Consider the following 115343-nt stretch of genomic DNA (forward strand, 5'->3'; position numbering starts at 1 on the left):
TTCTCGGGGACCGTGCGGTCTGTCGATCCACGGCATCGGACGGCGGTCGTGGCAATCGTCGCCATATCTCAGGGGCGGAAGATCTTCGGACGAGCAACGGCGAAGGTCCGGCTCTCACCGACCTGACAACCGGATCGGCTACCCGGTCTGCTGCGGCGGAGGAGTGAGATCGCTCGGCGGACTGGATGGTCGAATTGCCATGCCCGGCCAGGAAATCCCGCGAACTCCACCCTGGCCGCGAGCGACGCGTATTCCTTCGGCGGTGATCCGAGGGCGATAGATCGTTGTCCGGTGACCGAATGCCGGGTCGAGATCGACGGAGTCGAACAGTCCCATCCTCGTCAACCACTGCGACGCGCGAACCACTTCGTTCTCGGTGAGGGATTCGCCCGGCCAACCGACCGACGCCCCGACGACGAAGGCGCCGAGGGCTCGCCCGGCGTTGTCGGAAAGGTCTTCGTTGTGTGCCCATTTCAGCACCGCCTCGCGCACAGCCCACTGCCGGTCGGAGTAACCGGGCGTCGTCCGCGCCGTACTGTCCATCCGCAGCATCGCGGGCTTGTCCATCACGTCACTCCTCAATCCCGAACCGAGTGGCTCGTGCCCGCGACCTCTGATCGCCGTCAGTACTGCTGAGCGCTGCCGACCGCGGCCTCGAGCCGTGCCTCCCGGCTCCGGCCGTGCTCCACGGCTGCCGTTTACAAGATAAACATATGGCCGTTTATCTTGTAAACCAGTGGATCGACTACCGCGTGACGGGGTACGTTGAGTCGAGCCGGAACATCCCGGTATCCTGGGGTTATAGTGGCGTGCTGGAAGACCAGGGCCCGAGGATTTTGACAGGAGCTCCGCCCTGAGCGAGGACACGATCGACTCGGGCGCCGAGCTGCGCGACAACGGTCCGCGCGACGGAGGTACTCGGCGCGTCCCGCGACTGGATCGGGTGCTGATCCTGGAATCCGCGATCGCGCTGATCGACGAGGAAGGCCTGGGGCACCTCACGATGCGCCGCCTCGGTTCCTGGCTCGGCGTGGAAGCCATGGCCCTGTACCGATACGTGTCCGGGCGTGACGACCTGCTGGCCGGGGTGGTCGACCACCTCGTCGACCAGCTCTACGAACAGAACCTGATGGAGCCCGACGGTGCGGGCGGCAGCTGGCAGGGTTACCTGCAACGCCTCGCGCACGGCGTGCGCCGCGTCGCCATCGAGCACCCCGAGGTGTTCCCGCTGATGGCATCGAGCCCGCCCCAGGCGCCCTGGCTGTGCCCGCCGTTGCGCAGCCTGAACTGGATGGAGTCGTTCCTCGACACCATGCTTCGCTACGGGTTCGACGACCGTCAGGCGGTTCAGGCCTACCGGTCCTTCGCCACGTTCCTGCTGGGCCACCTCCTGCTCGAGGTGGCGACCAAGGGGGTCGAGCTGAGCCCGATCACCACCGCCGAGCCCGGGCAGCACGAATCCTCGGATCTGGCCGACTACCCGAACGTGCACCGCCTGCAGAGCCACCTGGCAGCCGACCGCGCGGCCGACGAGTTCGAAGAATCCCTCGAGGCGTTACTCGACCGCCTCGAAGCGATGCGCCGCGCCCGACCGCGCCCCTGAGCGGCGGGCTCGACGCGGCCGGTGGTCACCGCCGACGGCGATCAGAGCAACCCGTCGTGGCTGGGTGGTCGGCCCAATTCGAATTCCTCGGCTCCGAGCCGGCGGGCCCAGCTGTGTGACCATGCCTTCAGCGGGGCGAGCGCGTAGAGCAGTTCCACACCGATCGGGGTGAGGGCGTATTTGCCCGCGTCGGTGGTGTAGACGACTTCGACGGTGACGAGTTCGCGCAGTCTTGTGCTCAGCACGCTCGAGGAAATGTCGGGCAATGCGCGGCGGAGGTCGCGAAATCCGAGCGGCTCGGTTCGCAGCTGCCACAGCACCAGGATCGCCCAGCGGCGGCCGAGAAGATCGAACGCGGCCATGAGGGGCTGGCCCGTAGCAGAACCCCGAACCGCGACTCCAGGGCGGGGGACTCTTGCGTCACTCATCCACAAGACCCTAGTGTGGTTTGAAAATCGAACCACCACGACCGGGGTGATGCGCCGGAGTCGCCACGAAGGAGTAAGAGATGGCCCGAACTGTCCCGGTAGTCGCGTTGGATTCGATGCAGCGAGACCGAGGTGTCCTGTCGGCAGTAGCTGCGGCCGTGGGCGGACGACGGATCACCTTGGCCCGCGCCGACCCGAGGCGTCTGATGCTCTCGCCGCCACGCTCGTGGCGAGCGGGGTGCGTGCACTACGGGGTGATGATCCCGGATCTCCCTGCGCCGCACCGCTTCCTGGCCACCATGATCGTCATCGGCAAGTCCGGAACACGGGCGTGGGACGACGACAATGCCGTGGTTCATACCGCCCGCGACACTGTCACCGTCGCCCATGGCAGTGCCGCGAGCGGGCACGACCCGTTCCGGGTCTATTCGGCGCGCGACGACTGCGATCTCCGCGGCGACGGTGGACACCTGCGATTCGGCGACGAGTTGACGCTGTCTGGAACCTTCCCGAATTTCCGTCTGCGGTCCCGGTTCGATGACCTGGCCGTGGATCTGGAGCTGACGGCCACCGGCGAGACGCTCTGGTTCATCGACAATCCGCTCTACCGGCATGTGGCCCTGTTCGCTCATTACTCGGGCACAATCACGCACGCCGGGCAAACCACGCGAGTCTCCGGACTCTGCACCTACGAGTACGCGGTGATCCGCTCACCCCAGATGCTGCGCGCCCAGCCGCTTCCGCCGTCCCGGAAGATTCCCCTCGACTTCTTCACCTACCACATCATTCCCGTAGACGAAGACACTCGGCTGATCCTGGTTGCCACCGGCGTAGCCGGTCGACCGGGGTGGTTGGCCGCCTATTGGCGCAGCGAGGCAGGCGGGGTTTGCGCACTGGGCAGTCAAGTGACATTCGAAGTCTTGTCGACACAACCGGTTCCGCAGGTCGCCAACGCCACCCCGGCTATGACCATGCCCGACACGTTCCGCTGGACCGCCACCGACGGCAGAGGGAACATCGCCGTCGAGATCACCGGCACCGTCGACACCGAATGGCTCTACGCGGGCATGGGCTATATCGGCGGATTCCGCTACCACGGCCGCATCGCCGAGCACCGCGTGGCCGGCCTCGCCTACCTCGAATACTCCGACCGACGCCGCTGACCGAGCCTGCTGATCGACACACGTCCCGCCGCGATGAAGGATCGAAAGCTGATGAGCCACCCAACCGACCTGTCCACCATGACCGGCCTCGAGGTCGTGCGTGCCTTGGCTGCCGTCACCGACGAACGCCCCTCGATCGCCCGGTTGATGGGCATCACGATCCATACCGTCGACAGTGGCGAAGTTGCTGGATCGGTCACTCCCCAGCCGGATTTCGCCAACGCCCTCGGAACCGTGCACGGCGGGATCTGCGCAACGCTTCTCGACGCTGTCATGGGATGTGCGGTGCACACGATGCTTGCCCCCGGAGTCGGCTACACAACCCTCGAACTGAAGGTCAACTACCTGCGGACCGTGGCCACCGACGCGGGTCCCCTCACCGCCACCGGTTCGGTGATCCACGCGGGCCGCACGACCGCCACCGCCGAAGGGCGCGTCCACGACGACAAGGGGCATCTGGTGGCGCACGCCACAACGACCTGCCTCATCCTCAGCTGAATCAGATTGCCCCTCTACACATTCCGCGCCAGCCGGAAACGGGCCGACGCTTCCCGAAGGACGATCATGAACGCAAACCGACCACCGCTGGTTCTGCTGCACGGGCTCACGATGTCGGAACGCGCCTGGGTCGACGTTGTTCCGCTGTTGGCGCCGCACCACCACGTCATCACCCCCACGCTGCTGGGCCATCGCGACGGACCGATGCCGACGCAGCGGCCCACGCGGGTGAGTCATCTGGTGGACGACATCGAAGCGCTGCTGGATACGCTCGGCCTTCACCAGGTGCATCTGGCCGGGAACTCCCTCGGTGGATGGATCGCGATCGAACTGGCACGCCGGGGCCGGGCCCGTAGTGTGTGTGCCTTGTCTCCGGCCGGGTTCTGGGAACCGCGCCGCGCCAGTCAAACTCACGGGACCTCGATCATCGCTCGCGAGGCGGCAACCGCTCGTCTCGGCAGGCCCCTGGCGCCGCTCGGCTTGCGGTCACCCCTGATCCGGCGGCTCGCACTGCGCAACGTCGCGACTCGTGGCGATCGCCTCAGTAGCGCGCAAGCCCTCGACATCGTCCATGACCTGACCGAATGCCCGGTCACCACCGACCTGCTCGGCACCGACGAGTACATCGCGCCTCTGCCGGATCTTCCGTGTCCCATGACGGTGGCCTGGGCCGAGCACGATCGCCTGCTGCCGCTCGCGGTGAACACCCCCATCGCCCGGCTGCGCCTCCCCGAACAAACTCACTTCCGGGTCCTCCGAGGCGTCGGTCACGTCCCCATGATCGACGATCCCGACCTGGTCGCGCGAACCATCCTCGCCACCACGGCCGGTCATCCGCAGCCCGAGGATTCACGGACTGAGGGTCTCGGCCACTAGCTCGATGCGGATCCTTCGTTCCGGGTGCGTTCGGCAACCAGGTCGGTCTGCTCCTGATGGACGCGCAGAGCCGTTGCGAGAAAGTCGAGAATGAGGCGCAGTTGGTCGCTGTCGTAGTGCCCGAGCGCGGCTGTCCCGGCCCGGCCAACGGGTTCGAAGATGAGCTCCGCCATGCGCTGCGCGTCGGCGGTGGGCTCGATGAGCACGCGCCGCCGATTGTCCGGATCCTGTGCGCGCGAAACATATCCGGCTCGTTCGAGCCGGTCGATGACCGTGGTGGTGGCGGCGGGGCTGAGCCGCAGCGCGGAACTCAGCTCACCCGCGGAGAGGGATCCGCGGCCCAACACGATGTCGAGGCACCGCATATCCGTGCGATTGAGCCGCAAGTGCGCGGCGACCGCCTCGTCGAAGGTGTCGAAGCTGCGCTGCAGCAGTCGCAGCTGCAGTCCGATCTCGCCGATGATCTCATCATCTTTCGACATTCGAAACTTCCTGTTATCGTTTATTTCGATGATCGAAACGATAGCGCCGAGGGGCTCGATCCATGAACCAGACCCGGCACACCACCGACGACATCGCCGTCGCGGAGGTCTTCCAGCAACTCCAGCGGACCTGGACCGCCAATGACGCCGAAGCCTTCGGCGCGCTCTTCACCGAGGACTCCGATTACGTCTCCTACGACGGCACCCGTGCCATCGGCCGTGAACAGCATCAGCGCAACCACGACCGGCTGTTCCGTGGAGTCCTGGCGGGATCAGCTCTGACCGGTGAACTGGAGTCCATCCGCTACATCACCCCGGACGTCGCCATCGTTTACGGCACCGCATCGGTGCTGATGCCGTGGCGCTCACGCCTGCCGAAGCGGCGGCTGTCCCGACAGACCATCGTGCTGCTGCGCACCGAAAACGGCTGGAAAATAACAGCGATTCACAACGGCCGGGTCCGCCCGGTGACCGTGCCGGAACCGGATTCGTTCCCGTCCAAGATGTCTCAGCTCATGGCGCGGATCGCCCGCACGCTCGGGATCGCTCCCGACCCGCGGTCGAAGCCCTGACCCTGCTCCGGGCAACCGGAGGTCACGGCAAGCCGCCCTCGTTGGCGTGGTTGACCAGTCCGGTCTGGTGGGCGATGACGACGAGTTGTGCACGATCGCGAGCGTGCAGTTTGTTCATGGCACGCTGCACGTGGGCGCGGACGGTGAACGGGCTGACGAACAGCTGTTCGGCAATCTCGTTGTTGGACAGTCCTCGTGCGACAAGCGTCGTCATTTCGCGTTCTCGCGGGGTGAGTACCTCGAGTTTCTCGGCGGTGTGCGTAGCGCTGTCGTCGGGTGGGGTTGCGAGGAAACGGGCGATCAAGGTTCGCGTCGCGGCGGGGGAGAGGAGGGTTTCGCCGTCTGCGATGGTGCGCACGGCGGTGAGCAGTTCCGCTGCGCCGATGCCCTTTCCGATGAAGCCGCTCGCGCCCGCGCGTAGTGCCTGCGCGACATATTCGTCGGTCTCATAGGTGGTGAGGACGAGGACCCGGCTGTCGCGCAGCTGCGGGTCCGCGCAGATCTGTGTGGTGGCGGTGATGCCGTCGGTCTCGGGCATCCGGATGTCCATGACGATCACATCGGGGTGCAGTTCACGGGTGAGCCGCACCGCTTGTGCGCCGTCGGCGGCCTCGCCGACCACGCTGATGTCGTCGGCGGAGTCGAGGAGCGTACGGAACGCTTGGCGGAGCAGGGCCTGGTCGTCGGCAAGCAGCACTCGAATTGTCATGGGGGACCACCGTTCTCCGTGTCGCCGGTCGTGTTCGCGGGTGTGAGCGGCAGGCGGGCGGAGACGATGAAGCCTCCCGCCGGGCTGTTTTCGGTGAAGAGCTGACCCCCGACCGCCTTGGCGCGTTCTCGCATACCGATGAGCCCGTAACCTGATGGCCGGTCCGACCCCGTGAAACTCGGCCTGTTCGCTGCTCGCGAGCCGGGTCCGTCGTCGGCGACGGTGATGCCGAGCAGGTCGTGGCTCCAGGACAGGCGGATTCGAGCGCGGCTGGTCGCGGCGTGTTTGCCCACGTTCGTCAGGGCCTCCTGGATGATCCGGAAGGCAGTGAGATCTACTCCTGGCGGTAGGGGTTTGGGCATGCCGTCGTTGTTCGTCGTCACTCGCAGCCCCGCACGCTCGAACGACTCGAGCAGCCGGGGGAGCTGGGCCAGGCCGGGTGACGGTTCGGCGGAGGTGGTCGCGTCCCCGGCCTGGCGCAGCAGTCCGACCGTGGCGCGCAGGTCGTCGAGGGCGTTTCTCGTGGTCTCGATGATGTTGTTCAGGTTCGAGCGGGTCTGGTCCGGCTGGGAGTCGAACACGTGCGCGGCGACAACAGCTTGGGCGTTGGCGAGGGTGATCTGGTGTGCGACGACATCGTGGAGCTCGCGGGCGATGCGCACCCGTTCCTCGGCGACGCTGCGCCGCGCTTCGCTCTCCCGGCTCTCCTCGGCGCGCAGTGCCCGCTCTTCCATGGCGGCCAGGTAGGCGCGCCTGCTCTGCGTCGCATTGCCGAGCGCCCCGGCGATCAGCGGGAGCGCCGCCACCGACAGCAGCCGGCCGGTGTCCTGCCAGGACAGCCCGTCGAGAAGCGGGGTAGCCGCGACAAGCAATGCCACGGCGGGAAGCAGGACCGCGATCGTCACCCTCAGCTCGGTGTGCAGTGCCAGCGCGTAGGCGGCGATCGCGACGGGCACGACGATCAGCGGGGTCGACAGCAGGCCCAACGGGGCGACCAGCATCCCGCACACCGTGGTTACCGCGACCACGGCTACGGGCGCCCGATGCCGCACGACCAGCGCCGCGCACGAGACACCCGCGACGGCATAGGTGGCGATCGGTGGCCATCCGAGGGTGTTGTCGGGGTGAAAGATCCCGCCGGACAGGCACAGCAGGAACGCCGTCGCGAGGACGAGCGCCTCGCGCCACCACACCGGTCGTCGTGCCACCTGCTGGGTGGTCATCACCGGATCGGTGGACGCTGCTGGTTCGCCAACACCTCGCCCAAGATACGCGTGGCGAGCGTCCCGCAACCGCAAGGCGCACGACTCGGTTCCTACGCACCAGGAGTACGCGTGGTCGTCTGGTGCGATAGCACCAGCAGCAATCGGTGACAACAGACGATGCCCGCCGAGGGCTCCGCTGGAACGGTTGTAACCAGAAAGTCCCTGGGCGGCGCGAGTCCCGCTCAGTCGGGGAATCAAGTCTGGTGAGGAGCCGAAGTCGATGCAGCAGAACACAACCGACGGTGTGAACGTCGGTCTTCACACGAGGTGGAGTCGGCGACTACTCGGCCTCGTGGCGGTCCTGGCCCTGGTGAACTTCGTGGTGGATTCGGCGATCGGCGCACCGCTGATCGTCCTGCCCGAGATGCTGGACCATTTCGGCACCGACCAGGCGGCGTGGCTCAATGCCACCGCGATGCTGGCGGGCGTGATGTGGGCTCCGTTGCTCGGTAAGAGTGCCGACATATACGGAAAACGCCGGGTCCTCGTGCTGACCTTGCTCATCAGTTGTGTCGGTGCGCTGATCTGCGCGGTCGCTCCGACGATGTGGATATTCGTGATCGGTCGCATGTTGCAGGGAGCGGCGTTGGCCGCCATGTTCCTTTCGGTCGCGATCGTGCGAACCGTCTGCACGCCACGCCTGGCCATGATCATCGTCGGCATCGTGACCACCGGAACCGCGATCCTCAATGTCGCCTCCCGGTTCCTCGTCGAGAAGCTGGCGACGGTGTTCGGCTATCAGATTCTGTTTCTCATCTCGGCCGCTGTCGCGGTGGCGATGGCTGGATGCGTGCGTTTCCTGGTTCCCGAATCGCTCGTGAAGACGCCGGGCCGGCTCGACATCTCGGGTGCGCTGCTGCTCGGCGGCGGTCTGCTCGGAGTGCTCGGCTACATCAGCATGGGTCCCGATCTCGGGTGGTCCGCTATCGGTCCGCTTGCCTTACTCCTCGGCGGGGCCGTGGCGTTGGTCAGATGGTTCACGGTCTCGAGCCGGAAGGCTGATCCGCTGATCGACGTCGGAAACCTCGGCAAGCCACTGCTTCTCACGCTTCTGGTCGTTTTCCTCGGCGCGGGTTCCTACCAGAGCATGCTGCAACTCATCCCGCTCATCAGTGATGTCTCGGCGGACCAGAACTTGGGCTATGGACTCGGCGGGCGCGGGTCGGTGGCGTTGCTTCTGGCGGCACCCGCTGTCGGCGTCATGCTCGGCGGGCCGGTGGCCGGCTGGTCGGGTACGCGAATCGGGCCTGCCCGAACTCTGGCCGGGGCGGTCATGCTCGGAACCGTTGCGACCATCGGGATGTTCCTCGGTGCGTCCCAGTTGGTCGCGGCGCTGTGCTTCGCGTTCCTGCTCGGGGTCACGGTCGCGGCGTTGGGTGCGTCGGGCTTCAACACGGCGGGCGACTTGGCATCGGCGCAACGGCAGGGCGTCGTGTCCAGCCTGGTCATGGTGATGGTCTCCACAGGGGCCGTGGTGTTCAACTTCGTCGGCGCGGCCGTTCTCGCATCGACCACTGTCGTCGCGGACGGCGAGACGGTGAACTCGGCTACCGGCGTATTCAGCTATATCGCGATCGCCACCGCGGCCTTCGCGATCGCCGCGGTCGTGGTCGTCCTTCTTGTTCGAACCACCCGCCCGCAGCGTCGGATGCCCGCGTCGGAACTCGAGCGCCGGGCTGTCGAAACGCACGCGTGACCCTTTCCATCGAAAACAGAGGAGTTGAGATGAAATCCAGAGGAACTGTGCTGATTACGGGCGCGAGTATCGCGGGTCCCGCGCTGGCGTTCTGGTTGCACAAGGTCGGATTCGAGGTGACGGTGGTCGAGAAGTCCGCCGGTGTGCGCGGCGGCGGATATCCGATCGACCTGCGTGGAACCGCCGTCGAGGTCGCGCACCGGATGGGCATTCTGCCGCAGCTACAGCGAGCCCATATCGACACACAGCGGGTCACCTTCCTCGAGGCCGACGGCAGTCGGGCCGCTGTCGTTCATCCGCAGGCGGTGGCCGGGGGAGTCGACGGACATGACCTCGAAGTCCCGAGGGAGACGCTGACGAACGTCCTGTACACGGCAGTCCGTGACGACGTGGAGTTCGTCTTCGACGACTCCGTGGACGCGCTCACCGAATACGAGCACGGTGTGGACGTCACCTTCCACAGCGGCGCCCAACGCAGTTTCGATCTTGTTGTCGGCGCCGACGGATTGCACTCACGCACCAGGGCTCTCGCCTTCGGCCCCGAACAGAACTACCTGCGCTACCTCGGCTACTGCTTCGCGATCAGCACCGTGCCCAATACATTCGGGCTCGCACACGAAGCGCTCATCTGGAACACCCCCGGACGAGCCGCCGCTCTCTACGCGGTGGGAAACAGCGACGACGTACACGCCCTCCTGACCTTCGCCCACCCCGAACCACCCCACGAAGCCTTCCGGGACAGTGAGACTCGACGTGCGCTGATATCCACGCTCTTCGGCGACGACGGATGGAAGGTGCCGGACATCGTCGAGGCTATGTGCGGTTCCTCAGATCCGTTCTTCGACACGGTAAGTCAGATCCACATGCCGCAATGGTCGGCTGGGCGCGTGGCACTCGTCGGCGATGCCGCCTACGCACCGTCGTTCCTGACCGGGCAGGGGTCGAGCCTCGCGCTCGTCGGCGGCTATATGCTCGCCGAATCCCTGGCCGCGCACGACGACCACACCACCGCCTTCGCCGCCTACGAACGCGCCAGCCGCCCATTCGTCGAACTCAACCAATCACAGATCGCCACCGGCGAAGCGGCACTCTTTCCTGCCACCGCCGAAGCCCTGCAAGCCCGCAACCAGCGACTCCGCGACCTCACCATGTCGGCCCCGACCACCGGTCGCCCGGCCCACACGGCTCTGACGCTGCCTGAGGTCAGGCCGATGGCCTCGTGACCACCGATGTCCGCGGCGTAACCGCACGGGCACCTCGTGTGGACCGGACGATGGGGCTCGAAGGCGTTCAGCCGCAACACCTCTCGCCCGCCGTATTGATGCGCCGCATCGTCATGCTCCAAAGACGTCTGTGGTCGGGGCGGGTGACGGCGACGCGGAGGTGAAGGGGAAGCGCGTGCCGGTGAGGTGTTCGGAGGCGCGCCAGAGCCGCGCGGCGGAGTCCGGATCCTCGGCCACGGGGGATATCTCGCCCACTGTTGCCGGACCGCGAACACCGCCGAAGCGGCTCGGACCGACGAAACTGCCGCCGGGGATGTCGCCGACGGCCGCCAGCAGTGTGGGAAGCGCGCCGGCGTCGGGACCTTGGGCGAGCATTGGCGTGAAGATGGCCGACAGGGCGTCGATGAGCCGGTTACCGCTGGTGATCCGGAAGCCGGTGGAGGCCCAGCCGGGATGCGCGGTCGTCGCGATGACCGACGATCCGACCGCGCTCAGGCGGCGTTGTAGTTCGGCGGTGAACAGCAGGACCGACAACTTCGACGCACCGTAGGCGCCGAACGGCTTATAGGGGCGTTGCGCCCACTGCAGGTCGTCGAAATCGAGCCGTGCGGAGCGGTAGGCGCTCGACGAGGTGGACACGACGCGGTCGGTGATCCGGTCGAGCAACAGGTTCGTCAACGCGAAGGGCGCCAGGTGGTTGACCCCGAACTGGAGCTCGAAACCGTCGGCGGTGTGCTGTAGCGAATCGGTCATGGTTCCGGCGTTGTTGATGAGCACGTCCACCGTGCTGTCGATGCCGTCCGCGAACTGCCGGACCGATGCCAGCGAACTGAAGTCGAGCGGACGAACTTCGACCGTGCCGCTCATTTCGGCGGCGACCGCACGGCCCTTTTCCCGGTCGCGCACAGCGAGTATGAGCCGCGCGCCCTTGGCGGCAAGGACAGCTGCCGCGGCACGGCCGATCCCGCTGGTGGCGCCGGTGACTATGACGGTGCGGCCGGTCTGATCCGGAATCTGCGAAGGAGAGGTAAGTGGGAGCATGAGGCCAATGTATCCACTGGAAACAATCTAGTCAACGGAAACATTCTTGATAGGCTGCTCGAATGACGCCCGACCGCCCCTACCACCACGGCAACCTGCGCCAGGCCGTACTGGAGCAGGCGACGCCGGTGGTGCGTGACCGGGGAGCCTCGGAGCTGTCACTGCGCGAGCTCGCCACCGCAGTCGGCGTTTCGCACGCGGCCGTGCGCCGGCACTTCCCTGACCGCCGGCAGCTCCACGACGCACTGGCCGTCGAAGGGTTCGCATTGCTCGGCACGCGACTGCGGGACGCGGTCGACGCCGCGCCCGGCTACCGCGCACAAATCCACTCGCTCGCCCGGGCCTACCTCGACTTCGTGACTTCCGAGGCGAACCTGGCCGAGCTGATGTTCGCCCACAAACACGGTGAAGGTGGCGAGGCCGTGAGCACGGCGGCGGACGCGGCCTTCGCGCCGATGTTGCTTGCGTTCGAACGCGGCTTGGCCGACGAGCCGCCGGACACGAGCCCGCAGCGGACCGCACTGATCTTCCTCGCCACCTTGCAAGGGCTGGCCGGGCTCGTGAACTGCGGCATGATCACCGCCGACCAGCTCGGCGGGCTGATCGATGAGGCTGTCGCGCAATTCCCGCAGGGGCGCGACGGGCGATAACGCGGAAGGCACGCAATGGCTTTGCGCTGCCGGAGTCACTGAAGATTCCGCTCAGTGGTCGGCGGTATTGCCGGGCGTCGGGTCGCGCTGGAAACGTCGCGGTGACCGCGATATCGAACGAGGATGTCGCGGCCGAACCGAAGGAGTCTCGGTGACCACGCTGCCACCCGAGAAGGCGAGTCCGTCTGCGCCACAGGCGTTTATCCCGACCGACGCGAGAGCTCGCCGCCGTGCGGCGTTGTCAAGCCTGCTCGGCACGACGATCGAGTACTACGACTTCCTGCTGTACGGGACGATGGCCGCGGTGGTGTTCGGGCCGCTGTTCTTTCCCGGCTCGAATCCGGCGTTGAGCACGATCGCCTCGTTCGGCACCCTCGCCGCCGGGTATGTCGCACGTCCGCTCGGCGGCGTGATCTTCGGCCACTTCGGTGACCGCGTGGGCCGCAAGTCGATGTTGCTGATCACCATGCTGATGATGGGAATCGCCAGCGCGGCAATCGGCTTGCTGCCGACCTATCACACCATCGGCGTCGCGGCGCCGATCCTGCTGGTGCTGCTGCGCGTGGTGCAAGGGGTGGCCGTCGGCGGGGAATGGGGTGGCGCCGCGCTGATGGTCGTCGAGCATGCCGATGCGCGCAATCGCGGTCGCTGGGCCGGAATCATGCAGCTGGGAACACCTCTCGGTTTTCTGCTGTCCACCGGGGCGGTCGCCGCGGTGACCCAGCTTCCCGAACCACAGTTCTCGACCTGGGGGTGGCGGGTGCCGTTCCTGCTGAGCGCGGCCCTGCTCGTGCTCGGGATGTATGTGCGGCTGCGGGTCGCCGAGAGCCCGGTTTTCGCCGCCGCTGAGCCGCCGCGTGACTCGATTCCGGCGGCGCAGGTGCTGCGTCGCCCACGCCTGCTCGTCCCCGCCGTGTTCGCCGGTCTCGCGCCGTTCGCGCTGACCGCCCTGACCAGTTCGCACATCATCGCCTACGCGACCGGCATCGGTTACGCGGTCGGCGAGGTGATGCGATCGTTGCTGCTGGTGGTCGTGGTCTCGATCGTCGCCATTCCCGCGAGCGCGGCCCTGTCGGATCGGTGGGGCAGGCGGCGAACGATGATGACGGGCGCGATCGGGGCGATCGTCTACGCCTTCCCCCTGTACAGCCTGATCAACAGCGATTCGTGGTGGATCATGACGGGCGCGCTGATGTTCGCGCAACTGCTGCAGAACCTGATGTACGCGCCGCTGACCCCGATGCTGTCGGAAATGTTCCCCACCGGTGTGCGATACACCGGTGTGTCCATCGCCTATCAGACCGCGGCGCTCGTCGGCGCGGGCTTCACCCCGCTGATCGCGAGCAGCCTGCTTGTCGCCTTCGACGGCTCGAGCGTCGCGCTGAGCGGGATCATCGTGGTCACCGCCGCCCTGAGCCTGGCCGCCCTGGTCGCTACGGTGGAGGTCACGGGCCGGGATCTGCGTGTCGACGTCGACGACCGCCCACAGTCGTAGGCCAGGAGGTCATCGCTATGCGGGGAATCAACCACATCGTCTTGTTCGTCGCGGAGCTGGAGCGCAGCATCGCCTTCTACGAAGATGTCCTCGGCTTCGAGCGGCTCGCCGAGGGTTTCCCGGGCGGCGCCTTCCTGCGTCACCCCGGCTCGGCCAACGATCACGACCTCGGGTTGTTTCAGGCCAGGCGGCCCGCGGCTGGACCGCCGGGATCGGTCGGGCTCTACCACGTCGCCTGGGAAGTCGACACGTTGCGCGAGCTAGCCGATATCCGCGGTCGTCTGCTCGCGGCGAACGCATTGACCGGGGCGAGCGACCACGGGTCGACCAAAGCGCTCTACGCGCGCGACCCCGACGGCATCGAATTCGAGGTGTGCTGGCTGGTGCCCGACGAACACGTCGAGGACGCCCTCGCCCCCGGAACCTCGCTGACCGCACCCTTGGACCTCGACGCCCAGATCGCGCGGTACGGCGCCGACACACCGGGCGGTCTCCGCACCGACCCGCAGGTATGGGCCCGCATCGCGGCACGGCGATGAAGGCCTCCGGCGGATGCGCCCGGGCGGTCGAAGCGATCAGTTCGCGGCGGTCCGACGAATCACTTGCAGCCGTTGCCTGATCGGCGGATGCGTGTCGAACCATCGAGCGCGGGCCGCGAGCAGTGCGGATGTGTGAGCTGTCTCGTGCGGAAGCCACCTGCGGAGCGCGCCGTGGAGTTCGCGGCCGTACCCGAGGTGAACAGCTATTCGGTCGGCGGCGAACTCTCCGCGCCGTGCGCGCGCCGCCTCGGTCAGGGGTTCCAGGACGAGTAGTGCGATCAGCACCGCGACAGCGGGTTCGCCGATTCGTGGTGTGAGGAAGAATGCCACGGCCACCAGGAGTGCCGCCGCGATCGCCGCTCTCGCGAGACATCGGAGAGTGCCGGGACCACGTGCCGCGCGGGCCGGGATCCTGCCGATACCCCTGACCACGCGGGCGGGGACGGAGAACCAGGCGTCGAGCAGTCGCACACGTGGATCGAGCATGAGATGGTGGCCGAGTTCGTGGGCGAGCACTGCGGCCAGCTGCCGTGGGCGCAGCGATTCGATCGCCCAGCTCGTCACCGCGACCATGCGCGCGGGCGCCGCGAACGCGTTGAACGCGGCCGACTGCTGCACCCACAGCGAGTAGGGCCAGCCATCCACCCCCGCTTTCCGGGTGACCTCGGCCCAAGCGGTCGCGAGAATATCGGGCTCCGATCCGACGGGCTTGCGGAATCCATAGGCTGCCGCCGCTCGGCCCCGGTCCGGGTGGAACCACAGCGCGCTGGCCAGGGCGCACCCGAACCCGGTCCACAACACGAGCACGATGACCGCCGACCACAGGCCGAAGCCGACGATCACGACGTAGACCAGGACACCGTTGAGCGCCACGCTCGGCAGCGTCAGCGCGAGTCCACCGGCCGTTTCCCGAATCCTCCCCACCTGCCGAAGTTTACGGCTGCCCACCGACATCTTTGCTGGTGAGACGAACCACCATCGCTTGCCGGTCGATAGCCGGCGTGCCATGGTGGAAGTGAGCCCGGCGATCGGGCTTCCGGACGAGGGGTGCCGTACCCGGAGTGCGACAAGACGGCCCGAGGAGGGCTGCGATGTCGTGGATTCTGCTTGTCGTGTCGGGATTCCTGGAAGCTGTGTGGGCGACCGCACTGGGTAAATCCGAAGGCTTCACCCGGCTCGTGCCGTCGGTGCTGTTCTTCGTCGCTCTGCTGGCGAGTATGGCCGGGTTGGCGATCGCGATGCGCGAACTTCCGGTAGGTACCGCGTACGCGGTCTGGGTGGGTATCGGCGCGGTCCTCACCGTCGCCTTCGCCATGGCCACCGGTGAAGAGCCGGTGACCATATTCAAGCTCGTGTTTCTCACGATGATCGTGACGGGCGTCGTCGGGCTCAAACTCGCCCACTGAATCAGACCGCCTGCTCCCGGGGCATTCGTTCCTGCTTCGGGGGCAGCGCCCGGCTCGGACTTGACGAAGTTCCTCGCGTCGTCGATCGTGAAAGCTGAAGGCTGTTCGGCCGCAACATGGTTGAGCACTGTCTTCCGAGTTGCCCGGTATCGGGAGGATGCCGGGGCTCGTTCGGGAGAGGGGATAGCCGTGGCTGCGGATCGATCAGGGCCGGCCGACCGGAGTACTTCGCGGTGAAATGGCCCTGGTCGTCGGGTGACAAGGAGCGCGGCAACGCGGAGAAGCGTGCGCCCGCACAACCGGCCGGCCCCGCACAACCGCCCGTCGGCGAGCCACTGAGCATCGCCGATCAGGCGCGAGCCCGGCTGACGATGATCGAAACGTTCCTCGGTCGCCCCGGCACACCCATCACCCCGGAGTTGCGGCAGCGACTGCACGACGACCTCGTCGAAGCCGCCTCGACCTTGCCCGATGCGACGATCCGGATGCTGCCTACCGTCGAGAAGCGGTGCGGGCTCACCGACGACACGGTTCAACTGATATTCCGTGCGTGGCTACGTCGCCCTGATGCCGGTGCCTTCGCCGAAACCTGGTCCGTTGCCGCCGGATTGATGAAGGCAGTCACCGGAGTGTCGCAGCCGTCGTCGCTGTGCGTGTGGTTCGGAAACGCTGTTCGGGCCGAGGATCCCGATGTGTCACCGGAGTTTCGTGCCATCGCCACCGCACACCTGACCGAGCTGGTCGACGCGCAGTTCGAGAAGTACGCATTCAGCGGTGGTTCCAGCGTGGAGTGGCAGGTGATGTACGCGCTCGGGCCCGGCACGCGCGCGGAGTGGTATCGCCGATTCGGTGACCGCGCCGCCGCGCGTGGCGACAAGGCGGGCGCCCGACGACGCTACGCGCTCGCGGAACGGTTCGGTGGCGACAGCGCTGCGCAGCCGTCGCGGTCGCCGACCCGTCCGGGATACACGACCGGGCCTTCCCGACGGGCGGATCACCAGCCGCCGCGGCCAACATCGGCGCGTCTCGGACTCGAGATGGGTTCCGCACCGGTGACGGTCTCGCCGCCGCGCAAGGAACCGCCGACTCCCGCACGACCGCCCACCCCTGAGCCTGCGGCTTCGCAGACACCCGCGCGCCCGACCCCTGTCGACGTGAGCAGGAAACTCTTGCTGGCCGCGTCGGATGTCATGCACGGCCGGTCGGGCGCACCACGATTGGCTGACAGCCCGCCGCAGTCGGTCGAGCAGCCGCTGCGGATGGCGGTTCGGTTCGTCACCGCGTTGTCCCGGCTGCGCGAGGGTGACCAGGCCGCCGCCGAAGCCGAATTGCGTGAAATCATCCGCGAACCCGCCGACTTACCGGCCGACGAGGACATGCACGCGAACGCCCATCTCGTACTCGGGCTGCTCGTACAGGATTCGCGACTGTTGGCGGCGGGGGTACGACAGCTTCGCGATCGGCACGGCGACCGATGGGCGAGCGTGTCGATGGTCGATCAGGAGGCGATATCGACCATGCGCGCCCGCGCCGCCGCGAGAGAGGCGGCGGCGGCGGACACGCCCGAAGCCTCCGACCTCGATCCTGCCCAGCTCCGGCACGCCCGCGCGAATCTCGCCGAAGCCGCACGGGCGGCGCTGATTTCGTGTGCGGAGGAAGCAAACGCTTCGCTCGCGCGGGTCCGCCGGATCATCGGGGTCGCCCGCGGCGGTCAGGCCGCGGAACTGACCCGCATCGCCGACCGGATCGGCGACATCGCGGCAGGCAGCGACCCGTCGGCACCGCCGCCGTCGGCCCGGCTTGCGCTGACCGCCTTACGGCAGGACGGCGTGATCCGGCCGTGGACGCAGCCGGCCATGCGACTGTGGGAGAAATACGATCCCGGCGATCTGGTATCGGTCCACCATCGCGCGATCGCCGAGCACGCCAAGGCCTACTACCTCGAACTCGAGGGCGATCACACCGCCTTCCTCCATTGGGACGCCGCGCTGCGGCACTGGGCGACGCTGTACGACAGCGCCGAGTTCTGGGAGTCGATGCGCGGACATCTCGGCAAGGTGATGTCGGACGTGACACCGCCGGAACTGGAGCGGGCGATCGATCAGGTCCGCGCGGACCTGCCCGAACAGCTGCTCGAACCGCATGCCACGCGGATCCGAACGCTGTGGCAGAAGCAGCCTGCACGTGCCCGAGCGCATATGCGGACGATCCGTACGGCGCCGTTCCCGGAGACGGTCAAGTCGGCCACGCGGTCGAGAGTGGGCTATGAGGCCGAGGTGGCGGTGCGGCGGCTGGCCAAGGCGGGAAGTGAAGGGCAAGCCCTGGATCTGGTCGCCGCGTGGTTGCGCGTAGATTCGGACAGCGTCCAATTGGCCGAAGCCGCCCTCGATATCGGCATCGACCATATGCAGGCCAGACAGAACATTTCGTCGCAGATGTACCCGGCTCGGTTGTTGCTGGACCGGATCACCGAGATGACCGCCCCGATCAACGACACGCTCGGACTCACCCGTTCCCGGACCACCGCCACCACCACCCACCAGTGGTCGGCCGCGGTGTCGGCGGCGGACCGTTCGGCCTACGCGGCGAAACTGGCCCGACACGAATTCTGGTTCGGCACTTGCCTGATGTTCATCGCCTTCGACCAGCGCCACCAGATGTCGGCGCTTCGGCTGTGCGGTGAAGCGGCCGGGCACTTCCGGTGGGCTATCGGCCTCGGACTGCCAGACCTACCGCCCTACGACTCGGTGCGTGAACTGCTGGCGACCGCCTCGATCGGGGAGCGCTGACGATGGAACTCACCGGAGGGCGACGGCAATGACGAACCCATGGCAATGGACCGGGTCGAACCCCTACTACTCCACGGCATTCCAGATCCTGGACCTCGACCCCACAGCGGGCCCGTCGGTGGCCCGTGCCCGTATCGCGGCGCGGCGCAAGCGGATCGCCTTCGACCCGGGCAGGTTTCCCCTGTTCGGCGCGGTGCTCACCGTGGCGCAGGTGAATGCCGCCGATGAGCAACTGGGGTCGCCGGAAACCCGGCTGGCGGCGGAATTGCTCACCCACCGGCCCGTGCCCGCCGAATCGGAGGTGGCCGAGCTCGCCGAACTACAGCAACTCGCGGACGAACTGGACGCCGCGGTCGCCCGTGATGCCGAGGACGCGGCCGAAGCGGTACCCGGCGCCGTGCCGGGGCTGAACTACCAGGTCCTGCCCAAGCTGCTGCCACCCGCTCTCGGCCCCGAACTGCACGCACTGCGCTGAAACAGGAGAACACCGAATGACGCTGGTCGCCGGAATCGACCTCGGCACGACGAACTGCTGCGTGGCCATTCCGGCCGACGCCGACATCCCGAACAAACAAGCGCTGATCGACCGACGCCGGTTGCGGCAGTTCGGGTCAGCGCTGATCGTCGCCAATCCCGACCTGTCGCTGACCACACCGTCGGCCATCTGGATCTCACCCGACGGCACCGTGCTGGTCGGTGCGCTCGCCAAACGCAAAGCACGCCATCCCGGTTCACCGCCCGCCATGTTCTTCAAGCGCAACATGGGCACCGATCAGCCGGTCACCGCGGGACACGCGACCATCACACCGCTGCAGGCCTCGGTGCACCTGCTGCGTCATCTCAAAACAATGGCGCAGGACGTGCTCGGTGTGCCGATCGACCGCGCCGTGATCACGGTGCCCGCATACTTCGAGACCAGCGCGAAGACACAGACCGGACTGGCAGGTGCCGAGGCCGGGCTCGAGGTGGTCGAAACGCTGATGGAACCGGTCGCGGCAGCGTTGGCGCACATGCACGAGTACCGCATGAAGGACTCCGAGGGACGCCGGTTCCTCATCTACGACCTCGGCGGCGGCACCTTCGACACCTCGGTGGTGAGCTGGGACCCGGACGGCGGATTCAGCAGTCGTTCCTTCGACGGCAACCGTTACCTCGGTGGGTACGACTTCGATCAGGCCATCGTCGACTGGATGATCGCCCAGCTGCCCGGCTACGACCTCGGTTTCCGGCCGGATCAACCACGCGACGCCGAATTGCTCGCACGGTTGCTGAGTTTGGCCGAGGCGGCGAAGCACGAGCTGAGCCGCGAGACGGAGACCGAGATCATCAGCCAGGACCTGGAAGATCGGTCCGGAAGTCCGATGACCATCAACCTGCCCTTCAGCAGGCCCGTCTTCGATCGGATGATCGAAGACCATCTCCGCGCGACCCTCGACCATTGCGCCGAAGCGCTGTCCAAGGCCCGGTTGAGCGACGCCGCTCTCGACGAGATCGTGCTGGTCGGCGGCTCGTCGAGAATCCCGCTGGTCGCGACGCTGCTGGAACAACGCTTCGGTATCACACCGCGCCTGTTCCATCCGGAACTCGTCGTCGCGGTCGGCGCGGCTCTCAAGGCGGCGAGCCGCGGTACCCGTAGCTCGGTCCTCGAATTGGAACCGCTGGTGCCGCAAGGTGATTCGGTGGATATCGCCGGCCGGGTGCGGTGTCCCGACGAGTTGGGTCAACCGGTGCTCGTCCTGGTCGAGTCCGCCGACGGCGCACCGCTCGAACAGCGGGTCAACGATGACGGCGCCTTCCTGTTCATCGACGTTCCGCTGGCCGCCGAGGGCGAAAGCTCTTTCACCGTGCGAGTGCTGGCCGACGGGCAACAGGTCGACACCGGACACCTCACCGTGACAGGACACGACGAGACGCCCGCATTGGACCTGGCGGGAGATGTGCTCGCACACGACTTCTCGGTGGAGCTGGTGGACGGTCGGCTGGCGCGAATCGTGAAGGCGGGCACCAAGATTCCGCACCGCGTCAGCCAGCATCTGGAGACCGCGCGAGCGGGGACCGCGTTGCGGGTACGGCTCTACGAGGGCCGTATACCGATCGGTTCGGTGCAGATCCATGACCTGCCGGAGGATGTGGCTCCGGGAACCGCTGTCGAACTGTCCCTGGAATTCGCGGTCGGGTGGACCATTCACGCGTCGGTGCGGCTGCCGCAGCTGGACCGGGCGGCCACCGCCGTCATCGACATCCCGGTCCGTCAGGTCGCGTCGTGGACAGAGATCCGGTCGAGGACCGCACGGGCGCATGCTGCGTGGCGTCAGGTGCGTCCCGAGGTGCATCAGGCCGAGTCGGCGAAGGCGGCACCGGATCTCGAACAGCGGTTGGTCGCGGTGGAAGGGCTGATCGTCGGCGCGAAGGACCAGGCGAAGGCGCACCACATGCTGCTCGAAGCCGAGACGATCTTGCAGACCTTGCAGGAGAGCGAGGGCCCCGAAGCGTATCTGGAGCCGCCGCTGGCCGATTTCGAGGACAGAATGGGCACGCTCACCAATCTGGTGGTCTGGCTCGAACGCGACCTTCCCGGCGAGGCGCAGCCGTTCCGGTACCGTCAGGACGGCGTGGCGGCCGAGGCACGGGCCGCCTACGAGGCCGGTGATTTCACCGCGTGGCGCAGGGCGAACGAGAAGCTCGACGATCTGGTCCGCGAGGTCGTGCGGACCCCACTGATCCGGGAAATCCTGGCCGTCGGTGCATCGCCGACGGAATACCGCGCCTGGCTGACGGCTGAGATCGATACAGCCGATCAACTGATCCGCCGCAGGTACGACACTCTGCTGAACGATCCACGTCTGGCGTCGGCGGAGAAATCGAAACTGCCCTCGGAGCGCGACCTCTTCCTCGGTGAGCTGCAGCTGATCGCCGCAACCATGCGGGATGTCGACCTGTCCCGCCCCGCCGCCCGCGAGCATCTGCACACCATCTACACCGGCCGCCTGCAACCGCTGCACGCGCGCGTCGAGCGGTGGGGCCGGGAAACCGGCATTCGCTGGAACCCTGGCGTGGCGTGAGCAGCCCCGTAGTGTTGGTGATCGGGCTCCTCGGCTTGGTGCTGGTGGTGTGGCTGGTCTGGCTGATCGTCCGCAGCAGCCGAGAGCGGCGCCGTCAGCGCGTGGTCGATCAGCTGCTGTCGGTGGCGGCGTCGGGGGATACCGCGCGGCTGCGCGAAATCGTCGAAACCGGTGCGTACATCAATACGGTGGCAGCGCAGGGAAACAGCGCGCTGCATCTGGCGTACTACACCGGCCAGCAGGAAGCGATCGAGAATCTGCGGGCTTACGGCGCAGACGCCAATTTGCGCAACAACGAGGGGCTCACTCCGGCCGAGATGAGCTCGCTTGCCCACATCGAGAACCTGCTGCGCGAAGGTGCCTGGTATCTCAATCGCGACGGCAGCTGGCGCGATAGGGGTCAGGGGTACCGGGTGTACACCCGGCTCGGCCAGTTTCCGGAACGGATCTACAATCCGGCAGTCGTGCGTCAGGTATTGCGGCGCGAACAGCGCAGGGAACTGCTGATCCTGGCGATCAAGCTCGGCCGGACGGGCTCCGAGGAAAAGCTGGCTGAAGCGCTGCAAGCCTTCGGTGACAAGCACATGGCCGAGGACTACCTCAACTGCGGCTCGCGCTTCCTGCACGACGCAGCCGAGCAGTGGGCCAGGGCGAACAACTACCGCATCTTCAGTCGGTCGGGTTGGGCCAATGTCGGCTGGGGACGGTTCTGAATGGACACGTCGGCTAGCGGAAGTACGGATAGTTCTGCACCCAGTGGAATCCGCGACTGCGCAAGGTGAAGCTGTCGAGGTCCAGGCGTTCCAAGGTGACGACGAGTGGGCGGTTGTGCAGTTCCCCGCGCAGTATCAGGAGGTCGGGGGTGGGTCTCTGGGTGGACACAGTTGCGAGTGGTCCTGTCGGTCTGGCGAGTTCGAGCTGCCCGCCGGGGGAGAGCTCGGCTTCCACCGGAACGAATTCACCATCCATCCGCTGAATGGTTGCCGACCCCGGGCGTTCGAAAATCAGTCGTTGCCAACGGGTTCCGTCGGTGGTGAGCGGTAGTGCGACCTGTCCGTCGACGGTGAATTCCCGCACGTCCCAGATCCCGTACAGCTCGGACTTGGGGCTACCTGCCCCGTGCTGTTCCTGCCACACCACCCACCGGTCGTACCCGCTGGCCAGTGCGACCCAGAGTCCCAGACCCGCCACGACCCATTTCGCGATGCGGTTCTTCCGTTCTTCGGCGAAGAGCGACGGTAGCGACAGCGGCGCGCAACCACCCTGCAGTACGAACACATCGAACAGCCGTCGCAGATAGGGCGCGAGCAGCACCAGGCTGATCAACAGCAAATGCGCGGCGAGCAACTTCTCCGGAATGTCGAACGTCATGTTCAGCAGCAGGATTTGCGCCGTACTGAGCAAACACAAAAGCGCACCGAGCACCATCGTCCGGGAGAAGAACAGCAGCAGACCCGCGACGACTTCCACAGCACCGAGCGACATCTCGTATGCGGGGGAACTGCCCACCTGCAACCACAGCACCGAGGCCGGACTCAGATCGCCGTACGGTTGCAGCAACTGTGCCAACGACGGCCCGGGCATCTGGGTCGGGATCAGCTTCGCGAACCCGAATCCCACCATCTGCGCACCGAGGCACAACCTCAGGAACAGGGAGAACCAGGCGGTGAGCCGGGGGTACGCCGTGCGGCGATCGAATGCCGTCCACACCGCGGCGACAACCACCGCGAGGACCAGCAGACACAGCACCAGCACCCACACCGCCGCCTGATCGCCGGCACCGGAATCCTTGTGCTGCACCGCATCGACGCCGAAGAACGTCCGGCCCACCCACCCGGTGACGGGGTCGGTCAGCGACATGTCCCACGGGCTCACATAACGGCGCACCCACCGCCCGAGGATGCCGAGCAACGCGAACGGAATATAGGTGTTCAGCAGGCAGAACAGAACGAAATAGACCACACAGAACCGAAACGCGACGAGCGTGGCGGGCCGGGGAATGGTCACCGCTGCATCCTCGGGTCCTCGGTGGGGTCGGCAAACCGTGCCGGGCAGCCGTTTTCCGCGGCGTCGCGGCGCAGTTCGTAATGCCAGGGTTCGTTGTCGTAGATCTGGCACAGCCCATACGCGGCGCCGTGGGCGGACAACCACGCCGTCGCCGCGCTGTGCCCGATGTCGACCGCGTCACCCGACACATGCGCGGAGGTTTCCGCGGTAGCCACCCATCGGGCGGCCTCGGCCTCGGACCCGTACTTGCCGACCGCCTCGTGCAGCAGCCGGGTCTGGTGTTCCGCGGACCGCCAGCCACTGGTGACCACGAATTCCACCCCCTCGCTCCCCGCGTCGACGGCGGCCCGACGCAGCGCATCGAGCAATTCGGGGTCGAGATTGGCCACCGAGGGCGACTGGTCGTCGAAGACCCCCGCACCGGGCGAACCAGGGTCGCCACGGGGAATATCGATCGACAACGCTACGGAGGACAATCGGTCCGGCGATTGGTGGACAAAGAACGCCACAGCGCCTGCCGCGGTAAGAGCAGCGACAGCTGTCGCTAGAATTCCCCGGATATTTCTCTGATTCATGCAGTCAGTCAAGACAATGCGGCGTTGCACGCACGTATGCGATTTTCGATACGCCGACGATATGTTCCCGCTGGAAGAATCGAGAGTCGATGCGTGTACTGATCGTCGAGGACGAACCCTATCTGGCCGAAGCCATCCGCGACGGCCTGCGCCTGGAAGCCATCGCCGCCGACATCGCGGGCGACGGCGACACGGCACTGATGCTGCTCGACATCAACACCTACGACATCGCCGTCCTCGACCGTGACATCCCCGGTCCCTCCGGCGACGAGATCGCCGAACACATCGTCGCCTCCGGCAGCGGGCTGCCGATCCTGATGCTCACCGCCGCCGATCGCCTCGACGACAAGGCAACCGGTTTCGAGCTCGGCGCCGACGACTACCTCACCAAACCGTTCGACTTGCGCGAACTGGTCCTGCGCCTGCGCGCCCTCGACCGCAGGCGCGCCCACAGTCGGCCACCCGTCCGCGAGATCGCCGGTCTGCGTCTGGACCCGTTCCGTCGCGAGGTCTACCGCGACGACCGCTACGTCGCGCTGACGCGCAAACAGTTCGCGGTGCTCGAGGTGCTCGTCGCGGCCGACGGCGGTGTCGTGAGTGCGGAAGAACTTCTGGAACGCGCCTGGGACGAGAACGCGGACCCGTTCACCAATGCCGTCCGCATCACCGTCTCGGCGCTGCGCAAACGTCTCGGCGAACCATGGATCATCGCGACCGTTCCCGGCGTCGGCTACCGCATCAGTACGGGAGGTGACGGTGGATAGGGCACCCGGGCTGAGTGTCCGTCTCAAGCTCACCCTCAGTTACGCGGGTTTCGTCATGCTCGCGGGAACCTTGTTGCTCGTCGCCGTCATGATCTTCTATCTGTACTACCTGCCTGCCGGATGGATCGACACCACCGGCAACTTCTGGATCAACCGGCGGCTGCTGCTCCGCTCGTTCGCGCCGTTCATGGCCGCCGTCCTGCTCTTCCTGATGGTCTTCGGCTTGGTCGGCGGCTGGTTCCTGGCCGGACGAATGCTCGCCCCGCTGACCCGGATCACCGCCGCTGCCCGCCTGGCCGCCAACGGCTCCCTGTCGCACCGCATCCGGCTCGCCGGCACCGCCGACGAATTCCGTGAACTGGCAGATACTTTCGATGCCATGCTCGCCCGGCTGGAAGCCCACGTCACCGAGAACCAGCGGTTCGCCGCCAACGCATCCCACGAGCTACGCACTCCCTTGGCGATCACCCGAACCATGCTCGAGGTGGCCCGTGACGATCCCCCCGACGATCCGGGTGACCTGATCGAACGCCTCCAGACCGTCAACAGCCGGGCCATCGATCTCACCGAAGCCCTGCTCGTGCTCAGTCGAGCCGACCAGCGGTCGTTCACGCCCGAGCCCGTCGACCTGTCGCTGCTCGCCGAAGAAGCCACCGAGACGCTGATCCCCTTCGCCGAAAAGCACGGCATCGCCCTCGAAACCGCAGGCGAGCCGACACCCACCGTCGGTTCGCATGCCCTGCTCCTGCAGCTGACGACGAACCTCGTTCACAACGCGATAGTCCACAACCGGCCCGGCGGGACCGCGTGGACAACGACCCGCCGCTATTCCGATTCGGTGGTCCTCACGGTCGAGAACACGGGCGAAACCCTTACTCCACGAACGGTTTCCACACTCGTCGAACCGTTCCAGCGTGGGTCCGAACGCATTCGCACCCACGATTCCGGCGTGGGCCTTGGACTGGCCATCGTCGACAGCATCACCCGAGCCCACGCTGGCACTCTGACGCTCACCCCGCGTCCGGGCGGTGGGTTGCGCGTGTCGGTGCAGCTGCCGGCTCGTTAGATCGCCTGGAGGTCGGTCACGATGATGGAGCCCGAAATGCGCGCAGCGTGACGTCGACGAGGGAATCGGCGTATTCGGCGGTGAGGGGCCCGGACCTGTGTAGCCACCGCTGGAACAACGGGGCGTAGAGCACCTCCAAAACCAGGTCGAGATCCGCGCCTGGGTCGAGTTGGCCTGCCCGCTGTGCGCTGCGCAAGCGGGCCTTCTTCGCTTCGTCCACCGGACGCGCGAGCTTCTCGCGGAACTGGGCAGCGAGCTCGGGGTCGTTGACGATCTCGACCTCGAGAGCACGAATCGGACGCTCGAAGTCCGGGTCGGCGAACTCCGCGACCGTGGCCCGCATGACCACCTTCAGATCGGCCTCGATGTCCCCGGTGTCGGGCAGCTCCACCTGCGGCCCTTCCTCTGTGGTGCTCAGGGCGAGAAACGAATCGAAGATGACGGCTCCCTTGGACGGCCACCACCGGTAGATCGTCTGCTTGCCCACCCCGGCGCGTGCCGCGATGGCCTCGATGGAGACCTTCGTGTAGCCGACCTCGGAGATCAATGCGCGGGTGGCCGCGAGGATGGCTCGGCGCGATCGCTCGCTGCGCCGCGAACTGCCCTTGGCGTCGGTCATGGGGGCAGCTTATCAATCAACCGAGACGAGACGGTTCGGTTGACAACGAATGTCGATCCGCGTCAAAATTAACGAACCGAGACGGTCCGTCTCATATTAGGGAAGGGGTCGACATGACCACTGGCAAAGTCTGGTTCATCACCGGTGCGTCCCGAGGTCTGGGCCGAGCATTCGCCGAGGCGGCACTGAAGGCGGGCGATCGTGTAGTTGCCGTCGCCCGCAATATCGATCCACTCGACGATCTGGCTGCCACTTACCCGCAAACCTTGGCGCGGTTTTCTCTCGATGTCGCTGACCATGCGGCGGTATTCGACGGCGTACGCCAGGCATTCGACGCCTTCGGAAGGCTCGACGTGGTGGTCAACAATGCGGGCGGGATGCTCTACGGCATGGTCGAGGAAGCAACAGAGGACCAGATCAGGGCCCACCTCGACGTCAATTTCTTCGGCGCCGTCTGGGTGTCCCAGGCAGTGCTTCCGTATCTGCGCGCGCAGGGCGGTGGGCGTATCTTGCAGGTCACCTCGATGGGTAGCACCGGTGGCATGGCAACGGTCGGCTTCTACGGTGCGGGCAAGGTGGCACTGGACTCGCTGAGCGAAGCATTGGCCATGGAGGTCGACCGGCACGGCATCAAGGTCACCATCGTCGAAATGGGTGGTTACGCAACCGATTTGTTCACCACAGGCATGACGCTGACCGAACCCATGCCGCACTATGGCGACCTGCGTACCGAACTCGAAGAGATGTGGGGCGAGGAAACAGGCCCGGACCCGAGCACCGCCGCCCCGGTGATCCTGGAATTGGCAGCGCTGTCGGACCCGCCCCGGCGTCTGATCGTCGGCAGCCGCTCCTTCGACCAGGTCCGAGAACTGGACCGAACCCGGGCCGGTTTGTACCAGGAGTGGGAACATCTGAGCCGAATGGCGCCGGGCTGATCGAGTGCACGACGCCGACCCGAACCATTGCTCGGGTCGGTCGGCGCGTGTCTCGGGCGGTGAAGGATTCGGGCCGAAGCGCGCCGTCGGCAAAACTCCACTGCCGTCCGCCAGATCGCCCACCGCGCCCGCGGACACGCCGATGCCCGCCCCCCGAATGACGGTCTCGGCCGAAGAAACCCCGGCCGAACTCGAGTCGTTCCGCCGCGCCCTCGCCTCCGGCGGCCCGCAGGCCCTGCTGGACGTTCTCGCCCCCGAGGTCGTCCTCGTCAGCGACGGCGTGTGGTCAAGCGCGCGGCGCCGCGGCCGTCGCAGGCGCGGAGAACGTGGTCCGCTACATCCTCGGCGGAATCGGCGTACTTCGTCCGCACCCCACACAAACTGACCAGGATCGAGTCGGTGACATCCTTGACCCTGCGCTGACCCGGCTCACGACGGTCCTCGACCGGCCGGTCGCGTTCGCGACACCGCTTCGGCCGGGGTCGGTAGCAGGCCCTCGGTGATGAAACCGTCGACATAACGCTGGAGGACAGCCCCGTCGATGTCCGGGCACCGAACACCGGATCGAGCCAGGACCGCGCGGGTGCCGGTGTCGTCGACGATCAGGGCGTCGCCGCCACCGTTGAGGTAGTTCTCGGCCACGAGTGCCGCGCGCATCAGGTCGGCGTGCTGTGCGATCCGTCCGGCCAAGCGTTCGGCGGCATCGGCCACCGGCACGATGTCGATGGGAAATCCGGTGCGGCGCAGGGTGTTCAGGATGTCGCCGACATTGGTCGGCGCACTGTTTACCAAGTGGTAGATCTCGGTGTCCGGCTGCCGTCCGGTGGCGAGCGTGACCAGGGCGCGTGCCACGTAGTCGACCGGGGCCAAGGTGACCTCGGCGGACTCGATGTCGGGCGCGACCCCGAGATGGGCGGCCGATCGGATGAGTGTCCAGAACGCGTCGTCGGCGCTGTTCGCGCCGCTGCTGATCGATCCGGCGACCAGGCCGGGCCGGTGCACGGCGACCGGCAACCCACGTTCGGCTGCCGCGAGGACCAACTGCTCGGCCACCCATTTGGTGGCCAGATACCCGTTACGCGGTACCTGGTCGGCGGTGATCGCCGTGTGCTCGGTGACGATTCCGGTGTGGCCGACACCGACAGCCGCCGACACGGTCGACACGAAATGCAGGGCCTTCACCCTGGTATCGACGGCCAGTCGCAGGATCTCGACGGTTCCGGCGACATTCGCCGGGCGCAGGGCGGCATAGGATTCCAGGTGATTCACGCGGGCACCGTTGTGGTAGATCACCTCGATACGCGCGGCCAGCTCGGTCCACGTGTCGGGGGCGAGCCCGAACCGCGGTGCGGAGAGGTCGCCGGGCACCGGCACGACGCGGTCGGCGAGTCCGTCGGTCCCGAGTCCGTAGCGCCGCAGGGTTGTTTCGAGACGGCGCCGCGCGTCGTCGGTGTCGTCGGCGCGGACCAGGCACCAGACGCGCGACGGAGTGCGGTCGAGCAGCTCGCGCAAAAGGTGGATGCCGACGAAACCGGTGGCGCCGGTCAGGAACACATCGTCGGCCGAGGTCGGCGGCGGAGGGAAGGCCGCGGGCACCGTGACGGTGGGATCGAGGTGTGCGTCGGCGATCAGCATGTCGGTCCACTGTCCGGCCGCCGCCGCGCCGGATTCCGCTGTCACCGCCGCCGTCACCGCACGCGGCGTCGGCGCTTCGAACAACAGGCGCGGGTCGGCGTCGATGCCGAGCCGGGTCCGCAGCTCCGATCGGAGCGTGAAGACGAGCAGCGAAGTGCCACCGAGATCGAAGAAGCTGTCGTCGATCTCGACCGAATCTCGTTCCAGCACATCGGCGAACACCCGCGCCACCGCGAGCTCGCGCACGGTCGCCGGCTCGCCGCTGTGGGCAGGCGCGTCGGACGCGGGGTCGACTTGGGGGCATCCGGGCATGCCGAGCCCGGTCGTGCCGGACAGCTGCGCGAGGGTCACTTCGGGATGCGTGGCGACGGTCGTCAGGATGTCGCGGAACCGTGCCGCGAACGCGGTGACCGTCGCCTCCTCGTAGAGGTCGGTGGCATAGCGCAGGCTCCCCGTCAGACCGCCGGTGGCCGGGTGTTCGCGCAGCGTGAGGCTGAGGTCGAAATGTGTTGTTTCCCAGGGGATGTCGACAACGGATACGGTCAGGCCACCGAGGTCGAGCGAGGGCGGTGCGGGCAGGTTCTCGTAGGAGAACACGGCGTCGAACAGCGGGTGCCTGGTGCTGTCACGTGGCGGATTCACCGCTTCGACGATGTGATCGAAGGGGACCTCGGCATTGCCGAGCGCGGCGAGCGAGACCTCCCTCGCGCGCACCACCAGCGCCGTGAAGTGTTCCTGCGGATCGAGAGTCAGGCGCAACGGCAGGGTGTTCACGAACATGCCGACCAAGCGGTCGAGGGCGGGATGTGCGCGACCCGCGACCGGGGTCCCGATCGTCACATCCGTGCTCCCGGCCAGGTCTCCGAGCAGCACGGTGAATGCCGCGTACCCGGCCATGAAGGGAGTCGCGTTGTGTCGTCGGGCCAGTTCGGCAAGCGCTGTCGCGACGTCGGCGCCGATCTCGAACTCGACCACCGCACCGGCACCACCCGGCCTGCCGATGCCAGGGGCACGGACTCGATCGGTCGGTAGCGGCGGTCGGTCGGGCGGCCCGTCCAGCGCACGCACCCAGTGTGCGAGCTGACCGGCGGCGCGGGACCGCGGATCGTGCCGATCGCCGAGCCGCCGATGCTGCCACAGTGTGTAGTCGGCGTACTGCAGCGGCAACGGTTCCCACCGCGGTTGCCGTCGGGCGGCCCGCGCGGTGTACGCTGCGGACAGATCGGCCACGAGCGGACCGTGCGACCAGCCGTCGGCGGCGATGTGATGTGCCACCAGCGCGAGCACGTGCTCGTCGGGGCCGATAGCCCACAGCGCCAACCGGATCGGCGCGTCGGTGGTGACGTCGAAGGGCATTGTGACCGCCTCCGCGAGTGCGGCGTCCAGACCGTCCCGGTCGAGGGTGCGCGCGGTCAGCGGAGCCCGGCCGAGGGCCTCGTCGACGGCGAGGATGCGGACGCGCGGCCCGGCGCTGGTGCCGGGGTACACCGTGCGCAGCACCTCGTGCCGGTCGACCACATCCCGTACTGCCGCGTCGAGCGCCGTCAGATCGAGAGATCCCTTGAGCCGCAATGCGATCGGCAGGTGATAGGCCGACGACTCCGGGTACAGCTGATTGAGCAGCCACATCCGCAGTTGCGCCGGGGCGGGCGACAGGTGCTCGGGCCGGGTCAGCGGCGCCGGTGCGTCCAGGTCTTCGGCGTCGTCGAGTCGCAGTGCCAGCCCCGCGACGGTCGGCGCGTCGAAGACGGTGCGGACATCGAGACCGAGTCGTCCCGCGAGCGCGGTGGCGGTGAGCGAGGTCCCGCCGAGTTCGAAGAAGTCGCTTTCGGCCCCCACTACTTCGATGGCGAGAACCTCGGTGAAGGCCGCTGCCACCTTCCGCTCCGAATCTGTCGCGACGGGCCGGGAATCGTGGTGACCGAACACCGGCGCGGGCAGGCGACGGGTGTCGAGTTTGCCGTTCGGAGTCAACGGCAGCGTGTCGAGCACGAGGTAGGCGCTCGGACGTAGATACGCGGGCAGCTGCTCGGCGATCCGGAGCCGCACCTGCTCCACAACGAGCGGGCCGTCCGGCACCAGGTAGGCCACCAGATGGGTACCCCTCGAGTCCTGATGGGCAGTGACGGCGGCTCGGCCGACGCCGGGCAGGCCGGTGAGAGTGGTCTCGATCTCGCCCGGCTCGATGCGGTGCCCGCGCACCTTGATCTGGAAGTCGCTGCGGCCGTGGTAGATCAGTTCGGGCTCGGCGCCGGTGGTGAGCGTGACCAGGTCACCGGTGCGGTACACCCGCCCGCCGGGCGGGCCGAACGGATCGGCGACGAATCGGGCCGCGGTCAACGAGTGCCGACCGTGGTAGCCGCGCGCCAGGGCCGGGCCGCCGATGTAGAGCTCGCCGATGACACCGGGTGGCACCGGGCGCAGCCGGGCGTCGAGTACCAGGGCGTGGAATCCACGAAGCGGCGCGCCGATCGTCACCGATCGATCCGGCGTCAGCTCCGCGATGGTCGCGATGTCGGTCGCCTCGGTCGGGCCGTATCCGTTGCGCATCAACCGGTTTCGCGACCAGGCCGAAACCAGGTCGGCGCGGATCGCCTCCCCGCCGACACCGAGGACACGCAGTTCCGGCAGGGTCTCGGGATCGAGAGTCGCCAGCACCGCCGGGGTGATGATGGCGTTGGTCACCCGCTCGCGACGCATGAGCTCGGCCAGATCCGGTCCGGCCATCACGTAGCGCGGGGCAACCACCAGTGTCGCGGCACCGGCCAGCCCGCACAGGATCTCGCCGACCGCCATGTCGAAACCGGGGGAGGCGTGGTGCAGGGTCCGGGCACCGGGCCGCAACGCGTACCGGTCGCGCCGCTCCGCCGCCAGGTTCGCGAGACCACCGTGGGTCACCAGCACGCCCTTGGGGACACCGGTGGAACCGGAGGTGTAGATGAGGTAGGCGGGGTGCTCGGGCCGCGCGGCGACCGGCACCAGCTCCGCCTCCGGGGCCGCGTCGGGGTCGACGATCGTCCAGTGGACGGATCCGGGCAGATCGGCCGGGTGCTCGACACCGGTGACGCCGAGGACGGCACCGCAGTCGTCGAGGATGTGCGCGATGCGCTCGGCCGGGTATCCCACGTCGATCGGTACGAAGCCCGCCCCGGTCTTGGTGATCGCCCAGACAGCTCCGACCGAGGCGGCGGAGCGTTCCATGACCATCGCGACCAAGGACTCGGGGCCGGCCCCCGCGGCCTGCAGCGCACCGGCGAGGCGGTCGGTCCACGCGTCGAATTCCCGGTAGGTCCAACGCTTCTCACCGTAGACGACGGCGGTGCCGTCCGGATTTTCCGCGACAGCGGCGGCGATCAGCTCACCCAGCGTGGCCGGTGGACCAGCCGTCGGCCCGCACCAGGGAACGAGCAGGCCCGTCTCGGCGCCGGTGAGGACCGGCAACCGGTCGATCGCGAGATCGTCGTCGGCGGTCGCGAACTCCGTCAGGAAGCCGACGAATCGCTCCAGGTGCGCGGTGACCTCGGCTTCGGTGTATCGATGGCGGTTGGCTTCGAACTCGACCCGCAACCCGGAACCGGTCAGCGGATACACATTGAGCGCGAGGTCTTCGACCGGCCCGGTGGACAGTAGTTCGATAACGCCGCGCGCCGGGCCGAGCATCAACTCGGTGTGGAAGTTCATGATGTTGACGGCCGGTCCGAAGTTCAGCGACTCGGCTCGGCGACCACTGTCACGGATCATGTCGGCACCGCGATAGCGCTGATGACGGAGTGCCCCGCTCAATTCGGCACGCGCGCAGGCGATGGCGGCACCCACCGTGGCGCCCGAGCAGCGCAGCGGCACGATATTCGAAGTCATGGCACCGCATTCGCGCATCGCGGCGGTCGTGCGCGCGGTGACCGGCAGGCTCAGCGCGACCGACTCGGTGTCGGTCAGCCTGCCGAGAAACGCGGCGAACGCCGCCACCAGCACGGGCGCGATGCCGGGGAAGTCGGCGCGCGTACGCAATCGCTCGACCAGTGACTGCGGCAGCTCGGCGCGGGCGTGGACCGGGAGCGGGTCGGGAGCACCGGGTCGCGTCGCGAGAGTGACCGGGGCGGGCAGCACGGCGAGCTGCTCGCGCCAGTATTCGCGGTCGATCCCGTACCGTCGCGAACCCAGGTAACGCTGCTCCTCGGCCGCCAGAACCGCCGTTGAATCGACTGCGGCCGAAGGTAATTCGCGCCCCTCCAGCAGAGCAGTGTAATAGATGCTCAGCAGATGCTGCATGCGGACGGCGCCGAAGCCGTCGAGCGCCAGGTGATGCGCGCGGGTGTAGAGCAGGTGATGCTCCGAGCTGAGGCGCAGGACCGTGGTCACGATGGGTGGGTCGGCGATCAGATCGAACGGCGCACACTGATCGGCCCGCATCCACGCGCGGGCTGCGGCCGCCGGTTCGTCTTCCCCACTGCAGTCGACGAGGGCGATGTCATCGTCGATGCCACCGTCGTGCACCTGCCCCGGCTGCCCGTCGACGAGGGTGAACCGCACGTAGGCACCAAGATCACGTGCGGCCGAGCGGACCGCGCGGCGATATGCCGCCACATCGAGCGGTCCCCGCAGGTCGACATACTGGCCGACCGCGAGCGGCACCGGCCCGAGCAATTGCTGAGCGAACCACACCTCGCGTTGTGCTGCGGTGAGCGGGCGGACAGCAGGGGTCGAGCGGTGGGGGATCATGGTGCCTCAGAAGCTGGGAGCGAAGGTGGGAAATCCGCGCCCGTGCCGTCGGACGGGCGCTGCGGAACCGGGAACTCAGGTGGGAAAGTCGGTGAGATATCCACCGCGAGCGAAGAATTCGGCACCGTCGTACTCGGTACCCGTCGCGCTACGGACACGTTTGATCACCAATGCGTGGTTGCCACCGCGGTGCGGGTCGGCTCCACACACGACCGCGCCGCCACCTTCCTGAACGATCACCCGGCCCGCGGTGCCGCCGTAACGTGCCTCGGAGACCACCGCCTCGAGAATCTCGATGCGCTCACCGCGGTAGTAGGAGTAGGCGCGCGGATACGGCGCGGACAGCGCCCGCACGAACCGTTCCGATTCGGTCGCGTCCAGGGACCAGTCGATCCGGCTGTCGCGATCGGACCGCTTGTGGAAGTAGGTGCGCTCGGCCTTGTCCTGCGGCGTCCACACCGCGGTGCCGTTCTCGAGCGCCGCGAGCGCCTCGTGCACCGCGCCCGGAATCAACTCCATGCCGGCCAGCACGAGTTCGGTGCCGGTGGCGCCGGGCGGGATCGGCAGGCGCTTCTGGACCAGGATGTCGCCGGTGTCGAGTTGCTCGTCCATGCGATGCACCGTCAGTCCGAATTCCTCCGCACCGCTGATCAGTGCCCACAGCACCGGCGAGAACCCGGTGAATTTCGGTAGCAGCGAGTCGTGCAGGTTCAGGGTGCCGTGGGGCGGCATGTCGTACAGCTCCGCGGGCATCCAGGTGTACCAGCTGTTGACCACGATCACGTCGGGTCGGGCACGCTTCACGAGATCGATGGTCTCGGCGTCGGCACGTTCGGTGAGGTGCACCGGAATGCCGTGTTCGGTGGCCAGTTCCTCGACCGAGTCGTTCCAGATCGCCTTGTAGGCGGATTCCGCGGCCGGGTGGGTGACCGCCAGGACCACCTCGTGCTCCGAGTCGATCAGGGCCTGCAGGGTCTTACGACCCCAGGTTTGGAAACCGAACGACACGATGCGCATGGAACCGCCCTACTTTCGTCTATGTGTAGGCTTACCTTACATAGATGTCAATATGCTCGTGCGGTCTGCCCTGGCGGAGATGGGAATCAGGTTGTCGGCCAGGCCACTTCGTCGATCGCGAGCCACGGAGCCTTCGCGACAACGGTCGGTGTCATGTCGGTGATCGCCTTGGTGCGACGATGAAAATGCGATTGGTCGACATAGCCTGCCTCGACGGCGGCGTCCGCGGGCGAGCACCCTGCCACCAGGAGATGGGCGGCGTGGTCGAAGCGGACCAGGTCGGACGCGTGCTTGGGTGAGACTCCGATACAGGTCCGGAAGCGGGACCAGAGGTGCTGGCGGGTCCAGCCGGTCTCCGCGGCGAGGGTCTCGATGCGGATCCGGCCTCGGCTGCGGACGGTCTGGTCCCAGGCATACGCGATCTCGGGTGCTACACCGAACCCGCGATGCACCCGGCTTCGCAGGAATGCGGACACGATGGCGAACCGCTCGTGCCAAGTCGGCGTCGCACGGAGTCGCTCGGTCAAGCCGGTGGTTTCGTTGCCCCACAGGTCCGGCAGCGGTGTCACCGTGCCGCCGATGATGCCGGTGTCTCGGAGAACCGCCGCGGCGACGACGGGGGACATGCGGATCTGCAGGACGTCACCGACTCCTGTGCTGGTGATGCGTAGGGGGCCTGCGTGGAGTCCGATGATCGCGTTCCCGACGACCGGGCACCCGAGAACGTCGTACACGACTCCGTGTTCGCTGAGGTCGAGCAGGAGCGTGACCGAGGGATGCGGGATCATGGTGATTTCCACGGCGGCATCCCCGTGGTACCGGAATCCCGCCATCTGGATCCCCGGCATCGGCAATCGGCCCGGCACAGCGACATCAACCCGACTCCAGTCCCATCGGCTCGCTGCGTCCACGCATCCCAGGCTAACCGGAGTGAATGGTCTGACATTTGTCCAATACGGCGCCACGGGTCGACGGCGAAGCTGGCGGTATGAGCGAATCGAGTCCCACCAAGCCACGCGAGGACACGACAATCCGCGGATTGCACGTCGTCATCGACGGGAACCCGGCCGCACCGCCCCTGCTACTCGTTCACGGCTCGGGCGCAACCGGTTCGATGTGGGCACCGGTGGTGCCGTCGCTCGCGACGAAGTATCGGGTGATCACGATCGACCTGCCGGGATGCGGCCGGTCGGAGTCGGCATCGACGTACGCCGTTGCGCAACAAGCGGATCGGGTCGCGCAGGTGTTGGACGAGCTCGGCGTCCGAAATCTGAGGGTGGTCGGTCACTCCAGCGGCGGGTATGTCGCGACGGCCCTTGTAGAGTGCCGTCCCGATCTGGTCGGCGAGCTGGTCCTGCTCAGCACGGGGCCGAGTCTGGCAGCGCTGCTCCCTGAGCCCGCGATCATCCGGGCGCTCACCTCGCCGCCGTTCGGTCCGCTCGTGTGGGCGGTCCGCACCGATTCGATGATCCGTCGCGGACTGTCAGCGACCGCGGCGACGACGATCACGGTGCCCGACGGTGCCGTGGCCGACTTACGGGCGATGTCCTATCGAACTTTCCGTGCGATTCTCGCCGCCAACATCGACTACCTCGCCGCGCGGACCGTGCCCCAGCGCCTCATCGACGCCGGAAAGCCCCTCCTCGTGATCTTCGGGGATTCCGATCCTCGCTGGGACCCGGCGTCGGCGCACGACTACGAGGCGGTGCCGGGTGCCGAGCTGGAATACCTTCGCGGAGTCGGGCATCTCGCGATGCTCGAGGCCCCCGACACCCTTGCCCGCTCGATCCTCGACAGCGCGGAGTCCTAGCAGGTTTCCCAGCGCACCGACGAGATGTTGCTGCGTCTCGGCATCGCGTGTCGTGTTCTGGTTTCACGGTCACTCCGTTAGGTTCGCCCTGCTCGCGTGTCTCGAATGCCCATTGATCGTGTCGGCAGCAGGGATGCGACGCACAAGCCACAGATAGCCGATGACGTCCTGTTCGCTCCGAAAGAATCCGAAGGAGACGACCGTGCGATTCGCCCATGCTCTCGCCTTGTCGACAGCCGGACTGCTCCTCGGTCCCGCCCTCACACTCGTCGCCGTGTCGCCTGCTCTCGCGCAGGACACCGGATTCGAGATCGCCGCCTTCAACTGCCCCGAACCCGACGGGCTCTTCGCCTATCCCGGAGACGTGACGAAGTACGTGGAGTGCTCGAACAACGTGGCGACCGTGCACAGCTGCCCGAGTGGCCTGAACTGGAACCAGAAGGGGCAGTACTGCGATTGGCCCGCCGATGCCGGCGCGGTAGCCGATCACGGAACGACCGTCGGCGCTCAGCGGGCGCGGGCGCTCCAGCGTCCGTCGTAGCGGACTTCGATCGGGTGGGCGAAGGCCGTCGAGACGTGGTCGGTGGTGATGACCTCGGTGGCCGGGCCTGTGGCGACGGTGTGACCGTCGGCGATGAGCAGGGCGTGGGTGGTGGTGCTCGGCAGTTCCTCGAGGTGGTGGGTGACCAGGATCGAGGCGACTTCGGGGTGGGTTCGGTCGAGGCTGTCCAGGGTGGTGAGCAGTTGTTCGCGGGCGGCCAGGTCGAGGCCGGTGGACGGTTCGTCCAGGAGCAGGACCCGCGGGTCGCTGATCAGGGCCCGGGCGATGAGAGTCCGGCCGCGCTCACCTTGGGAAAGGGTGGGCCACAGGTCGTCGGCCTTGCCGGACAGTCCGAGAGTGTCGATGATCCGCTCGGCTCGGTCCAGGTCGCCGGAACTCGGTGACCAGCGCATCGGTGTGTCGATCGTGCCCGTGATGCCGGTGAGCACGACCTCGCGCACCGAGAGGGCGTGCGGCAGCCGATGCCGCGGGTTCACATGCCCGATCGAGCGCCGCAGCCGAGCCAACTCGACCCGCCCGAACTGCTCCCCGAGCACCCGCACGGTGCCCGTCGTCGGAAAGGTGACGGCACCGCAGAATCCCAGCAGCGTGCTCTTGCCTGCGCCGTTGGGCCCCAGGAGCGCCCAGTGCTCGCCGGCGCGCACCGTCAGCGATATCCCGTTGATGATCTTCTTGCCGTCCCGGCGGAAGGTCACATCGTCCAGTTCGATCACGGGGCTGCCGGTCATGTGAAGGCCTCCTTCAGGGCGGAAAGGTGTGTGCGACTGAATGCTGCTGCGGCGGTGGGTGTTCGGTCTGCGATCGCCTGCGCGAGTTGCTCGTGTGCGTGCTGGTCGTCCTGCTCGGAGCGGACCGGACGAAGCTCGAGCATGTCGATCATGGCCAGACGTAGGCGCGGAAGAAGGCTGTCGAAAAGCTGTGTGAGGACATCGTTGTGCGCGGCGACGACGACCGCACGATGGAAAGCCATATCGGCATCGACGTGATCGGCGACGGACCGACCTTCGACGCGGCGTTCCGCCAGGGTGCGCCGGATGACTCGCAGGTCGGCGGGCGTCCGCCGTTGGGCGGCGAGGGCCGCGGCCTCCGCCTCGATGGCGATACGGGCCTCGATCACCGCGACGATGGTGGCACCACGCAGCACCACATCCCAGTCCTCGGTCACATCGAGCGCGGTGACGAACACGCCCGCGCCCTGCCTGCTGTCGAGCACGCCCTTGCCCGCGAGTTCCCGGATCGCCTCACGCACGGTCGACCGCCCGACCCCCAACTGGGTGGCGAGCAGGGTCTCGCCCGGTAATCGATGACCCAAGGGCCACTCACCCGCCCGGATCCGCGCGAGCAGCAGTTCGGCCGCTTGTGCCGCCAGTGGCTGGCGCCTTACCTGGGATGTCACCCGAGTACCTCTCTACTTGTCTGAGGAGTTGTGGTAGAAGTGTACCCATCATGACCTACACCGCGCTCCTCCTCGGCCGCCACGGCGGGGCCTGACGACCGGCCGCCCCGCCGTGGGGCTCCGTCGTGGCCGGTCTCCGTCGTCTTCGGCCCTGGATGGCCGGGAAGTAGAGCAAGTCATGACCGAATTCCCCACCCTGACAACACCTTCGGGTTCTCTGGCCGATGGTGCGCCCGCATGGAACCGGCAACGTCACTCGGCGATGCCGTCGTATCGATATCGAGATGTCCACCGTCGCGTGAAAGTGCCTGCCGGACACCGTGACTGGCCGAGCGCACGGATCACCACCGCGCCACTGTGGGTCCCGGTCGACCTGCGCGACGGCAACCAGGCACTGGCCGAACCGATGGATCCGGCGCGCAAACGCCGGTTCTTCGAACTCCTGGTCACCATGGGCTACAAGGAGATCGAGGTCGGCTACCCGTCCGCGTCGCGAACCGACTTCGACTTCGTTCGCCTGCTCGCCGAGTACCCCATCGCGCCGCCGGATGTGGCACTGGTCGTGTTCACCCCGGCGCGTCGCGACCTGATCGCACGGACCGTCGAGTCGATCCGTGGCATCACCGACGACGTGATCATCCACCTGTACACGGCCACGGCGCCGGTCTGGCGCGAGGTGGTTCTCGGCAAGGACAGGAAGCAGCTGCGCGAGCTGATCGTCACCGGCGCCCGCGATGTCCTGGAACTGGCCGGCGAGCTGCCGAATGTCCGGTTTCAGTTCTCGCCGGAAGTGTTCAACCTGACCGAACCGGATTTCGCACTCGAGATCTGCGACGCCGTCACCGAGTTGTGGGAGGCGACCCCACAGCGCCCCGTCACGCTGAATCTGCCCGCGACCGTGGAGGTGGCGACGCCGAACGTCTACGCCGACCAGATCGAATACATGCACCGCAATCTCGCCCGGCGGGACGCGGTGATCCTGTCGGTGCACCCGCACAACGATCGGGGGACCGGTGTCGCCTGCGCCGAACTGGCCGTCCTGGCCGGTGCCCAACGGGTGGAGGGCTGCGTCTTCGGCAATGGTGAGCGCACCGGGAATGTCGATATCGCCACCCTGGCACTGAACCTGCACGCCCAAGGGGTCGACCCGATGATCGACTTCTCCGACATCGACGAGATCCGCCGCACCGTCGAGTACTGCACGCGTCTGCCCGTCCACGAAAGGCACCCGTACGTGGGCGATCTTGTACACACGGCGTTTTCCGGTACCCACCAGGACGCGATCGGCAAGGGCATGGCCGAGCATCGTGAGCGGGCAGCGGCCCTCGGCGTACACGAGCGCGAATCGGAATGGCGGGTGCCGTATCTGCCGATCGACCCCACCGACCTCGGTCGCTCCTACGATGCCGTGATCCGGGTCAACTCACAGTCCGGCAAGGGTGGTATCGCCTACCTGTTGCACACCGAATACGGTCTCGAGCTGCCGCGCCGCCTGCAGATCGACTTCGCGCAGCGGGTGCAGGAACACACCGACGACACCGGCGCGGAGATCGGTGCCGATGAACTCCGCGCCCTGTTCGAGCAGAGCTACACCGCCGACGAGCGTCGAATCACCTTGGTACAGTGGAAATTCGTCGACGGAACCACCGAAATCGTCCTGGACGTGCACGGCACCGAACACCACTCGACCCACGAGGCGAGCCCGGTCGATGCCCTGACCACTGCCCTCGCCGAGACCGCCAACCCCATCGAGATCCTCGGCCTCACCCAGCACGCCGCCGCTGACGGCACCGCTGCGAGCTACGTCGAATATCGAGCCGCGGGCGGAACCGGATGGGCATTCGGCCTCGACGCCTCGCCCGTCGCAGCGTCGCTCGAGGCGGTGATGAACGCCGCGAACACGGCGCCATAGCAAGCTGCGCGGCCAGGTTCACCGACCGGCAATGCGCGCGGCGACCGCTATTCACCACCGGTTATCCGGCCTCGATAGCGTGGTGGTACTCGGAAGGAGCCGGCGTCATGGAATTCCGACATCTCGTTTCGTTTATCACCATCGCCGAAGAGTTGCATTTCGGTCGCGCAGCGCAGCGCCTCCATCTGACCCAACCAAGTCTCAGTGCCCAGCTGCAGAAGCTGGAGAAATCGCTCGGCGTCCAGCTCGTCGCCCGGAACTCCCACGAGGTCCGGCTGACCCCCGCTGGGCGCGAGTTCGAAAGCCAGGCCCGCCTGATCGTCGCTCAGCTCGACCGCGCCGCCCAGGCGGCCAAGGCCACCGCCGAGGGCAGGGCGGGCAGCCTCAGCATCGGTTACAACCTGCCCGCCAGCAGACATGTGCTGCCGGAGGCACTCACCAGGATGACCGAACGGCACCCCGACATCGTGGTGTCGCTGTGGGAGAAGCGGACCGGCCCCCAGCTGGCCGCACTCGCCGACGGTTCCCTCGATGTGGCCCTGGTCTACGGGCATCCCAGTACCGCCGATTTCCGATATCGTCGCCTGCTGCACCGGGTTCCGCTCGTCGCGGTCGTCGGGCGCCGACATCGGTGGGCCGACCGGCCAGGTGTCCCCTTCGCGGAACTACAGAGTCAGGATTGCGTGTTGTTCGCGCGCGAACAGTGTCCGGCGATGTACGACACCATCCTGCGGTCGGCGGCCGAAACCAGGATCTCGCTCAATGTCACGCATTCGGCCGACGACCCCGGCGCGACCGCGCACATGGTCTCGGTGCGACCACTCGTCGGGTTCGCCTCGCTGCCGCGCGCGATTTCGATGGGAATGGGTGTGCCGGGCAGTAGTTCGGTGGCGGTGAAATTATTCGATCCGGTGCCGACGCTGGATTTGCACGCCGTCTGGCGGGCCGACGAACCGAATCCCGCGGTCGCGTTGTTCCTGGAATGCGTCGAATCGGCACAACTCGATGATGTCCGCGCATTGTCGGCCTGAACCCCTCGATAGGACATGACTTTCGTGCGGTAGGAACAGCGAGTGCGGCAGCGACGGGAATGGTTGACGCCGTGAAGAATTCGATTCGTGAACACAGTGTCTGCTACCGCGAACGGATTCGTTCCGGCCGATTCGTCCAGTCTGTACGAGATTGTTTCCGACGCGGCACGGCGTGATCCGGCCCGCCCGTCACTGTGTGCCGCCGACGGCAACCAGCTGACCACCGGCGAGCTCGACACCCGGGTCCGCGGGCTCGCCTCGGCCCTGCTCGACCGCGGGGTCGCGGCGGGGGACCGGGTGGCCGTGCTCGGCCGCACGAGCCTGGAATGGGCGCTGCTCGACTGCGCGGCCATGGCCGTCGGCGCGGTGATCGTGCCGGTGTACCCGACCTCCTCGCCGGCGCAGATCGCGCACATCCTGAGCGACAGCGGGAGCCGGTTCCACGCGGCCGAGACCGCCGACGACGCAGCACGCCTTACCGACGCGGGCGCGGGCGGCGCGGTGTGGTCCTTCACCGAGATCGGGGCATGGGCCGAAAGCGTCGAACACGCCGACCTCGACGCACGAATCGCCGCGGTCGGCGCCGCCGACCTCGCGATGATCGTCTACACCAGCGGCACCACCGGCCTGGCCAAGGGCTGCATGATCAGCCACCGCAACATGTATGTCACCGCCGCGAACACCGCGCGCCAGACCGAGGGCATCTTCGACGGTACGACGGTGCTTGCGCTGCCGCTCTCCCACGTCTTCGGCCAGACGATCCTGTTCGCCTGCCTCTACGGCGGCAGCCGGACCCATCTGCTGCCCGGCGTGCCCGACCTGGTCCCGGCGCTGGCGACGCTGCGTCCGACCTTCCTCGCGCTGATTCCGTACGCGCTGGAGAAGATTCGCAAGCACGTCCGCGCGCTGCTCACCGAGGGGCAGGAGGACGAGGCCGTCGCTCGTGGCCTGACGCTGCTGAGCGAGGGCGCCGCGCCCACCGCCACCGACGACGCCGTCGCGGCCGCGTTCGGCGGGCGACTGCGCTACGTGATCTCCGGCGGCGCCTCGCTCGACGACACCACCGTCGGCTTCTACGCCGGGTTCGGTGTGGTGATCCTGAACTGCTACGGCCTCACCGAGGCGGCCACCGCGGTCACCGTGAGCGCACCGTCCACCAACCGGCTCGGCACCGTGGGCCGTCCCATCCCGGGCACCGAGGTCGGCATCGGCGCCGACGGCGAAGTCCTCGTCCGCGGCCCACACGTCTCACCCGGCTACTGGGGCGCGGCCGCCGACCAGCGGCCCGTCGACGCCGACGGTTGGCTGCACACCGGCGACATCGGCGAGCTCGACGACGGGCACCTGCGGATCACCGGGCGCAAGAAGGAGATCCTGGTGACCTCCGGGGGCAAGAACGTGGCCCCGACCCCGCTCGAGGACCGGGTGCGGCTGCATCCGCTGGTGAGCAACTGCATGGTCGTCGGTGACGGTCGACCGTTCGTGACGGCACTGATCACCCTCGACGCCGAGCGGTACGCGAAGTGGCGTGCCGAGCATCCCGACGACGATCCGGCCGAGACGATCCAGGCCGCCGTGGACGAGGCGAATTCCTTGGTGTCGCGGCCGGAATCCATTCGCGCATTCCGCATCGTCGACGGCGATTTCACCGTCGACGCCGGCCTGCTCACCTCGTCGTTGAAATTGCGCAGGGCCGCGATCGCCGAAACCTATTCCGCCGAAATAGATCAGCTCTACGTGTCGCGCGGGTAACGCGGCGCGAAATTCTCCCACCGGTCCCGCCGACGATAGCCGGGACCGATCGGCCGATGAATTGCGGGACGCCCCAGTGGTTTCCGTATTCCACCGGCGACAGACTCGAAATCGGAATTCGACCACCGAAAGTGATCACATCATGTATGACGTCATCGTCGTCGGAACCCGGGTCGCGGGTTCGCCCCTGGCCATGCTGCTGGCCCGTCAGGGCCACCGCGTGCTCGCCGTTGATCGCGCGAGTTTTCCCAGCGACACCCCGTCCACGCACTACATCCACCAGGCCGGTCTCGGCTTTCTGAAGTCCTGGGGTCTGCTCGACTCGGTGGTGGACACCGGCTGCCCCCCGATCCGGCACCTGAACTTCACCTACACCGACATCGAGATCCCGGGCATGGCCGACCCCTCGGCCGACGGCATCGACGCCGTCTACTGCCCGCGCCGCACCGTCCTCGACAAGATCCTGGTCGACGCGGCGGGCGAGTCCGGCGCCGAGGTGATCGAGGGCTTCACCGTCACCGGGCTGCTGCGCGAGGGTGACCGGGTCGCCGGTATCCGTGGCCGCATCGGCGAGGGTCCCGAGCAGGAGTTCCGCGCGAAACTGGTCGTCGGCGCGGACGGTGCGAACTCGATCGTCGCCAAGGAGGTCGGCGCGGCCACCTACGAGGGTTCGCCCGCCGCCTGCTTCATCTACTACTCGTACTACGAGGGCGTGGACTGGGGCATGCACCACCGCACCGGGTTCGGGGAGCAACAGTTCGCGTCCTGGCCGACCAACGACGGCTTGGCCCTGGTGGCGGTCATGCGCAAGCGCGACCGGTTCCGCGACTTCCGCACCGATCCCGACGCCGGCGTGCAGGAGATCGTCGACCAGATCGACCCGGAGATCGGTGCGCGGCTGCGGGATACCGGCAAGCGGGTCGAGCCGTTCCGGCCGATGCTCTACCCCGACAACTACCGTCGCCAGTCCTTCGGTCCCGGCTGGGCGCTGGTCGGCGACGCCGGGTACCACAAGGACCCGTTCACCGGCTGGGGCATCACCGACGCCTTCAAGTACGGCCAGCTGCTGGCCGACCTGGTGCACGAAAGCCTCACGGGCGCAAGACCGTTCGAAGAGACGCTGCCGGAGTACCAGCGTGAGCGCGACGCCCAGAGCGCCAGCACCTACGAGCTCACCCAGTCCATCTCCGAACTCACCCTCACCCCGTACTACGACTCGGTGTTCCGCGCGGCCAGCCGTAGCGAGCACTACTCCAAGAAGTTCTTCGGGCTGATCGCCGGGCTGTACCCGCCGGACAAGTTCTTCGGTGAGGCCGAGCTCACCGCGCTCTACGAGGAAGTGAACTTCCCCGTCGTCGACCGGCACGTGGTGAATACCGGGGTGTCGGCGTGATCGCGGCCGGCCTGACGGCGCTCGGAGACAGCTTCGTGGAGGGCCGTGGCGACCCCGCCGCGGCGGGTGGCTACCGGGGCTGGGTCTCCCGCCTCGGCGGTCAGCTCGGGTTGCGGCCCGCCACGATTCGCAACTTCGGCACGCACGGCGCCACCACCGGCGATGTCGTCGCGAGCCAGCTCGCACCGGCGACCTCGACGGCGCGGGCCGGCCTCTACGGCGTGGTTGTCGGCGTGAACGACCTGGTCAGCGCGTATGACGAGGCTCGTTTCGCCGACAACCTGCACACCATCTTCACCACCTTGCGGGCCAGGGAAGCCACCGTGTTCACCGCGAGCTATCCCGATATTCCCGCCCGCCTGCCCGTGCCGGACGGTTTCCGCGCCCTGCTGCGTGAGCGTTTCGCCGCCGCCAACGATGTCCTCGCCCGGGTCACCGACGACACCGGCGCCCTGCTTCTCGATCTCGCCGCCAGGCCCGAATGGGCCCGGCCCGAGGTGTGGACCGCCGACGGTCTGCACCCGAGTGCGGTGGGCCACCGCCTGTTCGCCGCTGCCGCGGCCGAACTGATCGCCGCGGCCACCGCCACCACCGTCGCCGCCTGAGAGGAACCCTTTCGTGACCGTCGAACGACGCCTGGCACGCGACCCGATCGCCATTGTCGGGATGTCGGGTCTGCTGCCCAAGGCACACACCCACCGCGAGTACTGGCAGAACATCATCGACGGCGTCGACTGCACCTCCGAGGTGCCCGCGTCGCGCTGGAGCTTGGACGACTACTACGACGCCGACCGCTCGGCGCCGGACAAGACCTATTCGCGCCGTGGCGCTTTCCTGCCCGACGTCGCCTTCGACCCGCTCGAGTTCGGGTTGCCGCCGAACCAGCTCGAGGTCACCAGCACCATGCAGACCCTGAGCCTCGGGGTGGCCCGTGACCTGCTCGCCGATGCAGGCGCGACCGGTTCGCAGTGGTACGACCCCGCGCGCACCGGCGTGGTGCTCGGCACCACCGGTCCGGTGCCGCTGATGCATCCGCTGGCCGCGCGCCTGTCGACGCCGGTGCTGGCGGAGGCGGGCCGGTCGATGGGACTGTCCGAGAGCGACGTCAGCGAGATCTCGCGCCGGTTCGTCGCCGCGTTCGCGCCGTGGGAGGAGAACTCCTTCCCGGGCCTGCTCGCCAATGTGGTGGCGGGCCGGGTGGCGAACCGGCTCGGGCTCGGTGGCATGAACTGCACCGTCGACGCGGCCTGCGCGGCCTCGCTGGCCGCCATCCGCACCGCGATCGCCGAACTGCAGGACGGTCGCGCCGACATGATGATCACCGGCGGCGTCGACACCGAGAACTCGATCTTCATCTACCTGTGCTTCAGCAAGGTCGGCGCGCTCTCGCCGACCGGCCGGATCAGCCCGTTCTCCGCCGAGGCCGACGGCACCCTGCTCGGCGAGGGGATCACCATGCTGGCCCTGCGCCGCCTCGCCGACGCGCGCCGCGACGGCAACCGGATCTACGCGGTGATCCGCGGTCTCGGCTCCTCCAGCGACGGCCGCTCCAAGAGCATCTACGCGCCGCGCGCGGAGGGCCAGCGGGTCGCGCTGGACCGCGCCTACGCCGATGCGGAATGCTCACCCGCCGACGTCGAACTGATCGAGGCGCACGCGACCGGGACGGCAGTGGGTGACAAGACCGAGCTGACCGCGCTGAAAGGCCTGCTCGCCGAGGCCAGTTCGGAGACCGGTTTCGCGGCGCTCGGCAGCGTGAAATCCCAGATCGGACACACCAAGGGCGCCGCGGGAACGGCCGGGGTGATGAAGCTGGCGCTGGCCCTGCACCAGAAGGTGCTGCCCTCGACGATCAATGTCGACGCGCCCAACAGCGAGATCGACGCCGCCCGGACACCCTTCTACGTGAACACGAGGACCCGCCCGTGGGTGCGCGACCCGCAGCGCCCGGTGCGCCGGGCGGCCGCCTCGGCGATGGGCTTCGGCGGCACCAACTTCCACATCGTGCTGGAGGAAGCCGACCAGACGCGCGGGCAGGTCCTGCACCGGGTGCCGCGTGCGCACCTGTGGCACGCCCCCGACGTCGCCGCGCTGATCGACGTCGTACGCAGCACCCCCGGCACCGACGGCGGTGACATTCCGGCCGGGCACGCCAGGATCGGCTTCGTCTCCGTCGACGAGGACACCGCCGCGGACCTGCGGACGCTCGCGGTCGATGAACTGGTCCGCAATCCCGATGCCGCGCAGTGGGATCACCCCGAGGGCGTGTACTTCCGCGCAGCCGCCGTACCGGACCCCAAGGTCGGTGTGCTGTTCGCGGGGCAGGGCAGCCAGTACGTGGACATGGGCCTGGACACCGTGCTGAACAATCCGCCCGTCGGGGCGGCGTTCGACGAGGCCAACGCCGCGTTCGTCGGTGCCGAGCAGCGGCTCGGCGCGGTGGTGTTCCCGCCGCCCGCGTTCAGCGAACAGACCCGTGCCGAGCAGGAATCCGCCCTGCGCCGTACCGAATTCGCACAGCCCGCGATCGGCGCGCTGGCGGCCGGGCAGTTCCGGGTGCTCACCGAATTCGGGCTCAGGGCCCACGGCTACCTCGGCCACAGCTTCGGTGAGCTGACCGCACTGTGGGCCTCAGGCGCGCTGAGCACCGCGGACTTCTTCGGTCTGGCCCGGGCGCGTGGCGCGGCGATGACGGTCGCCGACGACGCGGAGGCAGGCACCATGGTCGCCGTCAACGCGGCCCGCGAAGAGGTCGCCGAGGTGATCGCCGACCTCGACGACATGTGGATCTGCAATCACAACGCGCCCGACCAGATCGTGGTCGGTGGTGGACCCGAGGGCATCGCCGCCTTCACCGCGCGCAGTTCCGAGAAGGGCTGGGCTACCCGGGATCTGCCGGTGGCGGCTGCCTTCCACACCCCGTATGTGGCGCACGCGGTCACCGAATTCGGTGCCGCCGTCGAGGAAGTCGACATCGTCGAGCCGGATGCGCGGGTCTACGCCGACACCGCGGGCGCGTCCTACGGCGCCGATGTCGCCGCCAACCGGGCGACCTTGACCGCGCAGCTGAGCCGGCCGGTCGAGTTCGTCGACGCGCTGCGGGCCATGCACGCCGACGGCTGCACGATCTTCGTCGAATGCGGCCCGAAACAGGTGCTGACGTCGCTGGTCCGGCGCACCCTCGGCGACGACGTGATCGCCTTCGCCACCGATTCCGGACCCATCGGCAACGGAGATGTGGCACTCAAGCGGGCGGCCGTCCGTCTGGCCGTCCTCGGTGTCGCGATGTCGGGCATCAACCGCTACGCCGCCCCCGCCACCGAGCCGACCACCCCGGCGGCCGACCGGATGACTGTGATCCTTTCAGCCCCCGAATACGTTCCCGCCGCCCGCCGCGCCGCCTACGCCGAAGCGTTGTCGGGCGACTACCGCCTCCAGCCAGCGGCCGATACGGCACCACACTCCCTCGCCGACCCTGAACCTGTGTCCGCACTTGTTGATTCACCCACCTCGTCCCCGCGGGGCGGCTCGACCCTGCCCGATGTTCCGGCGACTGTTCCTGGTTCGGCCGTGGCGGATTCGCACGCCGTGGTCGGCGGCCGGACCGGCGCGCCGTCGCACCCGATCTCCGAATCACCTGCCGTATCCGAACTTTCGCACCGATCCTCGGTGCCCCCGCTCGTGGAGGAACAGCTCGTGACCATCCCCGTCGACCCGCTCGACACCGCACTCGTCCAGCATCTGGACACGCACCGGCAGTACCTCGACGGCCAGCTCGACCTGGCCCGCGGGCTGGCGGGCGCGCTGAGCACCGGTGCCATCGACGACCGTCTGCTGCGCGCCATCGAAGCCGTGAAGGATCACGGTGTCGCCATCAGCGAAAGCCACTCGCGGGCAAGCGAAGTGCTCGCCCAGCTGGCCGAGATCGAAGGGGGAGCCGCCGGCTCGCACTCGGTGACCAGTTACCGGGCGACCCCGCCCGCGGTGAACGCCCCCGCGCCGACCCACGCCTTGACAGCGGCGCCCACGCAGACCCCGGCGAACGGCCACCTACCCGCGGCGGCCCCGCTGTCCAGCGGTACCGCCACCATGAACACCGTGCCCGGATCGGTGACTCCCGCCGTAAGCGGCACCGCCTACCCGACGGGTCATCAGGCAGGTCAGAGCGTCACCGGTGCGAGCGACACCGCACCGCGGGCAGCCGGAACTGTACCGGTGGCCCAGGAGCACGCAACGACGTCGTCGGCAGCCGCGCAGACAGCCGCTCGCACAGCGGGTTCCGACGTCCAGAACTCCGCCGTCGATACTGAGCAGGGTGCGCCGGGGGCGGAGGCGCTCAACGGCGAAGCGATCCGCGCGGCACTGCGGGAAGTGGTCGCGGACAAGACCGGCTATCCGGTCGAGATGGTCGATCCGGCAATGGATCTGGAAGCGGATCTGGGCGTCGATTCGATCAAGCGCGTGCAGGTGATCGGCGCTCTCCAGGAGCGCTTCCCGTCGCTGCCGAGCCTCGGCCCCGAGCAGCTCGGTACGTTACGAACTCTCGACCAGATCGCCGATCTGCTCGCCACCGACGCTTCGACCACGACAGACAGTTCCGTCGCGATGGGTAACCCGAGCGGCCCGGCCGCGCCGACCGGTGGTTCGGCTGTGGCCACGGACGAGGTCGCCTCGGCAGACGCCGGTCTCACGTACTCCGCCGAGACCCTGCGGCAGGCGCTGCGGGAAGTGGTCGCCGACAAAACGGGGTATCCGGTCGAGATGGTCGATCCGGCAATGGATCTGGAAGCGGATCTGGGCGTCGATTCGATCAAGCGGGTCCAGGTGATCGGCGCGTTACAGGAACGGTTCCCGACCCTGCCCAGTCTCGGACCCGAACAACTCGGCACACTGCGCTCGCTGGATCAGATCGTGGCCGAGCTGGCCGGGGGTGATGTCCACCCAAAAGCTGAGGCCGCGGCCGAAACGCCGCGGCATGTCGTCGAACTCGTCGAGCTCGCCCCGGTCGACCTCGCGGTCGAGCCGTATCGGCCCGCGGGCCGGGCGCTGATCGTGTGCCTGGACGAGTCCGCCGAAACCGACGTGGAGGCGATCGAGGAAGCGCTGCGCGCGCTCAGCTGGACGGTGCGGCGGGTCGCACCCGGCGCCGACACCGGCGCCGCCGACCTGTGCGTGGTCGTCGCGGGTGTCGCCACGGAGTGGGCCCAGGCCGAGCGGATCCTGACCGAGGCGATCCTGGCCACCGGCCGCGTGGTGCCCGCCCTGCGCGGCGCGACCGGTCGCGCCGGGTTCGTCACGGTCACCCGGCTCGACGGTCATCTGGGCCTGCGCGGGGATGCCGACCCGGTCCATGCCCTGCTCGGCGGTCTCGGCGGCGTCGTGAAAACGCTTGCCGCCGAGGAACCCACAGTGTTCTGCCGCGCGCTCGACATCGCGCCGGCGGCGACTCCGGCGCGGGTGGCGCGGATCGTGCTCGAGGAGCTGTGCGACGCCGCGATCGACACCGTCGAGGTCGGCGTCGACGCCTCGGGCCAGCGCCGCACACCGGTGCCGAGCAGGCACAAGCCCGCCGTCGTCACCGAGATCGTCAGCACGGCAACGGAGTTCGGGCCGACGGTGCTCACCGAGGACGATCTGCTACTGGTGACCGGCGGAGCCAGGGGAGTGACGGCGACCTGCGTCCTCGCGCTCGCCCGGCACAGCGCGGCGCGCTTCCTGCTGCTCGGCCGCACCACGCTCGGTGCGGAGCCCGCCTGGGCGGCCGGTGTGCCCGACAGCGACCTCAAGCCCGCCGCGGTGCGCGCGCTGGCGGGAACCGGCGTGCGGCCCAAGGACATCGAGCGGGCGTGCGGCGAGGTCCGCGCCGTCCGCGAGATCCGCTCGACCCTGGCGACGCTCGGCGACCGCGCCGACTATCTGGCTGTCGACGCCACCGACGCCACTGCACTCGCCGAGGCCGTCGCGCCGTGGCGCGACCGGATCACCGGTGTCGTCCACGGCGCCGGGGTCCTGGCGGACTCGATGATCCCCGACAAGACCGCCGACTCGATCGCTCGCGTGTTGCGTCCGAAGCTCGGTGGTCTGGCCGCCGTCCTCGCCGCGGTGGGGGAGCCGAAAGACCTGGTCCTGTTCACCTCGGTGGCCGGCCTGTTCGGCAATGCGGGCCAGGCGGATTACGCCGCCGCCAACGAGGCGCTGTGCCGGTTCGCGGTGAGCTGGCGGCGCAGGCATCCCGGGCACCGCGTCACCGCGATCGACTGGGGCGCCTGGGACGGCGGCATGGTGACCGCCGACCTGCGCGAGCACTTCCGGACGCGGGGCATCCCGCTGGTGGCTCCGGCCGCGGGTGCGGCCGCCTTCACCGCCCAGTTCACCGAGGACCGCCGGCCCGAGCCGGTCCTGCTGGTCGGCGCGGCCACCGCCCTGTCGACCGGCGAACACGTGGCCGCCACGGTGCGGGCCCGCCGCGACATCGCGGGCCTGGTCGACGAACCTGTGATCGAGGCACACCGCATCGGTGACCACATCGTGCTGCCCGCCACCTTCGGCCTCGGCGCGATGATCCACCTCGCCGAACGAACCAGGCCGGGCCGCACCGTGGTCGGCGTCCGTGACTACCAGGTGCTCAAGGGACTCGTCTTCGATCACCCGGTCACCGCGCTGGAGATCGAGCTCGTCCCGATCGACGACCTCGACGGCCGTACGGCGGTGCGCGCCACCGTCTTCGACGGCAAGCTCGCCCACTTCCGGGCGACCCTACTGCTGGCCGCGAACCCGGACGGCAATGCCACGCAAACGATTCCCGCCGGACCGGGCACTCCCGCAGACCGGATCTACCGGGACGCCATCCAGTTCCACGGTCCCGCGCTGCAAGGTCTGCGCGCGATCCGGGCCGAAAGCGACAGCGCGATCGTCCTGGACTGCCACCTGCCCACCGCTCCCGTCGCCGCCGGCGCCTACGCGGGCCACCTGCACGACCCGGTCGCCGCCGACCTGATCCTGCAGGGCCCGCCCGTCCTCGGCCATCGACTGCTCGGCACGGCCTGCCTGCCCCTCGGCGTCGGCCGCATCGACTACCACCACCCGCTCCCGACCACCGAACCGTTCGTCCTGGTGGTCGACAACCCACGCGCGAGCAGGCTCGAAGCTCGCATCGACGCCACCGCACTGTCCACCGACGGCACAGTGCTGCAACGCTTCTCGGACGTCACCGTCCTCACGACGCCCGACCTGACGGACAAGTTCCAGACCTCGGTGAGGAAGTGGACCCGATGACAGCCCTCGACTTCGACGGCATCGCCTTCGACCCGATCGGCGCGCCCCCTGCCCAGCCCGCCCTGACCGCACCGCCGCACACCGCGCCACCCGCCCGACCAGCGCCCGACTCCGCACCCGCGCGGTCGGCGCCTGACTCCGCACCTGCCCGGTCGGCGCCTGACTCCGCACCCGCCCGGCCTGCGCCCGGATCCGCGAGCCGGACGACTGGCCACGCCTCAGCAGTGGAGCCAGCCGGGCACGCGATTGTGTCCGATGGGCGCGCAGTGGAATTCACTCGGCAGACGCGGGATGGCGCCCAATTCGCAGGGCAACGTGCCACACATGTGGGAGCGCCCGCGACTGCTGAGGCGAGTGAGTGGAGCGCCGCAGCACCGTGCGACGCCATCGCCGAACTCCGCACCGGCGTCGTCACCGCCCACCGCGCCGCCCTCGCCGCGCAAGTCGCCCTACAGCGTGCGCTGTGGACGCGGGCTGTGGGAACACCCCTGCCCAGCAACAGCGTTGGCGTCCGTGCGACGGACTCCATCGCCGTTCGGGGTCAACAGCGTGCGGCGGATTCCGCTGTGGTTCCCGCCGGTGAGGGGACATCGTTCGCGCTCCACGGTGTACCCGGTGGCGCAGCCGGCGACGCAAGAATCTCCACCGCCGTTCTCGGCGGGCATCAGGCTCGGACATTCGGTGCCGCTGTCGAGTCACCCGCGAACGGCGAGGTGTCCGCAGGCGAAACGACCGAACGACTCGGCACCGGAATCGCGGCCCCCATCGCGGGCACACAACGGTCCGTGGCAGGGCCCGGCGTGGCAGTGCCAGGCCACCGTGGCACGGCACCGGTGGGCGTCACGGCACCGGTCGGCGATCGAGCATCCCGTGCGTCCGTCGCTGCCAGGGAGGGCGCGTTCAAGCCACTGGCTCGCACCACCCGCACCGAGTTGGACCGCGCGGCCCTGGAGTCGCTCACCGCGGGCGCCATCGCAGAGGTGTTCGGGCCGGCCTATCGGCGCGACGGCGTCGAGGTCGTGGCCCGCCTCGCAAGTGGAGAACCGTTGGCGCTCAACGCGATCGAGGCGATCGAGCTCTACGGTGGAACGGGTGACGGCCGGGTCGTCGCCCGGTACGACGGCGCGCCCGACGCCGCTGCCCGCCAGGCCGCCGAGGTGTTCGCGCTGTTCACCGGCATGCACCTGTGCCTGTCGGGGAGCACATCGACCGCGGCTACCGAGCCACTTCGACCGCCGAGCTCCCCTGCGCGTCCTACGGACCAGGGGTACTCGACCGGTTCTGCTGTCGCCGGACGCGTCGCGGCCCACCACACCTTGGAGCTCATCGTGAGCGCCCTGGATCTCGTACCCCGTCCGCACGTCACGGGCACGGTGAGTTTCTCCGCAGGGGAGCCCGGTCTGTCCGTGGAGGTCATCGTCACCGAGGCATCCGGCGCGGGCGTCGGCCCCGGCGAGGCCGTTCCGAGCGTGCTGCTCAACGAATTCCACATGGCCCACCTGGCCCGCGGCGACCAGGCGATCGCCATGGGGCCCGAGTTCGCGGAGTACACCGGCGTCCGCGCGACCCGGCTGCCCACCGGCGGCCTGCTGCTGGTCGACCGGGTGCGCGAATTCGAGGGTGCCCGAGGCACTCTCGACCACGCCGCCTACATCACCGAATACGACTCGCCCGCCGACTCCTGGTATTACGCCGACACCGCCAACGAATCCATGCCGCATTTCGTGTACATGGAGACCTCGCTGCAGGCGGCCCTGCTCATGGGCTACTACGCGGGACCGACGCTGACCCAGCCCGGTACAACTCTCAGCCTGCGCAATCTCGGCGGCACGGCGACGGTCCTGCGCCAGGTCGACCTGCGCGATCGCACCATCGAACAGTCCTCGCGGCTGCTGTCGACGACGATCCTGCCCGGCTCCTCCCTGCAGACCTTCGACTACACGCTCAGCGTCGACGGCCAGCCGTTCTACACCGGCGAGACCATGTTCGGCTACTTCAGCGACGAGGCCCTCGCCAACCAGACCGGCCTCGACGCCGGGCGCCCCGCACCGTCCTGGCTGGCCGAGAACCCCACCGCCGAGGTTCGGACGATCGACGTGGCCGCCCGCCGCGCCGACCCGCACGCGCCCCTGTGCTCGCGCCGCACGCTGGCCCTCATCGATCAGGTCGAGGTGGTCGACGGCGGCGGGAAACACGGTACGGGATACCTGCATTCGCTGCGGCCCATCGACCCGGCCGACTGGTTCTTCGCCCGCCACTTCCACCTCGACCCGGTCATCCCCGGCTCACTCGGCGTCGAATCGGTGATCCACGCCGTCCAGGAATGGCTGCTGGACGCGGGTCACGCCGCGAACATGGCCGACCCGGTGTTCCGTATCCCGGCCGACATTCCCTTCAGCTGGCGCTACCGCGGTCAGTTCCTGCCCACCGACGGCACCGTGGAACTCGAAGCCCACGTCAAGGCGCTGCATCGCGGACCACACGGGGTGACCGCGGTGGTGGACGGCTCGCTGTGGAAGCCGGGCCTGCGCATCTACGAAGTGACCGACCTGGCCGTTGAACTCGTCGATCGGAGAGCGTGATGACCACGATGCGCACCGTGGCGGTCGCCACCACCACCGAGGCCATCACGGCCCTGCTGCTCGATCTGGACTCGCCGGTCTGGACCGTCTGCGCCGACGGACAGGTCGGCGCCACCGCCGACCAGACCGTCGCCGCGCGTGCCGAGGTGCTCGCGGCGGTCGGGCCGCTCCCGCCGGAACGCCTCGGCGACAGCGCGTTCCGCACGGCCCACGGTGTCCGCGCGGCCTACGCCGCGGGCGCGATGGCCAACGGCATCTCCTCGCCCGCCCTGGTGAAAGCCATGGCGCGGCACGGCTACCTGGCCGCCTACGGCGCCGCGGGCGTCGCGCCGGCCACGGTCGACGCCGCACTGGGCGAGCTCGCCGCCGACCTGGGCGCACAGCCGTTCGCCTGCAACCTCATCCACAGCCCGAGCGAACCCGCGCTGGAACGTGCGATCGTCGACGCCTGCCTGCGGCACGGTGTCCGCTGCGTCGAGGCGTCCGCGTTCATGGACCTGACGGCCGAGGTCGTGCGCTATCGCGCGCTCGGCCTCCGCGTCGACCAGCGCGGCGACATCGAGATCGGGCACCGGGTGATCGCCAAGGTCTCCCGGGTCGAAGTCGCCGAACTGTTCCTGCGTCCGGCACCGGCCAGGCTGCTGCGCGAGCTCGTGGCGGCGGGCCGGATCACCGCCGAGCAGGCTCGTCTCGCCGAACAGGTGCCGATGGCCGACGACATCACGGCCGAAGCCGACTCCGGCGGCCACACCGACCGCAGGCCGCTGACGGTGCTGCTGCCCGAACTGATCGCGGCCCGGGATCGCCTGGCCGCCACGGCGCCCGGCGCCGACCGCGTCCGGATCGGCGCCGCCGGTGGACTCGGCACACCCGACGCCGTCGCGGCCGCCTTCGGACTCGGCGCGGCCTACGTGGTGACCGGGTCGGTCAACCAGTCGGCTGTCGAGGCGGCGCAGTGCGGCGCCACCAAGACTCTGCTGGCGCGCGCCGAGTTCGCCGACTGCGCCATGTCGCCCTCCTCGGACATGTTCGAACTCGGCGTGCAGGTTCAGGTGCTGCGCCGGGGCACGATGTTCGCGGCCCGCGCGCAGAAGCTCTACGACACCTACCGCGCCTACCCGGGACTCGACGCGCTGCCGACCGCGCTGCGCGCCGAACTGGAAGCCACCCTGTTCCGCAGGCCGCTCGACGAAGTGTGGCAGGAGTGCGTCCGGTACTTCACCGAGCGCGACCCCGCCCAGCTGACCGGCGCGGAGCGGGACCCGAAAGCCAAGATGGCGTTGGTGTTCCGCTGGTATCTCGGCCTGTCCTCGGGCTGGAGCATCCGGGGCGACGCCGACCGGGTCACCGACTACCAGATCTGGTGCGGCCCCGCGATGGGCGCCTTCAACACCTGGACGGCCGGAACCCATCTCGCCGCCCCGGAGAACCGCGCCGTCGCGGAGATCGCAGGCCAGCTCCTGTTCGGCGCCGCCTACCTCACCCGCGTCGCCCAGCTGCGCACCGCAGGTGTGCGGCTGCCCGCCGCCTGCGCCCGCTACGTCCCACGCCCGCTGGAGGACCGATGACCGTCGTCGACACCACCGCGACCACCGGAACGGCCTGGATGCTGTGCCCGGCCTGCGACACGATGATCTACCGCAAACGCTACGAGCGGGCGAGCCGGGTGTGCCCCGAATGCGACGGCCACGGCATGCTCACCGCCGACCAGCGCGTCGACCAGCTCCTCGACGCGGATTCGGCCAGTCCGATCGCCACCGCGGCGACCGTCACCGACCCGCTCGGCTTCACCGACACCCGCGCCTACCCCGACCGGATCAGGCAGGCGCGCGAGAGCACCGGGCTACCCGACGCGGTCCGCTGCGTGCGCGGCACCGTCGACGGCACACCGATCGTGCTGGCGGTCATGGACTTCCGCTTCCTCGGCGGCAGTCTCGGCAGTGCCGTCGGCGAGGCGGTGACCGCGGCGGCGGAAGCGGCGCTGGCCGACCGGCTGCCGCTGGTGCTCGTGACCGCGTCCGGCGGGGCGCGGATGCAGGAGGGCATCGTCGCGCTCATGCAGATGGCCAAGACCAGCCGCGCGCTGCGCCGCCTCGACGACGCGGGCGTGCTGACCGTCTCGATCATCACCGACCCGACCTACGGTGGTGTCGCGGCGTCGTTCGCCACCGCCACCGACATCATCATCGCCGAACCCGGTGCGCGACTTGGCTTCGCGGGCCCGCGGGTGATCCAGCAGACCATCGGCCAGACCCTGCCCGAGGGCTTCCAGACCGCGGAATTCCTGCTCGAGCACGGCATCGTCGACATGATCTGCCACCGCTGGACGCTGCGCGCCCGACTGTCTCGACTGGTCGCGATGACCGTCCGGCCGCCGCACCGCCCCGAATTCGACGACTCCGACGCGCTGATCACCGATCCCGCCGCGCTCAGTGTGGGCGAATCCTGGGACCGCGTACGCGCGGCCCGACGGCTCGGCAGGCCGACCACCCTGGACTATCTCGCCGCCGCTTTCGACGATTTCGTCGAACTGCACGGCGATCGCATGTCGGCCGACTGCCCCGCCATGATCACGGGCTTGGCTCGCCTCGACGGACTGCCGGTGGTGGTGCTCGGCACCCAGAAAGGCCACACCGGAACGGAACTCGCCGAGCGAAACTACGGGATGCCGACTCCGGCGGGCTATCGAAAGGCGGCCCGGGTGCTGCGACTGGCCGCGAAACTCGACCGGCCTGTCGTCGCGCTGGTCGACACGGCGGGCGCCTATCCCGGCATCGAGGCCGAGGAACAGGGCCAAGCCGTGGCGATCGCCGAATCGCTGAAACTGCTGGCCGGACTGCCCGTGCCGGTGGTCACCGTGATCACCGGGGAAGGCGGCAGCGGCGGAGCGCTGGCGCTCGCGCTCGCCGATCGGGTCCTGGTGTGCGAGAACGCGATCTACTCGGTGATCAGCCCCGAAGGCTGCGCCGCCATCCTGTGGAAAGATCCGGCCGCCGCGTCCCGCGCGGCAGCCGCGTTGCGGGTGGACGCGGCCGCACTGCTCGAACTGGGCATCGCCGACGGCGTGGTCCCCGAACCCGAGGGTGGCGCCGACCGTGATCTCCTCGGGGCCGCGGCGCTGCTGAAACGGGCCGTGCGCCGAGCCGTGCACGAACTCCATGCCTGGTCGACCGCCGACCTGATCACTCAGCGGCACAGCCGTTTCCGTGGCTACGGCGTGGCCCGCGATCTCCCGGAGACCTCGTGGTCGCCTTCCTGATCCGCCACCCGCTGACCATCCTGCGGCAGGTCGCGCACCGCCCCGACCACGCCGCCCCACCCGCCATCGATCACCCGCACCGAGACGCAGGAGCAGCCCCGATGACCGATTCCGTGATCAGTGACACCGCCACCGTGCGATCGGTGAGCCCGGCCGAGGCGGATCACAGCCTCGCAGTCCTCAGCCGCCACGCCCTGAGTGTGCGCGCGACGGGGTCCGCCCCGACCTCGGTGACGGTCGCCAACGGCCCGGTGTCCCTGCGCGTCACCTGGGACGACCGCCTCTCGGCGCCCATCGGTGACGCTGACCCGGCCGGACACCTCGTCCTCGTGCCGACCGAACACGCGGACGCGAGTGCACCCCCGGTGAGCCCGTCCACCGAGACCGGCGCGTCGACCTTCCCGCTCACCGCCGAGACCGTCGGCGTGTTCTATCGCGCACCGGAACCCGGCGCCGCGCCGTTCGTCGCGGTGGGTGAGCCCGTGCGCGCCGGTCAGCAGGTGGGCATCATCGAAGCGATGAAGCTGATGATCCCGGTCACCGCCACGCGCGAGGGTGTGGTGGCCGAGATCTTGGTCGACAACGGTGACGCCGTCGAACACGGCCAAGCCCTGATCGTGTTCGAGGCGCTGCGATGACGCGCCCCTTCGGCAAGGTCCTGATCGCCAACCGCGGGGAGATCGCGGTGCGGGTCATCCGTACCTGCCGCGAACTGGGCATCGCCACCGTGGCGGTGCACTCGGCCGCGGACCGTGACTCCGCGGCGGTGCGCCTGGCCGACGAACACGTCCAGATCGGTCCGGCCCCGGCCAAACGCAGCTACCTGTCGATCCCCGCGATCATCGAGGCGGCCCGCGCCACCGGCGCCGAGGCGATCCATCCCGGCTACGGATTCCTCTCGGAGGACCCGGATTTCGCGGAGGTGTGCCAGGCGGAGGGGTTCGTGTTCGTCGGTGCGCCGTCGGCGGTCATGGCCCGCCTCGGTGACAAGTCGACCGCGCGTGCGCTGATGGCCGACGCCGGCCTGCCCCTGCTGCCCGGCAGCCGCGACGCCATCGACGACCCCGACGCGGCGCGCGCCCTGGCCGACGAGATCGGCTACCCGGTGATCATCAAAGCTGTCGCCGGAGGTGGTGGCCGCGGGATGCGGGTCGTGCGCGACGGCGACGAATTCGCCACGGCCTGGCAGCACACGAGGGCCGCGGCCGCCGCGGTCTTCGGTGACGGCAGGCTCTATGTCGAGCGCTACCTGGAATCGGCCAGGCACGTGGAAGTGCAGATCCTCGCCGACACCCATGGCACCGTCCGCCACCTGGGCCTGCGTGACTGTTCGCTGCAGCGCAGGCATCAGAAGCTGGTCGAGGAATCGCCGGCGCCGGGCCTGTTGCCCGAACTCGCCGAACGCATCGGCGCCGCTGCCGTCCGCGGCTGCGAGGCAGCGGGTTACGTCGGGGCGGGCACGGTGGAGTTCCTGCTCGCGCCCGACGGCCGGTTCTACTTCATGGAGGTCAACTGCCGCCTCCAGGTCGAGCACCCCGTCACCGAGATGGTCACCGGCGTCGACCTGGTCGCGGAGCAGCTGCGCATCGCCGCGGGCGAGCCGCTGACCCTCGGCGAGCGCGCGCCGCACGGTGTCGCCATCGAATGCCGCCTCAATGCCGAAGACCCGGAACGCGCGTTCGCGCCCGCCCCCGGCACGCTCGTCGAGTGCGTACTCCCCGCCGGTCCCTTCGTCCGCGTGGACACCCATGTGGCGCAGGGCTATGCCATTCCGCCACATTACGATTCGCTGCTCGCCAAGGTCATCGTCTGGGCGCCGGATCGGCCGACGGCCATCGCCCGCATGCGCCGCGCGCTCGCCGAGACCACGATCGCCGGCCCCGGCGTGGCCACCACCACCGACTTCCTCCACGACATCCTCGACCACCCCGCCTTCCGGGCCGCCACCCACGACACGGCCCTCATCGGCGCCCTGAACGCTCCGGCCGCCGTGCACTGAGCATCGCCGCGCACCGGCCGTCCTGCGCCGAGTATCGCTGCGCTGGGGGATCGCCCTGGTCTCCGAGTGTGACGGACGGTGGCGGCCGACTCTCAACGCCGAGGCGACCGAGCGGCGAACAGCGTGACCGCTCCGACGTCGGTGAGGTCGACGTCGTCGAACGCCGCCTGGAGAGCACCGACGAGCCCGACACGGTCATCGTCAGCGTTGTTGAAGGCGCCAACCTGCGAATATCTGGCGCTGAGGGCTCGGCCGAACAGTGTCGGCGCCGGCACATCGCGCCCGAGAATGGTCGACCCGAACAGTGTGCCGTCGTCGGCGAGAACGGCCGCGAGATGCCGGAAGGCAGCGGGCTCGGATTGAGGTCCATCAAGGTGACACGATCCAGTGGCGCCGTGGTGTGGGCGAGGTACCAGCCCCTTCCGGGGCCGACCTCGAGATGGCGCCGACCGACGTGCTGGTGGTATCGGTCGAGCATCACGGTCGCGTCGCACCGCCATGCGAATCTGTTGCTGAGCCGGATCACCCAGGCGTCGTAGACGGCGAGGAAGGGCTTCGTATACGGGGCGGCGGCGTCGCGAACAGGATCATGTCGAACCATCTGCTCGACCCTACCGCCGCCGCGCAGCACCGCCGTCGAACCGCTACGTTCGACGATCCGGGCTCACTTGAGACCCGACCGGACGAAGGCGTTCACGATGTGGCGCTGCAGCACCAGGTAGAGCAGCAGGACGGGCAGGCAGGCGAGGCTGGCCAGGGCCATCATGGGGCCCCACTGGTCGCCTTCGGTGCCCATGAAACTGCGCAGGCCCAGTTGGAGGACGTCGTTGGACTGGCGCAGAACCACGGCGGGCCAGAAGTATTCGTTCCAGGCGTTGATGAACAGCAGGATGCCGAGGGCGGCCAGCGCGGGGCGCAGGTTGGGGACGACCACGGTCCACAGGATGGCCCAGGAGGAGCGGCCGTCCATTTTCGCGGCCGCGATGAGTTCCTTCGGGAAGGCCGACATGTGCTGGCGCAACAACAGCACGCCCAGTGCCGAGCACAGGGTCGGCAGCACGCAGCCGATGAGCGTGTTGATCAGGCCCAGCTCGTTGAGCAGGATGTAGTTGGGCAACATGGTCACCTGGAACGGCACCAGCCAGACACCGACGAACGCCAGGTACATCAGCCGCTGTAGCGGAAAGGTGTACATGGCGAACGCGTACGAGGCGAGCAGCGCGATGAGCAGCTGCCCGGCCGTGGACAAGATCGCCACGAAGAACGTGTTGGCGATCAGGCCCGCGACATCCACCTTCTGCGCCGCGTCGAGGTAGTTGTCGATCGACAGCGGCCACGGCAACGGCGCGAGCGAGGTGACGTCCTCGGGCCGGCGCAGTGCCGTGGCGAACAGCCAGTAGATGGGGAATACGCACAGCAGCGCCGTGCCGGCGAGCAGCAGGTGGCTGCCCGCCGCGCGCAGACGGTCAATCATCATGGACGGCAACCTTTTCCGAAATCCAGACCAGCACCGCGGCCAGCGCGCCGAAGCCGACGAACAACAGCACACCCGCCGCGGCGCTGAGCCCGGCGTCGAAGCTGTGGAACGCGTAGTCCCAGAGCAGGTAGTAGATGTTGGTCGTGGCCTGCGACGGACCGCCCTGGGTCATCGAGTCGATCAGCGGGAAGGACAGGGTGGGACTGAGCAGCACGGTGGTGAGCACCAGGAACAACAGGGTGGGGGAGAGCAGCGGCAGCGTGATCCAGCGCCGGATCTGCCCCGGTGTCGCCCCGTCGACCCGCGCGGCTTCGCTGTAGTCGCCGCTGATCCCGGCCAGTCCGGCCCAGACCACCAGCGTCGCGAAACCGAGCAGCTGCCACCCCGTGATCGCGATGATCACCGCCTGCGCGGTCGAGGCGTCGTAGACCCAGTTGTGGCCGGTGCCGAGCAACTGATCGACGAAGCCGCTGCCCGGATGCAGCAGCCACCGCCACACCGCCGCCGCGGCGACCGGCGCGACGAGGAACGGCGCGAACACCAGCGCCTGATAGACGGTCCTGGCCCGGCCGTGCACGCGCCTGCTCGCCAGGGCGATGAGCACCGGCAACAGCACCGTGAACGGCAGCAACCCCAGGATCAGGGTCGCGGTGCGGCCGAGGGAACCCCAGAACGCCGGAAGATCCAGCAGCCGTTCGTAATTGGCGGTGCCGACCGGTTTCATCGGCGCGGTCGGCAGCAGGTTCCACGAATACGTGGACAGCTCGACCGCCTGGGCCAGCGGCTGATAGGTCCACACGACCAACAGCACCAGCGCGGGCGCGAGATACAGGTAGGGCGCGACGAGACGGGTCAGCGCCCGGCGGGTGAACCGGCGCGGACCCGGCGCGGCGATGCTCGGCACCGCCTGCGCCGGGTCCTGCCGATCGTCGATGACGAACATGTCACCGCGTCCGCGCGGCGATCGCCGCCAATTGCTCGAGCACCTCGGCCTCGGGCCGGTCGTAGACCGAGACCGCCGGGGTCGCCTCGATGGCCGTCGCGAGCATCGTCTCGCCGACGAGATCGATGCGGCTGTAACCGAATCCGGCCAGCCCACGGTGCCTGCCCACCGGTGCCATCGGATCGATCCGGTACGACAGCGCCGGACCGATCCACACCGGGATCCCCGCCACCGCCGCGGCGGCGGTCAGGTGATTGTGCCCGCACAGGATCATCCGCACGTCCGAGCCCGCGAGCACGTCGGCCAGCCGTTCGGCGTCCTCGAGCTTGAGGAAGTCGGCGGTGGCCACCGGCGAGGGGACCGGCGGATGGTGCAGCACGAGCAGGGTGCCGCGCGGTGCGGGCACCCGCAATTGCTCGGTCAGCCAGGCCAGCTGCTCGAGTTCGAGCCTGCCCTCGTGTCGCAGCGGTGTCGTGCTGTCGAGCGCGATGACGCGCAGGCCCGCGATCTCGACGCACGAATCGTGCGGAAGGGCCGGGTCAACCGAACCGGGGGCCAGGTCGAGCAGCTCCTCGCCGAAGCCCACCCGCTCGTCGTGATTGCCCATCACATAGACGATCTCGGCCCCGAGCTCGGCCGCGACCGGCTCAACGGCCGCCCGCAGCCGCCGGTACGCCTCGGGTGACCCGTTGTCGGACAGGTCACCCGAGAGCACCAGGGCATCCACGTGCTGCCCGGCCGCGCGCAGCTGGGTGAGCACCCGCGCGAGGTTGGCGTCGGTGTCGACGACACCGTGGACGAGCTCACCGGCCGGACGCAGGTGGGTGTCGGTGAGCTGGATGATGGTCAGATCACTCATCATGCCGCCGGGATGAGCTTGGCGCCCTCGGCCTGCGCCGCGGTCAGGGTCGCTTGCGGATCCTTGCCCTGGAAGACGATCGCCTCGACCGCGTCCATCATGCCGTCACGCATCTGCAGATAGTTGTTGCCGGGCATGGAGACCCACGGCTCCATGGTGGCGAGCTGGGCGACGTTCGGTTTCAGCAGCGGGTTCTTCGCGGCCCAGTCCTTCAGGCCGTCGGGATCTTCGAGCAGACCGGTGCGCAGCGGCAGGTAGCCGATGTTCTGCGCGATCTTGATGTAGGACTCCTCGCTGGTGAGGAACTTGATCAGCTCCCACGAGGCCCGCTGCTTGGCCGGATCGTTGGACAGGATGTGCAGGCCCGCACCGGAATTGGTCGGCACGGTCGGCTTGTCGCCGAACGCGGGCATCGCCGCCGAACGCAGATCCCACTTGTCCTTGGCACCGGTGACGAACGTGCCCTGGATGGCGCTGGTCTCGAGGATCATGCCGATCTCGCCGCGCGCGAACGCCTCGTAACCCTGCTTCTGGTTGAGCTTGGGCATGCTGCCCGAGTTCACCAGGTTCTGCGCCATCTGCGTCACCTCGACCACGGGTGCGTCGGCGTAGGTGAGGGTGCGCCGGTCCTCGGAGATGACCCGGCCGCCGTTGGAACGCACCATCGACTGGAAGCACCAGTCCTTGGCCGTCTTGGTCAGGCAGTCGATGTACACCCCGCCCTTGCCGGTGCGGTCGGCGATCTGCGCGGCCGTGGTGGCGACCTCGGCCCAGGTGGCCGGGGGCTTTGCCGGATCGAGCCCGGCCTCGGTGAACAGCGAGGCGTTGAAATACAGCACCGGGGTGGAGAACACGAACGGCACACCGTAGGTGTGGCCGTTCCAGTCGTCGAGAACGCGGGCGCGCGGCGCGTAGGCGTGGCGGCCGTCGAAGTTGCGGTCCACCTCCTGCTTGCCGACGAGGGTGTCGAGCGGCTTGGCCTGCAGCTGGTTGATGGTGAAGTCCAGGTCGGAGAAACCGAGCTGGGCGACATCGGGCGGGGTGCCCGCGACCATCTGGTTCTGGATGCTGGAGATGGTGTCGGTGGCCGGGTTCGGGCTGTTGCCCTGCGGTTTCTGCGCGGTCACCTTGATATTGGGGTACTTCTTGCCGAAGTCGGCGATCAGCGCGTTGAACGTATCGGTCCAGGCACCGGCGAGACCGTAGTTGTAGGACTCGAAGGTGATCGAGACCTGCTGGTCGGGCTTCAGCTCCGGGATCTGCGCGGTCGAAGTGGTGTCCGAGGACACGGTGCCGCCCAGACCGCAGCCGCTCAGGGCGACGGCGGTGGTGAACACCACGCCCAAGATGGGCAGGGTGCGTTTCATGGTGGTTCTCCTCATCGAGTGGTGCGGGAAATCAGGGGACGGGCACGGCCGCCGCGTCCACGGCCTTCGGCGAATCCGCTTGCGGCGCACGCCAGGTCAGCCGCAAGCCGGTGTCGGGGTCGAACAGGTGGATGTCGGCGGGATCCACGCGCAGGGTGATGTCCTCGCCCACGGCGACCCCGGCCGGTCGCGCGGCGCGCGCGCACAGGCTGGTCGCGCCCGCGTCGAGATGCACCAGCTCCTCGCTGCCTAGGTTCTCGACCATGCGCACCGTCCCGCGGACGTCGTTGGCCGCGGGATCGATACGCAGGCGCTCGGGGCGAATGCCCGCGATCACCGGGGTGGCGGTGTCGAGCTCGTCGGTGATGGCCAGGGCCGCGTCGACGCCGTCGGCGGTGACCCGCAGCGTGCCATCGGCCGCGGTGACCACGGCGGGGAACAGATTCATCGGTGGTGCGCCGAGGAATCCGGCGACGAAGGTCGAGCGTGGCTGGTCGTAGAGCTCGGCGGGCGTGCCGCACTGTTCGACCCGGCCCTCGTTGAGCAGCGCGATGCGTGAGGCCATCGTCATCGCCTCGACCTGGTCGTGGGTGACGTAGAGGAACGTCGTCCCCAACCGCTGGTGCAGCGCGATCAGTTCGGCGCGCGTCGCGCTGCGCAGTTTGGCGTCGAGATTGGACAGCGGCTCGTCCATCAGGAACGCGCCGGGATCGCGAACCATGGCGCGCGCCAACGCGACTCGCTGCCGCTGCCCACCCGAGAGCGCCACCGGCCGACGGTCGAGCAGTGCCGACAACTCCAAGGTGGCCGACACCTCAGCCACCCGCTCGGCGATCTCCGCGCGCGGTCTGCGCCGGGCCCGCAGCGGGAAGCCGATGTTCTTGGCCACCGACAGGTGCGGGTAGAGCGCATAGCTCTGGAACACCATCGCCAGGTCGCGTCGTTGCGGCGCGGCGTCGGTGACGTCGGTGCCGCCCACCAGGATCCGGCCCTCGCTCGGTTCCTCCAGTCCGGCGATCATCCGCAGCAGGGTGGATTTGCCGCAGCCGCTGGGGCCGAGCAGCACCATGAATTCGCCGTCGGCGATGTCGAGGCTCACCTCGCGCACCGCGTAGTCGGTGTCGAACTTCTTCGACACCGCCTGGATCTGCAGTCGTGCCACGTCTCTCCTCAGGCCGGCGCGGAGCCGGTGGTGATCCAGCGCGACACTTGCGTCGCGATAGCGGGCGAATCCTTCAACCAGGCGAAGTGATCGCGGTGCTCGACCGCGGAGTCCGCGTCGATGTGCCACTGGGTGACCTGTGCGGCGGGCATGCGCGACACCAGGAAGTCGACATTGGACTTGGGGCCGAGCACGTCCTCGGACAGCGAGATCGCGAGCACCGGCAGCGTCATCTCCGCCAGCAGCGAGTTGTAGCGACGGGTGGTGCCGCGCGGACGGTAGTAGCTGGTCAGCGAGTGGACCGACCAGTCGACCATCACTCCGCCCGGCATCGGCGCCGGGATCAGCACCCCACCCGGCCAGTGCCCCTTGACGCGGGCGACCAGACCGATCCACTGGATCTGGCTCAGCGCCTCGAACCAGCGGCGCGGACCGAACGCCCACCAGAACACGGTGCCGGTGCCGATCACGGTCACCCCCGCGACCCGCTCGGGTTCGGCGGCGGCGAAAAGCAGGGCCAGCTGGCCACCCAGGCTGTGCCCGAACAGGTGCAGCGGCGCCCGCGGGAAGCGCTCCTCGATCGCGGAAACGATGGCGGGCAGGTCGATTTCGAGCATCTCGCGGTAGCCGAAGTCGGTGTGCTCGCCGAGTGCGGGCTCGGCCTCGCCGTGCGCGCGCAGATCGACCGTGGCCACCGACAGGCCGGTGGCGTGCAGCGCCTTGGCCAGTGACTGGTAGTTGCGGGCCTTCATCGCCATGGCGGGCAGGATCAGCACCAGTGGGGCGGTCGGGTCGGCGGCGGCCAGCCAGCGCACGGTGAACCGCACACCGTCGACGGTCTCGACCGTGCTGGTGTCGGGCGTGGTCGCGGGCCCGCCACCCGTCACGGCGTCGCTGGGCGTTGCGGAATTCATTGGTCGTCCGTTCCGGCGATGCGGACATCGCACACGTAGTCGAAGGTGAATTCGGCGGTGAGCACGTCGCTGTCGTCGAGCAGTTCGGCGCGCCCGGACAGCCCGAACCGCGTGGACGCGGTGGCGGTCAGGATCATGGCCAGCTCGGTGGCGTCGACGGTGGCGACCGCACGGATGCGGCCACGCGCCGGTTTCCGGTAGGCGGCGGTGCCGCCGCGCAGGACCAGCCGGTCGATGGTGTGCAGGCGGTGCGCGGCCGCACCGACGAAGGCCGCGGCGCCCGCGATGTCGGCGGCGGTGAACAGCGCGCCCGCGTGGACGGTGCCCATGTGGTTGCACATCACCGGTTCGGCGGGGATCTCCACCACCGAACGCGTGGCCGAGATCTCGGTGATCACGGTGCCGACGTGCGCGCCGAACGGTACGAGCGCCTGCGAGGCGTCGCGCAGATAACCGAAGTCGACGGCGTCGGGGTCGAGGGCGGGGTACGCGGCGCCGAATCCGGCGATGCTGCGGGTCATTACTTCGTCCTCTCAGCGCGGCCCGCGCAGCACGCGCCGCGCGATCGACCAGCGCAACACCTCCGACGGACCCTCGTAGATGCGGAAAGCCCTGGCCTCCACCAGGAATCGAGCCACCAGGTAGTCCTCGCAGACGCCGAGCCCGCCGTGCAGCTGCACCGCGCGGTCGAGCACCCGCCATACCGCCTCGGAGACGAAGGTCTTGGTGATCGAGGCCTCGTGCCTGGCCTGCCCGGAGGTGGCGCCGTGCTCGTCGATCGTGGCGGCGGTGGCGCGGATCAGGCTGCGCGCGGCGGCGATGTCGATCTCGTTGTCGGCGATCAGGCCCTGGGCCATGCCGTGGTCGGCGATCGGGACCCCGAACGACTGCCTGCCGGTGATGTGTTCGGCGGCCAACTGCTGGGCGCGCACCGCGAGGCCGAGCCAGTTCATGCAGAACACCAGCCGCGACGGCGCCAGCCGCGCCTGCGCCAGGTCGAGGCCGCCGCCGACGGTGCCGAGGATCGCGGACTCGTCGACCTCGCAGTCCACGAATTCGACCTCGCAGTGTCCACCAGGGGCGCTGGTGTGATCCAGCGTCGGCATCCGACGTCCCACCCGCAGGCCGGGATTGTCCTGGTCGACCAGGAACATCGTCGGACCGTCCGTGGTCGCGGCGACGCAGATGGTGAACGCGGCGCCCTGGGCGCCGGTGGTGAAGTGTTTGCGGCCGTTGATGACCCAGCCGGTGTCGGTCTCCTCGGCCACGGTCGCCAGCATCCGCGGATCGGAGCCCGCGCCGGGGGCAGGCTCGGTCATGGCGATGGCCGAGCGCACCTCGCCGGAGGCCAGTGGGGCCAGATACCGCTGCTGCTGTTCGGGGTTCGCCACCGCGGCCAGCAGGTGGATGTTGCCGTCGTCGGGAGCCCAGGCGTTGACCGCAAGTGGGCCGAGCAGGCTGGCGCCCGCCGCCTCGAGCACCTCGGCCTGCGCCCTCGTGTCGAGGCCGAGGCCGCCGTAGGCGGGATCGGACAGGGGGCCGAAGACACCGGCTTCCTTGGCCTTCTTCTGCAAATCGAGGCGCAGGGCGTCGTCGGTGACCCGGCCACCGACCACGACCTCGCGTTCCACCGGAATGACGTGATCTCGAACGAACTGCCTGGTCCTGTCGACCAGTTCCGACACGGGAGTCATGCCGCCAGTTTCGGGCGGCGGGCAGGTCGGAGGCCGGGGCGATAGTGAACGTCGATCGGTCCAATCGTCTCGCCATGCCACGGCGGCGAACCGGGCGCCGTTGCACCACGGTGATCTCGACAACGATTCCGCCGAGGGGATGGGCATGACCGAAGTGAGCGTGCGGGTGATCGACCGCACCGAGGAAGCCGACGCGGTGTTCGCCCTGGTGCTCGCCGCGGTCGACGGCGGGCAGCTGCCCGCCTGGACGCCGGGCGCGCACATCGACGTGGCGGTGGGTGCCGCCGGGGTGCGCCAGTACTCGCTGTGCGGTGACCCCGCCGACCGAGACCACTGGCGGATCGCGGTGCTGCACGAACCGCGGGGCCGGGGCGGTTCGGCCGCACTGTTCCGGACAGCGTTGCCCGGCACCACACTGTCGGTCTCGGTGCCCCGCAACAACTTCGAGCTGGCGCCTGCCGATCGGTACACCTTCGTGGCGGGCGGGATCGGGATCACCCCGATCCTGCCGATGATCGCCGCCGCCGACCGGGCGGGTGCGGACTGGACGCTGCACTACGGCGCCCGGAGCCGCGCGCACATGGCCTTCGCCGACGTCCTCGCCGCGGACCCCCGGGTGCGCCTGGTGCCGCAGGACGAGGCCGGGTTGTTGCCGATCGCGCAGATCCTGGCCGACCGGCCGGGCGCGACCGTGTACTGCTGCGGTCCGGAACCGCTGCTGGCGGCGGTCGAGGCAGCCGGCGCGCGGGGCGGTGTCACCGTGCGCACCGAACGCTTCGTGCCACGGCCGGTCGTGCCCGCCGGAGCCGACACGGCCTTCGAGGTCCGGTTGGCGCAGACGGGCCGGACGCTGCGGGTGGCGGCCGACCGGTCCATCGTCGACGTCCTCGAATCGGCGGGCATCGCGGTGCTCACGTCGTGTCGCGAAGGCACCTGCGGCAGTTGCGAGACCCCGGTGCTCGACGGCGAGGTGGATCATCGCGACTCGCTGCTCACCCCTGAGGAACGCGACAGCGGCGCCACGATGATGCTCTGCGTCTCGCGGGCCCGCTACGGCGTCCTGGTGCTCGACCTGTGAGCGCGCGCGGAATCGGTTGTCCCCCAGAACGTGCGCGTAACGGACGCGCCCGATTCCCGTCCGGGAATGTGAGAGGAAGAAACATACGATGAGGAAATCTGCTGCGGCCGCGGCGCTGCTCGCCGCCGCGATCGGCGTCACGGCCGGTATCACCGGCTCGGCGTCGGCCCAGGCCCCCGCCCCGATCGAGTTCACTGCGCAGGAAGTGGCCGGTAAGTCCGTCATCACCACAGGTGCCGGCTCCATGGTCGTCGAGGACGGCGCGTTCAAGGTGAAGGCGCCCGACGGCACCACCGTCGCCGCCACCCCGTTGACCTTCCGGCTGGACGAGTTCGAGTTGCCCATCGTGGCCGAGATCGCGGGCAACACCGCGACACTGAGCCCGCAGCTGGATGCCTCGCAGGCCGTCTACAAGCCGGTCGCCCTGCCCTTCGAGGACAAGGCACCGTGGAAGAGCGAATACGAGCGTGAGGTGGCGGCCTGGACCAGGCTGACCACCACCATCTCCACCGGCGCCGCCATCGGCACCCTGGTCGGTGGCATCGGCGGCGCCGCGGTGGGTTGCGTGCTCGGCGGCATCGTCGGCGCCACCGTCGCCGCGGCCACCATCGTCGGCCTGTTCGGCCCGTTCCTGCCCGCCGCCGCGGTCGGCTGCATCGGCGGCATCCTCGCCGTCGGCGCGCTCGGCACCCTGGCCGGGCAGATCTTCATCACCGCGCCGGTGGCCATCGGCGCGGCGATCCAGTACTTCACCACCATCAACCAGCCGTTCACCGCACCGGCGAAGTAGGGGTGGTCGAAGACCCGGTATAGAGCGACCGGGGGACACCGACCCCGCCCGATCCTGTGATCGGGCGGGGTCTTTCGCTGTTCGGCAGCGCTGCGATCAGCGCGTCAGCACGGGCAACGCGAGCAGACCGCGGATGAGCGTGCTGGTCTGCCAGCGTGGCGTCAGGGCGGCCGGGGCAAGCCGCAGGTCGGGGTAACGACGCTGGAGGGCGGTGACGGCGATCGTGGCCTCGAGCCGGGCCAGGGGAGCGCCGACACAGAAATGGATGCCGTGGCCGAACGCCAGGTGCCCGGTGGTGTGCCCGTCGGTGGCGAGCGTGTCCGGGTCGGCGAACCGTGCGGGATCGCGATTGGCGGCTGCCACCGACACGTAGACGAGTTCGCCCGTCGGGATCTCGGTGCCGCCAAGGGTGACCGGCTCGGCGGTGTAGCGCACCGTGGCCATGTCGACCGGCCCGTCGAAGCGCAGGAACTCCTCGATCGCGTCGGGCACCGCCGCCGGATCGGCGCACAGCGCCTGCCACTGTGCCCGGTCGCGCAGCAGCGCGTTCATGCCGTTGCCGATCAGATTGACGGTGGTCTCGTGCCCGGCGACCAGCAGCAGGAACGCCATCGACACCAGCTCCTTGTCCGTGAGCCGGTCGCCGTCGTCGTCGGCCAGCACCAGTTCCGAGAGCAGATCGTCGGCCGGGTCGGCCTGCTTGGCCCGCACCAGATCGGTCAGATAACCGACCATGGCGGCGCCCGCGGCCGGGCGCCCTTCGTCCTCGCCGACGACGGTGACCAGCGCACGGGTCCACGCCTGGAAATCCGCACGGTCGGCGAACGGCACACCGAGCAGCTCGCAGATCACGGTCACCGGTAGGGGATCGGCGAACTCTTCCATCAGATCGAACTCGTCACGGTCGGCGGTCGCATCCAGGAGGTCCTCGGTGATCTGCTCGATCCGGGGACGCAGCCCGGCGACCTGCTTGGCGGTGAACGCCTTGTTCACCAGCTTGCGCAGGCGCGTGTGCGCCGGCGGGTCGGTGCCGAGCATGTGGCTCAGCAGCGCGCTCACATTGGGATCCGACCGCGTTTCGCGGCGCTTCTCGTGGAGGATCGCCTCGACCTGCCCGACATCCTTGGCCAGGCGCGGATCGGCCAGCGCCGCACGGGCTTCGGCGTAGCCGATGATCACCCAGCGGACCACGTCGTCGGGGAAGCGGACTCGATGAACCGGGCCAGCGGCGCGCCAGCGCCGGTAGTGGGCGTGCGGATCGTCGAAGAAGTCGGCGCCGATGGACTCGACGCGGGGAGCAGCGGTGGTGTCGGCCATCTCACCGACGGTACCGGCGTCCGGCGAACGATTCGCCGGGTGCGCGCGATCCCGATCAGGCAATCGGAGTTCGGCATGGAATGGGCTGCGGCAAACCGCAATTCACCGAACGCTGCTCGAATGGGAGGGGAAAATCGTCCGCAGGGAGGAAAATAATGACAAGTACCGACATGGACGTCGACGTGACCGCGCAGCGGCGGGTCGACGAATTGACCGCGGTATTCGAACGCGGACTGCAAGAAAAACTGGGTGTCGGTGATTCACTCGGAATTCGCTTGGAAAGCGCGTCGAAAGGGCGCACGCGCTACTATCTCGACCCGAATCCGGCGACCATCAACGCGATGTTCACGGTGCACGGTGGTGTCCTGGCGACCCTCATGGACACCGCCATGGGCAGCGCGGTGTTCACCGAGCTCGGCGACGGCGTCGCCTACACCACGCTGGAACTGAAGGTGAACTTCATCCGGGCCGTGACACTGGACGGCAGCAGGCTCACCTGCGACGCCACCGCCGTGCACGTCGGGCGCCGCACCGCCACCGCGGAGGGCCGCATCACCGACGCGGCGGGCAAGCTCATCGCCCACGGCACCACGACGATTCTCGTACTGGCACAGGGCAACTGATCGCACGGCACCGGCCGCACCCCCGAACCGATCGGGGGCGCGGCCGGTGCCGTCGGCTCAGGTCAGCGCCCGGCAGCTCTCGACGAAGGTGACGAGCTCGTCGATCGGTTCGGTTCGCGTGTCGACCGCGCGGTCGATCACCTTCACGAGGTGTTCGTACGCGGCGGTGTGGTCGTAGTCGGCGACTTCGGCGATGCGCAGCGCCCACCGCCAGTAACCGCGCAGCGTGTCCGACAGCGGCATCCGGAAATGCGCGATGACGTCGCGGATCGGCGCCACCACCGCATCACCGTCGTGGCGCAGGTACCGCGTCACCACCTCGGCCATGAAACTGAAATGCCTTGCCTCGTCGCGGGACAGGCGGGTGAGGACCGCGGCGAGCACCGGATCGGTGACGACGTCGCGCAACTGCTGGTAGTACATCTGCGTCGCCTTCTCCTGCACCAGCGCGTAGGCGAAGAACTGCACGGGATGGTCGTAGGGCAGGTCGAACGGTTTGTGCCCCTCGATCGCCAGTTCCGAACGCAGTGTGGACCTTTCGGCCATCCCCGACGCCTCCTGATAGCGCGCCAGCGCCCTGGCGTGGGTGTCCTCCTCGAGCGCCCACCGCACCGTGAAGTGGTAGAGCTCCCGATTGTGTTCGAAGGTGGGCAGATCCACGCTGTCGTCGACCGGGAAATGCCGGTGGTAGACATCGAAATAACCGGGCAGGTGGTCTTCGATGAGGGTGACGAACTGGACCGCGGATCGTTGTCCCTCGGTGAGCCTGTCCGCGTCGGCGGCGGCCCAGTCGAAGGCGGTCTCCACATCCCAGGCGCGGGTCGCGGGGGAGGCGGCGAGGAAGCCGTCGACCGCGGCGGTCAGCTCGGTGACGGGCAGCAGTCCCGGTGTGCTGATCATGTCCTACCTGGCATTCCGGCAGACCAGCGCGTAGTGCTTGGTGGTGTAACCCCAGCCCGCGTTGGCGATCTCGAGATAGTGGCGCAGCTTGGCCGCCAGGCCGGCGCCGTGCGCGTCGATGCGGTCGGCGGCGGCGTCGACATTGGCGATCCAGTCCTCGATCGTGCGCCGGTAGTTCTCGGTGAGGTCGTCGACCGAGATCACCGAGAAGCCCGCGTTCTCGGCGGCCGCGACCAGTTCCGAGAGTGGGCGCAGTTCACCGAAACCGAAGATGTCCTCGCGGACGAACCCGGTGCCGTCGCGATCGTCGAACGCGGCGCGGGTGGCCGCGTTGCGGAAGCAGCTCTCCGACACGTAGAGGGTGCCGCCGCGGCGCAGCACCGCCTTGGCGCGGCGGAACACCTCGTCGGGATCGGGCATGTGCACGATCGAGCCCAGCAGAGTGACCGCGTCGAAGCCACGCGCGGGCAGGTCGAGCTGCTCGAAGTGCCCGACGCGGGTGCGCACCAGCTCGCTCACCCCGCGGGCGGCCGCCTGGGCGGCGATGTAGTCGTGTTGCCGCGGTGCCGGGCTGATTCCCAGTGTGCGGCAACCCAGTTCGCTCGCCATGTAGAGGATCAGCGAACCCCAGCCGCAGCCCACGTCGAGCAGCTGTTCACCGCCGCGCAGCCCGAGCCGCTCGGCGACGAAGCGCAGCTTGTTGCGCTGTGCCGTCTCCAGGGTGTCGTCGGCGGATTCGTACAGTGCCGCACTGTATTTGCGCAGCGGATCGAGGAACTCGCCGAAGATGTCGGGATCGAGATCGTAGTGCTGATTGGTGTCGGCGACGACCGTCATGCCTGCCGCCCCTCGGCGACGGAGCGCTCCACCACGGCGGTGACCTCGGCCAGGGTGGACATGCCGAAGACGTCTTCGTCCTCGAGCTCGATGTCGAAGGTGCGCTCGATGCGGGCGATCATCCGCAGCACCCGCACCGAATCGACACCGGCCATCGCGCGCAGGTCGGCGTCGGGGGTCAGCTCGGCGGCGGGCAGGCCGGTTTCGGAGATCGCGATCTCGGTGACCGTGCGCAGGATGGTGTCGGCGGAAGTGGTTGTCATGGCCGGGCTCCGTTCGGGGAGAAGGTGTTCGCCGTGGACAGGGCGTGGTCGAGCAGGGCGACTTCGTCGTCGTCGAGGGTGAGCTGGTCGCGGACCGCGTGTAGATCGAAGGGCTGATAGGTGGCCGTCGACGACGCGCACACCGCGCCGTCGGCGTCGAGGATCTCCGCGTGCGCGGCGATCGGACCCGGCCCGCGCTCGGGCGGAAGCGTAGCCACACAGCGGTATTCGCGATCGACCAGCAGGGGCGTGAGGAAACGGGTGCGCTGGGAGACAGTGAAGGCGGGCACGTTGCGCGCGAGCACGATGAGATTGCCCATCACCTCGTCGCACACCACGCCGATCAGCCCGCCGTGCACGACACCGGGATAGGACTCGAAGGCCCGGCCCAGTCGGAACCCGGCCTCCAGCGCGCCGTCGGGGCGCGGGGTGAAACTCAGGCGCAGCCCGGCGGCATTGTGGGGGGAGCAGCCGAAGCAGTGGTAGTCGGGGATCACCGACCACGGCACCACGACGGCGTCGGCGGCGGTCATCAGGCGATGGCGTCGGCCAGCGCGCGACGCACCTTCGCGTTGCTGGACAGGTCGAGTCCGGTGATGGAGGCGAAGGTGCGACGCACCTTGTCGTGCAGCACCTCCAGCTCGCCCTCGGCGGCGACCTGCTCGAGGAACAGCTCGAAGCCGGTGTCGATGGTCTCGTGGTCACCGAGCTCGGCGATGCCCGCCTTGAAGGTGCTCACCGGATGCTTGATCTTGGCCTCGGAGCTGTAGACGTACAGGGTCTCGAGCACCGAGGGCAGCTCCTCCGGGCGCTTCTTCAATCGCTCGTTGGTGTAGTGGATGAATTCGCGCGCGTGCCCCGCCTCGTCGCGACTGGCGTTGAGCAGCAACTCCTTCAGCACCGGTTCGGCCACCCAGCTCGACACCGCGCGGTACACGTGGTTGACGGTGAGCTCGGAGATGATGTTGGTGGCCAAGGTCGCCGAGGGTGTGCTGCCCGGTGCGTAGGGCTCGCGCATGGCGCCGACGGCGCGGTCCTCGACGTCCTCGCCGATCGCCCCGAGCCAGGAACGGAACGCGTAGTGGTGCTGCACTTCCTGATAGCCCCACACCACCGCGAAGGTGGAGAAGTCGTAGTCGTCGACGAATTCGTTGAGGAAGCCGTGTACCGCGGCGATCACATTGGACTCACCCATGGCCGCGCTCTTGGCGAGGGTGATGTATTCGGGGCGGACCAGCGTCGGGTCGACGGCGGGCAGGTCGAGATCGCTCAGTTTCCAGTGCAGGCGTTCGTAGTGGCGGAACACGTCAAAGCTGTGCACGAGGCACTCCGTTCGATCGAAGGGGAGCCGGGCGCGGCGTCATCGCCGGCCGATCAGTTCGCGGGCGGCGAGGCGTTGGAGCTTGCCGCTGCTGGTGCGGGGGATGCTGCGCGGCGCGACCAGGTGTACCTGGACCGCGCTGAGCCCGAGGTGGGCGGTGACGGCGGCGCGGATGGCGTCGGCGAGGGCGTCGGCCGCGGCGCCGGTGCGTTCGGTCTCGGCGATGAGGGCGATCACGTCGTCGCCGTCGGGATCGACGGCGGCGGTGCAGCGGCCCTTGTGGACGCCGTCGAGGTCACGGACGGCGGCCTCGACGTCCTGGGCGTAGTAGTTCACGCCGCGCACGGTGATCATGTCCTTGCAACGGCCGGTGACGAACAGTTCGCCGCCGCGGCGGTAGCCGAGGTCGCCGGTGCGCAGCCAGCCGTCGACGAACCGGTCGGCGGCCGCCTCGGGGTCGGCGGTGAGATAGCCCTCGGTCACCGGGGCGCCCTGGATCAGGATCTCGCCGACCCGGCCGTCGGGCAGCTCGGCACCGGTGTCGGGGTGCACGATCCGCACGGCGATCCCGTCGACGGGCCCGCCGACCGAGGCGACCGCCCGCGCACCGTCGGCGTCCCGCGCGACCACATCGGCGACCGCGGCGTCCGAGAGCAGGGCGCGGTCGACCCACTCGAACACCGGCTCGCGCAGCAGCGGTGGGAACGCGACGGCGAGGGTGGCCTCGGCCATGCCGTACACGCCGAACATCGTCGACGGCGCGAAACCGGCGGGCGCGAACCGCTCGCAGAACGCGCTGACCACCGATTCGGCGATCGGTTCGGCGCCGTTGAACGCGATCCGCCAGTGCCGCAGGTCGTAGTCGGTGACCCGCTCCGGTGGGATCGCGGCCAGTAGCGCCTCATAGCCGAAGTTCGGCATCGCGGTGATGGTGGTCTTCGTCGCGGCGAACTCACCGAGCCAGCGCGCCGGATCCTTCACGAACGCGATCGGCGACCACACGTGCGACGGGATGCCACGCAACACCGCCGACAGGGTGCCGAACAGGCCCATGTCGTGGAACAGCGGCAACCAGAAGCCGCCCTGATCGTCGAGACCGAGATCGATGCCGGTGCGGATGGCGGCCAGCCCGCTCACCACATTCGCGTGGGTGAGCCGCACACCCTTGGGCAGCGCGGTGCTGCCTGAGGTGAATTGCACGATGGCCAGATCGTCGGGGCCCGGCGTCGGCAGGATGTCTTCGTCGGCGGTGACCTCGTCGACGAGCGCGCCGGTGTCGACGAATTCGACGCCGATGTCCCCGATCAGCGGGATCATCGAGGCGAATCGGGGCGAGACCAGGACCGTCCGCATGTTCGCGGCCGCGGTGATCGCGGCCAGCTTGGCCGGGTAGGCCGCCGTCGCCCGCGCACCGGCGGGCAACGGCAGGGGAGTGGCGGCGGCGCCCGCCGCGGCGATGCCGAACAGCGAGGTCAGGAACTCCGGCGCGTTGGGGCTGAGCACGCCGACGGGCTCGCCACGCCCGATCCCGCGCCGCACCAACGCGGTCGCCGTCGTCCGGGCGCGTGCCTGCATCTCGGCGTTGTCCAGCTGCTCCGACACCGACCAGAACGTCGCCGTGACGCGCGGCCGTTCGGCGGCTACCCCGGCCAGCAGGGTGGTGAGCGTGTCGCTCGAGCGCGAGGAATTCATGCCGGAAACGACAACAGTGCCAGCTGACATCGCGTTGAACGAATAACGAATTACGCGCGCCGATAATCACCGTCGATCGTCCAATTGCCCTGCCTGATAAAGATATTCGGCTATCGCCCGATCGGAGCAGGCAATAGTGCGCGAATTCGGGGCCGCCGCGCGACGACGATGAGCGGCGAAATCCCCGCACCGAAATCGCCCCTAGGAGCTGCCGGTGACTACCGATCATGTCGCGGTCGAGGACCCGACCCCGGTGCAGATCGCGGTGCTGGAGAGCGTCGCGCCGCACTGCCGCCACGACCCGTATCCCAGTTACGAAACCCTGCGCGCCGCTGGACCGTTCGTGCCAGGACCCCGTGCGACCCACCTGGTGCCGCGGCACGCGCAGGCCCAGGCCATCCTGAGCGATCCGCGCTGGAGCCACGCCGAGGAACCGGAGCTGCTGCACGGCGACAGCGACGTGGAGCTGCCCGGCTCGTTCCTGTGGATGGAACCGCCGGACCACACCCGCCTGCGCGGCCTGGTCGGCAAGGCGTTCACCGCCCGCACCGTCGCGGGCCTGCACGAGCGCGCCGACCGGCTCGTGGACGGCTTGCTCACCGCGATGCTGGCCGAGGGCGAGACCGATGTGCTCGAGGCGCTGGCCTACCCGGTGCCGCTGACCCTGATCTGCGAACTGCTCGGCGTCCCCGCCGAAGCCCACGCCCACGTGCGGGAGATCTCGGCGCACATCGCGCGCGGCCTCGACCCCGACACCCTGCTGAGCCCCGCCGAGCTGGCCGCGCGCACCGAGGCGGTGCACGCGTTCGACGCGTTCTTCGGCGACCTGGTCGCCCGGCGCCGCGCCGACCCGCGCGACGATCTGATCACCGCGCTGGTGCACGCCGAGGAGGCCGGGGTCCGGCTGACCCGCACCGAACTGATCGGCACCCTGCTCATCCTCGTCGTCGCCGGGCACGAGACCACGGTCAATCTCATCGGCAACGGACTGCTCGCGCTGATCCGCCATCCCGACCAGTTCCAGCGGCTGCGCGAGGACCCCGCGCTGTGCGGTCCCGCCGTCGACGAGGTGTTGCGCTACGACCCGCCCGTGCACCTGACCACCCGCACCGCGCGGCACGAGATCGAGCTCGCCGGAAAGACTTTCGTGCCCGGCGACGCGGTGATCGTGCTGATCGGTTCGGCCGCCCGCGACCCCGAGGCCTTCCCCGAGGCCGACCGCTTCGACATCGGCCGCTACCTGCCGGGCCGGCGACCCGAACGGCACCTGTCGTTCGGTCTCGGCCTGCACTACTGCCTCGGCGCGCCGCTGGCCCGCCTCGAGATGCAGGCGGTGCTGCGCGCCGTCGCCACCCGGGTCGAGCGGATGCACCTGCTCGCCGAACCGCCGTATCGCCCGAATGTGGTCGTGCGCGGCATGTCCGAACTGCGAATCAGCCTGGAGGGCCGATGAGTACCGCTGTCCCCGCCGACCTCACCTTCGATGCCTTCGCCCCCGACCACCGCGCCGACCCGTATCCCGCCTACGCCAGGGTCCGCACCGCCACCCCGCTGTTCCCGTACGAGCTCGGCGAGGTGCCGGTGCGCCTGGTGACCCGCTACGAGGAGTGCGCCGCGGTGCTCACCGGCGCCGACTGGGGACACGGCTACGCCGCGGGCATCAGCCCCTTTCGGGACACCAGCGCCGCCATCCCCGGCTCGTTCGTGCGCATGGACCCGCCCGAGCACGGCCGCTACCGCAAACTGGTGGCCAAGGCGTTCACCCCGAAGATGATCGGTGAGATGACGCCGGTGGCGGGCACGGTGGTCGACGGCCTGGTCGACGCGGCCCTCGAGCGCGGCGAACTCGACGTGCTCGAGGATCTGGCGGTCCCGCTGGCCGTCGCCATGGTCGCGGTCCGGCTGCTCGGCGCCGACGCCGCCGACGGCCCCCGCTTCCGCGCCTGGCAGCTGGCCATCGCGCGCGGCAGCGACCCCGACTCGCTGCTCGGACCCGACGACATCAGCGCCCGCACCGACGCGGCCATCGCCTGCATGGGCCATTTCGCCGGTCTCATCGCCGAGAAGAAGCAGCGGCCCGGCACCGACCTGCTCAGCGAACTGGTCGCGGCCAGCGTGGACGGCGACTTCCTCACCGAGCCCGAGGTGATCGGCATGTCGCTGCTGCTGCTCGTGGCGGGCATGGAGACCTCGATCAACTTGATCGGCAACGGCATGCTCGCCCTGCTGCGCCATCCCGATCAGCTCGCGCTGCTGCGCGCGCGTCCCGAATTGATCGGGCCCGCCATCGACGAGATGCTGCGCTACGACGCGCCCACCCAGTTCACGATCCGGGTCGCGCTGGCCGACACCCGGGTCGGCGAGCACAGCTTCCGGCGCGGTGACGGCGTCGTCGTGCTCACGGGCTCGGCCAACCGCGACGAGCGGGTCTACCACGACCCCGACACCTTCGACATCACCCGCTTCACCGGAAACCGCCCGCCGCGCAAGCATCTCGGCTTCAGCCTCGGCATCCACTACTGCGTCGGCGCGCCGCTGGCCCGCATCGAGGCCGAGGCCGCGATCCGCGCACTGCTGGACCGGGCGCCCGGACTGGCCCTGGCCGGGCAGTCGATCGAGTACCGGCCCAGCCTGATCCACCGCGGCGTCCGCCATCTCCCGGTGACCCTGTGACCGCGCCGCGTCAGCACGCGCTCGTCATCGGCGCGGGCGTCTCCGGGCTGCTGGCCGCGCGAGTGCTCGCCGAGCGTTTCGACCGGGTCACCGTGGTGGAACGCGACGAGCTGGACGCGAAAGAGACTGTGCGCCGCGGTGTTCCGCAGGCCTGGCATCTGCACGGCCTGCTCGACCGGGGCCGCCGGATCATGGAGGACCTGTATCCGGGCTTCACCGAGGAGGCCGTCGCCGACGGTGCGACCGTGGCCGAGGTGCTCGTCGGCACCCGCTGGTACGTCGGCGGTTCCCGGCTGGCGGCGGGCGCGACCGGCCTCACCTCCCTGATCGCGACCCGGTCGCTGCTCGAAAACGTCCTGCGCAGACGCACCATGCGGATGCGCGGCATCGAACTGCTGACCAGGACGACCGTGCAGGGCCTGATCGGTGACGCCCAGCGGGTGCGCGCCGTCCGGGTGACCGGCCCGGCGGGAGAACAGACCCTGGCCGCCGATCTGATCGTCGACGCCGGCGGCCGCGGCTCACGAATCACACTGTGGCTCAACGCGATCGGTGCCGAGGTGCCCGACGAAGAACGTCTCGAGGTCGATCTCGGCTACGCGTCGCGGTTCTTCCGGCACCGGCCGGGTCAGCTCGACGGCCAGGCCTCGGTGATCGTGTCGACCGGCGCCGACGGGCGTGGTGGCGGCGCGGTGCGGGTGGAGGGCGACCGCTGGCACGTCACCCTCGCCGGGATGCTCGGCGACCATCCACCGACCGACGAGCACGGCTTCCGCGCGTACGCCGCGTCGCTGTCCGCGCCCGATATCCACACCATCGTCGCCGGCTCCGACCCGCTCGGCGAACCGGTCCCGTACCGCTTCCGCACCGCCGTGCGCCGACGCTTCGACCGCCAGAGTGCCGCGCCCGCGGGGCTGCTCGTGCTCGGTGACGCCCAGTGCGCGTTCAACCCGCTCTACGCCCAGGGCATGACCGTGGCCGCGCTGCAAGCCGCCGCCCTGCGGGACTGCCTCGACGCCGACGACCTGCCCGCACGCTTCTACGCGGCCGCCGGCGACGCCGTCGCGGTGGCCTGGCAGTTGGCCGCCGGCTCGGATCTGCGTAATCCGGGCGTCGAGGGCAGGCGCACCCTGCGCACCCGGCTCACCGACGTCTTCGTGACCAGGGTGCAGCGCGTGGCCCACCACGATCCGCGCGTGGCCAGGACCTTCCTGCGGGTCGCCCACCTGGTCGACCCACCCGCCGCGCTCACCGCGCCGGCCACGCTGCGCCGCATCCTCCTGCCCTGACCACCCCTCGCGAGGAGACCCCACCCATGACCTCCACGATCGACACCGACGCCGTCCAGACCGCCCTGATCCAGCTGTTCGGCGCCGACGGCCGCGCCGACCCCTACAGCCCCGCCCGCGTGCTGCGCGAGGCGGGCCCGATCCACCAGACCCCGCTCGGCCACCACGTGCTCACCCGCTACGAGGACTGCGCGGCGGTGCTGTCGACCACCGCGTGGAGCCACGCCGAGGAAGCGGCGATGATGCACCCGACGGTGTCGCCGGAGAACGCCCCCGAAGAGTTGCCCACCTCGTTCCTGTGGATGGAGCCGCCGGACCACACCCGCCTGCGCAACCTCGTCACCAAGGGATTCACCCCACGCATGGTGACCCGGCTGCGGCCGCGGATCGAGCAGCTGTGCGAGCAACTCGTCGACGATGCCGTGGTCGCAGGCGAATTCGATCTAGTCGAGCTGATCGCCTACCCGCTGCCGTTGATCATCGCCTGCGAGCTGATCGGTGTGCCGAAGGAGGCCTACGACCAGGTGCACCGCTGGTCGCAGGACCTGGCCCGCGGCTTCGATCACGACTACACCCTGCCCGAGGAATGCCTGCGGGCGCGCAGCGCGGCCTCCCGCGGATTCATGGGCTACTTCCGTGAGCTGCTGAACGAACGCCGCGTCAGCCCGCGTGACGATCTGCTCAGCGCGCTGTCCCAGGTGGAGGATCGCGGTGACGTGCTCTCCGAACAGGAGCTGCTCGCCACCTGCATCACCACCTTCGTCGCCGGGCACGAGACCACCGCCAATCTCATCGGCACCGGCATGTTGCGCCTGCTGCGCAACCCCGACCAGATCCAGGTGCTGCGTGAACGTCCCGAGATGCTCGCCCACGCACCCGACGAACTGCTGCGCCTCGACCCGTCGGTGCAGATCACCACGCGCGCCGCGACCCGGCCGATCACCGTCGCCGGGCACCGGTTCGAGCAGGGCGAAGGTGTTGTGGTGCTGATCAATTCGAGCAACCACGACCCCGCCGCCTTCCCCGACCCGGAGCGGCTGGATGTGACCCGCTACTCCGATCCGAAGAACCCGGCCAAGAAGCACCTGGGCTTCAGTCTCGGCATCCACTACTGCCTCGGCGCCCCGCTGGCACTGCTCGAGATGGAGATCCTGCTCGACGTGCTGTTGCGCAAGGTCGGCTCGCTGGAACTGCGCAGCGAGAATCCGCCGTTCAAGCCGAATGTGGTCATCCGCGGCCTGGAATCGCTGCCGATGGCGATCACCCCGGCCTGAACGACGAATTGGTCGGCGACTACCGAGAGCCGCCACCGATGCCCAGTGCGCGGTCGAGGAGGGGAAGCAGTCGGTCCCAATGACGTCGCAGTGCGGAGGGATCGAAGTCGTCGGTGTCGGACATGGTGAAGCCGTGGACGGTGCCGGGGTAGATCTCGGAGGTGTATTCGACGCCTGCGGCAGCCAATGCCTGGTCGAGCCGACGGAGATCCTCGGCCGCCAGATCGGTTTCGGCGTGGCCGAAATGGACTTCGGCGGCGAGTTCGGAGAGATTGTCCAGTCCGTCGGCACCTACCGGGGCGTGGAATGCGGCGAGGGCGGCCACCCGGCCTGGGTGGGCTACAGCGGTGCGCACCGCCAGGAGCCCGCCTATGCAATAACCCGTCACTGCAACGGGTCCGGCGCTGACCTCGGGTCGGGTGGTGAGGAACCCTAGGTAGGCGTCGGCGTCGCGGAGCGCGCGTTCGGCGGTGTGTGCCTCGATCAAGGGCATCAGCTGGGCGAACAAGGCAGAGCGGGCGTCTTCGCCGATATGGTCGGGCAGTTCGATCACCGGTGCCGGGCCGTGCCGGTAGAAGAAGTTGGGGACGAGCACGTAGTACCCGTGCCCGGCCAATTCCTCGGCCATCTCCCGCAGCACGGGCCGTACACCGAAACCGTCCGGGTACATCAGTACGCCCGGGTACTGCTCGCCGGAGTCGGGGAAGGCGGCGAACGCGTCCGCGTGGCCGTCGAGGGTGGGGATCTGCAGCGTCTCGGTATGCATGGATTCTCCTGTCGTGGTTGATGTGTGGAGCCTGTGATCAACACGAAGGAGGCGGAGCCCGCGCAGCGGCGATGGATCTTCGATCGGACAACGGGCCACGGGCCCGTGCGGTGCTCAGAAGAGCACCGGGTCACCGATCCGTGTGTGGCGCAAGGCCGTCCCGGTAGTCATCGACAAGCACTATAGCCCCCACGGGAAACAGTCGCCGCCGCTCACCGACAGGAGCCGCTCGATCAGCGGCGTAGGAGGTCGACGACGCCGGTGGTCGACTCTTTCCCGCCGCCCTCGGCGACTCGGCGTTCCATCAGTGTCATGAAGGGCTCGAGAAGTTCCGGGCTGACGCGCTGTTCCAGAGCGGTACGTCGCAGGGTGTCGTTCGTCGTGGCCATCATCGCCAGGTTCGACTCCACGTCCTGCGTGTAGTCCCCGCTCGCCAGCTGCGCGGCCGTGCCGAAGGCGTAGCCGGCCATCGCCTGCTGGTAGGCCACCATGAGTGGCGCGAATTCGACCGGTGAGATGTCCTCGCCACCGATGAGAGCGAACGCGTGCGCGGCGCCCGCGAACATGCCCCACATCGCACTGAGCAGCGCGATGTCGTACAGCGCTGCGAAACCGGCGTCGGTGCCGACGTAGGTGACGCCGGCGGGCACCGCCAAGGCCTCGGCATGGGTCTCGTGCAGCCGCGCCGAACCGCTGTAGAAGACGTACGCCCCCGAGTCGGCTGCGCCGATCATGGAGGGAACGGCCATGATCCCGCCGTCCAGGAAATTCCCGCCGCGCGCGGTGATCCACTCGGCGAGCGCACGGGCCTCGGCGGGTGTGCTCGTGGTCAGGTTGACGATGTCGCGGCCGGTCAGATCGACGCCGTCGAGGGTCGCGCGCACCGACGCGTCGTCGAGGAGACACACCACCACGAGCGTGTTCGCGCCGACGGCTTCGGCGACGGTCGCGGCGACCGCCGCCCCCGCCGGTGCCCGCCGTGGGCTGCGGTTCCACACAGTGACGGTGTATCCCGCCGCGAGCCACGAACGGGTGAGGGCCGAGCCCATGTCGCCGAGCCCGAGGACGGTGAGCGCATTATTTTTGTTGTCGGACATGCGGTTTAGTGTTGGCGTGGCATCCGGGCCGAACAAGTACGCACACCGAAGTGGGTACGCACTTCCGGGATAGCGAACAGGTAGAGGGAAGGAACCATCGTGCCGATCACACGCAGGCCGGGCGCGTACCGATGCGGACTCGACGCCACCATGTCGGTACTCAACGGCAAGTGGAAGATGATGATCCTCTGGCCGCTGAGCGAACGCCCCTACCGCTTCGGTGAGTTGCGCCGTGAGGTGAACGGCGTCACCGAGAAGGTCCTCACCACGCAACTGCGCGAGCTGGAGGCCGACGGGATCGTCCAGCGCACGGTGTACAACGAGGTCCCACCCCGCGTCGAGTACTCCCTGACCCCACTCGGCGAGCTCCTCAACAACGCACTGCTCCCCTTGGAGGCGTGGGGTCGCGAACACCTCATGGGTGAACAGGTCGTCCGGTCCGGTTCCTGAGCCGGTTCAGGTGGTCGACGTCGGCCAGTTGCGCGGTAGTCCCAGAATGGCGCCGACGCTGCGGATCGCCGACATCACCGCCCGAATATCGTCGGGTCCTTGCCCGAAAGCCTCGGTGCGGTCATCGATGCGGAAGGGGCACAGGTAGGTGTGCGGGCGATTCGGATCCCGGCGCGGCCGCGCGATGGTGACGACTACCGGGCCCGAGGAAGTTTGGACTGCGCGGGCTCCCAGCGGCGGACCGAACGCGCGGGGGTCGGCCGCACCCGCGCCGGAAGCGTTGGGCAGTAGCCGAGGTAGCGCGGGTGTTCTAGGCTGACCGGCCGCTGCTCCGTTGGGCAAGTCGACTCGGGTCGCGGTGTCTTCGACCTCCACAAGTGCGGCGTAGACGGCGGCCAACCTGTTCGGGCCCCGGACCTTGTGTTCACGGCTACCGCCGACCCGATATGTGCACAGCCAGTCGTGCGTCGATGTGTCGTGTCGTGGCTCGCCGATCTCTATGCGCACCTCCCGTTCGCCGTCCCTGACGGCAGTCACGACGATCACTTCGCCCCGTTCGTTGTTCACTGATCCTCCTGAATACGGAATGACTCCGCGTGTGGACGGCGATGACATGGCCGGACCGCCGCCCGGACAGATTCGTATCGGGGCGGAGGTTCAGCGACCGTGCTGCTCCGGATTTCCGCGACACGGTGAAAGCGGCTCAGGGTGTCCGGCTCCCGATCGATTGCGCCAGGAACGGCCAGGAAGTACGCAGATCGTCTTCCCAGTAGCCCCACGAATGCGTCCCCACCGGCCGCTCGTCCAGCGTCACCGGGATGTCCAACTCGCGCAATCGATGTGCGAGGTTCATCGTGCAGAAGTGCACCGCGGCCTCGATCGGCCCGCCGAAGGCGATCTGGATCGGCAGCGGAATTCTGCCGTCCCGCACGCGCGGATCGGCAGGCGTGTCGTGGGGTGCGGCGGGGATTCCGCTCCCGGTGCTCAGGTAGATCGCGGTGCCGCGCAGCCCCTCCGCGTTGACCAGCGGATCGTTGGCGCGCCACAACGGCCCGGTGCGCGGGCCCCACATGTTCTCGACGCTCTGCGCGCCGCCCCAGTTCTCCACCGTGATCCGCACGAATTCCTGCCCGATGGGGTCCGAGGTCTGAGCGCAGCCGCTGTAGGAGGCCACGCTGCGCCAGAACCCTGGTTTGGCGATCGCCAGATTCAGCACCGAGGTTCCGCTCATCGAAACCCCGACCAGGGTTCGGTTGCCGTCGGCGCGCAGGAAGTCCTCGATCACCGGCGGCAGCTCCTCGTTGAGGAAGGTCTGCCACTTGTTGCGCCCCAGCGCCGCATCGTCGCGCACCCAGTCGGTGTAGTAGGAGCTCGCGCCGTCGACCGGGGTGACGACGTTGACGTCCTTGTCGCGCAGGAAGCTGACGGCATCGGTTTGCGCGTCCCAGCCGCTGCCACCGGGGCCGCCTTGCGAACCGTTGAGAAGGTACATCGTGGGCCGCGGATTCGAGGTGTCGGCAGCACGGATCACCTGCAGCGGAATCGGCCTGTTCATGGCGGGGGAGTACACCGCCACGTTCAGCTGCCGGTCGTCGACCGCGTCGGCGGACAACACCCTGGCCGGCTCTGGTGCCGCGGTCGCGGAGGTGACCGAGCCGCCGAGTGCGCCGGCGATCAGGAGGCCGACAAGGGTCGATCGCAGGGTTGCTGTGCGGGTAGGACGATGTTGTCGCACTGTCGAGAACCTCTCGTGCCGGTCGCGCCCTCCGGATGAGGACATCACAGGGTGTGCCAGGGACGGATCGGCTACGCGAAACGGCCCTGGCGGAAGTTCGCGCTGCCCCCGTCCGCGGTTTGGTCTTTCGGACAACTGGTGCGAGCACGCCGGGTCATCGCCTCGGCGCCACTGTTCATCGCGTTGATTCCAGGTCGGTGTCCGCAGCTGTAAACCTTTGTGTGCGAACGACTTCGGGACATCGGTGCGGCGTGCGACACTGGCACGGAGGTAGAGATCGGTGCGCGAGACCGGCCTGACGAACCCGCGAGGCCGGTCGATCGGGGAGGTCGTTGTGCTGCTGTTGGTCGACCCGGATGCGGAGTTGTCGTCCGCCGAGGAGCGTTTCGCCGACTGGGTCGAGTGGAGTCCGGCCCAGTCCGGTGTGGTGTTGCTCGACGTCAACGTTCCGTACCGCGGTCACACCCGTCAGCTCGACGCGCTGATCTTCACCCGTCAGCGCTGTATCGCGGTCGAGATCAAGGGATTCCGCAGCGTGCAGCACGGGACATTGATCATTCCGCCGAACGGGCCGTGGGTGCTGGACGACGGTGAGGTCGCCGACATCTACGGCAACGACTACAACCACGACCCCGTCAGACAGGTCCGCACGAACTCCTTGGCGGTGAAGAACTGGGCCACCAGCGCGACCCGGCGGCCGTGCTTCGTCTGGGGCCTGGTCGTGGTGATGCTGCTCCCCGGCCAGGATGTTCCGTCGCTGCAGGTCGACGCCCATCCGGAGAAGACCGACATCATCGTCGAAGACTTCGACGTGTTCCGGTATTACCTGCACCGGTTGGACGACCAGAAGGTGCAGTGGGACGCGGACCGGGTGCATACCCTGCTGACGCGCCTCGGTGTCGCGCATCGCTACGACGGCCGTCGGGAGACGATCGCTACCGCGCTCGGCGAACCTGTCTACCCCGACGACGGTGTTCCCGGTGCGCCTCCACTGCGCTGCTACTGAAAGGGCAGACCAAGCCTGCCCTGCTCGCCGCGGTGTTCGACGAAGCCTGGGCAATCGTCCTCGGCGAGCATCGCGTGCCGCGAGATCAGCGGAGGCTCGGGAGCTGCCGCCCGCTCACTTCTGCGGATGCAGCACCAGCACGGTGATCTCGCTGGGCGCGAACACTCGCATCGGCGGCCCCCAGTACCCGGTTCCACGGCTGGTGTAGAGCTGGGTGCCGTTCGCGTGGCTGCTCAACCCGGCGACGACCGGTTGGTCGAGTCGGACCAGGTAGTGGAAAGGCCAGATCTGACCGCCGTGGGTGTGGCCGGAGATCTGCAGCTCCACCCCCGCCGCCGAACTGTCGGTGACCTGACTGGGCTGATGTGCGAACAGAACCACCGGCAACCCCGGGTCGGTACCCGCGAGCGCGCCCGCGAGATCAGGGCCGTGGCCCGGCACATCGGCGCCCGTAGGATCGTCGATCCCGGCAACGGTCAACCTGTCCCCGTCGCGTTCGACGGTCCGGTGCGCGTTGTGCAGCGGCTGCCACCCGATCGAGGTCATGTAGTCCAGCCACGACTGGGCATCGCCGAGGTACTCGTGATTGCCGGTGATGTAGAACCGCCCCAGCGGCGCCCGCACCCCGGCGAGCGGAGCAACCTGATCGCGCCGGTCGTCCACCGAGCCGTCGACGAGGTCACCCGCCAGTCCCACGATGTCGGGTCGCTGCGCGTTGACTTCCTCGACCACCCGCTGCGACCAACCCTCCCGATCCAGCGCCGCGAAGTGGGTGTCGGTGAGCACCACCACCCGCAATCCGTCGAGTCCCGGCGCCAGCCCCGGTATCGCGACGTCGACGGTGCGCACCTGCGGCACCCGCCGCGCCTCGTAGACGCCGTACCCGGTCAGCACGACCGACACCACCACCACGGCGAGTGCGACAACTCGACTCGTACGAACTCCCCGTGCGCCGACCATCCGCAGCCCACCACGGACCACCAGCCCGATCACCGACCAGCTGAACAGCACCCACACCACCCCGAGCAGGACGTCCCCGACGACCGCTGCCGAGTCGATCTGCGGGGGCCCGTGCCCGAGGACCAGCGCGGCCGGCAGGCAGATGTACCCGGCGACGAACGCCGCGGTGCCGACCCGGTAGAGCGGACCACTGCGTTCGGTGGGGGCGGCGATCAGCGCCCACCACGGCACAGCGAGCATCACCGCCGGAATCAACACGATCAGTACCAGCAAGACAGCGGAGCTCACGAAATCCCGTTCTTCACAAGGCGCCCCGGGGCGGGACGCGGTTTCGGCGTGACGCGGCTATTGTGCGTCAGCGCGAGATGTCGATGACGACCGGTGGACTTCGGTGGCGCGGCGTTCGTCCATCGCCCTGTAGCCCTCGCATGCCGGATTGAACCGCACCACCTGGGGTAAGCGCGTCGCGGCGACACGAGAGATTCCGAGCGCGACCGACTTGGAGGCACGATCATGTCCCTTCCTGCCCAGCAGCAAACCCCTCCCGGTGTCACCGGCGAGATGTACCCGAAACCCGATCACGGGGAAAACAGCTATCGCGGCTCCGGCCGGTTGGACGGATCGACGTGCTGGTAAGCAATGCCGCCTTCCAGATGACTCGCGATTCGATCACCGACATTCCCGATGCGGAATGGGACCACACCATCGCGGTGAATCTCAGCGCCTTCTTCCACCTGACGAAGGCGGCGGTGCCGCATATGCGGTCCGGTTCGTCGATCATCGGGTCCTCGTCGGTGAATTCCGATGTGCCGCCGCCGACGCTGTTGCCCTACAACGCCACCAAGGCGGGCATCGCCAATATGGTCGCCTCGCTGGCTCAGATGCTCGGCGAAAAGGGCATCCGCGCCAACAGTGTGGCGCCCGGGCCGATCTGGACGCCGCTGATCCCGGCGACGATGCCGACCGAGCAGGTGGAGAGCTTCGGTTCTCAGGTGCCGCTGGGGCGACCGGGGCAGCCTGCCGAACTGGCGCCGGTCTATGTCCTGCTCGCCTCCGATGAGGGCAGCTATATTTCCGGCGCCCGGGTCGCGGTGACCGGCGGCCAGCCGATCCTATGACCGGCGGCGGGCCCGCGCTGTACCCGCTGCGGCTGAGCGTGACCGCCAAACCATTGGTGTTCGGTGGACACGCGATCAGCCACCGCCTCGGTAAAACCGGCATCCCGGACTGGAGCATCGCCGAGACGTGGGAATGCAGTGACGTAGACGGCGAAGGCGCACAGGTGATCAATGGGCCCTTGGTCGGCCGCTCACTGCGCAGCTTGGTCAGCGAGTATCCCGAAGAGTTGATGGGTGCCGGTTGGGCAGGCGACTACTTCCCGGTGCTGACCAAGTTCATCGATGCCGCCGGCACCCTGCCGATCCACCTGCATGCCGACGACGAGACCGCCCGACGGGTGGAAGGTCAGCGCAATGGCAAAACGGAAGCCTGGCACATCCTGGCCGCCGCCCCGGGTGCCACGGCACTCTGTGGGGTCAAGGATGGCGTCGGCCACGATCAATTGCGCGCAGCCCTGCGCGATCAGGACTTCGACGCGGTCTTGCGGCGGCTACCGGTGATCGCCGGGCAGACCGTCTACGTGCCCGGCGGCACCCCGCACAGTTTCGGGCCCGACACCTTGATCTATGAAATCGAGCAGACCTCCGATATCCAGCAGCACGCCATGCACTGGAACATGGAGGACGGCTCACCGGTGACCGACGAGCAGTTCGACACCAATATCGATCTGCTCATGCAAGAAGTCCGTCTCGATCACCGGCCCGACTTCGAACCCGGCTTGAAAATCGCCGTCGACGACGGGGTACAACGGGTATTCCTCTGTGCTGGACCGTATTTCGCGCTCGAACGGTGGCAGGTCGGCGCTGTGCGACCGGCGCGGCACACCTTCGCCACCGCGCAGATCCTGACCAACGTCGGCGCACCGGTGCGGGTGCGCGCCGGAGATTTCGACGAGGAACTCGCGAGTGCGCAATCACTGTTGCTGCCCGCGATATGCGAACAGGTCGAGATCGTCGGGCCCGCCGACGTTCTGTTCGGTTACCTGCCCGACCTCGAACGCGATGTCGACACTCCGTTGCGTAAGGCGGGCTATTCCCAGGCCCTCATCGCCTCCCTCGGTGCGGGCCGCCCCGAGACCTATGAGCGGAGGCAGGTATGAGTTCGATGCCGTTCGACTATTCGGTGAACCAATTCACCACCACCCCATGGTCTTTCGAACAAGACGTCGCGCACTACACCGAGGCCGGAATCGGGGTGATCGAGCTCTGTCAGGACAAATTGGACGCCGACCGGAGCAAGGAACAATTGCCGGCGGCGGTGGCAGCGGGGTTGTCGATCCAGTCTGTGCAGCCGTCGGTGCGCACCATGGTGCCCAGCGCGGGACAACCGGAACCCAAGGAACTGCCGCAGCGGATCGAAGAATTCCGGCGGTGCGTGGAATTGGTGGCACCTTTCGCACCGGGGGCTGTATTCGTCACCAATACCGGGCCCGCCCCGCAGGGCGATATGGCCGAAGCCATTGCCCGGACCGTGTCGGGCCATCGCGAATTGGCCGCCATCGCCGCCGATCACGATGTCCGCATCGCGCTGGAACCGCTCAACCCGGTCTCGCTGAACCAGGAGAGCGCGATCTGGACCTTGCGCCAGGGGCTCGACATCGTCTCCGAGATCGACCGCGACAACGTCGGCATCTGTTTCGACACCTGGAACCTCTGGCAGGACGGGCACGTCCTCGACAGCCTGCGTGCCGCCGGCGACCGGATCTTTCTGTTGCAGGTCAGTGATTGGCGCACGCCCCGCTCGGGCGCCGACCGTCGCAGTGTCGGCACCGGCGCCATCCCGACCGGGAAACTGCTGCACGCGGTCTACGACATCGGCTACCGGGGACCCTGTGTGCTCGAGATCCTGTCCCAGGGTGTGCCCGACTCCGTCTACGACACCGACCTCGACGAACTCCTCCACACCAACCGCGCCGCTCTGGACAAGAGCTGGCACAACGATTGAGAGCCGCGATGGGATACGTGCGAGCCAATGACGGAACCCGGTTGCACTACGAGGAATCCGGGTCGGGCCCACCGCTGGTCATGATCCACGGGTGGACCTTCAGCGGCCGGTTCTTCGACCGCAACATCCCCGCACTGTCCGAACACGCGCGGGTGATCACCCTGGACCTGCGTGGCCACGGTGACTCGGACAAACCTGAGCACGGCTACCGCATCGCCCGCCTGGCCAAGGACCTGCACGACCTGCTGACCGCTCTGCAACTGGAGCGGCCGACCGTGCTCGGCTGGTCGCTGGGCTGCCCGGTGATCTGGAGCTATCTGGAATTGTTCGGCTCCGACCGGCTGGCGGGTGCGGTGTTCGTCGAGCAGACCCCGCGTCAGTACTACGCGGTGGACTGGAAATATGCCCACAACGCCTGCTTCGACGACGCCGCCCTGGCCGCGTTGCAAGCACAGGTCAGCGCCGACCCGGCCGGCCAAGATCGTCAGCAGCTGGCCACCATCATGCGCACCGAACCCACCGCCGAAGAACGCGCGACGTTCCTGGGCGAGATGGCCAAGTGCCCGCCCCCGGTCCGCAACGCCGTCATGGCCGACCACACCCGCGCCGACTGGCGCGACCTGCTCCCCACCCTCGACCTGCCCACCCTCGTCCTGGTCGCCCGCCAGGACAAGGTGTTCGACTGGCGCGGCCCGGCCTGGGTCGGCGAGCACGTTCCCCGCGCGCGAACGGAGTTCTTCGACAACAGCAGCCACGCACTCTTCTTGGATGAACCCGAAAAGTTCGACCAGGTGGTCGCCGACTTCGTTGCCCACCCGCGCGCGTAGCCCGGCATCAGGGCGCCCATCTCTCGGCGCAGCCGTTCAGTCTGCAGGGTGGGCGCCGTGGTGGTCGAGTCGGCGTTGGAGGTCGGTGTTGATGCGTTGTGCTTCGGCAAGCTGATCTTCGAGGATCACGATCCGGCACGACGCCTCGAGCGCATTACCCGCGTCGACGAGTTCGCGCACCCGCGCGGCGATGCGCAGCTGGTAGCGCGAGTAGCGGCGGTGTCCGCCCTCGGAGCGTTGCGGGGTGAGCAGCCGGGCCGCGTCGAGGCCGCGCAGGAACGCCGGCGTGACGCCGAGGATCTCCGCGGCCCGGCCCATGCTGTAGGCGGGATAGGTGTCGTCGTCGAGTTTGTCTGCGGCGCTGGTGTTGTCGGCGGATCGAGTGTTCGGGTGTTGCACGAGACCTCTCGGTTCAATGCCGGAAGGCCCCGGCGCGCTGGGCGCCGGGGCCTTGATTTTGGACTGAGGGATTGATTTCAACTGCATTCACCGGCCGTGGAGGCCCGGTCTGAGACACCGCATCCGACACTTCCCGGGACGCGGAACCGATAAGGGACTACTCAGTGGCCACCACCTCCTGGATCGTCGGTTCTTCCTGCGGTACTGCACTTGTCTTGCTCTTCATCGTTCCCTCCGGCGGTCCGGCCGACTGCACCGGATTCTCTTCTCCGCCAGAGGGAACGGTCGAACTTCTTCCGGGCAGTTCACCTGCCCGGCCATCTGATCTCTCAACCGGAACGACAGCGACTGTATACCCCAGCGCTGACAATGTCTACACCCGCCACAGTAGTTATTGTGGATCGGGTGGGCGCACATCAGCCGGGCCTCGGTAGAGCTCGGCGTCGGGAGCGGGAAGCGTCCACAGCGGTGCCGCGAACCTGGCTCCGACTCGTTCGGCGTGGTCCCGAGCGTGCCCTGTTCAGGCCTACGATCGCGGGTAGTCGAGGTTTCGACACGTCGATGATCGGAGGGACCTATGCCCAGCCACGCAACCCTCTCGGGGGAGCAGCTTCAGCAGGTCGCCCGCGAGACCGCGGCGGCGCTCGCTGACGTCGACCACGGGCGGCCGTTCACCCCGCATCTCGATGTGTGGAAAGTTGGCGAGAAGGTGTTTCTCATCGTCACCGATGACGACCCGGACCTGCAGATCATCACGGTGAAGGTGGACCCGGACCACGGGGATGCGCTGCGCCGCGATCACGACTCGATCACCCGGGGCCGCTACCTCGACAAACGGCATTGGATCTCCGTCGGGCCGGGCAGGGGCGTGACGAAACGGCTCGTCGAGGATCTGGTGCACGACTCCTACGACCTGGCCGCCGACCCAGGGAAGAAATCGTGAGCGAACAGCCGCCGTCGCTGTTCGAGGCCGATGACGCTTCCCGCCCGCTGGCGGACCGGTTGCGGCCACGGACCCTGACCGATGTCGTCGGCCAGGACCATCTGCTGGCCGAGGACGCCCCGATCGGCCGGATGGTCGCCGCGCACCGGTTGGCGTCGATGATCCTGTGGGGCCCACCCGGCTGCGGGAAGACCACCATCGCCCGGCTGCTCGCCGAGCGAACCGACCTCACCTTCGAACCGTTGTCGGCGACGTTCTCCGGTGTCGCGGATCTGCGGAAGGTGTTCCACGCGGCGCAGCGACGGAAAGAGGTCGGACAGGGCACGCTGCTGTTCGTCGACGAGATCCACCGCTTCAACCGTGCCCAACAGGACTCGTTTCTGCCCTATGTCGAGGACGGCACGATCGTCCTCGTCGGCGCGACCACGGAGAACCCCAGCTTCGAACTCAACGGCGCATTGCTCTCGCGCTGTCAGGTATTCGTCCTGAGACGCCTCGACGCCACCGCCCTGCGCGCGCTCATCGGTCGGGCCGAAGCCCTGCTCGGCCCGCTGCCTCTCGACGAGGACGCCCGGCAGGCGCTCGTCGCGATGGCGGACGGGGACGGCCGGTACCTGCTGAACATGATCGAGCAGGTGCAGGCATTGCCCGCACCCGTCGACCCGCTCGCCCTCGCCGCCGCGGTGCAGAAACGGGCACCGCTGTACGACAAGTCGCAGGAAGGCCACTACAACCTCATCTCCGCGCTCCACAAATCGATGCGCGGCTCCGACCCCGATGCGGCGCTGTACTGGTTGGCACGGATGCTCGACGGTGGCGAGGACCCGTTGTTCATCGCCCGCCGCATCACCCGATTCGCCACCGAAGACATCGGCCTCGCCGATCCCGCCGCGGTGCAGCAGGTCCTCGCCGCATGGGATGTGTACGAACGGCTCGGCTCGCCCGAAGGTGAACTCGCGATCGCGCAGGCGGTGCTCTATCTGGCGACCGCGCCGAAGTCGATCGGGGTGTACCGCGGCTTCGGCAAAGCCCGCGCCGCGGCGAAACGCACCGGCTCCCTGATGCCACCGGCGCACATTCTCAACGCCCCGACCCGGCTCATGAAGGACCTGGGTTACGGGGCGAACTACCAGTACGACCCCGACACCGAGACCGGCTTCTCCGGGGCGAACTACTTCCCCGACGGCATGCCACGGCAGACCTTCTACGAGCCGACCACCGGCGGATACGAGGCAGCGATCACCGAACGACTCCACCACTGGGCGCGACTCCGCAAGGACAGCGCCCCCGAGGCAGCCCCTGCGTCCGACACCGACTGATGACGTCAATCGCGGTGGAGTGGGAAGTTGGCTCGGATGGTGTTGTGTGGATCGCGGGTTGTTTTGATCTGTCGTAGGCGCGCAAGGGTTTCCGGGTCGAAGGCAGCTGAAGCCGTCTCGCCGGGGGCGAGGAAGGTGTAGGGCTTGGAGCCGGTGATGTGGGGGCCGAGGGCGTCGAGGATTTCGGTGAACCTGGTCTGGATGTCGTCGAGCAGGTGTGGAAGGCCGAGGCCGAGCATGTAGAGCGCGTACGGCTCGGTGACGGGCCCGCGGGCGCCACCTTCGGGCCGGGGTTCGGCGAGGGCGCCGCCGAGGCCGCGGAGCTGGATGTTGAGCAGCGGCGCGACCGGAGCCTCGATGAGGGTCTTGATCACCGCGTCATCGAGATCGGTGAGCAGCTCACCGCGCGACAGCGACGGGCTGGGGTCTGTCGGTTCGGCGGTGATCCGGCCGATCTGAGCCGGGGTCAACGCGCCTCGGGTGTCGGCGAGGATTCCCTCGATGCTGTCGAGCCGGGCGGTCAGCGCGCGGCCTTCGTCCGGCTCGCCGAGGTAGGCGAAGTCGATGGCGACGGTCGGTGCGGCGCCGGGGATCTGGTAGCGCTGCAACCAGACCGACAGTTCGGGTGGTGCGTCCGTGGTGAGTTCGGTGAAGAGGTCGAACACCGCGCGGGTGTGGTCGGCGGGCCACATCACGCGGCCGCCGTACAGGCGCGGCAGCGGGGACAGGTCGAACTCGATCTCGGTGACGATCGCGAAATCGCCGCCGCCGCCGCGCAGTGCCCAGAACAGTTCCGGGTCGGTTTCGGCGGTGATCCGGGCGCATCGGCCGTCGGCGTCGACGATCTCGAGGGCGCGCACCGCGTCGGCGGCCCAGCCGTATTTGCGTGCGAGCCAGCCGAATCCGCCGCCGAGGGTGTAGCCGGTGACGCCGACGACGGGATTGCTACCGGCCAGTCCGGTCAGTCCGTGCGTGGCGGCGGCGGCTTGGACGGCACCCCATTGCACGCCGGTACCGACCCTGGCCGTCCGGCGCTCGGCGTCGATCTCGAGACGGTCCAGGGCGCCGGTGCGGATGAGGATCGCGTCCTCGATCCCACCGGTCGCGCCGTGCCCGGTTGTCTGCGTGACTACTTGCCGGTTCGTGCTGCGCGCGAACCTCACCAAGTCGGCGGCGTCCTGGGCGTCGGCGACAGCGACGACGCCCGAAACCGGCTGCGCCACCGCCAGATTCCACGGCTGAACGGCCTGGTCGAATCCCGCGTCACCGGGCAGCAGCACACGTCCACGGACCGCACTACGCAATTCCTCGATACCCATTGCCATGTCCTCGCTTGCTGTTGCTTTGTCTCAGGTTGCTACCTGGTTGACGACGTAAGGCAGGCAAGTGTGACATGCGATGGGTGAACCGGATTTCGGCCTCGACCTGGGTCGGCGGGCCCAGCCGTTTTTCCATCGCGCTCGGGACGAAAGCCGCAAGGGCGCCGAACCTATCGCCGCTACTTCGACCGATCCCTGAATCCCGCAGGGGTGGATGACCCGATGCCTGCCACCGTGAACCCTGTGCCGTTCAGTAGCTGTTCATCGAGCAGGTTGCGGGTGTCCACGATGACGGGGTGTTCGACGGCGTCGGCCATCTTCCTCCAGTCGAGGGTCCGGAACTCGGGCCACTCGGTGAGGATCAGGATCGCGTTGGCGTCCTTCGCGGCGAGGTAGGGGTCGTCGACGACCTGGATTCCATCAGGGCCCGCCGCGAGGTCGTGTGCGCCGGATTGCGGCACGCACGGGTCGTATGCCGTCACGGCGGCGTCGTGGTGGGAGAGCTGACGAGCGATCGCGACGGCGGGGGAGTCGCGTAGGTCGCCCGTCCCGGCTTTGAACGCGAGTCCGAATACTCCGATCCGCATGCCCGCGAGGGAGCCGTCGACCGTGCCGGTGACCGCGCGACGGACCTTGCGCAAGACCATCGCGCGCTGATGGTCGTTGGCACGCACAGCGTCGCGGACGATGGAAAAGTCCACACCGGAGGCCTGCGCTACCGCCAAGAGGGCGCGGGTGTCCTTGGGCAGACACGAACCGCCCCAACCGGGTCCGGGTGCGAGGAACGACGGTCCGATACGCGCGTCCTTGCCCATCGCGTCGGTGACCTTCGAGATGTCGGCGTCGACGTGTTCGCACAGTTCGGCCACGGTGTTGACGAAGGAGAGTTTGACCGCAAGAAACGCGTTGCTGGCGTACTTGGCGAGTTCGGCGCTGGCCGTGTCGGAGCGCAGGACCGGCGCATCCGTTCCCTCGTAGAGGCCGGCGACGTGCTCGGCCGCCTCGTGATCCGGCTCATCCGCACCGACGACGACGCGGTCGGGGTGCAGGAAGTCGTGCACCGCGTAACCCTCGCGCAGGAATTCCGGATTGCTGACGACCGGATGCCGGTGACCGGTCAGCGCGGGGATGCGCGTCGCGGTGCCGACGGGGACGGTGGACTTGGTGACGAGCACGCAACCCGGAGGCAGGATCGGACTCAGCGTCACCAGCGCGTCCTCGAGAATGCTGAGATCCGCTGTGCCGTCTGTGCCCATGGGTGTGGGAAGGCACAGCAGGACTACTTCGGACTCGGCCAGCGACTGCGGGTCCGATGTGAAGGTCAAGCGGTCCTCGGCGAGTCCTTCACGGACCAGTTCGGGGAGGCCCGGCTCGACGATCGTGACGGTGCCCGCGCGGAGCGCTTCGACCTTGGATTCGTCGTTGTCCAGACAGGTCACATGATGGCCGAGATGTGCCAGGCACGCGGCACTGGTGAGGCCGACATAGCCCGCGCCGACCACACCCACGCGGTTACCCATGGCGCGCCTCCTGTCCGATCAGTGTCGCCGCGGTCGAAAGCACTTGTTCCGGTGTGATGGAGAGCAGTCCGGGATTCGGTCGGTCGGCATGCGGGTCGCCGACTACACCAGCCCAGAGGGTGATGTGGCTGCGCGCGTCGGGGGGTGGCCCCCACACACGCGGCGGGGTCGGTCCGAACAGCAGGACCGACGGTGTGTCGAAGGCGGTGGCGAGATGACCGACACCGGTGTCGCCGCAGACCACCAGAGCCGCGTCGGCGACGATCGCGGCGAGTTCGGCCAAGTCGGTACGGCCGGCGTACACCGCGGAGGGCGGTAGCCCCGCCTCGCGTGCGACCGCGGTCGCCAACAGGACTTCATTCGCCGAACCGGTGACCACCACTCGATGACCATCGGCGCTGAGCTCCCGGGCCACCGTCGCGAAATGTTCAGCGGGCCAACGTCGCGCGTTCGACGCCGCGCCGGGATGGATCACGATCACGTTCGATTCTGCGGCGGCGATATCCGGCGTGGGCAGCGCCAGCGCGCGCGGATCGGTGTCGATACGCGCGTACCCCAGCAGCCGGCACCACCGCTGCACCTCGTGCAATTCCGCGGACCACCGCGGCCCGGGGATTTCGGGAAAATCCGGGTGCTGATGAGTCAGCATCGTGGCTGGGCGCACCGCCGCCAGGTCCCGAATGCTCTGCGGCCCACTGCCGTGCAGGTTCACCGCCATTCTCGGTGATGCGCCGCTCCACCGCAGGGCGCCCAAGCCTGGAGTCGGCAGCAACTCGTCGACCGCGTCGATCAGGTCGACCAAGGGGCGCAGGGGCTCCGGCGCGGCGAGCACCACGCGATCGTCGGGGTACGCGGTCCGCAGCCCACGCAGGGCCGGCACGATCGTCAGCAGGTCGCCGAGGCCGAGCGCGCGCAGCACGAGAATCGTGCCGGTCAAGGCCACGACCCCGCTTCGGTCGTGCGCCGTGGATACCACTGCGAGCTCGCGCCGACCACGACCACGGGCCTCATGTCGGGATTCCCAGTGCTTCGTCGAGCGACTCGCACAGCGCGTGCACCATGACCAGATGAACCTCCTGCACGGTGGCCGTGCTCGGCGCGTCGACCGGCAGCGCGTCGTCGCAGAGCGCGGCGAGGGGATTGGGCGCAGGTCCGGTCATCGCCCAGGTGGTGACGCCTATCTCCTGCGCGGCCTTGGCCGCCGCGACCACGTTCTGGCTGGTTCCGCTGGTGGACAGCAGCACGAGCACGTCTCCGGTCCGGCCGTGTGCCCGGACCTGACGCGCGAACAGTTCGGCCTCGCCGTAATCGTTCACGATCGCGGTGCCCGCGGAGGTGTCGGCGTGCAGTGCGATCGCCGAGAGCGGTCGTCGTTCGTTGCGGAAGCGCCCGACCAGTTCCGCGGTCAGATGCTGGGCTTCGGCGGCGCTGCCGCCGTTGCCGCAGGCCAGCAATCTGCCGCCGTTGTCGAATACCGCGGCCAGTTCGCGACCCCATCTGCGAAGTCCCGGTGCCAAGGAACGGTTCCGCTCCAACGCGCTGGACAAGACGGCGAAATGATCCTCGTTCAAGGCCTACCTCCTGTTCGCGGGCTCACTTCCGGCGGTGAGTTCTTCTGCCACCGAGACCATCGACGGATCGGCCTGGTCGGGAACGTCCCCGACGACGGCGTCGTCCCGGCCGAACAGCAGGGCCGGCGGTGCGCTGAGCGTCGCGTTGCGATGCCGTATCTCGCCGCGGAACCGATACCAGCATGCGGCAGGCGGGATCAGCGCACTGGTCACCACCATTCGCCCGATCTCGCCTGCGGTTCGAGGGCCCTGCACGATTCGGCGCGCGGCGAATTCGGTCGTCAGCGCCGCCCATGCCGCCGCGAAACCGAGAGCCCAGCGCTGACAGCCCGCCACGCCTGAACCCACGGCGGCCGCGCCCAGGGCGGTGGTGACCGCGTGGCGGCCGAGCATGCCGGGTCTTTCGCCGATCCGCTGCCGCCACCGAGGGCCGAACTTTCGCCGCATCAACGCGTTGTCGAAGTTTCCCCGTTGGGCTCGAACGCTGGCCATCGGCCCCGACCTGCGCGTCGGATGGCTGGTGACCCGCTCACCCTGGGCGATCCGGTAACCGGCCAGGCGTACCCGCATTGCCAGATCGGCGTCTTCGCGAAAGGCACGGGGAAAGCGTTCGTCGAAACCGTCGACCGCGAGTAGCACCGCTCTGCGGTAGGCCATATCGGCGGTGATCCAGCGCGCGACGGTCAAGCCCGCCGTTCCCCGTTCCTCGTCGGTCGGTTTGCGATCGGTCGGCAGCGGCACCTCGATGTGCGCGGTGGAAGCGGCCGTCGTCTCATCGAGACCCGCGAGGTCCTCGGCCAAACGATGGGGCCAATCGGGTGTGGTGACGACATCGTCGTCGAGGAAGGCCACCCAGGTACCCGATGCGTGCCGCCAGCCGACATTTCTCGCGGCGGCCGGTCCGCGACCACCGGAGTGGAGCACCCGTACCTGCGGCGAGGTGTCCACCAGGGGAAGTTCTCCGCCGTCCGGGCGATCGTCGACGACGATGATCTCCCTGGGCGGCGGACCGGTGGCGGCAGCGAGCCCGCGCAGCAATACCCGCAGGCTCCCGCGGCCTGTGGTCGGGATGACGATGCTGTAGTCGATGGGTGAATTCATCGGCGCCACACCAGGAACGGGCCGATGGCGAGCAGGTCGATCGGCGCGGAACCGAAGCATTCGAGCGCGTCACGGGGGGAATCGACCATCGGTCTGCCCGCGGTGTTGAGGCTCGTGTTGACCACGACGGGCACACCGGTGCGCTTGTCGAATTCCGAGAGCATCCTGGCCAGTAGCGCATTGTCGGCGGGGTCGACCGTCTGCACCCGCGCGGTGCCGTCGACGTGGGTGACCGCCGGAATCCGGTCGCGCCAGCCGGCGGCGACATCGTGGACGAACAACATGTAGGGACTGGGCAGCGGCCCGCGCGAGAAGATCTCGGGCGCCCGATCCGCGAGCACCATCGGGGCCACCGGCCGGAACTGCTCACGGCCCTTCACGTCGTTGAGCCGCTCGAGGTTCGCCGCCCGACCGGGGTGGGCAAGCAGCGAGCGGTGCCCGAGCGCACGCGGGCCGAATTCGGCACGGCCCTGGAACCAGGCGACGATGCCGTCGTCGGCCAGGGCTTGCGCCACCTCGGCCGCCACATCGTCCGAGCGGGTGTATCGGGCCTTCGCCGCACGGAGAATGGCTTCGAGTTCGGAGTCGCTCCATTCGCGGCCGAGGTCGGCACCCCGCATCGGGGCGACGGGTTCACCGAACTCCACGGCCAATTGCAAGGCCGCGCCCAGCGCGGTGCCCGCGTCGCCCGCGGCCGGCTGGACCCAGACGTTGTCGAACGGTCCTTCGTCGTGCAGGCGCGTATTGGCCACACAGTTCAAGGCGATACCGCCTGCCAGCGTGAGGTTGCGTTGACCCGTTTGCTGATGCAGCCACGTGATCAGCTCGAGCAGCACGTCCTCCAACCGCCGCTGGACGGATGCGGTCAGGTCGGCGTGCTCGCTGCCGAAGTCACCGCCGTGCCCGGCGGGTGCGAAGCTCTCCCACGGCACCGGTTCGGTGCGAAATCCGCCGTCGCCGGTGGTGTACAGCAGTTCCCGGAACCGGTCGAGGAATCGCGGCTTGCCATAGGAGGCCAGGGCCATGACCTTGTACTCGTCGCTGGAACGCTCGAAGCCGAGGTGCTGGGTGAGATCCTCGTACATCAAACCCAGCGAATGCGGCAGCCGCTGCGACGCCAGTTCCACGAATTTGCCGTCCCGGTATTCCCCGGCCAGATACGACGTGCTCTCGCCGCGTCCGTCGGCGACCAACACCGCCGAATCACCCAGCGGCGCCGCCAGCGCTGTCGACGCCGCGTGCGCGACGTGATGGCGGACGAAGCGGACGATCGATGGATCCAGGCCGGGTAATGCGGCGCGCAGAAAGGCGGGCGCGCGGCGGGCGTAATCCGTTCGAGTCTGCTCGCTCTGCTGGTCGAGACCAGCGAGCGAATGATCGACCAGTCCCGGATCGTAGGAGTAGCCCACCGCGTCGAGCTGATCGGGACGTATGCCTGCCTGCGCCAAGCACCACGCGGCCGACTGCTCGGGCAGCTCCCACGTCGAGAACGGCACCGGTCTCTTGCCGTGCTTGCGGCGGCTGAATCGTTCCTCTTCCGCCGCCGAGACGATTTCGCCGTCCACGATCAGCGCCGCGGCGGGGTCGTGGAACACTGCGTTGATTCCGAGAATGCGCAACGGCTCGCCTTTCTCATCGAGGCGACAGGAGGTTGCGCCTCCCGCCGCTACCTGCGTACGCGCTACCCGGTTAAGTCGGGGCTAAACCGTCCGCGCCACGAATCGCTGCCGGGCGAACCACTCGATCGTGCGGCGCAACCCCTCGGTCCGGGTGATCATCGGCTGCCAGCCCAATTCGCGTTGTGCCAGGGAGATGTCCGGGCAACGCCGCTTCGGATCATCGACCGCCTCGTCGATGTATTCCAGCGTCGACGAGCTGTCGGTGGCGATGCGGATCTCTTCGGCGAGGGCCCGCACGGACAACTCGTGCGGATTACCGATGTTGATCGGTCCGGGATGCCCGGATCGGGCCAAGGCGCGCAACCCGAGCACCGTGTCCTCGACATAACAGAGCGAACGGGTCTGCTCACCGGTGCCCGCCACGGTCAGCGGTGCGTTCGCCAATGCCCGCGCGATGAATGTCGGCACCACGCGGCCGTCGTCGGCACGCATGCGTGGCCCGTAGGTGTTGAAGATCCGGGCGATGCCGGTGTCCACCCCGCGTTCGCGGCGGTACGCCATCGTCAACGCTTCGGCGTACCGCTTGGCTTCGTCGTACACGCTGCGCGGGCCGATGGAATTGACGTTGCCCCAATAACTCTCGGGTTGCGGATGTACTGCGGGATCGCCGTAGACCTCGCTCGTGGACGCGAGTACGAAACGCGCGTGATTCCGCTCGGCCAGTTCCAGGGCATTGGTCGTGCCCAGCGAGCCGGCTCGCAGTGTCTCGATCGGTAGCCGCAGATAGTCCGGCGGCGAGGCGGCCGACGCGAGATGGTAGACGACGTCGAAGGAGCCGATGTCGGGCAACGGCTCGGTGACGTCGTGCTGGAGCAGTTCGAAGCCCGGCCGATGCAGTAACCCCGCCACGTTCTCGGGGGTGGAGGTGGCGAAATTGTCGACGGCGACGACGTCGGTGCCCGCCGCGAGGAGTTGCTCGCACAGATGGGATCCGACGAAACCACAACCGCCGGTGACCAACGCGCGCGTCGCGGTGGTACTCACTGTGCTTGCTTTCGCTCGTCGGCGACGCGTGCGCCCGCGGTCCGGCGATAGGCGCGCAACGTCTCCACCGCGACGCGGTCCCACGAATAACGCGTATGGACGCGCTCGAGCCCGGCCGCACCGTACCGGCGCCGGAGTGCGGGCGCGTCGATCAGTTCGCGGATCGCCGCTGCCAACCCGGAGGGATCACGCGGGGGTACCAAGGTGCCGGTGCCGCCGTCGACGACGGTGTCGATGAGACCGCCGACCGCGGCGGCCACGACAGGAACACCGCACGCCATGGCCTCGAGGGGGGTGATGCCGAACGGCTCGTACCACGGTGTGCACACCGCGACATCGGCTGAACGCAACAGGGGAGCCATCTGCGTTCGAGGCACCTGGCCGAGCATGTGCAGCCGGTCGCCGACGCCGAGGTCGTCGGCCGACCTCAGCAGTCGCTGTGCTTCCGGGTCGTCGGCCAGCCGGCCGTCCGGTCCGCCGACCAGCACCAGTTCGGTCCCGGCCAGCTCGGCGAGGGCGGTGACGGCGATGTCGAAACCCTTGCGCGGCACGAGTCGCCCCACACTGATGAGGCGGTGCTCGGCTGTCCTCGCGGCTTTCGGGCCGTCGGGGGAGAACTGGTCGAGGTCCACGCCGCACGGAACCACCGATGTCCGGCGGCGCGGAACACCCATTCGAGCGAGTTCGAATACTTCGTCAGTGCAGGTGGCGATGATTCGGTCTGCCTGCTCGGCCACCTGTTGTTCCAGCCGCAGCCGGTCGGGCGGGCTGGTGTCGGCGTTGCCCTGATACCGACGTTTCACGACACCCAGTGCGTGAAAAGTCTGTACCACCGGGATATCGGTATCGCGAACCGCGGCCAGAGCGGCCAGACCCGACATCCAGAAATGGGCGTGCACCACATCGGGACAGTCGTCACGCCACCGCGCGCGCAGGAAATTTCCGAATTCCGGCATATAGGGCAGAAGTTCGTCCTTCGGCACGGGATGCGCGGGTCCCGCCGGAACGTGCACCACGCGATAACCAGCTGCGGTGGTGACAGTGTCGGACACCCGCGCGCTCTCGCGCCGCGTGTACACCGTGACGTCGTGACCCTGCCGGCACAGGGCCGCGGACAACTCCGCGACGTGCACGTTCTGCCCGCCGGCATCGACGCCACCCAAGGTGGCGAGCGGGCTGGCGTGTTCGGACACCATCGCGATCTTCATGTTTCCGCCTTTCCCGACCTGGATGCCGCCTCTATTCGGTGATCTCGGCCAGTAGGCGATCCCAGCGATGCAGGAAGCTCTCGAGGCCGTAGTGCTCCAGCGCGAACTGCCGTCCCGATTTCCCCGCGAGCACCGCCAGATCGGGTTCGTGGAGCAATTCGCGAAATCTCGCGGTGAGGGTGCTGACGTCCGTGGAGAGCGCGCCTGCCTCGGGCGGTACCGCGCTGACGGCCTCGGTGGTCGCCAGCGCCACTACCGGCATCCCCAGGTGCATGGCTTCCAGCAGCGACAGCCCGAGCGAAGTCCACCGCGCGGTGTGCAGGTACACGCGCCTCTTGGCCATCTCGGGGTGCAATGCCGACTGCCGCAGATCCGCTATCCCGTTGACCGGATGCGCGGTCGGTTCTTGCGGCCGGAAGTCCTGCGCGCCGATCCCATAGAGATCGACCGGACCTTCGCGTGCGAAGCGGGTCAGCAGATCACTGCCGGTGATCCGCCCGCGCCGCATCGGCTCGTTGATCAGCGCGACACCGTGGGGCAGTTCGCCGGTGTAGAGCTCACCGGGATCCACGATCCCGTGCGGGATGACACGCGTGGGCGCCGTGCCGTTGTCCCACATCACCTCGTTGAAATAGGTGACGTGCACGACGGGTATATCGGTTCGCTCCGCCATCGGATGCGTGGTGAGCGCCGCGCTCGGACGTGGGGTGTTGTGCTCTACATAGACGGCGGGGATGTCGACGCCGGGTCGCCGCCCGAGCCATCGATGCGCGAGGTCGATCTCCTCGGGACGTTGCAGCACGAGCACATCCACCTCGATGTCGCGCAACGCGTCGACGGTGACCTCTTCGGTATTCGGCCAGTCGCGTCCGCACCGGCCAAGGCCCCACGGTCCGCGCTCGTCGGTTATCGGTAACAGATAGTGATGCGGCCCTTGGACGAAGGCGGTGGTCCACGAGCCGTGCACATGCCACAGAAGAATTCTGCGCGGTCCGATCATGTCGTAGTTCTTGCCGTTCGCCGCGTGATCAAACCGCGCGGTGCCCCGCTGATTGGCGCGGCAGACACCGGGTATCTGTCGAGACATGTGCGTATTCGTCATCGAATGGGCAAAGTTCCGCACGGTGGACGCATCGACCTCGGAGGCGCTCGACGAGCTGCTGCCGGGGCGGGCGTCATGAGTACGAGCAAGATCACGGTCGTCATCGCCACTCGAAATCGCGCGACCGAATTGGCGAGAACGCTCACCGAGTTGTGCGCGCTGAGTCCGCGCCCGGCGATCGTCGTACTCGACAACGCATCCGACGACAACACCGCCGACACGGCCGAAACATTCCCGGACGTACACGTTGTCCGGTTGGCCGACAATCGTGGAGCGGCCGCCCGCAATCTCGGCGTGGCGATCGCCCGAACACCGTACGTCGCCTTCAGCGACGACGACTCCTGGTGGGCAAGCGACGCGCTCGCCGAAGCCGAACGGATATTGGATTCCTATCCACAGGTGGGCCTGATCGCCGGACGCACTCTCGTCGGCTCTGAGCATCGAGACGATCCCGTCAACGAACTGATGGCCGACAGCCCGCTCGGACACGATCCGGGCCTGCCCGGTCCGTCGGTTCTCGGCTTCCTGGCGTGTGCGGCGATCGTGCGAAAAGAGGCATATGCGCAGGCCGCCGGATTCAGCCCACTGCTGCATTTCGGTGCCGAGGAACGATTGCTCTCGCTCGACCTGGCCGCCCGCGGTTGGCATCTGTGTTACGTGCCGACGGTGCGGGCCCACCATCACCCCTCCACCCACCGACCCCCGCAGGCGTGGCGGCGGCGGGCCGAACAGCGCAACAACGCCTTGATCACCTGGATGCGGCGACCACTACGGCACTGCGCCACGGAGTCGATCGACCTGGTTCGCCGGATCGTGCGCGAGCCGCAGACGCTGTTGACCGTCGCCCAGATCGTCCAACGGTTGCCGAAAGCGTTGGCGCAGCGGCGTCCTCTGCCCCCGGAAATCGAAATCCGTGCCAGGACACTCGAACTCGCCCACACAAGGAGCTGACCGATGTCGACACACCGGATGACGGTTGTCATCATCACCCGTGACCGGCGTGACCAGCTGCTGCAGACCCTCGCGCATATGACCGCGCTGCCCGACGCGGCACCGATCATCCTCGTCGACAACGGCTCCGCCGACGGCACGGCCGACGCGGTCGCGGCGAACTACCCGCAGGTGCACTTGATCCGCTCCGCCGAAAACCTGGGTGCTCTCGGTCGGAACCTCGCCGTCGAGCGGGTGCGAACGCCCTACGTGGCCTTCTGTGATGACGACACCCGCTGGCAGCCAGGTGCGTTGACTCGCGCGGCGGATCTGCTCGACGAGTATCCCGATCTAGGATCGGTGACGGGACGCTGTCTCGTCGCACCCGACCTGCGCGAAGACCCGATCACTCCCGAATTCCGCGATTCGCCGATCTCCGGCCCCGACTGGCTGCCCGGGCCCGCGCTCCTGGGAGTGATGGCCGGCCTGTCCGCCTTCCGCGTGCGCGCGTTCGAGGAGGTGGGTGGCTTCTCCCGGCGCCTGTGGTTCGCGGGCGAGGAAGAGCTGCTCGCGTTGGATCTCGCGGCACGCGGATGGTGGATGTGCTGGGTGGAAGACATGATCATCCACCACGAGCCCTCCCGCACCCGCGACGCCACCCACCGTCGCGGGCTCGGAATCCGCAACACGCTGTGGACCCTGTGGTTGCGCCGACCGGCCCGCAGCGCGGCCCGCCGCACCGCCGTCGTCCTCAGATCGGCCCCCGCCGACCGCACGACAGCCGCCGCCGTATTCGCGGCCCTACGCGGGCTGCCATGGGTATTGCGCGAACGAAAGGTCCTGCCCGCCCAGGTCGAGGCGGGCCTCGTCCTGCTGGAAGCCTCGCAACGCAACTCGACCGCCCGCCGCTACGTCGGCTAGTCGGCGTGCCTCACGAACCGTCGACATTTTCGAACCGGCTGAGAAACCGAGCGCGGTGTTGAGACCCCACGTTGTCCAGAACTGGGTCAGTGGTCGGCACCGGAAACGCGCGAGAGCGGCACGAGCAGGCTCCAAGAGTTTGTTCAGGATGTCGAAAAGGTTTCCAAATATTCTCTAAAGCAGTTGCACACCAATGCAATACCGCTTCTTCGGGAGCTCTCGAGAGGAAACCATGAAGACAGTCATATCTTCTATCGGACTCGCACTCGCTGCTGTGGCCGCAGCGATAACTGTGACCGCTCCCGCCGCATCAGCCGACGGACCCTCGCGAGGTGCCTGCTTGACCATCGTGAACAACACCCCCAAGTCCATTCGTATCGTGATGCGAACAACGCCGATCGGGAACAAGCCTAATTGGAGCCACGACATCGCTGCTCGCTCTCGTGCGGTTCTCAAGGACGGGAACCGTAATCACCTGCTGTCGCCCGACGGTACGTGGAACATCGAGGGCCCGGCAGGCACGTGGTGGTTCGACGGCCAGATGCGCCAAGGCGCTTGCAATGGGTCCTGGAACTACACCGTGAACTGAGCGAGGTAGTTCGACCGCGGCTTCCACGTTCGAGTTCAATGGCGCGAACGTGGAAGCTGCGAAAGCATGACTCGCCAGAGGCGATCGCCGATACCGGATTCTGACGAACACGACAGTCGTGGAGCTGGCCGCCGTCGCACGGTGTGATCTCCGTGTCGTCGTTCCAGGAGTCCCAACAGCTGGAATCTGAACGACACGTTGAGAGTGAACTTCGCATCGAACACCCCTTCGGTCACGACCTGCGGGGAACTCCGTATTGCTCGAGATCGAGATGGCGGTGATCGCGGCGCTGGTGCTCGTTACTATCTCGGCAGATAGCGAAGCGCAGGGGGAGTGCGCCGCCGATAGCTCGGTCGGAAATTCACATGTCGTACGGAAACGACCGTTCATCGAACACCCTGCTGGGAGCAGCCGTTGGACGAAGCTGCCCGGCGTACGCGCTTGTAGGCTCCACACATCACCGATTCGATGTGGGGGTAGGCATTGGCAGGCAAGGGATTACGCCGAGTCGCGGGAGTCCTGGCGATGGCACTGGTCGCGACAGGTAGCGGTGCGGGGCTGGGTGCTGCGGCTCCGCAGGCGCCGACCGTGGTGAGCGTGGAGCTGCCCGCGCCGACCGGCCTGTCCCCGGTCGGGGTCACCGAATGGCATCTGATCGACAGGAACCGCACCGATCCGTGGACCGGCGGGCCGCGGGAAGTGCTGGCCCAGATCTGGTACCCCGCCGAGAACACCGCGGCCGAGGCTGCATCATGGATGCCGCCGGGTGCTTCGACCGCGCAGGAGGAATTCCTCAGCGAGCTCGACGTTCCCGCCGGCACCTGGACTCTCGCCTCGAGCCACAGCCGCCGCGACGCACCGGTCCGCAAGCGCGATGGCGGGTTTCCGGTCCTGTTGAACTCTCCCGGAATGGGCGACGCCACCGGCTGGAGCACCGCCCAAGCCGAGGATCTCGCCAGCCACGGTTACGTGGTCGTCGCCCTCAATCACACCCACGAAGCGTTCGCCGTCGAGTTCCCCGACGGCCGCACCGCCCTGACACAGGTACCGCTGGATTCCCCTCAGGAAGTTCTGCGTGACCTGTTGCTGCCCACCCGGGTGGCCGACACACGCTTCGTCCTCGACGAACTGACCGCCGCCCACACCGACGAGCGGAGCACGAAGGCGCTACCAGTCGGACTCATCGAGAACCTGGACTCGAGCCGGGTGGCGATGTTCGGCCACTCGCTCGGGGGGTCGACCACTATGCAAGCTCTACACGAGGACCCCCGGATCCGGGCGGGGGTGAACTTGGACGGCCCTGTGCTCGGATCCGTCGCCGAGAGCGGTCTCGACCAACCGCTGCTGATGTTGGCCGGCGAGTTCTCGCCGTGGTTCGGTGAGCCGGGCTGGGAGCCGTATTGGCAGGACAACACCGGGCTGAAAGTCCCGCTGCGGGTACGGGGAACTCAGCACATGTCGTTCTGCGACCAGCAACTGATCCTTGCCCGTCTCGCCGACACCGGGCTCCTTCCCGGTGAGGTACGACAGAAGGCGGTCGGTGCCATCGACCCGGCCCGCTCGATCGACCTGCAACGCACCTACCTACGCACCTGGTTCGACACCGTCTTCGGCCGCGCCGACCTCACCGCAACCGTCACCGGCCTGGCGCAACCGGAAGTCGTGCCGTACCCGTAGATCGACGTGATCACCGTGTTCTAGAAGGAGTGCTTCTCGAATTGCCCAGTCGATCTTCGTGAGTCGCCTCTGTTATCGGCGGGCAACAGCGTCTGTATCGCGCGCTACGTCGGGTGATCGCCCAAGCCGACCTCGTGTGCACAAGGGCGTCCGGTGTTTCGAAGACTTTCCGGCCGACCAGCCACCCGCACTCACCACCGAAACGCTCGCCATTGTCCGGTACCAACAGGTTTGGAGCCACCTGGTCCCGTCGGCTGGCCGGCCACACGCCTCGAGGTTGAGTTCGGGACAGGCGTGTTCGTTGTCTGCGGCAGCAAGCGCGAGCGGGGTGGGGTCGATGACTACTGGGGCGCGTCTTGCGGTGCGGTTGCGGCGTACGCGTATTCGGTGGCCGTCGGGCGCTGCGACGGATTCCCGTCGTTCACGCGATTAGGCGCGGAAGGCACCGTCGGCTTGGGACAATCGTTTTCGGAGCCGGTCGGCGAGGCAATTGGGGGTGGTCGTTCGATGACGAGGATGCGTGGATCGAATGGATACGGGGGTGGAGCCGAGGTGCCCGACATCGCGCGCCGGTCCGGGCCTATGCCGCTGCCGGAGCCGGTGTCCGTGCTGCACGATCGAATCCTGCTGCACGCCAACATGCGTACCGCCCGCGCGCTCGTGCCCCTTCCCGCCCCTGTCGCTGGGCTGGTGCTGACGGGCAAGACGGCGGCCGCCGGGATCAAGACCCTGCGTCGCGAGCATCCGGACCTGCTGTTGCTCCGGGATCCCGAAGGGTACCGCCGTGCCCTGGCCACCGAGCAAGAGCCTTTCGTGCTCGATGACGACGAGTCGCAACATCTGTTTCCGTTGTCACTCGACGACTACTTGCGAGCTCAGCGCGACTGCGGGGCCGACCTGGCGCTGACGCCGACCGGCTACCTCGGCGCCGGGAATGATGACGCGCTGAGGGCGGTGATCCGTACGGCCGACCGGATCGCGCGCGACGATGTCATCGTCAGTCTGCCGATCGATATCGCCTGGCTGCGCGACGATCACATCGACCACCTCATCGCGGCAACCGCCGGGCTCGACCGGCCCAAGGCGGTGCTGCTCGGTGGACAGTTCGACCCCATGCGAAGAAGCGCGGAGGCGGTCCAGAATTTGCGTCGACTGGTGGCCGAGGGAGGCGATGTCGCCGTGCTGCGAACAGATCTCACCGGCTTCGACGCCATGAGTCACGGCGCCTACGCGACGTCCCTCGGCACCGGCGGCAGCCTTCGCCACGTCATCCCGTTCGGACAGCGGTCGTTCGGCGGGGGAAATGACCCCTCACCGACCGTTTTGCTCGCCGAACTGATGTCCTTCTACAAGGGCTCTACGCTCGTCGAGCGGTTCGCCGACAGTCGGCCGCCGGTGTGTGCGTGCCTGTCGTGTCAGGAACGGCCGATGGACCGGTTCGTCGGCCGGGGCGACACTCTCGACGCGCACCGCCACAATGTGCACGTGTGGGCATCCTGGGCGAACGACCTCTATGACCAGCCGACAGTGGACGGGCGGGCGACCTGGTGGAAGAACCTGTGCTCGGCAGCCGTGGATTACGCCGCGGTGCTCAACGCGCGGATCAGGCAGCCCGGTGCGTTCCAGCCGCCGAGTACTCTGCGCTCCTGGGCAGAGCTACCCGAGTGGTGGCCGATGCCGGGAACTACCGCGCGAGTTCGGGCGCGGTAGTCTTCTCGTACAGCTTCTCGGCGAACAACCACTGGCCGCACGAATGCCGTTGTCGCACATACAGTTGCGGTTCGACGAGCGTTCGCAGCCCGGATGCGTCGGACACGCAGATGCCGATCCCGAAGAACGAGGCTTGCATTTGTGCTTCCGCGAGATCGTTCGGGATCGACCGCAGCAGCATCGCACGGCTACAGAACGGGGCGAACCGACCCGCCGAGCGCAGCCCTTCCTGCCATGTTCGGCTCGCCACCACGGCCAACCGTGCCGATATCGGCGCCCTGGCACGTCGGACGTAGTTGCCGCCCTCGACCTCGACGACGCCGGCCGGCGCCTGCCCGATGATCCGGCGCTCACGGCTGGTGAGATCACCGACGGAGATCGGCAGCCCGACCGGCAAATTCATCACGGCGTCCAACAGGTCCAATCGGGTGACCGCGCCGAGACCGAGCCGTCGGCGGCGTTCGATTTCCTGGACGTCGGGTAGATACGCGATTCCCACGGTGGCGTCGAACATCCGCACAACGGCGTAGGCACACGGCTCCGACGAGCCGGCCGGGTGCTGTGCGGACAAGGCGACGCGCGCTGCCTCGACCACACCGCTTCTACTCACGAGACCGCCGCCGTCCACGTCACAGACCGGAGCGTAGCCGCAACGCTGAACCGCCGTACGACGACGTCACTGCCCGGACGAGGGCGGCTGCTGACCGATTGTTTCACTGTGATCCGGGCAAGCCACGACAGATCCCAGACACAAGAAAACCCCCTCGGACCCAGGTCAGAGGGGGTTTTCGCTGTCGGGCTGACAGGATTTGAACCTGCGACCACTTGACCCCCAGTCAAGTGCGCTACCAAGCTGCGCCACAGCCCGTTCCTTGCCCCCGTCGCCGGGTGCTCGGAAAGATTACCGCAACTGTCCGCGTGAGTACTAATCGGCTGGTAGATGGCCGTTTCGGGACGTGGTCGAGACTGGTTCGGGGGGTGTGTCGGTGGGGTTGGTGATGAGGGTGGGGATTTTGGGGAGGGCGTGGGGGTGGTGGTCGGAGAGCCAGGTGAGGAGTTCCTCGCGGACGGCGCAGCGCAGGGTCCAGGCATCGTCGGCGTCGGCGGCGGACATGGCGGCGCGGACGACGATGTTGGTTGGGGTGCTGTCGGTGACGAGCAGGCTCCAGGTGCGGCCGTCCCAGTCGGGGCGTTGGCGCAGGTAGGTGTGCAGGTGTTCGCGGAGGGCGGGGATGGGGGTGGAGTGGTCGAGGTGGAGGGCGACGGTGCCGGTGACTTCGGAGCCGCCGCGTGACCAGTTCTCGTAGGGCTTGCTGTTGAAGTAGGAGACCGGCATGGTGAGGCGGCGGTCGTCCCAGATGCGGACGGTGAGGAAGGCGAGGGTGATGTCCTCGACCACGCCCCATTCGCCTTCGACGACCACCGTGTCGCCGATCTTGACCGAGTCGCCGAAGGCGATCTGTAGCCCGGCCATCAGGTTGCTCAGCGTGGATTGGGCGGCCACGCCCGCGATGATGCCGATGACGCCCGCCGAGGCGAGCATCGAGGTGCCGAGTGTGCGCAGGCTGGGGAACAGCAGCAGGATCACGACCGCCGCGGTGGTCACGACGAGCACCGAGGTGATGATGCGGCGCACCAGTCCGAGCTGGGTGCGCAACTGCCGCACCCGCGAAACCTCTGTTGTGCGTTGGGCATAGCGGCGCAGCAGGTGCTCGGCGACAGCGTCGGTGGCGCGAATCACCAACCACGCTGCCGCGATCAGCGCGGCGGTGGCGAGGAAATTCTGGACCACCGTGTCGCGGCGTGGATCCACGTCGGCCAGGGGGTAGAGGGCACGCAAAAGCAGTGTGCCCAGCAGCAATTGGAGGGGTACCCGTACCCGGCGTACCGAATTCAGGTGGACACCGGGACGGCGGCGGGCGCTGTAGCGCAGCATCCGGTCGATCGCCAGGCCGGCGGCCACGGTGATCGCGATCGTGCCGAACACCACGAGCATCGGCCGCAACAGGTCTTCCACGAGATCGAACTCCTCTCGTTCTCGACTCGCCTCAGCCGGTGGCTTACCCGGGTGTCGCGGCCTCAGACATGACGTTCTGATGGCAGCGGATCATCGCCGGGCGAGTTCGCCCACTAGGGCAATGGTGCGGCGGTGGTCGTCCTGGCCGGTGAGGTCGGTCGCGGTGAGGACGACTTCGGTGGCGCCCGCGTCGAAGTAGCGGCGGATGCCCGCGGCGACGGTTTCCTCGTCACCGATCAGTGCGAGGTCTGCCGCCCTGGCGACTCCTTCGAGGTCGAGGACGCGGCGATAGGACGGAATTTGCTCGTAGAAGGCCAAGTGCCGCAACGCTTCGGAACGGGCCGTCTCTACATCGGCGGTGACGACGGCAGGCACGAAGGCGACGATCCGCGGGGGAGCGGTTGCCGCCCTGGTGATCTCGGGAACGATGTGTTCGCTCAGCGTCCTGGGTCCGGCGAGGTAGGGCAGGGTGCCGTCGGCGAGTTCGCCGGTGACGCGCAGTGCCTGCGGTCCCATGGCGGCCACCAGCACCGGAAGCCGCTCGGCGCCGGGAACCGAGGTCGGTAGCGCCGGGGTGGTGGTGAACAGTTCGCCGTGGACGTCGGCGGTGCCGGTGTCGAGAAGCTGCCGCAAGGCGGTGAGGAACTCGCGCAGCCTGGCGATGGGCCGATCGAACGGCTGACCGAAGGCACTCGCGGACAAGGTGGAGCCGACCGCGAGACCGAGATGGTAGCGGCCGTGCGTGGCGGCCTGGGCGGTCTGTGCCTGCGACGAGATCAGCAGCGGATGCCGCCCCGTCACCGGAATGGCGGAGGTACCGACCTGCAAGGTGGGTATCTCACGCCCGACGATCGCGGCGAGGGTGGGGGAGTCGTAGTCCATCCGCTGCCCGAACCACACTGCGGGCACACCCTGTTCGGCGACATAGCGTGCCTGCTCGACGATGTCGTCGACGTAATTGGTGGCGTTTTCGACGGCGAGCGCGATTCCGAGAGTCATGCCCGGTCCAACCGGGCCCTCGGAAGGCTTTGTTCCGAAATGCCGCTATCTGATCACCCCGATCGAAAGGTCCGCCTGGCTCAGAAAGCCGCCGCCAGGCACACCGTGAGAGTCGCGCCGAGCACACCCGCGCCAAGCAGGCAGAACAACCATTCCGAACCGCCGCTGTAGCCCTCGATGACCATCTTCGCCGGGCGATCCGGATCGTAATGAACGAGTACCGGCGTGCCGGGCCGGAAGTTCACAATCCACGACTTGCCGATGACGGCGCGTTCCTCCACGGTGCGCCCGTCGGCCGTCACCCACCGGACCACCGGGTGATACAGGGTGCCGTTCTGTCCCGAACTGGTCGCCAATCGGACTACTGTGCCGCCCGCTTTCGCGCCGGAGCTCTTCAAATTTCGAGTACGGCGAATCATGACCAGGCCGATGACGAAGAAGACCGACCCCAGGCAACCCGGAATCAGAGCGAACAACCATTCCGTCGACACGGTCTTCCCTCCCCACGACATTCACGCGCATCCGGCTCGCGAGGGCGAGCAGCCTCCGGCGGTCCGGAACTGATCAGCCGACGCCCACGGAGCGCAGGAGATCCCGCAGCGCCCAGGACATCGCCGACGACCAGGCCGACCAGTCGTGTCCGGCCCCTGCGTCATAGCGTTCCCTGACGTCCACGCCGGGCGTGTTCTCCAGTTCGGCGACGAAGCGCGAGTTCTGCTCGTAGACAGCGGATTCGACGAGCCCGTTCTTGCCGTAGCTGACGAACAGGGGGATACCGGTCAGCTCGGCTGCTTGGGTGTAGGGGTTGTTCTGCTCCCAGATGTGGCGCTGGGCCGTGTAGTCACCCCAGACGCGTTTCCAGTCCGCGGCACATCCCTGGCCGGGCTTGTCCGGTTCACCGGGAGCGCCCGAGTCGTGCAGCGGGTCGACGTTGCCGCTGAAACTGGCCGCCGAACGGAACCAACCCTGGTACTTCGCGGCGAATTTCATCGCGCCGAGACCGCCCATCGAGTTGCCCGCGACGGCGCGGGTGGTGTTCGCGCGGTAGGTCGATTCCAGCAGGGTCCGCACGTCGCCCATCAGGTATTTCTCCCAGGCGGGCGCGCCGTAGGAACCGTAGTTCCACCAGTCGGAATAGGCACTGCACCAACTGGTTTCGGGGAGCACGTAGAT

Annotated in this window: 102 protein-coding genes, 1 tRNA gene, 2 pseudogenes and 1 riboswitch (2 of these 106 running past the window's edge); of the genes and pseudogenes, 54 read left to right on the forward strand and 51 right to left on the reverse strand. The window is 68.2% G+C overall.

The window, feature by feature from the left end; genetic code table 11:
- A protein-coding gene (locus tag AB0I19_RS00825) for a fused (3R)-hydroxyacyl-ACP dehydratase subunits HadA/HadB (RefSeq protein ID WP_357143057.1) crosses the window boundary here: on the forward strand, positions 1-126 show its final stretch. 924 nt of this gene lie to the left of the window's left edge; only the last 126 of its 1050 coding nucleotides appear in the window; its start codon lies off the left edge, out of view; it ends in the stop codon at positions 124-126.
- A gap of 12 nt (positions 127-138) precedes the next feature.
- Here AB0I19_RS00825 and AB0I19_RS00830 read toward each other — a convergent pair whose 3' ends face one another.
- On the reverse strand, positions 139-567 hold the full coding sequence (locus tag AB0I19_RS00830) for a hypothetical protein (protein WP_357143059.1): 429 nt from the start codon (positions 565-567) through the stop codon (positions 139-141).
- 367 nt (positions 568-934) lie between these two features.
- Between AB0I19_RS00830 and AB0I19_RS00835 the strand changes: the two genes are divergently transcribed.
- On the forward strand, positions 935-1603 hold the full coding sequence (locus tag AB0I19_RS00835) for a TetR/AcrR family transcriptional regulator C-terminal domain-containing protein (protein WP_357145042.1): 669 nt from the start codon (positions 935-937) through the stop codon (positions 1601-1603).
- Positions 1604-1644: 41 nt separating this feature from the next.
- On the opposite strand, the gene AB0I19_RS00840 is transcribed toward AB0I19_RS00835, so the two are convergent.
- Positions 1645-2031, reverse strand: coding sequence for a helix-turn-helix domain-containing protein (locus AB0I19_RS00840; RefSeq protein WP_357143061.1), 387 nt, complete (start codon positions 2029-2031; stop codon positions 1645-1647).
- A gap of 80 nt (positions 2032-2111) precedes the next feature.
- On the opposite strand from AB0I19_RS00840, the gene AB0I19_RS00845 reads away from it, so the two are divergent.
- The 3 genes from AB0I19_RS00845 to AB0I19_RS00855 all read left to right on the forward strand — a co-directional run bounded on the left by AB0I19_RS00845 (position 2112) and on the right by AB0I19_RS00855 (position 4568).
- The gene (locus AB0I19_RS00845) at positions 2112-3194 is read left to right on the forward strand and encodes a DUF6670 family protein (RefSeq protein WP_357143063.1); all 1083 of its coding nucleotides are present in this window, start codon (positions 2112-2114) and stop codon (positions 3192-3194) included.
- Positions 3195-3245: 51 nt separating this feature from the next.
- Positions 3246-3692 (forward strand): PaaI family thioesterase, encoded by a 447-nt coding sequence (locus AB0I19_RS00850; protein WP_357143065.1) that lies wholly within the window; start codon positions 3246-3248, stop codon positions 3690-3692.
- Between the two features lie 66 nt (positions 3693-3758).
- Positions 3759-4568 (forward strand): alpha/beta hydrolase, encoded by an 810-nt coding sequence (locus AB0I19_RS00855; RefSeq protein ID WP_357143067.1) that lies wholly within the window; start codon positions 3759-3761, stop codon positions 4566-4568.
- Here the strand turns inward: AB0I19_RS00855 and AB0I19_RS00860 are convergent.
- Entirely contained in the window at positions 4565-5050 is a 486-nt protein-coding gene (locus AB0I19_RS00860) for a MarR family transcriptional regulator (protein WP_357143069.1), read from the reverse strand. The genes AB0I19_RS00855 and AB0I19_RS00860 overlap by 4 nt on opposite strands.
- 62 nt (positions 5051-5112) lie before the next feature.
- Here AB0I19_RS00860 and AB0I19_RS00865 point away from each other — a divergent pair, with 62 nt between their 5' ends.
- Positions 5113-5622, forward strand: coding sequence for an SgcJ/EcaC family oxidoreductase (locus tag AB0I19_RS00865; RefSeq protein WP_357143071.1), 510 nt, complete (start codon positions 5113-5115; stop codon positions 5620-5622).
- Positions 5623-5644: 22 nt separating this feature from the next.
- On the opposite strand, the gene AB0I19_RS00870 is transcribed toward AB0I19_RS00865, so the two are convergent.
- Positions 5645-6331, reverse strand: a complete 687-nt coding sequence (locus AB0I19_RS00870) for a response regulator transcription factor (RefSeq protein ID WP_357143073.1) — start codon at positions 6329-6331, stop codon at positions 5645-5647.
- Positions 6328-7554, reverse strand: a complete 1227-nt coding sequence (locus tag AB0I19_RS00875; protein ID WP_357143075.1) for a sensor histidine kinase — start codon at positions 7552-7554, stop codon at positions 6328-6330. The genes AB0I19_RS00870 and AB0I19_RS00875 overlap by 4 nt, the downstream gene beginning before the upstream one ends.
- Positions 7555-7816: 262 nt before the next feature.
- Between AB0I19_RS00875 and AB0I19_RS00880 the strand changes: the two genes are divergently transcribed.
- Entirely contained in the window at positions 7817-9292 is a 1476-nt protein-coding gene (locus AB0I19_RS00880) for an MFS transporter (RefSeq protein ID WP_357143077.1), read from the forward strand.
- Between the two features lie 29 nt (positions 9293-9321).
- On the forward strand, positions 9322-10515 hold the full coding sequence (locus AB0I19_RS00885; protein ID WP_357143079.1) for an FAD-dependent monooxygenase: 1194 nt from the start codon (positions 9322-9324) through the stop codon (positions 10513-10515).
- A gap of 111 nt (positions 10516-10626) precedes the next feature.
- Here AB0I19_RS00885 and AB0I19_RS00890 read toward each other — a convergent pair whose 3' ends face one another.
- Complete coding sequence (locus tag AB0I19_RS00890) at positions 10627-11556, reverse strand: oxidoreductase (RefSeq protein ID WP_357143081.1); 930 nt, start codon at positions 11554-11556, stop codon at positions 10627-10629.
- Positions 11557-11618: 62 nt separating this feature from the next.
- Between AB0I19_RS00890 and AB0I19_RS00895 the strand changes: the two genes are divergently transcribed.
- The 3 genes from AB0I19_RS00895 to AB0I19_RS00905 all read left to right on the forward strand — a co-directional run bounded on the left by AB0I19_RS00895 (position 11619) and on the right by AB0I19_RS00905 (position 14240).
- Complete coding sequence (locus tag AB0I19_RS00895) at positions 11619-12206, forward strand: TetR/AcrR family transcriptional regulator (RefSeq protein ID WP_357143083.1); 588 nt, start codon at positions 11619-11621, stop codon at positions 12204-12206.
- Positions 12207-12408: 202 nt separating this feature from the next.
- Positions 12409-13701 carry an MFS transporter gene (locus tag AB0I19_RS00900; RefSeq protein ID WP_357145044.1) on the forward strand — a complete coding sequence of 431 codons (1293 nt, stop codon included), beginning with the start codon at positions 12409-12411 and terminating at the stop codon, positions 13699-13701.
- Positions 13702-13718: 17 nt separating this feature from the next.
- Positions 13719-14240, forward strand: coding sequence for a VOC family protein (locus AB0I19_RS00905; protein WP_357143085.1), 522 nt, complete (start codon positions 13719-13721; stop codon positions 14238-14240).
- A gap of 36 nt (positions 14241-14276) precedes the next feature.
- On the opposite strand, the gene AB0I19_RS00910 is transcribed toward AB0I19_RS00905, so the two are convergent.
- Positions 14277-15164: a M48 family metalloprotease gene (locus AB0I19_RS00910; RefSeq protein ID WP_357143087.1), complete on the reverse strand. Its 888-nt coding sequence runs from the start codon at positions 15162-15164 to the stop codon at positions 14277-14279.
- A 90-nt stretch (positions 15165-15254) separates the two neighbouring features.
- Positions 15255-15321, forward strand: a riboswitch (guanidine-III (ykkC-III) riboswitch).
- 10 nt (positions 15322-15331) lie between these two features.
- Between AB0I19_RS00910 and AB0I19_RS00915 the strand changes: the two genes are divergently transcribed.
- From AB0I19_RS00915 to AB0I19_RS00935, 5 genes are all read left to right on the forward strand, one after another.
- Entirely contained in the window at positions 15332-15646 is a 315-nt protein-coding gene (locus AB0I19_RS00915; RefSeq protein ID WP_357143089.1) for a multidrug efflux SMR transporter, read from the forward strand.
- A 233-nt stretch (positions 15647-15879) separates the two neighbouring features.
- Positions 15880-18435, forward strand: a complete 2556-nt coding sequence (locus AB0I19_RS00920) for a hypothetical protein (RefSeq protein WP_357143091.1) — start codon at positions 15880-15882, stop codon at positions 18433-18435.
- A 28-nt stretch (positions 18436-18463) separates the two neighbouring features.
- Entirely contained in the window at positions 18464-18910 is a 447-nt protein-coding gene (locus tag AB0I19_RS00925) for a hypothetical protein (RefSeq protein WP_357143093.1), read from the forward strand.
- 16 nt (positions 18911-18926) lie between these two features.
- Positions 18927-21497: an Hsp70 family protein gene (locus tag AB0I19_RS00930; RefSeq protein ID WP_357143095.1), complete on the forward strand. Its 2571-nt coding sequence runs from the start codon at positions 18927-18929 to the stop codon at positions 21495-21497.
- Complete coding sequence (locus tag AB0I19_RS00935; RefSeq protein ID WP_357143097.1) at positions 21494-22210, forward strand: hypothetical protein; 717 nt, start codon at positions 21494-21496, stop codon at positions 22208-22210. The genes AB0I19_RS00930 and AB0I19_RS00935 overlap by 4 nt, the downstream gene beginning before the upstream one ends.
- A 13-nt stretch (positions 22211-22223) precedes the next feature.
- On the opposite strand, the gene AB0I19_RS00940 is transcribed toward AB0I19_RS00935, so the two are convergent.
- Positions 22224-23504 carry a DoxX family protein gene (locus tag AB0I19_RS00940; protein ID WP_357143099.1) on the reverse strand — a complete coding sequence of 427 codons (1281 nt, stop codon included), beginning with the start codon at positions 23502-23504 and terminating at the stop codon, positions 22224-22226.
- The gene (locus tag AB0I19_RS00945) at positions 23501-23965 is read right to left on the reverse strand and encodes a M15 family metallopeptidase (RefSeq protein WP_357143101.1); all 465 of its coding nucleotides are present in this window, start codon (positions 23963-23965) and stop codon (positions 23501-23503) included. The genes AB0I19_RS00940 and AB0I19_RS00945 overlap by 4 nt, the downstream gene beginning before the upstream one ends.
- A 203-nt stretch (positions 23966-24168) precedes the next feature.
- On the opposite strand from AB0I19_RS00945, the gene AB0I19_RS00950 reads away from it, so the two are divergent.
- Positions 24169-24843, forward strand: a complete 675-nt coding sequence (locus tag AB0I19_RS00950; protein ID WP_357143103.1) for a response regulator transcription factor — start codon at positions 24169-24171, stop codon at positions 24841-24843.
- A complete protein-coding gene (locus AB0I19_RS00955) occupies positions 24836-25909 on the forward strand; it encodes a HAMP domain-containing sensor histidine kinase (protein WP_357143105.1) in 1074 nt (357 codons plus the stop codon). Before AB0I19_RS00950 ends, AB0I19_RS00955 begins: the two co-directional genes overlap by 8 nt.
- A gap of 16 nt (positions 25910-25925) precedes the next feature.
- Here the strand turns inward: AB0I19_RS00955 and AB0I19_RS00960 are convergent, their stop codons facing one another.
- Entirely contained in the window at positions 25926-26528 is a 603-nt protein-coding gene (locus AB0I19_RS00960; RefSeq protein ID WP_357143107.1) for a TetR/AcrR family transcriptional regulator, read from the reverse strand.
- A gap of 113 nt (positions 26529-26641) precedes the next feature.
- Here AB0I19_RS00960 and AB0I19_RS00965 point away from each other — a divergent pair, with 113 nt between their 5' ends.
- Positions 26642-27463, forward strand: coding sequence for an SDR family NAD(P)-dependent oxidoreductase (locus AB0I19_RS00965; RefSeq protein WP_357143109.1), 822 nt, complete (start codon positions 26642-26644; stop codon positions 27461-27463).
- Between the two features lie 429 nt (positions 27464-27892).
- Here the strand turns inward: AB0I19_RS00965 and AB0I19_RS00970 are convergent, their stop codons facing one another.
- The 3 genes from AB0I19_RS00970 to AB0I19_RS00980 form a co-directional block, all read right to left on the reverse strand.
- Positions 27893-33817 carry an amino acid adenylation domain-containing protein gene (locus AB0I19_RS00970; RefSeq protein ID WP_357143111.1) on the reverse strand — a complete coding sequence of 1975 codons (5925 nt, stop codon included), beginning with the start codon at positions 33815-33817 and terminating at the stop codon, positions 27893-27895.
- A 75-nt stretch (positions 33818-33892) separates the two neighbouring features.
- Positions 33893-34834 (reverse strand): methionyl-tRNA formyltransferase, encoded by a 942-nt coding sequence (locus tag AB0I19_RS00975; protein WP_357143113.1) that lies wholly within the window; start codon positions 34832-34834, stop codon positions 33893-33895.
- 86 nt (positions 34835-34920) lie between these two features.
- On the reverse strand, positions 34921-35634 hold the full coding sequence (locus tag AB0I19_RS00980; protein ID WP_357143115.1) for a helix-turn-helix domain-containing protein: 714 nt from the start codon (positions 35632-35634) through the stop codon (positions 34921-34923).
- A gap of 188 nt (positions 35635-35822) precedes the next feature.
- Between AB0I19_RS00980 and AB0I19_RS00985 the strand changes: the two genes are divergently transcribed.
- Positions 35823-36644: an alpha/beta hydrolase gene (locus tag AB0I19_RS00985; protein WP_357143117.1), complete on the forward strand. Its 822-nt coding sequence runs from the start codon at positions 35823-35825 to the stop codon at positions 36642-36644.
- Positions 36645-36846: 202 nt separating this feature from the next.
- Positions 36847-37185: a carbohydrate-binding module family 14 protein gene (locus AB0I19_RS00990; protein ID WP_357143119.1), complete on the forward strand. Its 339-nt coding sequence runs from the start codon at positions 36847-36849 to the stop codon at positions 37183-37185.
- Here the strand turns inward: AB0I19_RS00990 and AB0I19_RS00995 are convergent.
- Together AB0I19_RS00995 and AB0I19_RS01000 are read right to left on the reverse strand one after the other, a co-directional pair.
- Positions 37152-37934 carry an ATP-binding cassette domain-containing protein gene (locus AB0I19_RS00995; protein WP_357143121.1) on the reverse strand — a complete coding sequence of 261 codons (783 nt, stop codon included), beginning with the start codon at positions 37932-37934 and terminating at the stop codon, positions 37152-37154. The two genes, AB0I19_RS00990 and AB0I19_RS00995, sit on opposite strands and share 34 nt — an antisense overlap.
- Complete coding sequence (locus AB0I19_RS01000) at positions 37931-38602, reverse strand: FCD domain-containing protein (RefSeq protein ID WP_357143123.1); 672 nt, start codon at positions 38600-38602, stop codon at positions 37931-37933. Before AB0I19_RS01000 ends, AB0I19_RS00995 begins: the two co-directional genes overlap by 4 nt.
- 262 nt (positions 38603-38864) lie before the next feature.
- Between AB0I19_RS01000 and AB0I19_RS01005 the strand changes: the two genes are divergently transcribed.
- The 12 genes from AB0I19_RS01005 (at position 38865) to AB0I19_RS01060 (ending at position 60344) form a co-directional block, all read left to right on the forward strand.
- On the forward strand, positions 38865-40514 hold the full coding sequence (locus AB0I19_RS01005) for a 2-isopropylmalate synthase (protein WP_357145047.1): 1650 nt from the start codon (positions 38865-38867) through the stop codon (positions 40512-40514).
- Positions 40515-40621: 107 nt separating this feature from the next.
- Positions 40622-41545 (forward strand): LysR substrate-binding domain-containing protein, encoded by a 924-nt coding sequence (locus tag AB0I19_RS01010; RefSeq protein WP_067498605.1) that lies wholly within the window; start codon positions 40622-40624, stop codon positions 41543-41545.
- Between the two features lie 87 nt (positions 41546-41632).
- Positions 41633-43297 carry an AMP-dependent synthetase/ligase gene (locus tag AB0I19_RS01015; protein WP_357143125.1) on the forward strand — a complete coding sequence of 555 codons (1665 nt, stop codon included), beginning with the start codon at positions 41633-41635 and terminating at the stop codon, positions 43295-43297.
- A 142-nt stretch (positions 43298-43439) separates the two neighbouring features.
- Positions 43440-44690, forward strand: coding sequence for an NAD(P)/FAD-dependent oxidoreductase (locus tag AB0I19_RS01020; protein WP_357143127.1), 1251 nt, complete (start codon positions 43440-43442; stop codon positions 44688-44690).
- Positions 44687-45295: an SGNH/GDSL hydrolase family protein gene (locus AB0I19_RS01025; RefSeq protein ID WP_357143129.1), complete on the forward strand. Its 609-nt coding sequence runs from the start codon at positions 44687-44689 to the stop codon at positions 45293-45295. The genes AB0I19_RS01020 and AB0I19_RS01025 overlap by 4 nt, the downstream gene beginning before the upstream one ends.
- A gap of 13 nt (positions 45296-45308) precedes the next feature.
- Positions 45309-51965 (forward strand): SDR family NAD(P)-dependent oxidoreductase, encoded by a 6657-nt coding sequence (locus AB0I19_RS01030; protein ID WP_357143131.1) that lies wholly within the window; start codon positions 45309-45311, stop codon positions 51963-51965.
- Between the two features lie 326 nt (positions 51966-52291).
- Positions 52292-54547 carry a beta-ketoacyl synthase gene (locus AB0I19_RS01035; protein WP_357143133.1) on the forward strand — a complete coding sequence of 752 codons (2256 nt, stop codon included), beginning with the start codon at positions 52292-52294 and terminating at the stop codon, positions 54545-54547.
- Positions 54547-56115 carry a PfaD family polyunsaturated fatty acid/polyketide biosynthesis protein gene (locus AB0I19_RS01040; RefSeq protein ID WP_357143135.1) on the forward strand — a complete coding sequence of 523 codons (1569 nt, stop codon included), beginning with the start codon at positions 54547-54549 and terminating at the stop codon, positions 56113-56115. Before AB0I19_RS01035 ends, AB0I19_RS01040 begins: the two co-directional genes overlap by 1 nt.
- Positions 56112-57806 carry an acetyl-CoA carboxylase, carboxyltransferase subunit beta gene (gene accD, locus AB0I19_RS01045; protein WP_357143137.1) on the forward strand — a complete coding sequence of 565 codons (1695 nt, stop codon included), beginning with the start codon at positions 56112-56114 and terminating at the stop codon, positions 57804-57806. The genes AB0I19_RS01040 and accD overlap by 4 nt, the downstream gene beginning before the upstream one ends.
- Entirely contained in the window at positions 57791-58444 is a 654-nt protein-coding gene (locus tag AB0I19_RS01050) for an acetyl-CoA carboxylase biotin carboxyl carrier protein subunit (RefSeq protein ID WP_357143139.1), read from the forward strand. The genes accD and AB0I19_RS01050 overlap by 16 nt, the downstream gene beginning before the upstream one ends.
- The gene (locus AB0I19_RS01055) at positions 58441-59805 is read left to right on the forward strand and encodes an acetyl-CoA carboxylase biotin carboxylase subunit (protein ID WP_357143141.1); all 1365 of its coding nucleotides are present in this window, start codon (positions 58441-58443) and stop codon (positions 59803-59805) included. The genes AB0I19_RS01050 and AB0I19_RS01055 overlap by 4 nt, the downstream gene beginning before the upstream one ends.
- Before the next feature lie 68 nt (positions 59806-59873).
- Complete coding sequence (locus tag AB0I19_RS01060; RefSeq protein WP_357143143.1) at positions 59874-60344, forward strand: hypothetical protein; 471 nt, start codon at positions 59874-59876, stop codon at positions 60342-60344.
- A gap of 125 nt (positions 60345-60469) precedes the next feature.
- On the opposite strand, the gene AB0I19_RS01065 is transcribed toward AB0I19_RS01060, so the two are convergent.
- Genes AB0I19_RS01065 through AB0I19_RS01100 form a run of 8 tightly spaced genes read right to left on the reverse strand, consistent with a single transcriptional unit; the run spans position 60470 to position 68221 of the window.
- Positions 60470-61282: a carbohydrate ABC transporter permease gene (locus AB0I19_RS01065; protein WP_357143145.1), complete on the reverse strand. Its 813-nt coding sequence runs from the start codon at positions 61280-61282 to the stop codon at positions 60470-60472.
- Positions 61272-62225: a sugar ABC transporter permease gene (locus AB0I19_RS01070; protein ID WP_357143147.1), complete on the reverse strand. Its 954-nt coding sequence runs from the start codon at positions 62223-62225 to the stop codon at positions 61272-61274. The genes AB0I19_RS01065 and AB0I19_RS01070 overlap by 11 nt, the downstream gene beginning before the upstream one ends.
- Position 62226: 1 nt before the next feature.
- Positions 62227-63084 carry a metallophosphoesterase gene (locus AB0I19_RS01075; protein WP_357143149.1) on the reverse strand — a complete coding sequence of 286 codons (858 nt, stop codon included), beginning with the start codon at positions 63082-63084 and terminating at the stop codon, positions 62227-62229.
- A complete protein-coding gene (locus tag AB0I19_RS01080) occupies positions 63084-64451 on the reverse strand; it encodes an ABC transporter substrate-binding protein (protein WP_357143151.1) in 1368 nt (455 codons plus the stop codon). Before AB0I19_RS01080 ends, AB0I19_RS01075 begins: the two co-directional genes overlap by 1 nt.
- A gap of 31 nt (positions 64452-64482) precedes the next feature.
- Entirely contained in the window at positions 64483-65613 is a 1131-nt protein-coding gene (locus tag AB0I19_RS01085; protein ID WP_357143153.1) for an ABC transporter ATP-binding protein, read from the reverse strand.
- An 8-nt stretch (positions 65614-65621) separates the two neighbouring features.
- Positions 65622-66527, reverse strand: a complete 906-nt coding sequence (locus AB0I19_RS01090; protein ID WP_357143155.1) for an alpha/beta fold hydrolase — start codon at positions 66525-66527, stop codon at positions 65622-65624.
- The gene (locus tag AB0I19_RS01095) at positions 66524-67048 is read right to left on the reverse strand and encodes a YiiD C-terminal domain-containing protein (protein WP_357143157.1); all 525 of its coding nucleotides are present in this window, start codon (positions 67046-67048) and stop codon (positions 66524-66526) included. Before AB0I19_RS01095 ends, AB0I19_RS01090 begins: the two co-directional genes overlap by 4 nt.
- A 12-nt stretch (positions 67049-67060) precedes the next feature.
- On the reverse strand, positions 67061-68221 hold the full coding sequence (locus tag AB0I19_RS01100; protein ID WP_067489071.1) for an acyl-CoA dehydrogenase family protein: 1161 nt from the start codon (positions 68219-68221) through the stop codon (positions 67061-67063).
- Positions 68222-68366: 145 nt separating this feature from the next.
- Here AB0I19_RS01100 and AB0I19_RS01105 point away from each other — a divergent pair, with 145 nt between their 5' ends.
- Both AB0I19_RS01105 and AB0I19_RS01110 read left to right on the forward strand, forming a co-directional pair.
- Positions 68367-69299, forward strand: coding sequence for a PDR/VanB family oxidoreductase (locus AB0I19_RS01105; protein ID WP_357143158.1), 933 nt, complete (start codon positions 68367-68369; stop codon positions 69297-69299).
- An 88-nt stretch (positions 69300-69387) separates the two neighbouring features.
- The gene (locus tag AB0I19_RS01110) at positions 69388-70089 is read left to right on the forward strand and encodes a hypothetical protein (protein ID WP_357143160.1); all 702 of its coding nucleotides are present in this window, start codon (positions 69388-69390) and stop codon (positions 70087-70089) included.
- Between the two features lie 96 nt (positions 70090-70185).
- On the opposite strand, the gene AB0I19_RS01115 is transcribed toward AB0I19_RS01110, so the two are convergent.
- Positions 70186-71406 (reverse strand): cytochrome P450, encoded by a 1221-nt coding sequence (locus AB0I19_RS01115; protein ID WP_357143162.1) that lies wholly within the window; start codon positions 71404-71406, stop codon positions 70186-70188.
- 155 nt (positions 71407-71561) lie between these two features.
- Here AB0I19_RS01115 and AB0I19_RS01120 point away from each other — a divergent pair, with 155 nt between their 5' ends.
- Positions 71562-72029: a PaaI family thioesterase gene (locus AB0I19_RS01120; protein ID WP_357143164.1), complete on the forward strand. Its 468-nt coding sequence runs from the start codon at positions 71562-71564 to the stop codon at positions 72027-72029.
- Positions 72030-72086: 57 nt separating this feature from the next.
- Here AB0I19_RS01120 and AB0I19_RS01125 read toward each other — a convergent pair whose 3' ends face one another.
- Genes AB0I19_RS01125 through AB0I19_RS01150 form a run of 6 tightly spaced genes read right to left on the reverse strand, consistent with a single transcriptional unit; the run spans position 72087 to position 77042 of the window.
- On the reverse strand, positions 72087-72929 hold the full coding sequence (locus AB0I19_RS01125; RefSeq protein WP_357143166.1) for an acyl-ACP desaturase: 843 nt from the start codon (positions 72927-72929) through the stop codon (positions 72087-72089).
- Positions 72930-72932: 3 nt separating this feature from the next.
- Entirely contained in the window at positions 72933-73766 is an 834-nt protein-coding gene (locus tag AB0I19_RS01130; RefSeq protein WP_357143168.1) for a class I SAM-dependent methyltransferase, read from the reverse strand.
- The gene (locus tag AB0I19_RS01135) at positions 73763-74029 is read right to left on the reverse strand and encodes an acyl carrier protein (RefSeq protein WP_067639466.1); all 267 of its coding nucleotides are present in this window, start codon (positions 74027-74029) and stop codon (positions 73763-73765) included. Before AB0I19_RS01135 ends, AB0I19_RS01130 begins: the two co-directional genes overlap by 4 nt.
- On the reverse strand, positions 74026-74562 hold the full coding sequence (locus AB0I19_RS01140; protein WP_067639464.1) for a PaaI family thioesterase: 537 nt from the start codon (positions 74560-74562) through the stop codon (positions 74026-74028). Before AB0I19_RS01140 ends, AB0I19_RS01135 begins: the two co-directional genes overlap by 4 nt.
- Positions 74562-75350: a ferritin-like domain-containing protein gene (locus AB0I19_RS01145; RefSeq protein ID WP_357143171.1), complete on the reverse strand. Its 789-nt coding sequence runs from the start codon at positions 75348-75350 to the stop codon at positions 74562-74564. Before AB0I19_RS01145 ends, AB0I19_RS01140 begins: the two co-directional genes overlap by 1 nt.
- A 39-nt stretch (positions 75351-75389) precedes the next feature.
- Positions 75390-77042 carry an AMP-binding protein gene (locus tag AB0I19_RS01150; protein WP_357143173.1) on the reverse strand — a complete coding sequence of 551 codons (1653 nt, stop codon included), beginning with the start codon at positions 77040-77042 and terminating at the stop codon, positions 75390-75392.
- Between the two features lie 214 nt (positions 77043-77256).
- Between AB0I19_RS01150 and AB0I19_RS01155 the strand changes: the two genes are divergently transcribed.
- Genes AB0I19_RS01155 through AB0I19_RS01170 form a run of 4 tightly spaced genes read left to right on the forward strand, consistent with a single transcriptional unit; the run spans position 77257 to position 82278 of the window.
- Entirely contained in the window at positions 77257-78495 is a 1239-nt protein-coding gene (locus tag AB0I19_RS01155) for a cytochrome P450 (RefSeq protein WP_357143175.1), read from the forward strand.
- Entirely contained in the window at positions 78492-79715 is a 1224-nt protein-coding gene (locus AB0I19_RS01160; RefSeq protein WP_357143177.1) for a cytochrome P450, read from the forward strand. Before AB0I19_RS01155 ends, AB0I19_RS01160 begins: the two co-directional genes overlap by 4 nt.
- Positions 79712-81004, forward strand: a complete 1293-nt coding sequence (locus AB0I19_RS01165) for an FAD-dependent monooxygenase (RefSeq protein ID WP_357143179.1) — start codon at positions 79712-79714, stop codon at positions 81002-81004. The genes AB0I19_RS01160 and AB0I19_RS01165 overlap by 4 nt, the downstream gene beginning before the upstream one ends.
- Positions 81005-81030: 26 nt before the next feature.
- On the forward strand, positions 81031-82278 hold the full coding sequence (locus tag AB0I19_RS01170) for a cytochrome P450 (RefSeq protein WP_357143181.1): 1248 nt from the start codon (positions 81031-81033) through the stop codon (positions 82276-82278).
- Positions 82279-82297: 19 nt separating this feature from the next.
- Here the strand turns inward: AB0I19_RS01170 and AB0I19_RS01175 are convergent, their stop codons facing one another.
- Together AB0I19_RS01175 and AB0I19_RS01180 are read right to left on the reverse strand one after the other, a co-directional pair.
- The gene (locus tag AB0I19_RS01175) at positions 82298-83044 is read right to left on the reverse strand and encodes a dienelactone hydrolase family protein (protein ID WP_357143183.1); all 747 of its coding nucleotides are present in this window, start codon (positions 83042-83044) and stop codon (positions 82298-82300) included.
- Positions 83045-83277: 233 nt separating this feature from the next.
- Positions 83278-84141: an NAD(P)-binding domain-containing protein gene (locus tag AB0I19_RS01180; RefSeq protein ID WP_357143185.1), complete on the reverse strand. Its 864-nt coding sequence runs from the start codon at positions 84139-84141 to the stop codon at positions 83278-83280.
- A 99-nt stretch (positions 84142-84240) separates the two neighbouring features.
- Here AB0I19_RS01180 and AB0I19_RS01185 point away from each other — a divergent pair, with 99 nt between their 5' ends.
- The gene (locus AB0I19_RS01185) at positions 84241-84591 is read left to right on the forward strand and encodes a helix-turn-helix domain-containing protein (protein WP_357143187.1); all 351 of its coding nucleotides are present in this window, start codon (positions 84241-84243) and stop codon (positions 84589-84591) included.
- Between the two features lie 6 nt (positions 84592-84597).
- On the opposite strand, the gene AB0I19_RS01190 is transcribed toward AB0I19_RS01185, so the two are convergent.
- Both AB0I19_RS01190 and AB0I19_RS01195 read right to left on the reverse strand, forming a co-directional pair.
- Positions 84598-85158, reverse strand: coding sequence for a hypothetical protein (locus tag AB0I19_RS01190; RefSeq protein WP_357143189.1), 561 nt, complete (start codon positions 85156-85158; stop codon positions 84598-84600).
- A gap of 136 nt (positions 85159-85294) precedes the next feature.
- Positions 85295-86326 (reverse strand): alpha/beta hydrolase family protein, encoded by a 1032-nt coding sequence (locus AB0I19_RS01195; RefSeq protein ID WP_357143191.1) that lies wholly within the window; start codon positions 86324-86326, stop codon positions 85295-85297.
- A 280-nt stretch (positions 86327-86606) separates the two neighbouring features.
- Here AB0I19_RS01195 and AB0I19_RS01200 point away from each other — a divergent pair, with 280 nt between their 5' ends.
- Positions 86607-87332, forward strand: a complete 726-nt coding sequence (locus tag AB0I19_RS01200) for a nuclease-related domain-containing protein (RefSeq protein ID WP_357143193.1) — start codon at positions 86607-86609, stop codon at positions 87330-87332.
- A gap of 114 nt (positions 87333-87446) precedes the next feature.
- Here AB0I19_RS01200 and AB0I19_RS01205 read toward each other — a convergent pair whose 3' ends face one another.
- On the reverse strand, positions 87447-88580 hold the full coding sequence (locus AB0I19_RS01205; RefSeq protein WP_357143195.1) for a metallophosphoesterase: 1134 nt from the start codon (positions 88578-88580) through the stop codon (positions 87447-87449).
- Between the two features lie 225 nt (positions 88581-88805).
- On the opposite strand from AB0I19_RS01205, the pseudogene AB0I19_RS01210 reads away from it, so the two are divergent.
- From AB0I19_RS01210 to AB0I19_RS01225, 4 genes and pseudogenes are all read left to right on the forward strand, one after another.
- Positions 88806-89410: pseudogene (locus AB0I19_RS01210) on the forward strand (SDR family oxidoreductase).
- Positions 89407-90510, forward strand: a complete 1104-nt coding sequence (locus AB0I19_RS01215; RefSeq protein ID WP_357143197.1) for a hypothetical protein — start codon at positions 89407-89409, stop codon at positions 90508-90510. Before AB0I19_RS01210 ends, AB0I19_RS01215 begins: the two are co-directional and overlap by 4 nt.
- Positions 90507-91355 (forward strand): sugar phosphate isomerase/epimerase family protein, encoded by an 849-nt coding sequence (locus tag AB0I19_RS01220; protein ID WP_357143199.1) that lies wholly within the window; start codon positions 90507-90509, stop codon positions 91353-91355. The genes AB0I19_RS01215 and AB0I19_RS01220 overlap by 4 nt, the downstream gene beginning before the upstream one ends.
- A gap of 8 nt (positions 91356-91363) precedes the next feature.
- Positions 91364-92182: an alpha/beta hydrolase gene (locus AB0I19_RS01225; RefSeq protein ID WP_357143201.1), complete on the forward strand. Its 819-nt coding sequence runs from the start codon at positions 91364-91366 to the stop codon at positions 92180-92182.
- A gap of 36 nt (positions 92183-92218) precedes the next feature.
- Here the strand turns inward: AB0I19_RS01225 and AB0I19_RS01230 are convergent, their stop codons facing one another.
- Complete coding sequence (locus AB0I19_RS01230) at positions 92219-92581, reverse strand: MerR family transcriptional regulator (RefSeq protein WP_225279435.1); 363 nt, start codon at positions 92579-92581, stop codon at positions 92219-92221.
- A gap of 577 nt (positions 92582-93158) precedes the next feature.
- On the opposite strand from AB0I19_RS01230, the gene AB0I19_RS01235 reads away from it, so the two are divergent.
- Positions 93159-93524: an MmcQ/YjbR family DNA-binding protein gene (locus tag AB0I19_RS01235; protein ID WP_357143203.1), complete on the forward strand. Its 366-nt coding sequence runs from the start codon at positions 93159-93161 to the stop codon at positions 93522-93524.
- Positions 93521-94843 carry a replication-associated recombination protein A gene (locus AB0I19_RS01240; RefSeq protein WP_357143205.1) on the forward strand — a complete coding sequence of 441 codons (1323 nt, stop codon included), beginning with the start codon at positions 93521-93523 and terminating at the stop codon, positions 94841-94843. Before AB0I19_RS01235 ends, AB0I19_RS01240 begins: the two co-directional genes overlap by 4 nt.
- 5 nt (positions 94844-94848) lie before the next feature.
- On the opposite strand, the gene AB0I19_RS01245 is transcribed toward AB0I19_RS01240, so the two are convergent.
- From AB0I19_RS01245 to AB0I19_RS01285, 9 genes are all read right to left on the reverse strand, one after another.
- Positions 94849-96162, reverse strand: coding sequence for an FAD-binding oxidoreductase (locus tag AB0I19_RS01245; RefSeq protein ID WP_357143207.1), 1314 nt, complete (start codon positions 96160-96162; stop codon positions 94849-94851).
- 179 nt (positions 96163-96341) lie between these two features.
- Positions 96342-97682, reverse strand: coding sequence for a UDP-glucose/GDP-mannose dehydrogenase family protein (locus AB0I19_RS01250; RefSeq protein WP_357143209.1), 1341 nt, complete (start codon positions 97680-97682; stop codon positions 96342-96344).
- Positions 97675-98619 carry a glycosyltransferase family 9 protein gene (locus AB0I19_RS01255; RefSeq protein WP_357143211.1) on the reverse strand — a complete coding sequence of 315 codons (945 nt, stop codon included), beginning with the start codon at positions 98617-98619 and terminating at the stop codon, positions 97675-97677. The genes AB0I19_RS01250 and AB0I19_RS01255 overlap by 8 nt, the downstream gene beginning before the upstream one ends.
- Positions 98620-98689: 70 nt before the next feature.
- Positions 98690-99253 carry an SIS domain-containing protein gene (locus AB0I19_RS01260; RefSeq protein ID WP_067489020.1) on the reverse strand — a complete coding sequence of 188 codons (564 nt, stop codon included), beginning with the start codon at positions 99251-99253 and terminating at the stop codon, positions 98690-98692.
- Positions 99254-99256: 3 nt separating this feature from the next.
- On the reverse strand, positions 99257-100354 hold the full coding sequence (locus tag AB0I19_RS01265; RefSeq protein ID WP_357143213.1) for a glycosyltransferase: 1098 nt from the start codon (positions 100352-100354) through the stop codon (positions 99257-99259).
- Complete coding sequence (locus AB0I19_RS01270; protein WP_357143215.1) at positions 100351-101973, reverse strand: carbamoyltransferase C-terminal domain-containing protein; 1623 nt, start codon at positions 101971-101973, stop codon at positions 100351-100353. The genes AB0I19_RS01265 and AB0I19_RS01270 overlap by 4 nt, the downstream gene beginning before the upstream one ends.
- A gap of 81 nt (positions 101974-102054) precedes the next feature.
- Positions 102055-103017, reverse strand: a complete 963-nt coding sequence (locus tag AB0I19_RS01275) for a UDP-glucuronic acid decarboxylase family protein (protein WP_357143217.1) — start codon at positions 103015-103017, stop codon at positions 102055-102057.
- Complete coding sequence (locus AB0I19_RS01280) at positions 103014-104225, reverse strand: glycosyltransferase (protein WP_357143219.1); 1212 nt, start codon at positions 104223-104225, stop codon at positions 103014-103016. Before AB0I19_RS01280 ends, AB0I19_RS01275 begins: the two co-directional genes overlap by 4 nt.
- Before the next feature lie 31 nt (positions 104226-104256).
- On the reverse strand, positions 104257-105225 hold the full coding sequence (locus AB0I19_RS01285) for a glycosyltransferase (protein WP_357145049.1): 969 nt from the start codon (positions 105223-105225) through the stop codon (positions 104257-104259).
- A gap of 177 nt (positions 105226-105402) precedes the next feature.
- On the opposite strand from AB0I19_RS01285, the gene AB0I19_RS01290 reads away from it, so the two are divergent.
- From AB0I19_RS01290 to AB0I19_RS01315, 6 genes and pseudogenes are all read left to right on the forward strand, one after another.
- Positions 105403-106278, forward strand: a complete 876-nt coding sequence (locus tag AB0I19_RS01290; protein WP_357143221.1) for a glycosyltransferase — start codon at positions 105403-105405, stop codon at positions 106276-106278.
- 3 nt (positions 106279-106281) lie between these two features.
- The gene (locus AB0I19_RS01295) at positions 106282-107178 is read left to right on the forward strand and encodes a glycosyltransferase (protein ID WP_357143223.1); all 897 of its coding nucleotides are present in this window, start codon (positions 106282-106284) and stop codon (positions 107176-107178) included.
- 340 nt (positions 107179-107518) lie between these two features.
- Positions 107519-107767: a hypothetical protein gene (locus AB0I19_RS01300; protein ID WP_357143225.1), complete on the forward strand. Its 249-nt coding sequence runs from the start codon at positions 107519-107521 to the stop codon at positions 107765-107767.
- Positions 107768-108292: 525 nt separating this feature from the next.
- Positions 108293-109444 carry a hypothetical protein gene (locus AB0I19_RS01305; protein ID WP_357143227.1) on the forward strand — a complete coding sequence of 384 codons (1152 nt, stop codon included), beginning with the start codon at positions 108293-108295 and terminating at the stop codon, positions 109442-109444.
- A 136-nt stretch (positions 109445-109580) separates the two neighbouring features.
- Positions 109581-109795, forward strand: a pseudogene (locus tag AB0I19_RS01310) (DUF6196 family protein); the annotation flags it as partial.
- Between the two features lie 255 nt (positions 109796-110050).
- Positions 110051-111154 (forward strand): hypothetical protein, encoded by a 1104-nt coding sequence (locus AB0I19_RS01315; protein ID WP_357145154.1) that lies wholly within the window; start codon positions 110051-110053, stop codon positions 111152-111154.
- Here AB0I19_RS01315 and AB0I19_RS01320 read toward each other — a convergent pair.
- The 6 genes from AB0I19_RS01320 to AB0I19_RS01345 all read right to left on the reverse strand — a co-directional run.
- Entirely contained in the window at positions 111129-111764 is a 636-nt protein-coding gene (locus AB0I19_RS01320) for a hypothetical protein (protein WP_357143229.1), read from the reverse strand. The two genes, AB0I19_RS01315 and AB0I19_RS01320, sit on opposite strands and share 26 nt — an antisense overlap.
- 184 nt (positions 111765-111948) lie before the next feature.
- Positions 111949-112022, reverse strand: a tRNA-Pro gene (locus AB0I19_RS01325).
- Positions 112023-112079: 57 nt separating this feature from the next.
- Positions 112080-113171 (reverse strand): mechanosensitive ion channel domain-containing protein, encoded by a 1092-nt coding sequence (locus AB0I19_RS01330; protein WP_357143231.1) that lies wholly within the window; start codon positions 113169-113171, stop codon positions 112080-112082.
- 90 nt (positions 113172-113261) lie between these two features.
- Complete coding sequence (locus tag AB0I19_RS01335) at positions 113262-114170, reverse strand: TIGR03564 family F420-dependent LLM class oxidoreductase (protein ID WP_357143233.1); 909 nt, start codon at positions 114168-114170, stop codon at positions 113262-113264.
- Positions 114171-114250: 80 nt separating this feature from the next.
- Complete coding sequence (locus AB0I19_RS01340) at positions 114251-114682, reverse strand: DUF3592 domain-containing protein (protein ID WP_357143235.1); 432 nt, start codon at positions 114680-114682, stop codon at positions 114251-114253.
- A 52-nt stretch (positions 114683-114734) separates the two neighbouring features.
- Positions 114735-115343: the 3' portion of an alpha/beta hydrolase-fold protein gene (locus tag AB0I19_RS01345; protein WP_357143237.1), read on the reverse strand. 312 nt of this gene lie beyond the right edge of the window; 609 of the gene's 921 nt are visible here — the last part of the coding sequence; its start codon lies off the right edge, out of view; the stop codon is at positions 114735-114737.

Origin of the sequence: Nocardia sp. NPDC050413, from assembly GCF_040655475.1 — a bacterium.
Taxonomy (GTDB): domain Bacteria; phylum Actinomycetota; class Actinomycetes; order Mycobacteriales; family Mycobacteriaceae; genus Nocardia; species Nocardia coubleae.

What these genes read in the sequence shown, in the direction of transcription:
- AB0I19_RS01005 (WP_357145047.1), top strand. Translation starts at nt 38,865, where the DNA reads ATGCCGTCGTATCGATATCGAGATGTCCACCGTCGCGTGAAAGTGCCT.
- AB0I19_RS01160 (WP_357143177.1), top strand. Translation starts at nt 78,492, where the DNA reads ATGAGTACCGCTGTCCCCGCCGACCTCACCTTCGATGCCTTCGCCCCC.
- AB0I19_RS00870 (WP_357143073.1), bottom strand. Translation starts at nt 6,331, where the DNA reads ATGACAATTCGAGTGCTGCTTGCCGACGACCAGGCCCTGCTCCGCCAA.
- AB0I19_RS01215 (WP_357143197.1), top strand. Translation starts at nt 89,407, where the DNA reads ATGACCGGCGGCGGGCCCGCGCTGTACCCGCTGCGGCTGAGCGTGACC.
- AB0I19_RS00905 (WP_357143085.1), top strand. Translation starts at nt 13,719, where the DNA reads ATGCGGGGAATCAACCACATCGTCTTGTTCGTCGCGGAGCTGGAGCGC.
- AB0I19_RS00855 (WP_357143067.1), top strand. Translation starts at nt 3,759, where the DNA reads ATGAACGCAAACCGACCACCGCTGGTTCTGCTGCACGGGCTCACGATG.
- AB0I19_RS01020 (WP_357143127.1), top strand. Translation starts at nt 43,440, where the DNA reads ATGTATGACGTCATCGTCGTCGGAACCCGGGTCGCGGGTTCGCCCCTG.
- AB0I19_RS01295 (WP_357143223.1), top strand. Translation starts at nt 106,282, where the DNA reads ATGTCGACACACCGGATGACGGTTGTCATCATCACCCGTGACCGGCGT.
- AB0I19_RS01130 (WP_357143168.1), bottom strand. Translation starts at nt 73,766, where the DNA reads ATGACGGTCGTCGCCGACACCAATCAGCACTACGATCTCGATCCCGAC.
- AB0I19_RS01090 (WP_357143155.1), bottom strand. Translation starts at nt 66,527, where the DNA reads ATGAATTCCGCAACGCCCAGCGACGCCGTGACGGGTGGCGGGCCCGCG.
- AB0I19_RS01075 (WP_357143149.1), bottom strand. Translation starts at nt 63,084, where the DNA reads ATGAGTGATCTGACCATCATCCAGCTCACCGACACCCACCTGCGTCCG.
- AB0I19_RS01235 (WP_357143203.1), top strand. Translation starts at nt 93,159, where the DNA reads ATGCCCAGCCACGCAACCCTCTCGGGGGAGCAGCTTCAGCAGGTCGCC.
- AB0I19_RS01250 (WP_357143209.1), bottom strand. Translation starts at nt 97,682, where the DNA reads ATGGGTAACCGCGTGGGTGTGGTCGGCGCGGGCTATGTCGGCCTCACC.
- AB0I19_RS01170 (WP_357143181.1), top strand. Translation starts at nt 81,031, where the DNA reads ATGACCTCCACGATCGACACCGACGCCGTCCAGACCGCCCTGATCCAG.
- AB0I19_RS01040 (WP_357143135.1), top strand. Translation starts at nt 54,547, where the DNA reads ATGACCACGATGCGCACCGTGGCGGTCGCCACCACCACCGAGGCCATC.
- AB0I19_RS00970 (WP_357143111.1), bottom strand. Translation starts at nt 33,817, where the DNA reads ATGATCCCCCACCGCTCGACCCCTGCTGTCCGCCCGCTCACCGCAGCA.
- AB0I19_RS00925 (WP_357143093.1), top strand. Translation starts at nt 18,464, where the DNA reads ATGACGAACCCATGGCAATGGACCGGGTCGAACCCCTACTACTCCACG.
- AB0I19_RS01140 (WP_067639464.1), bottom strand. Translation starts at nt 74,562, where the DNA reads ATGACCGCCGCCGACGCCGTCGTGGTGCCGTGGTCGGTGATCCCCGAC.
- AB0I19_RS01095 (WP_357143157.1), bottom strand. Translation starts at nt 67,048, where the DNA reads ATGACCCGCAGCATCGCCGGATTCGGCGCCGCGTACCCCGCCCTCGAC.
- AB0I19_RS00995 (WP_357143121.1), bottom strand. Translation starts at nt 37,934, where the DNA reads ATGACCGGCAGCCCCGTGATCGAACTGGACGATGTGACCTTCCGCCGG.
- AB0I19_RS01100 (WP_067489071.1), bottom strand. Translation starts at nt 68,221, where the DNA reads ATGACTCCCGTGTCGGAACTGGTCGACAGGACCAGGCAGTTCGTTCGA.
- AB0I19_RS00830 (WP_357143059.1), bottom strand. Translation starts at nt 567, where the DNA reads ATGGACAAGCCCGCGATGCTGCGGATGGACAGTACGGCGCGGACGACG.
- AB0I19_RS00965 (WP_357143109.1), top strand. Translation starts at nt 26,642, where the DNA reads ATGACCACTGGCAAAGTCTGGTTCATCACCGGTGCGTCCCGAGGTCTG.
- AB0I19_RS01265 (WP_357143213.1), bottom strand. Translation starts at nt 100,354, where the DNA reads ATGAATTCACCCATCGACTACAGCATCGTCATCCCGACCACAGGCCGC.
- accD (WP_357143137.1), top strand. Translation starts at nt 56,112, where the DNA reads ATGACCGTCGTCGACACCACCGCGACCACCGGAACGGCCTGGATGCTG.
- AB0I19_RS00975 (WP_357143113.1), bottom strand. Translation starts at nt 34,834, where the DNA reads ATGCGCATCGTGTCGTTCGGTTTCCAAACCTGGGGTCGTAAGACCCTG.
- AB0I19_RS01245 (WP_357143207.1), bottom strand. Translation starts at nt 96,162, where the DNA reads ATGGGTATCGAGGAATTGCGTAGTGCGGTCCGTGGACGTGTGCTGCTG.
- AB0I19_RS01010 (WP_067498605.1), top strand. Translation starts at nt 40,622, where the DNA reads ATGGAATTCCGACATCTCGTTTCGTTTATCACCATCGCCGAAGAGTTG.
- AB0I19_RS01115 (WP_357143162.1), bottom strand. Translation starts at nt 71,406, where the DNA reads ATGGCCGACACCACCGCTGCTCCCCGCGTCGAGTCCATCGGCGCCGAC.
- AB0I19_RS01110 (WP_357143160.1), top strand. Translation starts at nt 69,388, where the DNA reads ATGAGGAAATCTGCTGCGGCCGCGGCGCTGCTCGCCGCCGCGATCGGC.
- AB0I19_RS00895 (WP_357143083.1), top strand. Translation starts at nt 11,619, where the DNA reads ATGACGCCCGACCGCCCCTACCACCACGGCAACCTGCGCCAGGCCGTA.
- AB0I19_RS01120 (WP_357143164.1), top strand. Translation starts at nt 71,562, where the DNA reads ATGACAAGTACCGACATGGACGTCGACGTGACCGCGCAGCGGCGGGTC.
- AB0I19_RS01055 (WP_357143141.1), top strand. Translation starts at nt 58,441, where the DNA reads ATGACGCGCCCCTTCGGCAAGGTCCTGATCGCCAACCGCGGGGAGATC.
- AB0I19_RS01340 (WP_357143235.1), bottom strand. Translation starts at nt 114,682, where the DNA reads ATGTCGTGGGGAGGGAAGACCGTGTCGACGGAATGGTTGTTCGCTCTG.
- AB0I19_RS01290 (WP_357143221.1), top strand. Translation starts at nt 105,403, where the DNA reads ATGAGTACGAGCAAGATCACGGTCGTCATCGCCACTCGAAATCGCGCG.
- AB0I19_RS01135 (WP_067639466.1), bottom strand. Translation starts at nt 74,029, where the DNA reads ATGACAACCACTTCCGCCGACACCATCCTGCGCACGGTCACCGAGATC.
- AB0I19_RS01080 (WP_357143151.1), bottom strand. Translation starts at nt 64,451, where the DNA reads ATGAAACGCACCCTGCCCATCTTGGGCGTGGTGTTCACCACCGCCGTC.
- AB0I19_RS01285 (WP_357145049.1), bottom strand. Translation starts at nt 105,225, where the DNA reads ATGATCGGACCGCGCAGAATTCTTCTGTGGCATGTGCACGGCTCGTGG.
- AB0I19_RS00885 (WP_357143079.1), top strand. Translation starts at nt 9,322, where the DNA reads ATGAAATCCAGAGGAACTGTGCTGATTACGGGCGCGAGTATCGCGGGT.
- AB0I19_RS01150 (WP_357143173.1), bottom strand. Translation starts at nt 77,042, where the DNA reads ATGAATTCCTCGCGCTCGAGCGACACGCTCACCACCCTGCTGGCCGGG.
- AB0I19_RS00930 (WP_357143095.1), top strand. Translation starts at nt 18,927, where the DNA reads ATGACGCTGGTCGCCGGAATCGACCTCGGCACGACGAACTGCTGCGTG.
- AB0I19_RS00960 (WP_357143107.1), bottom strand. Translation starts at nt 26,528, where the DNA reads ATGACCGACGCCAAGGGCAGTTCGCGGCGCAGCGAGCGATCGCGCCGA.
- AB0I19_RS00950 (WP_357143103.1), top strand. Translation starts at nt 24,169, where the DNA reads ATGCGTGTACTGATCGTCGAGGACGAACCCTATCTGGCCGAAGCCATC.
- AB0I19_RS00880 (WP_357143077.1), top strand. Translation starts at nt 7,817, where the DNA reads ATGCAGCAGAACACAACCGACGGTGTGAACGTCGGTCTTCACACGAGG.
- AB0I19_RS01220 (WP_357143199.1), top strand. Translation starts at nt 90,507, where the DNA reads ATGAGTTCGATGCCGTTCGACTATTCGGTGAACCAATTCACCACCACC.
- AB0I19_RS01065 (WP_357143145.1), bottom strand. Translation starts at nt 61,282, where the DNA reads ATGATGATTGACCGTCTGCGCGCGGCGGGCAGCCACCTGCTGCTCGCC.
- AB0I19_RS00915 (WP_357143089.1), top strand. Translation starts at nt 15,332, where the DNA reads ATGTCGTGGATTCTGCTTGTCGTGTCGGGATTCCTGGAAGCTGTGTGG.
- AB0I19_RS01125 (WP_357143166.1), bottom strand. Translation starts at nt 72,929, where the DNA reads ATGATCAGCACACCGGGACTGCTGCCCGTCACCGAGCTGACCGCCGCG.
- AB0I19_RS00890 (WP_357143081.1), bottom strand. Translation starts at nt 11,556, where the DNA reads ATGCTCCCACTTACCTCTCCTTCGCAGATTCCGGATCAGACCGGCCGC.
- AB0I19_RS01305 (WP_357143227.1), top strand. Translation starts at nt 108,293, where the DNA reads ATGGCACTGGTCGCGACAGGTAGCGGTGCGGGGCTGGGTGCTGCGGCT.
- AB0I19_RS01280 (WP_357143219.1), bottom strand. Translation starts at nt 104,225, where the DNA reads ATGAAGATCGCGATGGTGTCCGAACACGCCAGCCCGCTCGCCACCTTG.
- AB0I19_RS01105 (WP_357143158.1), top strand. Translation starts at nt 68,367, where the DNA reads ATGACCGAAGTGAGCGTGCGGGTGATCGACCGCACCGAGGAAGCCGAC.
- AB0I19_RS01180 (WP_357143185.1), bottom strand. Translation starts at nt 84,141, where the DNA reads ATGTCCGACAACAAAAATAATGCGCTCACCGTCCTCGGGCTCGGCGAC.
- AB0I19_RS00845 (WP_357143063.1), top strand. Translation starts at nt 2,112, where the DNA reads ATGGCCCGAACTGTCCCGGTAGTCGCGTTGGATTCGATGCAGCGAGAC.
- AB0I19_RS01225 (WP_357143201.1), top strand. Translation starts at nt 91,364, where the DNA reads ATGGGATACGTGCGAGCCAATGACGGAACCCGGTTGCACTACGAGGAA.
- AB0I19_RS00865 (WP_357143071.1), top strand. Translation starts at nt 5,113, where the DNA reads ATGAACCAGACCCGGCACACCACCGACGACATCGCCGTCGCGGAGGTC.
- AB0I19_RS00840 (WP_357143061.1), bottom strand. Translation starts at nt 2,031, where the DNA reads ATGAGTGACGCAAGAGTCCCCCGCCCTGGAGTCGCGGTTCGGGGTTCT.
- AB0I19_RS01175 (WP_357143183.1), bottom strand. Translation starts at nt 83,044, where the DNA reads ATGCATACCGAGACGCTGCAGATCCCCACCCTCGACGGCCACGCGGAC.
- AB0I19_RS00875 (WP_357143075.1), bottom strand. Translation starts at nt 7,554, where the DNA reads ATGACCACCCAGCAGGTGGCACGACGACCGGTGTGGTGGCGCGAGGCG.
- AB0I19_RS01070 (WP_357143147.1), bottom strand. Translation starts at nt 62,225, where the DNA reads ATGTTCGTCATCGACGATCGGCAGGACCCGGCGCAGGCGGTGCCGAGC.
- AB0I19_RS01335 (WP_357143233.1), bottom strand. Translation starts at nt 114,170, where the DNA reads ATGACTCTCGGAATCGCGCTCGCCGTCGAAAACGCCACCAATTACGTC.
- AB0I19_RS00850 (WP_357143065.1), top strand. Translation starts at nt 3,246, where the DNA reads ATGAGCCACCCAACCGACCTGTCCACCATGACCGGCCTCGAGGTCGTG.
- AB0I19_RS00860 (WP_357143069.1), bottom strand. Translation starts at nt 5,050, where the DNA reads ATGTCGAAAGATGATGAGATCATCGGCGAGATCGGACTGCAGCTGCGA.
- AB0I19_RS00985 (WP_357143117.1), top strand. Translation starts at nt 35,823, where the DNA reads ATGAGCGAATCGAGTCCCACCAAGCCACGCGAGGACACGACAATCCGC.